General features: G+C 67.2%; 125 protein-coding genes and 1 tRNA gene (2 of these 126 cut by a window edge). 42 read left to right on the forward strand and 84 right to left on the reverse strand.

Annotated elements, in window-relative coordinates; genetic code table 11:
• The 4 genes from B9A95_RS26005 to B9A95_RS26020 all read left to right on the forward strand — a co-directional run.
• A protein-coding gene (locus tag B9A95_RS26005) for an acyl-CoA dehydrogenase family protein (RefSeq protein ID WP_084049902.1) crosses the window boundary here: on the forward strand, positions 1-761 show its 3' portion. Its footprint begins 382 nt before the window's first position; the window shows 761 of its 1,143 coding nt (coding positions 383-1,143); its start codon lies beyond the left edge, outside the window; the stop codon is at positions 759-761.
• A 285-nt stretch (positions 762-1,046) separates the two neighbouring features.
• Positions 1,047-3,512: an endopeptidase La gene (lon, locus tag B9A95_RS26010; RefSeq protein ID WP_084049903.1), complete on the forward strand. Its 2,466-nt coding sequence runs from the start codon at positions 1,047-1,049 to the stop codon at positions 3,510-3,512.
• Between the two features lie 119 nt (positions 3,513-3,631).
• Positions 3,632-4,162 (forward strand): YqgE/AlgH family protein, encoded by a 531-nt coding sequence (locus B9A95_RS26015; protein ID WP_084049904.1) that lies wholly within the window; start codon positions 3,632-3,634, stop codon positions 4,160-4,162.
• Between the two features lie 73 nt (positions 4,163-4,235).
• Positions 4,236-4,310 (forward strand) — tRNA-Asn (locus B9A95_RS26020).
• 427 nt (positions 4,311-4,737) lie between these two features.
• Here the strand turns inward: B9A95_RS26020 and rsgA are convergent.
• The 7 genes from rsgA to B9A95_RS35795 all read right to left on the reverse strand — a co-directional run bounded on the left by rsgA (position 4,738) and on the right by B9A95_RS35795 (position 11,005).
• Positions 4,738-5,805: a ribosome small subunit-dependent GTPase A gene (gene rsgA / locus B9A95_RS26025; RefSeq protein WP_245808493.1), complete on the reverse strand. Its 1,068-nt coding sequence runs from the start codon at positions 5,803-5,805 to the stop codon at positions 4,738-4,740.
• 114 nt (positions 5,806-5,919) lie between these two features.
• Positions 5,920-7,059: a coiled-coil domain-containing protein gene (locus tag B9A95_RS26030; protein WP_084049905.1), complete on the reverse strand. Its 1,140-nt coding sequence runs from the start codon at positions 7,057-7,059 to the stop codon at positions 5,920-5,922.
• A 129-nt stretch (positions 7,060-7,188) separates the two neighbouring features.
• Complete coding sequence (acs, locus tag B9A95_RS26035; protein ID WP_084049906.1) at positions 7,189-9,141, reverse strand: acetate--CoA ligase; 1,953 nt, start codon at positions 9,139-9,141, stop codon at positions 7,189-7,191.
• A gap of 745 nt (positions 9,142-9,886) precedes the next feature.
• Complete coding sequence (locus B9A95_RS26040) at positions 9,887-10,147, reverse strand: hypothetical protein (RefSeq protein ID WP_139806990.1); 261 nt, start codon at positions 10,145-10,147, stop codon at positions 9,887-9,889.
• A 128-nt stretch (positions 10,148-10,275) separates the two neighbouring features.
• Positions 10,276-10,497, reverse strand: coding sequence for a hypothetical protein (locus B9A95_RS35785; RefSeq protein WP_245808494.1), 222 nt, complete (start codon positions 10,495-10,497; stop codon positions 10,276-10,278).
• 11 nt (positions 10,498-10,508) lie between these two features.
• Positions 10,509-10,868 (reverse strand): sodium:solute symporter family transporter, encoded by a 360-nt coding sequence (locus tag B9A95_RS35790; RefSeq protein WP_245808495.1) that lies wholly within the window; start codon positions 10,866-10,868, stop codon positions 10,509-10,511.
• Complete coding sequence (locus B9A95_RS35795; protein ID WP_245808496.1) at positions 10,865-11,005, reverse strand: DUF485 domain-containing protein; 141 nt, start codon at positions 11,003-11,005, stop codon at positions 10,865-10,867. Before B9A95_RS35795 ends, B9A95_RS35790 begins: the two co-directional genes overlap by 4 nt.
• A 393-nt stretch (positions 11,006-11,398) precedes the next feature.
• Between B9A95_RS35795 and moaA the strand changes: the two genes are divergently transcribed.
• The 3 genes from moaA to B9A95_RS26065 all read left to right on the forward strand — a co-directional run bounded on the left by moaA (position 11,399) and on the right by B9A95_RS26065 (position 14,455).
• Entirely contained in the window at positions 11,399-12,412 is a 1,014-nt protein-coding gene (gene moaA / locus B9A95_RS26055; protein ID WP_084049908.1) for a GTP 3',8-cyclase MoaA, read from the forward strand.
• 230 nt (positions 12,413-12,642) lie between these two features.
• Positions 12,643-13,335, forward strand: coding sequence for a GntR family transcriptional regulator (locus tag B9A95_RS26060; protein WP_084049909.1), 693 nt, complete (start codon positions 12,643-12,645; stop codon positions 13,333-13,335).
• A gap of 235 nt (positions 13,336-13,570) precedes the next feature.
• Positions 13,571-14,455: a manganese catalase family protein gene (locus tag B9A95_RS26065; RefSeq protein WP_084049910.1), complete on the forward strand. Its 885-nt coding sequence runs from the start codon at positions 13,571-13,573 to the stop codon at positions 14,453-14,455.
• 75 nt (positions 14,456-14,530) lie between these two features.
• Here B9A95_RS26065 and B9A95_RS26070 read toward each other — a convergent pair whose 3' ends face one another.
• Positions 14,531-14,878 carry a hypothetical protein gene (locus tag B9A95_RS26070; protein WP_084049911.1) on the reverse strand — a complete coding sequence of 116 codons (348 nt, stop codon included), beginning with the start codon at positions 14,876-14,878 and terminating at the stop codon, positions 14,531-14,533.
• Positions 14,879-15,037: 159 nt separating this feature from the next.
• On the opposite strand from B9A95_RS26070, the gene B9A95_RS26075 reads away from it, so the two are divergent.
• Both B9A95_RS26075 and B9A95_RS26080 read left to right on the forward strand, forming a co-directional pair.
• The gene (locus B9A95_RS26075; RefSeq protein WP_084049912.1) at positions 15,038-15,661 is read left to right on the forward strand and encodes a TetR/AcrR family transcriptional regulator; all 624 of its coding nucleotides are present in this window, start codon (positions 15,038-15,040) and stop codon (positions 15,659-15,661) included.
• Positions 15,662-15,769: 108 nt separating this feature from the next.
• Positions 15,770-17,251: an ATP cone domain-containing protein gene (locus tag B9A95_RS26080; RefSeq protein ID WP_084049913.1), complete on the forward strand. Its 1,482-nt coding sequence runs from the start codon at positions 15,770-15,772 to the stop codon at positions 17,249-17,251.
• Positions 17,252-17,367: 116 nt separating this feature from the next.
• Here the strand turns inward: B9A95_RS26080 and B9A95_RS26085 are convergent, their stop codons facing one another.
• The 5 genes from B9A95_RS26085 to B9A95_RS26105 all read right to left on the reverse strand — a co-directional run bounded on the left by B9A95_RS26085 (position 17,368) and on the right by B9A95_RS26105 (position 24,800).
• A complete protein-coding gene (locus B9A95_RS26085) occupies positions 17,368-20,217 on the reverse strand; it encodes a transglutaminaseTgpA domain-containing protein (protein ID WP_084049914.1) in 2,850 nt (949 codons plus the stop codon).
• A gap of 31 nt (positions 20,218-20,248) precedes the next feature.
• Positions 20,249-21,217 (reverse strand): AAA family ATPase, encoded by a 969-nt coding sequence (locus tag B9A95_RS26090; protein WP_084049915.1) that lies wholly within the window; start codon positions 21,215-21,217, stop codon positions 20,249-20,251.
• A 192-nt stretch (positions 21,218-21,409) separates the two neighbouring features.
• Positions 21,410-21,847 carry a VOC family protein gene (locus tag B9A95_RS26095; protein ID WP_084049916.1) on the reverse strand — a complete coding sequence of 146 codons (438 nt, stop codon included), beginning with the start codon at positions 21,845-21,847 and terminating at the stop codon, positions 21,410-21,412.
• 21 nt (positions 21,848-21,868) lie between these two features.
• Positions 21,869-23,419: a sensor domain-containing diguanylate cyclase gene (locus B9A95_RS26100; protein WP_170928778.1), complete on the reverse strand. Its 1,551-nt coding sequence runs from the start codon at positions 23,417-23,419 to the stop codon at positions 21,869-21,871.
• A gap of 94 nt (positions 23,420-23,513) precedes the next feature.
• Complete coding sequence (locus tag B9A95_RS26105) at positions 23,514-24,800, reverse strand: nitrilase-related carbon-nitrogen hydrolase (RefSeq protein ID WP_084049918.1); 1,287 nt, start codon at positions 24,798-24,800, stop codon at positions 23,514-23,516.
• A gap of 66 nt (positions 24,801-24,866) precedes the next feature.
• On the opposite strand from B9A95_RS26105, the gene B9A95_RS26110 reads away from it, so the two are divergent.
• From B9A95_RS26110 to pxpA, 5 genes are read left to right on the forward strand one after another with little or no spacing between them, the layout of a single operon-like run.
• Positions 24,867-25,058: a hypothetical protein gene (locus B9A95_RS26110; protein WP_139806991.1), complete on the forward strand. Its 192-nt coding sequence runs from the start codon at positions 24,867-24,869 to the stop codon at positions 25,056-25,058.
• A gap of 12 nt (positions 25,059-25,070) precedes the next feature.
• Positions 25,071-25,700: a 5-oxoprolinase subunit B family protein gene (locus B9A95_RS26115; protein ID WP_084049920.1), complete on the forward strand. Its 630-nt coding sequence runs from the start codon at positions 25,071-25,073 to the stop codon at positions 25,698-25,700.
• Positions 25,693-26,652 carry a 5-oxoprolinase subunit C family protein gene (locus B9A95_RS26120; protein WP_084049921.1) on the forward strand — a complete coding sequence of 320 codons (960 nt, stop codon included), beginning with the start codon at positions 25,693-25,695 and terminating at the stop codon, positions 26,650-26,652. Before B9A95_RS26115 ends, B9A95_RS26120 begins: the two co-directional genes overlap by 8 nt.
• Before the next feature lie 52 nt (positions 26,653-26,704).
• On the forward strand, positions 26,705-27,367 hold the full coding sequence (locus tag B9A95_RS26125; RefSeq protein ID WP_212648384.1) for a hypothetical protein: 663 nt from the start codon (positions 26,705-26,707) through the stop codon (positions 27,365-27,367).
• The gene (pxpA, locus tag B9A95_RS26130; RefSeq protein WP_084049922.1) at positions 27,364-28,110 is read left to right on the forward strand and encodes a 5-oxoprolinase subunit PxpA; all 747 of its coding nucleotides are present in this window, start codon (positions 27,364-27,366) and stop codon (positions 28,108-28,110) included. Before B9A95_RS26125 ends, pxpA begins: the two co-directional genes overlap by 4 nt.
• A gap of 335 nt (positions 28,111-28,445) precedes the next feature.
• Here pxpA and B9A95_RS26135 read toward each other — a convergent pair whose 3' ends face one another.
• The 4 genes from B9A95_RS26135 to B9A95_RS26150 all read right to left on the reverse strand — a co-directional run bounded on the left by B9A95_RS26135 (position 28,446) and on the right by B9A95_RS26150 (position 31,748).
• Positions 28,446-28,655 carry a hypothetical protein gene (locus B9A95_RS26135; protein ID WP_084049923.1) on the reverse strand — a complete coding sequence of 70 codons (210 nt, stop codon included), beginning with the start codon at positions 28,653-28,655 and terminating at the stop codon, positions 28,446-28,448.
• A 142-nt stretch (positions 28,656-28,797) separates the two neighbouring features.
• Positions 28,798-29,922 (reverse strand): deoxyguanosinetriphosphate triphosphohydrolase, encoded by a 1,125-nt coding sequence (locus B9A95_RS26140; protein WP_084049924.1) that lies wholly within the window; start codon positions 29,920-29,922, stop codon positions 28,798-28,800.
• Positions 29,923-30,000: 78 nt separating this feature from the next.
• On the reverse strand, positions 30,001-30,876 hold the full coding sequence (locus tag B9A95_RS26145; RefSeq protein WP_212648385.1) for an ABC transporter permease: 876 nt from the start codon (positions 30,874-30,876) through the stop codon (positions 30,001-30,003).
• On the reverse strand, positions 30,873-31,748 hold the full coding sequence (locus B9A95_RS26150) for an ABC transporter ATP-binding protein (RefSeq protein ID WP_084049925.1): 876 nt from the start codon (positions 31,746-31,748) through the stop codon (positions 30,873-30,875). The genes B9A95_RS26145 and B9A95_RS26150 overlap by 4 nt, the downstream gene beginning before the upstream one ends.
• A 222-nt stretch (positions 31,749-31,970) precedes the next feature.
• Between B9A95_RS26150 and B9A95_RS26155 the strand changes: the two genes are divergently transcribed.
• Entirely contained in the window at positions 31,971-32,474 is a 504-nt protein-coding gene (locus B9A95_RS26155) for an NUDIX domain-containing protein (RefSeq protein ID WP_084049926.1), read from the forward strand.
• Positions 32,475-32,481: 7 nt separating this feature from the next.
• Complete coding sequence (gene ribF / locus B9A95_RS26160; RefSeq protein WP_084049927.1) at positions 32,482-33,393, forward strand: riboflavin biosynthesis protein RibF; 912 nt, start codon at positions 32,482-32,484, stop codon at positions 33,391-33,393.
• 334 nt (positions 33,394-33,727) lie between these two features.
• Here ribF and B9A95_RS26165 read toward each other — a convergent pair whose 3' ends face one another.
• Positions 33,728-34,252: a DUF6174 domain-containing protein gene (locus B9A95_RS26165; RefSeq protein WP_084049928.1), complete on the reverse strand. Its 525-nt coding sequence runs from the start codon at positions 34,250-34,252 to the stop codon at positions 33,728-33,730.
• Between the two features lie 84 nt (positions 34,253-34,336).
• Here B9A95_RS26165 and B9A95_RS26170 point away from each other — a divergent pair, with 84 nt between their 5' ends.
• The 5 genes from B9A95_RS26170 (at position 34,337) to B9A95_RS26190 (ending at position 40,182) form a co-directional block, all read left to right on the forward strand.
• Entirely contained in the window at positions 34,337-35,188 is an 852-nt protein-coding gene (locus B9A95_RS26170; protein WP_084050990.1) for a menaquinone biosynthesis family protein, read from the forward strand.
• 149 nt (positions 35,189-35,337) lie between these two features.
• Entirely contained in the window at positions 35,338-36,615 is a 1,278-nt protein-coding gene (locus B9A95_RS26175) for a PQQ-dependent sugar dehydrogenase (RefSeq protein WP_084049929.1), read from the forward strand.
• Positions 36,615-38,048 carry a superoxide dismutase family protein gene (locus B9A95_RS26180; RefSeq protein WP_084049930.1) on the forward strand — a complete coding sequence of 478 codons (1,434 nt, stop codon included), beginning with the start codon at positions 36,615-36,617 and terminating at the stop codon, positions 38,046-38,048. The genes B9A95_RS26175 and B9A95_RS26180 overlap by 1 nt, the downstream gene beginning before the upstream one ends.
• A gap of 333 nt (positions 38,049-38,381) precedes the next feature.
• Positions 38,382-39,347 carry an ABC transporter ATP-binding protein gene (locus B9A95_RS26185; RefSeq protein WP_245808497.1) on the forward strand — a complete coding sequence of 322 codons (966 nt, stop codon included), beginning with the start codon at positions 38,382-38,384 and terminating at the stop codon, positions 39,345-39,347.
• 40 nt (positions 39,348-39,387) lie between these two features.
• Positions 39,388-40,182 (forward strand): ABC transporter permease, encoded by a 795-nt coding sequence (locus B9A95_RS26190; protein ID WP_084049932.1) that lies wholly within the window; start codon positions 39,388-39,390, stop codon positions 40,180-40,182.
• 101 nt (positions 40,183-40,283) lie between these two features.
• On the opposite strand, the gene mglA is transcribed toward B9A95_RS26190, so the two are convergent.
• A complete protein-coding gene (gene mglA, locus B9A95_RS26195) occupies positions 40,284-40,874 on the reverse strand; it encodes a GTPase MglA (RefSeq protein ID WP_084049933.1) in 591 nt (196 codons plus the stop codon).
• A gap of 16 nt (positions 40,875-40,890) precedes the next feature.
• Entirely contained in the window at positions 40,891-41,376 is a 486-nt protein-coding gene (mglB, locus tag B9A95_RS26200; RefSeq protein ID WP_084049934.1) for a GTPase-activating protein MglB, read from the reverse strand.
• Positions 41,377-41,403: 27 nt separating this feature from the next.
• Between mglB and B9A95_RS26205 the strand changes: the two genes are divergently transcribed.
• Positions 41,404-43,422 carry a phosphodiester glycosidase family protein gene (locus B9A95_RS26205; protein WP_084049935.1) on the forward strand — a complete coding sequence of 673 codons (2,019 nt, stop codon included), beginning with the start codon at positions 41,404-41,406 and terminating at the stop codon, positions 43,420-43,422.
• 25 nt (positions 43,423-43,447) lie between these two features.
• On the opposite strand, the gene B9A95_RS26210 is transcribed toward B9A95_RS26205, so the two are convergent.
• From B9A95_RS26210 to B9A95_RS26225, 4 genes are all read right to left on the reverse strand, one after another.
• Positions 43,448-43,990 (reverse strand): 3'-5' exonuclease, encoded by a 543-nt coding sequence (locus B9A95_RS26210; RefSeq protein WP_084050991.1) that lies wholly within the window; start codon positions 43,988-43,990, stop codon positions 43,448-43,450.
• Positions 43,991-44,513: 523 nt separating this feature from the next.
• Positions 44,514-45,458, reverse strand: a complete 945-nt coding sequence (gene uvsE, locus B9A95_RS26215; RefSeq protein ID WP_084049936.1) for a UV DNA damage repair endonuclease UvsE — start codon at positions 45,456-45,458, stop codon at positions 44,514-44,516.
• On the reverse strand, positions 45,455-45,640 hold the full coding sequence (locus tag B9A95_RS26220; RefSeq protein WP_084049937.1) for a DUF2256 domain-containing protein: 186 nt from the start codon (positions 45,638-45,640) through the stop codon (positions 45,455-45,457). The genes uvsE and B9A95_RS26220 overlap by 4 nt, the downstream gene beginning before the upstream one ends.
• Positions 45,633-46,127 (reverse strand): gluconokinase, encoded by a 495-nt coding sequence (locus B9A95_RS26225; protein ID WP_084049938.1) that lies wholly within the window; start codon positions 46,125-46,127, stop codon positions 45,633-45,635. Before B9A95_RS26225 ends, B9A95_RS26220 begins: the two co-directional genes overlap by 8 nt.
• A 122-nt stretch (positions 46,128-46,249) precedes the next feature.
• On the opposite strand from B9A95_RS26225, the gene B9A95_RS26230 reads away from it, so the two are divergent.
• A complete protein-coding gene (locus B9A95_RS26230; protein ID WP_170928779.1) occupies positions 46,250-46,585 on the forward strand; it encodes a PadR family transcriptional regulator in 336 nt (111 codons plus the stop codon).
• Complete coding sequence (locus B9A95_RS26235; protein ID WP_084049940.1) at positions 46,582-47,265, forward strand: hypothetical protein; 684 nt, start codon at positions 46,582-46,584, stop codon at positions 47,263-47,265. Before B9A95_RS26230 ends, B9A95_RS26235 begins: the two co-directional genes overlap by 4 nt.
• Before the next feature lie 483 nt (positions 47,266-47,748).
• Here the strand turns inward: B9A95_RS26235 and B9A95_RS26240 are convergent, their stop codons facing one another.
• Positions 47,749-48,822 (reverse strand): 3-deoxy-7-phosphoheptulonate synthase, encoded by a 1,074-nt coding sequence (locus B9A95_RS26240; protein WP_084049941.1) that lies wholly within the window; start codon positions 48,820-48,822, stop codon positions 47,749-47,751.
• 440 nt (positions 48,823-49,262) lie between these two features.
• Here B9A95_RS26240 and B9A95_RS26245 point away from each other — a divergent pair, with 440 nt between their 5' ends.
• Complete coding sequence (locus B9A95_RS26245) at positions 49,263-49,640, forward strand: DUF1345 domain-containing protein (RefSeq protein WP_084049942.1); 378 nt, start codon at positions 49,263-49,265, stop codon at positions 49,638-49,640.
• A 214-nt stretch (positions 49,641-49,854) separates the two neighbouring features.
• Here B9A95_RS26245 and B9A95_RS35800 read toward each other — a convergent pair whose 3' ends face one another.
• Positions 49,855-50,028: a hypothetical protein gene (locus tag B9A95_RS35800; RefSeq protein WP_245808499.1), complete on the reverse strand. Its 174-nt coding sequence runs from the start codon at positions 50,026-50,028 to the stop codon at positions 49,855-49,857.
• A gap of 31 nt (positions 50,029-50,059) precedes the next feature.
• Between B9A95_RS35800 and B9A95_RS35805 the strand changes: the two genes are divergently transcribed.
• Positions 50,060-50,485, forward strand: a complete 426-nt coding sequence (locus B9A95_RS35805) for a hypothetical protein (protein WP_245808500.1) — start codon at positions 50,060-50,062, stop codon at positions 50,483-50,485.
• A gap of 60 nt (positions 50,486-50,545) precedes the next feature.
• On the opposite strand, the gene B9A95_RS26255 is transcribed toward B9A95_RS35805, so the two are convergent.
• The 3 genes from B9A95_RS26255 to B9A95_RS26265 form a co-directional block, all read right to left on the reverse strand.
• Entirely contained in the window at positions 50,546-51,553 is a 1,008-nt protein-coding gene (locus B9A95_RS26255; protein ID WP_084049944.1) for a TerC/Alx family metal homeostasis membrane protein, read from the reverse strand.
• 477 nt (positions 51,554-52,030) lie between these two features.
• Entirely contained in the window at positions 52,031-52,348 is a 318-nt protein-coding gene (locus B9A95_RS26260) for a hypothetical protein (protein WP_084049945.1), read from the reverse strand.
• A 107-nt stretch (positions 52,349-52,455) separates the two neighbouring features.
• A complete protein-coding gene (locus B9A95_RS26265; protein WP_084050992.1) occupies positions 52,456-53,022 on the reverse strand; it encodes a YIP1 family protein in 567 nt (188 codons plus the stop codon).
• Between the two features lie 138 nt (positions 53,023-53,160).
• Between B9A95_RS26265 and era the strand changes: the two genes are divergently transcribed.
• Positions 53,161-54,144, forward strand: coding sequence for a GTPase Era (gene era, locus B9A95_RS26270; protein WP_084049946.1), 984 nt, complete (start codon positions 53,161-53,163; stop codon positions 54,142-54,144).
• Positions 54,145-54,463: 319 nt separating this feature from the next.
• On the opposite strand, the gene B9A95_RS34795 is transcribed toward era, so the two are convergent.
• The 3 genes from B9A95_RS34795 to B9A95_RS26285 form a co-directional block, all read right to left on the reverse strand.
• The gene (locus B9A95_RS34795) at positions 54,464-54,703 is read right to left on the reverse strand and encodes an NUDIX hydrolase (protein ID WP_212648386.1); all 240 of its coding nucleotides are present in this window, start codon (positions 54,701-54,703) and stop codon (positions 54,464-54,466) included.
• A 69-nt stretch (positions 54,704-54,772) separates the two neighbouring features.
• Positions 54,773-55,303 carry a YfiT family bacillithiol transferase gene (locus B9A95_RS26280; RefSeq protein ID WP_084049947.1) on the reverse strand — a complete coding sequence of 177 codons (531 nt, stop codon included), beginning with the start codon at positions 55,301-55,303 and terminating at the stop codon, positions 54,773-54,775.
• Positions 55,300-55,659, reverse strand: a complete 360-nt coding sequence (locus tag B9A95_RS26285; protein ID WP_084049948.1) for a nucleotide pyrophosphohydrolase — start codon at positions 55,657-55,659, stop codon at positions 55,300-55,302. The genes B9A95_RS26280 and B9A95_RS26285 overlap by 4 nt, the downstream gene beginning before the upstream one ends.
• 260 nt (positions 55,660-55,919) lie before the next feature.
• Here B9A95_RS26285 and B9A95_RS26290 point away from each other — a divergent pair, with 260 nt between their 5' ends.
• Positions 55,920-56,219, forward strand: coding sequence for a hypothetical protein (locus B9A95_RS26290; RefSeq protein WP_084049949.1), 300 nt, complete (start codon positions 55,920-55,922; stop codon positions 56,217-56,219).
• A gap of 436 nt (positions 56,220-56,655) precedes the next feature.
• On the opposite strand, the gene B9A95_RS26295 is transcribed toward B9A95_RS26290, so the two are convergent.
• Entirely contained in the window at positions 56,656-57,147 is a 492-nt protein-coding gene (locus B9A95_RS26295) for a DUF4384 domain-containing protein (protein WP_084049950.1), read from the reverse strand.
• Positions 57,148-57,282: 135 nt separating this feature from the next.
• On the opposite strand from B9A95_RS26295, the gene ftsH reads away from it, so the two are divergent.
• Complete coding sequence (gene ftsH, locus B9A95_RS26300) at positions 57,283-59,190, forward strand: ATP-dependent zinc metalloprotease FtsH (protein ID WP_084049951.1); 1,908 nt, start codon at positions 57,283-57,285, stop codon at positions 59,188-59,190.
• Between the two features lie 93 nt (positions 59,191-59,283).
• On the opposite strand, the gene B9A95_RS26305 is transcribed toward ftsH, so the two are convergent.
• From B9A95_RS26305 to B9A95_RS26320, 4 genes are all read right to left on the reverse strand, one after another.
• Positions 59,284-60,480 (reverse strand): mechanosensitive ion channel family protein, encoded by a 1,197-nt coding sequence (locus B9A95_RS26305; protein ID WP_084049952.1) that lies wholly within the window; start codon positions 60,478-60,480, stop codon positions 59,284-59,286.
• Between the two features lie 288 nt (positions 60,481-60,768).
• On the reverse strand, positions 60,769-61,833 hold the full coding sequence (plsX, locus tag B9A95_RS26310; protein ID WP_084049953.1) for a phosphate acyltransferase PlsX: 1,065 nt from the start codon (positions 61,831-61,833) through the stop codon (positions 60,769-60,771).
• Positions 61,823-62,422, reverse strand: coding sequence for a LabA-like NYN domain-containing protein (locus tag B9A95_RS26315; RefSeq protein WP_084049954.1), 600 nt, complete (start codon positions 62,420-62,422; stop codon positions 61,823-61,825). Before B9A95_RS26315 ends, plsX begins: the two co-directional genes overlap by 11 nt.
• 113 nt (positions 62,423-62,535) lie before the next feature.
• The gene (locus B9A95_RS26320) at positions 62,536-62,886 is read right to left on the reverse strand and encodes a DUF309 domain-containing protein (RefSeq protein ID WP_084049955.1); all 351 of its coding nucleotides are present in this window, start codon (positions 62,884-62,886) and stop codon (positions 62,536-62,538) included.
• 108 nt (positions 62,887-62,994) lie between these two features.
• Here B9A95_RS26320 and trxA point away from each other — a divergent pair, with 108 nt between their 5' ends.
• On the forward strand, positions 62,995-63,327 hold the full coding sequence (gene trxA / locus B9A95_RS26325; RefSeq protein WP_084049956.1) for a thioredoxin: 333 nt from the start codon (positions 62,995-62,997) through the stop codon (positions 63,325-63,327).
• Positions 63,328-63,388: 61 nt separating this feature from the next.
• On the opposite strand, the gene B9A95_RS26330 is transcribed toward trxA, so the two are convergent.
• The 10 genes from B9A95_RS26330 to B9A95_RS26375 form a co-directional block, all read right to left on the reverse strand.
• Positions 63,389-63,976, reverse strand: a complete 588-nt coding sequence (locus B9A95_RS26330; RefSeq protein WP_084050993.1) for an RBBP9/YdeN family alpha/beta hydrolase — start codon at positions 63,974-63,976, stop codon at positions 63,389-63,391.
• A 287-nt stretch (positions 63,977-64,263) separates the two neighbouring features.
• Positions 64,264-64,908 carry a hypothetical protein gene (locus tag B9A95_RS26335; protein WP_084049957.1) on the reverse strand — a complete coding sequence of 215 codons (645 nt, stop codon included), beginning with the start codon at positions 64,906-64,908 and terminating at the stop codon, positions 64,264-64,266.
• Between the two features lie 66 nt (positions 64,909-64,974).
• A complete protein-coding gene (gene rplQ / locus B9A95_RS26340; RefSeq protein WP_084049958.1) occupies positions 64,975-65,325 on the reverse strand; it encodes a 50S ribosomal protein L17 in 351 nt (116 codons plus the stop codon).
• Positions 65,326-65,370: 45 nt separating this feature from the next.
• Positions 65,371-66,357 (reverse strand): DNA-directed RNA polymerase subunit alpha, encoded by a 987-nt coding sequence (locus B9A95_RS26345; protein ID WP_084049959.1) that lies wholly within the window; start codon positions 66,355-66,357, stop codon positions 65,371-65,373.
• 11 nt (positions 66,358-66,368) lie between these two features.
• A complete protein-coding gene (rpsD, locus tag B9A95_RS26350; protein WP_084049960.1) occupies positions 66,369-66,989 on the reverse strand; it encodes a 30S ribosomal protein S4 in 621 nt (206 codons plus the stop codon).
• Between the two features lie 138 nt (positions 66,990-67,127).
• Positions 67,128-67,523, reverse strand: a complete 396-nt coding sequence (gene rpsK, locus B9A95_RS26355; protein ID WP_084049961.1) for a 30S ribosomal protein S11 — start codon at positions 67,521-67,523, stop codon at positions 67,128-67,130.
• Between the two features lie 3 nt (positions 67,524-67,526).
• A complete protein-coding gene (gene rpsM, locus B9A95_RS26360; RefSeq protein ID WP_084049962.1) occupies positions 67,527-67,907 on the reverse strand; it encodes a 30S ribosomal protein S13 in 381 nt (126 codons plus the stop codon).
• Positions 67,908-67,909: 2 nt separating this feature from the next.
• Positions 67,910-68,023, reverse strand: coding sequence for a 50S ribosomal protein L36 (rpmJ, locus tag B9A95_RS26365; protein WP_084049963.1), 114 nt, complete (start codon positions 68,021-68,023; stop codon positions 67,910-67,912).
• A gap of 120 nt (positions 68,024-68,143) precedes the next feature.
• A complete protein-coding gene (infA, locus tag B9A95_RS26370) occupies positions 68,144-68,386 on the reverse strand; it encodes a translation initiation factor IF-1 (RefSeq protein WP_019588656.1) in 243 nt (80 codons plus the stop codon).
• A gap of 82 nt (positions 68,387-68,468) precedes the next feature.
• Positions 68,469-69,011 carry a PadR family transcriptional regulator gene (locus tag B9A95_RS26375; protein WP_084049964.1) on the reverse strand — a complete coding sequence of 181 codons (543 nt, stop codon included), beginning with the start codon at positions 69,009-69,011 and terminating at the stop codon, positions 68,469-68,471.
• Between the two features lie 91 nt (positions 69,012-69,102).
• On the opposite strand from B9A95_RS26375, the gene B9A95_RS26380 reads away from it, so the two are divergent.
• Positions 69,103-69,543, forward strand: a complete 441-nt coding sequence (locus B9A95_RS26380; RefSeq protein WP_245808501.1) for a DUF4188 domain-containing protein — start codon at positions 69,103-69,105, stop codon at positions 69,541-69,543.
• A 129-nt stretch (positions 69,544-69,672) separates the two neighbouring features.
• Here the strand turns inward: B9A95_RS26380 and B9A95_RS26385 are convergent, their stop codons facing one another.
• The 30 genes from B9A95_RS26385 to pgm form a co-directional block, all read right to left on the reverse strand.
• Entirely contained in the window at positions 69,673-70,266 is a 594-nt protein-coding gene (locus B9A95_RS26385; RefSeq protein WP_084049966.1) for an adenylate kinase, read from the reverse strand.
• Positions 70,267-70,408: 142 nt separating this feature from the next.
• Positions 70,409-71,737: a preprotein translocase subunit SecY gene (secY, locus tag B9A95_RS26390; protein WP_084049967.1), complete on the reverse strand. Its 1,329-nt coding sequence runs from the start codon at positions 71,735-71,737 to the stop codon at positions 70,409-70,411.
• A gap of 1 nt (position 71,738) precedes the next feature.
• Positions 71,739-72,203: a 50S ribosomal protein L15 gene (gene rplO / locus B9A95_RS26395; RefSeq protein WP_084049968.1), complete on the reverse strand. Its 465-nt coding sequence runs from the start codon at positions 72,201-72,203 to the stop codon at positions 71,739-71,741.
• Complete coding sequence (rpmD, locus tag B9A95_RS26400; protein WP_084049969.1) at positions 72,200-72,382, reverse strand: 50S ribosomal protein L30; 183 nt, start codon at positions 72,380-72,382, stop codon at positions 72,200-72,202. Before rpmD ends, rplO begins: the two co-directional genes overlap by 4 nt.
• Positions 72,379-72,921, reverse strand: coding sequence for a 30S ribosomal protein S5 (rpsE, locus tag B9A95_RS26405; protein WP_084050994.1), 543 nt, complete (start codon positions 72,919-72,921; stop codon positions 72,379-72,381). Before rpsE ends, rpmD begins: the two co-directional genes overlap by 4 nt.
• A complete protein-coding gene (gene rplR / locus B9A95_RS26410; protein ID WP_084049970.1) occupies positions 72,911-73,249 on the reverse strand; it encodes a 50S ribosomal protein L18 in 339 nt (112 codons plus the stop codon). The genes rpsE and rplR overlap by 11 nt, the downstream gene beginning before the upstream one ends.
• Entirely contained in the window at positions 73,249-73,806 is a 558-nt protein-coding gene (gene rplF, locus B9A95_RS26415; RefSeq protein WP_084049971.1) for a 50S ribosomal protein L6, read from the reverse strand. Before rplF ends, rplR begins: the two co-directional genes overlap by 1 nt.
• A gap of 74 nt (positions 73,807-73,880) precedes the next feature.
• Positions 73,881-74,282 carry a 30S ribosomal protein S8 gene (gene rpsH / locus B9A95_RS26420; RefSeq protein ID WP_084049972.1) on the reverse strand — a complete coding sequence of 134 codons (402 nt, stop codon included), beginning with the start codon at positions 74,280-74,282 and terminating at the stop codon, positions 73,881-73,883.
• A 200-nt stretch (positions 74,283-74,482) separates the two neighbouring features.
• A complete protein-coding gene (locus B9A95_RS26425) occupies positions 74,483-74,668 on the reverse strand; it encodes a type Z 30S ribosomal protein S14 (RefSeq protein ID WP_011530979.1) in 186 nt (61 codons plus the stop codon).
• A 9-nt stretch (positions 74,669-74,677) separates the two neighbouring features.
• Positions 74,678-75,217, reverse strand: coding sequence for a 50S ribosomal protein L5 (gene rplE / locus B9A95_RS26430; RefSeq protein WP_084049973.1), 540 nt, complete (start codon positions 75,215-75,217; stop codon positions 74,678-74,680).
• A 56-nt stretch (positions 75,218-75,273) separates the two neighbouring features.
• Positions 75,274-75,621 carry a 50S ribosomal protein L24 gene (gene rplX, locus B9A95_RS26435; protein WP_084049974.1) on the reverse strand — a complete coding sequence of 116 codons (348 nt, stop codon included), beginning with the start codon at positions 75,619-75,621 and terminating at the stop codon, positions 75,274-75,276.
• Positions 75,621-76,025 carry a 50S ribosomal protein L14 gene (rplN, locus tag B9A95_RS26440; RefSeq protein ID WP_012693995.1) on the reverse strand — a complete coding sequence of 135 codons (405 nt, stop codon included), beginning with the start codon at positions 76,023-76,025 and terminating at the stop codon, positions 75,621-75,623. The genes rplX and rplN overlap by 1 nt, the downstream gene beginning before the upstream one ends.
• Positions 76,022-76,306 (reverse strand): 30S ribosomal protein S17, encoded by a 285-nt coding sequence (gene rpsQ, locus B9A95_RS26445; protein WP_084049975.1) that lies wholly within the window; start codon positions 76,304-76,306, stop codon positions 76,022-76,024. Before rpsQ ends, rplN begins: the two co-directional genes overlap by 4 nt.
• Positions 76,303-76,530, reverse strand: a complete 228-nt coding sequence (rpmC, locus tag B9A95_RS26450; RefSeq protein ID WP_084049976.1) for a 50S ribosomal protein L29 — start codon at positions 76,528-76,530, stop codon at positions 76,303-76,305. The genes rpsQ and rpmC overlap by 4 nt, the downstream gene beginning before the upstream one ends.
• Complete coding sequence (gene rplP / locus B9A95_RS26455) at positions 76,517-76,942, reverse strand: 50S ribosomal protein L16 (RefSeq protein WP_084049977.1); 426 nt, start codon at positions 76,940-76,942, stop codon at positions 76,517-76,519. Before rplP ends, rpmC begins: the two co-directional genes overlap by 14 nt.
• Complete coding sequence (gene rpsC / locus B9A95_RS26460) at positions 76,942-77,688, reverse strand: 30S ribosomal protein S3 (protein WP_084049978.1); 747 nt, start codon at positions 77,686-77,688, stop codon at positions 76,942-76,944. The genes rplP and rpsC overlap by 1 nt, the downstream gene beginning before the upstream one ends.
• Positions 77,688-78,116 carry a 50S ribosomal protein L22 gene (gene rplV, locus B9A95_RS26465; protein ID WP_084049979.1) on the reverse strand — a complete coding sequence of 143 codons (429 nt, stop codon included), beginning with the start codon at positions 78,114-78,116 and terminating at the stop codon, positions 77,688-77,690. Before rplV ends, rpsC begins: the two co-directional genes overlap by 1 nt.
• Positions 78,113-78,400 carry a 30S ribosomal protein S19 gene (gene rpsS / locus B9A95_RS26470; RefSeq protein ID WP_034356066.1) on the reverse strand — a complete coding sequence of 96 codons (288 nt, stop codon included), beginning with the start codon at positions 78,398-78,400 and terminating at the stop codon, positions 78,113-78,115. The genes rplV and rpsS overlap by 4 nt, the downstream gene beginning before the upstream one ends.
• 14 nt (positions 78,401-78,414) lie before the next feature.
• Positions 78,415-79,248: a 50S ribosomal protein L2 gene (gene rplB, locus B9A95_RS26475; RefSeq protein ID WP_084049980.1), complete on the reverse strand. Its 834-nt coding sequence runs from the start codon at positions 79,246-79,248 to the stop codon at positions 78,415-78,417.
• Positions 79,249-79,261: 13 nt separating this feature from the next.
• Positions 79,262-79,549 (reverse strand): 50S ribosomal protein L23, encoded by a 288-nt coding sequence (locus B9A95_RS26480; RefSeq protein WP_084049981.1) that lies wholly within the window; start codon positions 79,547-79,549, stop codon positions 79,262-79,264.
• Positions 79,546-80,166 carry a 50S ribosomal protein L4 gene (gene rplD, locus B9A95_RS26485; protein ID WP_084049982.1) on the reverse strand — a complete coding sequence of 207 codons (621 nt, stop codon included), beginning with the start codon at positions 80,164-80,166 and terminating at the stop codon, positions 79,546-79,548. Before rplD ends, B9A95_RS26480 begins: the two co-directional genes overlap by 4 nt.
• A 3-nt stretch (positions 80,167-80,169) precedes the next feature.
• The gene (rplC, locus tag B9A95_RS26490) at positions 80,170-80,793 is read right to left on the reverse strand and encodes a 50S ribosomal protein L3 (RefSeq protein WP_084049983.1); all 624 of its coding nucleotides are present in this window, start codon (positions 80,791-80,793) and stop codon (positions 80,170-80,172) included.
• Positions 80,790-81,113 (reverse strand): 30S ribosomal protein S10, encoded by a 324-nt coding sequence (gene rpsJ, locus B9A95_RS26495; protein ID WP_010886955.1) that lies wholly within the window; start codon positions 81,111-81,113, stop codon positions 80,790-80,792. Before rpsJ ends, rplC begins: the two co-directional genes overlap by 4 nt.
• 5 nt (positions 81,114-81,118) lie before the next feature.
• On the reverse strand, positions 81,119-82,336 hold the full coding sequence (gene tuf, locus B9A95_RS26500) for an elongation factor Tu (RefSeq protein WP_084049502.1): 1,218 nt from the start codon (positions 82,334-82,336) through the stop codon (positions 81,119-81,121).
• A 218-nt stretch (positions 82,337-82,554) separates the two neighbouring features.
• Entirely contained in the window at positions 82,555-82,983 is a 429-nt protein-coding gene (locus tag B9A95_RS26505; RefSeq protein WP_084049984.1) for a hypothetical protein, read from the reverse strand.
• Positions 82,984-83,078: 95 nt separating this feature from the next.
• Positions 83,079-85,172: an elongation factor G gene (gene fusA / locus B9A95_RS26510; RefSeq protein ID WP_084049985.1), complete on the reverse strand. Its 2,094-nt coding sequence runs from the start codon at positions 85,170-85,172 to the stop codon at positions 83,079-83,081.
• Positions 85,173-85,426: 254 nt separating this feature from the next.
• Positions 85,427-85,897, reverse strand: coding sequence for a 30S ribosomal protein S7 (rpsG, locus tag B9A95_RS26515; protein WP_084049986.1), 471 nt, complete (start codon positions 85,895-85,897; stop codon positions 85,427-85,429).
• Positions 85,898-86,051: 154 nt separating this feature from the next.
• Positions 86,052-86,456, reverse strand: coding sequence for a 30S ribosomal protein S12 (gene rpsL, locus B9A95_RS26520; protein ID WP_026332367.1), 405 nt, complete (start codon positions 86,454-86,456; stop codon positions 86,052-86,054).
• A gap of 387 nt (positions 86,457-86,843) precedes the next feature.
• Positions 86,844-87,290: a hypothetical protein gene (locus B9A95_RS26525; RefSeq protein WP_245808502.1), complete on the reverse strand. Its 447-nt coding sequence runs from the start codon at positions 87,288-87,290 to the stop codon at positions 86,844-86,846.
• A 5-nt stretch (positions 87,291-87,295) separates the two neighbouring features.
• Positions 87,296-88,939 carry a phosphoglucomutase (alpha-D-glucose-1,6-bisphosphate-dependent) gene (gene pgm / locus B9A95_RS26530; RefSeq protein WP_084049988.1) on the reverse strand — a complete coding sequence of 548 codons (1,644 nt, stop codon included), beginning with the start codon at positions 88,937-88,939 and terminating at the stop codon, positions 87,296-87,298.
• 303 nt (positions 88,940-89,242) lie between these two features.
• Between pgm and glpX the strand changes: the two genes are divergently transcribed.
• Positions 89,243-90,256, forward strand: coding sequence for a class II fructose-bisphosphatase (gene glpX / locus B9A95_RS26535; protein ID WP_084049989.1), 1,014 nt, complete (start codon positions 89,243-89,245; stop codon positions 90,254-90,256).
• A gap of 11 nt (positions 90,257-90,267) precedes the next feature.
• Here glpX and B9A95_RS26540 read toward each other — a convergent pair whose 3' ends face one another.
• The 3 genes from B9A95_RS26540 to B9A95_RS26550 all read right to left on the reverse strand — a co-directional run bounded on the left by B9A95_RS26540 (position 90,268) and on the right by B9A95_RS26550 (position 92,779).
• A complete protein-coding gene (locus B9A95_RS26540) occupies positions 90,268-91,539 on the reverse strand; it encodes a sensor histidine kinase (RefSeq protein ID WP_245808503.1) in 1,272 nt (423 codons plus the stop codon).
• Entirely contained in the window at positions 91,536-92,207 is a 672-nt protein-coding gene (locus B9A95_RS26545) for a response regulator (RefSeq protein ID WP_084049990.1), read from the reverse strand. Before B9A95_RS26545 ends, B9A95_RS26540 begins: the two co-directional genes overlap by 4 nt.
• A gap of 143 nt (positions 92,208-92,350) precedes the next feature.
• The gene (locus B9A95_RS26550; protein WP_084049991.1) at positions 92,351-92,779 is read right to left on the reverse strand and encodes an SHOCT domain-containing protein; all 429 of its coding nucleotides are present in this window, start codon (positions 92,777-92,779) and stop codon (positions 92,351-92,353) included.
• Between the two features lie 183 nt (positions 92,780-92,962).
• On the opposite strand from B9A95_RS26550, the gene wrbA reads away from it, so the two are divergent.
• Positions 92,963-93,577, forward strand: coding sequence for an NAD(P)H:quinone oxidoreductase (gene wrbA, locus B9A95_RS26555; protein WP_084049992.1), 615 nt, complete (start codon positions 92,963-92,965; stop codon positions 93,575-93,577).
• 63 nt (positions 93,578-93,640) lie between these two features.
• Here the strand turns inward: wrbA and B9A95_RS26560 are convergent, their stop codons facing one another.
• Both B9A95_RS26560 and B9A95_RS26565 read right to left on the reverse strand, forming a co-directional pair.
• Positions 93,641-94,714 (reverse strand): hypothetical protein, encoded by a 1,074-nt coding sequence (locus B9A95_RS26560; protein WP_245808504.1) that lies wholly within the window; start codon positions 94,712-94,714, stop codon positions 93,641-93,643.
• Positions 94,715-94,854: 140 nt separating this feature from the next.
• Positions 94,855-95,622 carry a metallophosphoesterase family protein gene (locus B9A95_RS26565; protein ID WP_084049993.1) on the reverse strand — a complete coding sequence of 256 codons (768 nt, stop codon included), beginning with the start codon at positions 95,620-95,622 and terminating at the stop codon, positions 94,855-94,857.
• Positions 95,623-95,733: 111 nt separating this feature from the next.
• Here B9A95_RS26565 and dcd point away from each other — a divergent pair, with 111 nt between their 5' ends.
• The 6 genes from dcd (at position 95,734) to B9A95_RS26590 (ending at position 99,456) form a co-directional block, all read left to right on the forward strand.
• Positions 95,734-96,297 (forward strand): dCTP deaminase, encoded by a 564-nt coding sequence (gene dcd / locus B9A95_RS26570; RefSeq protein ID WP_084049994.1) that lies wholly within the window; start codon positions 95,734-95,736, stop codon positions 96,295-96,297.
• Positions 96,298-96,442: 145 nt separating this feature from the next.
• On the forward strand, positions 96,443-96,565 hold the full coding sequence (locus tag B9A95_RS36435; protein ID WP_281255897.1) for a hypothetical protein: 123 nt from the start codon (positions 96,443-96,445) through the stop codon (positions 96,563-96,565).
• Between the two features lie 19 nt (positions 96,566-96,584).
• Entirely contained in the window at positions 96,585-96,971 is a 387-nt protein-coding gene (locus tag B9A95_RS26575) for a DoxX family protein (RefSeq protein WP_084050997.1), read from the forward strand.
• 23 nt (positions 96,972-96,994) lie between these two features.
• Positions 96,995-98,170: a thiolase family protein gene (locus B9A95_RS26580; RefSeq protein ID WP_084049995.1), complete on the forward strand. Its 1,176-nt coding sequence runs from the start codon at positions 96,995-96,997 to the stop codon at positions 98,168-98,170.
• A complete protein-coding gene (locus B9A95_RS26585) occupies positions 98,148-98,825 on the forward strand; it encodes an ankyrin repeat domain-containing protein (RefSeq protein WP_245808505.1) in 678 nt (225 codons plus the stop codon). Before B9A95_RS26580 ends, B9A95_RS26585 begins: the two co-directional genes overlap by 23 nt.
• Before the next feature lie 55 nt (positions 98,826-98,880).
• Entirely contained in the window at positions 98,881-99,456 is a 576-nt protein-coding gene (locus B9A95_RS26590) for a hypothetical protein (RefSeq protein WP_084049996.1), read from the forward strand.
• Positions 99,457-99,534: 78 nt separating this feature from the next.
• Here the strand turns inward: B9A95_RS26590 and aceF are convergent, their stop codons facing one another.
• Together aceF and aceE are read right to left on the reverse strand one after the other, a co-directional pair.
• Positions 99,535-101,373 (reverse strand): dihydrolipoyllysine-residue acetyltransferase, encoded by a 1,839-nt coding sequence (aceF, locus tag B9A95_RS26595; protein ID WP_084049997.1) that lies wholly within the window; start codon positions 101,371-101,373, stop codon positions 99,535-99,537.
• A 111-nt stretch (positions 101,374-101,484) separates the two neighbouring features.
• A complete protein-coding gene (gene aceE, locus B9A95_RS26600) occupies positions 101,485-104,214 on the reverse strand; it encodes a pyruvate dehydrogenase (acetyl-transferring), homodimeric type (RefSeq protein WP_084049998.1) in 2,730 nt (909 codons plus the stop codon).
• A gap of 163 nt (positions 104,215-104,377) precedes the next feature.
• Here aceE and B9A95_RS26605 point away from each other — a divergent pair, with 163 nt between their 5' ends.
• The 3 genes from B9A95_RS26605 to uvrB form a co-directional block, all read left to right on the forward strand.
• Complete coding sequence (locus tag B9A95_RS26605; RefSeq protein ID WP_139806993.1) at positions 104,378-104,884, forward strand: hypothetical protein; 507 nt, start codon at positions 104,378-104,380, stop codon at positions 104,882-104,884.
• A 9-nt stretch (positions 104,885-104,893) separates the two neighbouring features.
• The gene (locus B9A95_RS26610) at positions 104,894-105,793 is read left to right on the forward strand and encodes a LysR family transcriptional regulator (protein WP_084050000.1); all 900 of its coding nucleotides are present in this window, start codon (positions 104,894-104,896) and stop codon (positions 105,791-105,793) included.
• Positions 105,794-106,354: 561 nt separating this feature from the next.
• Positions 106,355-108,214, forward strand: the 5' portion of a protein-coding gene (gene uvrB, locus B9A95_RS26615; RefSeq protein ID WP_084050001.1) for an excinuclease ABC subunit UvrB. Its footprint extends 156 nt past the window's final position; 1,860 of the gene's 2,016 nt are visible here — the first part of the coding sequence; it begins with the start codon at positions 106,355-106,357; its stop codon lies beyond the right edge, outside the window.

Here is a 108,214-nt window from a genome sequence, read left to right on the forward strand (position 1 = left end):
CCAGCAGTGGTTCAGATGCCGCCAACATTCGCCTGCGTGCTGAGAAACGCGGCGACGCATACGTGCTGAACGGCACCAAGCACTACATCTCGAACGCACCCGTGGCTGGGCTACTCACCGTCATCGCCGTCACGGACCCCTTGGCAGGCACACGGGGCATGAGCGCTTTTCTCGTGGAGCCCCAGACCACCGCCGGTGTCCGCATCGGCAAGATCGATGAGAAGATGGGCCAGAAAGGTTCGCTGTCCGCCGAGGTGATCTTCGAGGACGCCGAAGTGCCCGCCGCCAACCTGTTGGGACCCGAGCACCGAGGCTACCGCGAGGCGCTGGGCATCCTCACCAATGGCCGCGTGGGCATTGCCGCGCGGTCCACCGGAGCCATGCAGCGCCTACTGGACCTCTCCACCGAGCATGCCAAGGCGCGCGAGCAATTCGGCAAACCTATTGCCGAATTTCAGGCCGTGCAGTTCATGCTTGCCGAGATGGAAGTGGCGATTCAGACCAGCCGCCTGCTGTGGCAGAAGGTGGCCTGGATGGTGGACGAGGGCCAGGACGTGCGCCGCATGGCGAGCGTCGCCAAGTACCACGCCACCGAGATGCTCTCCGAGGTGGCCGACAAGGCCGTGCAGGTGGCGGGCGGCATGGGCTACATGAAGGACTGGCCCGTCGAACGCTTCTACCGCGATCAGAGACTGCTGCGCATCTATGAGGGCACGAGCGAGATTCAGAAGCTGATTATCGCGCGAGACCTGCTGGGATGAGGCACTTGGGGTTGGGAAAACCCCTGACCCGCATCCCTCACGCCTCATCCCCTACCCCTTCAACGCTAAACGTTCCGTCAGCCTCCCGTGAGGGTTGTGTCATGTCGGGGGGCGTAGGGTTTTGACGTGGCAGACACGATTTAGGCCATGTGGCAGAGTGCGCATGGAGGCTTGCCTCAACCCCCCAGAGTTGATATAGTCGCACTCAAGTTTCCTGGTAGTCGCTCTGTTTGGCCCTGCCAGCAAGCCCCCTCCCAGAAGGACCCTCGGGCGAAAGGAGCCTCCATGCCCACTGAACAGACCCACACCCCGCTTCCCGCCAACGTGCCTGTGTGCCCGGTGCGGGGCAGCGTCATTTACCCGACGATGGTGCAGCACATCGACGCCAGCCGCGCCATCTCCATCGGGGCCATCGAAGCGGCCATGGGGGGCGAGAAGGTCATCCTGATCGTCTCGCAGCGCGACAAGGACGTTGACGACCCCCAAGGCAGCGACCTGTACGACGTCGGCACGGCCTGCAATGTCCTGCGCGTCCGCAAAAATCCCGACGGCACCGTGCAGATGCTGGTCTCCGCCGTGGCGCGCGCCCGCGTAACCCGCTACACGCGCGGCGAGTTCCTCAAGGCCGACATCGAGGTGCTGCCCGCCGAGGACGGCAATCCCACGGAGCTTCAGGCCCTGACCCGCGAACTGCGTGAGAAGTTCGAGACCGTCGCCTCGGGCGGCAAGATCAGCGCCGAGAGCGTGCAGACCATCCAGGGCAAGGACGACCCGGGCGAGATGGCGGACCACATCGCCTTCCACCTCGACTTCAAGCTGCCTGACAAGCAGGCGGTGCTGGAAGCCGCCCGCGTCACGGACCGCATTCGCCGTGTGCTGACCCTGCTGGACACCGAGCAGGAAGTGCAGGCCGTGCAAGCCCGCATCCGCGCTCAGGTCAAGGAAGAGATCGACAAGAACCAGCGCGAGTACTACCTGCGCGAGCAGATGAAGGTCATCCAGAAAGAACTCCAGGGCGGAGAGGACGGCGAGGAGGGCGACGAGGCCGAGCAGTTCCGCGCCAAGATCGACGCGCTGGAGCTCAAGCCGGAGATCAAGAAGGAAATCGACCGCGAGGTCAACCGCCTGGCCCGAATGCATCCCGACGCTGCCGAGGCGTCCGTCATCCGGACGTACCTCACCTGGGTCACCGAGCTGCCCTGGAATACCCGCAGCGACGACCGTCTGGAAGTTGCCGAGGCCGCCCACATCCTCGACGAGGACCACTACGGCCTGGAAAAGGTCAAGGACCGCGTGCTGGAATTCCTGGCCGTGCGCCGCCTGCGCAAGGAGCGGGCCGAGCGTGGCGAGTTGGACGCCGCCGAGGTCAACAAGGGCCCAATCCTGGTCTTTACGGGCCCTCCCGGCGTCGGCAAGACGAGCATCGCCCAGTCCATCGCCAAGTCGCTGGGCCGCAAGTACGTCCGGATCGCCCTTGGCGGCGCGCGCGACGAGTCCGATATTCGCGGCCACCGCCGCACCTACATTGGGGCGATGCCCGGACGCCTGATTCAGGGCATGCGGACGGCGGGCACCAAGAACCCGGTAATCTTGCTCGACGAGGTGGACAAGCTGGGATCGAGCTACCAGGGGGACCCCTCGGCCGCACTGCTGGAAGTGCTCGACCCCGCGCAAAACCAGCACTTCACCGACCACTACCTCGGCGTGGCCTTCGACCTCAGCGAGGTTATGTTTATCGCCACGGCGAACTACCCCGAACAGATTCCGCCCGCGCTGATGGACCGCATGGAAGTGATCGAGTTCTCCAGCTACATCGAACAGGAGAAGCTGGAGATCGCCAAGCGCTACCTGCTGCCCCGGCAGCTGACGGCCAACGGGCTAAAGCCCAACCAGATCAGCTTCACGGACGCGGCGCTCGAGCGCCTCATCAGCCACTACACCCGTGAGGCGGGCGTGCGTAATCTGGAGCGAGAGATCGGCACGGTGGCCCGGAAAGTCGCCCGCCGCATCGCCACGGGCGAGATCAAGCGCGTGAAGGTGACGGACAAGGAACTCGACCGTTACCTCGGCCAGGCCCGTTACACCCCCGAGACCGAGGGCCGCGAGGACAAGGTGGGCGTCTCGACGGGCATGTTCTACACCCCCGTGGGCGGCGACATCCTGTTTGTGGAGACGTCGGTGATGCCCGGCAAGGGTCTGGTCCTGACCGGGCAGCTCGGCGACGTGATGAAGGAATCGGCCCGCGCGGCCCTGACGTACATCAAGACCAACGCCGAACGCTTCCACATCGACCGCGAACGTATCGAGAACAGTGAGATTCACATTCACGTTCCGGCGGGCGCGATTCCGAAGGAAGGTCCCAGTGCGGGCGGCGCGATGGTCACCAGCCTCGTTTCGGCGCTGAGCGGTATTCCCGCCCGGCACGACGTGGCGATGACGGGCGAGATGACGCTGACCGGGCGCTACCTGCCTATCGGCGGCCTGAAGGAGAAGGTGCTGGGCGCGCGGCGCGCGGGCATCAAGCACATCATCATGCCCAAGGCCAACGAGGGCGACCTGCGTGACATCCCGCTGCACCTGCGTGCGTCGATGCGTTTCCACCCCTGCGAGACGGTAGACGAGGTTCTGGACGTGGCCCTGGTAGGCGGCCTCAAGGCCCTGGAGACCCCGCGTGACGGTGCGGGTACGGTGGCCGTTCCCCCCGTCACCAAGCGCAAGAGCACCCGGCGCAGCCCGGACGCCCGCGCGTAAACCGACGCTCCTCTCCCCACATTCCGGCCCCTGCCCAGACGGCGGGGCCTTCTTCATTCATCCTCCATCTGTCGCCGCCTGCGCTGCGCCGCCCCAGCACGTCCCCGTATCCTGACCTCATGACGGTGCCGCTCACGTTCCTGGTCGCCAGTCCCCATCTGCACGGCAGCCTGTTCGGCGGGGCCGTGATCCTGCTGCTGGAGCACGACACCTCGGGCGCAATGGGCCTGCTGCTGACCGCCCCCCTGCACCAGAGCGTGGCCGAGTTACTGCCGGACCTGCCTGGAGGCGAGCGGGGCAGCGTGTGGTCCGGTGGTCCCGTGGAGCCCGGCGTGGGCTGGTGCCTGTACCGCACGCCGCTGAAACTGGAGGGTGAGGTGCGCCTCGCGCACGGCCTGTGCGTCACGAGCAGCCTGGACGTGCTGCACGCTGTGGCGGCCAGCGGACAGGACTACCTGCTGCTGCTGGGCTACGCGGGCTGGGCGGCCGGACAGCTCACCGAGGAGGCGCGGGAAGGGACCTGGCTGTGGGTGGAGCAAGACACACCAGAACTGGTGTGGGACGTACCAGCCGCGTCACGCTGGCAATCGGCGCTGGACCGCCTCGGCGTCAAGCCTGGCACCATCATGCCCGGCGGCGCGCAGGCCTGAAGGCTGGGCTTGCAACCCCCGGGGACGCGTGCTACTATCCCTCTCGCGCCGGAAACGGCCGCAGCCACGGTATTCGGCAGTAGCTCAGTGGCAGAGCATCCGACTGTTAATCGGACGGTCGTTGGTTCGACCCCAACCTGCCGAGCCAGAAGAGGGAACCCCGTCAAGGACGGGGTTTTTTCGTTTTTGAGCACTGGACGGGGCCAGGAGGGGCCTACGCGAAACCGGAGGCCTGCTCCGTGGCTGCCCTCTCCCTTGATCCGCCTGCGTGCTTGAAATGCGGGGAAGCGGCCCTGGCAGGGCAACTGGAAGCGTTCTCCGAGTGACCTGTGCGGGGGAAAGCACCACACCCACGCTATTCTCCGGCCTGCCTCCAGAGCATTGGTCAACGTGCGGACTTCTTTTTGACCCAGCCCGGCGAGCGAACCTGAATGCGCATTGCGAAGAATGGAGCCGTGAGGGCTGCCCTTATACACGCGGCGCAATTCGGTCAAATGCTCTTCATTCACCCGCGCTGTTCCGCAGCTTGACGCGTCCGCTTGGACAAAAGACACCTCCTTCTTTTGTCCAGTGCGCTAACGTTTCTTCGGTCGACGTAGCGGAAGGCCGCGCGACTGCTGATAAGCGGTTAACGTTTCAGCGGTGATTTTGCCCTGCTGAACAGCGCGCTTGACAGCGCAACCGGGCTCGGTGGTGTGGGTGCATTTGCGGTAGCGGCAGTCGGCGGCCACCTCCTCGATCATCTCGAACCCGGCGGGCTGCCCCGCCATGTCCCAGACGGCGATGTCACGTAATCCGGGATTGTCGATCAGCAGACCGCCCTCCGGGAGGGCATAGAGCGTACGGGCCGTGGTGGTGTGGCGGCCCTGTTGATCGCTCTGACGCACCGAACCTGTGAGGGCCGCCTCCCGCCCCAGGAGCCTGTTGGTGAGCGTTGACTTGCCCACCCCGGACGAGCCGATCAGGGCGGCCGTGACCCCCGGCTGGAAGTAGGCACGCAGCGCTCCGAGCCCACGCTCCTCGGCAGCGGCGATCTCATGAACGGGCAGCCCAGACGCCAAGGCCCTGATCTGCTCCACAAACGGGGCCGTATCCCGCACCAGGTCCGTTTTGTTCAGCAGGACCACGGGCCGCACCCCGCTCTGCCTCACAGCTGCCACGTACCGCCCCAACCGCAGCAGATCGAAGTCCTCATCCGGCGTGGTGACGATAAAGACCAAGTCGACGTTGGCCGCGATGATCTGCTCCGTCAGACCGCCGTTCACTGCCCGCGCGAAGGTGGTCCGGCGGGGCAGAACGTGGACGATCCGCAGGGGCTGCCCCGCCGGGAGCCGCTGAACGACGAGCCAGTCTCCAATCACGGGCTGTGAGAGCGGCTCTGCCGCGTGTTGCCGCAGCGTGCCGGCCAGGAGCGCTTCCTCGGGCCCCTGGGCCGTCCAGACCTGATACGCCGCCCGCTGGGCACCCACGATGCGGCCTACCTCCAGCTCCGTCCCAGCTTCCGGCGAGAAAGCGGCCATAAATGGGGCAGCGGCCTGTGCGAAAAAGTCGGTCCACCCCAGGTCCTGAAGAGGATGACCCACGGCCCCCTTCACCGTCGACTCCTGCGGGGACACCGGGCGAGTTGCTGCTGGAAAGGCCACATGGCGCTAGGGTAGACCCTCGTTCGTCCCGCCCGGCTTCATCCAAGCTACAGAACGGTAAGGAAAAAGAGGATGCCCCCGTGGGGACACCCTCTGATACCGCAGGTTGCGACTTTAGAAGCGGAATTTGATTCCGGCAGCGATGGAACTGATGCTCGCCCCAGTGCCGTTGAAGTAGTAGTGCTGACGGGCCTCGCCGAAGACGGCGAAGCGGTCGGTAAAGCGGTAGTCCACGCCCACAAGCAGCTCGCTGAAGGTGCTCTGGATAGCGAAGTTATACCCGCCGCCTGCACCCAGGATGCCGTCGGAGCGGCCCAGGCTGGCGCGGTAGGTGGCGATGGCGCTCACGCTGTTGCCGGGGGTGGAGCCGGAGACGCGGAAGTCGCCGGTCAGGCGCACACCGAAGCCACCATTCAGGGCGTCGTTACCGGCCATGACGCGGACCATCGAGCCCACGTTCTGCTGCAAGACGCTGTAATACGACACCCCGACGAAGTTGCCGTAGCGGAAGGGAGGGGCGGGGGGCACGAAGTCGCGCCCGGCCGGGCCCTGCTCGCCCTGGGGTCCTTGGGGTCCGACGGCGCCCGTCTCACCCTGGGGGCCTGCCGGACCCTGGGGCCCAGTCGCACCAGCAGGACCCGCTGGGCCCTGAGGACCGGCAGGCCCAGCTTCACCGGCAGGACCCTGGGGACCCGCCTCGCCCGCCGGACCGGCAGGACCCGCCTCGCCCGCCGGACCGGCAGGACCGGCTTCGCCGGCAGGACCCGCCGCGCCGGCTTCACCCGCAGCACCGGCCGTGCCAGCGGGCAGGTTCGCGATCGCGGCCTGCAACTCGGCAATCTGCGTCTGCAGGGCGTTGATGGCGTCTTGCTGGGCAGCGAGCTGGGCGCGCAGCTCTTCCAGACCGGTCAGGGCCTGCTGCAGACCCTGGCGCAGCGTGTCGAGTTCGGCCGGGTTGAAGGTGCTCTGCTGGGTGGGCAGGCTGGCGATGACGCGGGCGAGCACCTGCGCGACTTCCTGGCGGGTAATCGCGCTGCACCAGTCGAAGGTGCCGTCGGGGTAGCCGATAAAGTAACCGCGCTGGGTTACGAGTTCGATGGCCGCCTTGGCCCACTCGCCGGGCATGCAGTTCTGCACGGGGGCGCTCGTAACGACGGTGGCCTTGGGTGTCACGGGAGCAGGAGCAGAACCCGCTCCACCCGCAAGGGCGGTGGGGCTCAGCAGCAGCAGGCCGGTCAGAATGGCTTTCTTCATGTGTCGTTCCTCCTAAGTGCTTCGTGAGCAACAGGTGATATGGGCCACCTTACCTCATTGTCTTCACACAGTGGGGAAAAATCAGGAAGGTGAGCTTCCGCTAAAAGCAGTCCTAAGGAAAGGCGTCCGTTAAACGAAGGGTGTGGCGGCCAACCGCTCCAGCACACCGGGGTCCTCCAACGTACTCGTGTCGCCCTGGATCTCCTTGCCCGCGGCGAGCTGCCGCAGGAACCGGCGCATGATCTTGCCACTGCGGGTCTTGGGCAGGGCGTCGGCAATCAAGATGGCGTCGGGGCGGGCCAGGGCACCGATTTCACGGCTGACGTGCGCGCGCAGGGCCACCGGGTCCACCTCGTACCCGACCTGGGGCAGGACGAACGCGACCACGCTCTCGCCCTTGACCTCGTCGGGGCGACCCACGACGGCGGCCTCGGCGACCGAGGGGTGAGCCACCAGGGCCGACTCGATCTCCATGGTGCCCAGGCGGTGGCCGGAGACGTTGAGGACATCGTCCACCCGGCCTATCACGGTGACGTAGCCGTCCGCGTCGCGCCTCGCCCCGTCGCCCGCGAAGTACACGCCCGGAATCTCTTCCCAGTAGCTTCTGCGGTAGCGCTCGTCGTCGCCGTAGACGGTGCGGAACATGGACGGCCAGGGACGTTTGATGACCAGCAGGCCGCCCTCGTCGGGTCCGAGTTCTGTGCCCGCATGGGTCATGATGGCGGGCTCGACGCCGAACATGGGCAGCCCCGCGCTTCCAGGTTTGCTGGGATGCGCGCCGGGCAGGGTGGTGAGCATGATCGCGCCCGTCTCGGTCTGCCACCAGGTGTCAACCACCGGGCAGCGGTTCCCACCGATTACGCGGGCGTACCACATCCACGCCTCCGGGTTGATCGGCTCGCCCACCGAGCCCAGCAGGCGCAGGCTGCTGAGGTCGTAACGCCCCGGCAGATCGTCACCCTGGCGCATGAACGAGCGGATGGCGGTGGGTGCCGTGTACAGAATGGTCACCCGGTGCTTCTGGATGACGTCCCAGAAGCGGCCCCAGTCGGGGTGGTTGGGCGCGCCCTCGTACATGACCACCGTCGCGCCGTTGAGCAGCGGGCCGTACACGCTGTACGAGTGCCCCGTTACCCAGCCCACGTCGGCGGTACACCAGTACACGTCGTCGTCACGCAGGTCAAAGACCGTCTGGGTGGTGAGGTACGTGCCCACCATGTAACCGCCCGTCGTGTGCAGCACCCCCTTGGGTTTGCCCGTGCTGCCCGAGGTGTAGAGGATAAAGAGGGGATGCTCGCTGTCCAGCGCGGCGGCCTCGTGTTCCGCGTCGGCAGCGGCGAGCGCGTCGCGCCACCACACGTCGCGGCCCGGCTGCATGGGGGCGTCACAGTTCGCGCGGCACACCACCAGCATCTTCTCCAGGGTAGGCGCGTTTTTCGCGGCTTCGTCGGCGTTCGCCTTGAGGTTCACCAGCCCGCCCCGGCGCTGCCCCGCGTCAGCGGTGATCAGCACCTTGCTCTGGGCATCGTTGAGGCGGTCCGCCAGGGCGCTCACGGAAAAGCCCCCGAACACCACGCTATGAACGGCTCCAACGCGCGCGCAGGCGAGCATGGCGATGGCCGCCTCGGGCACGAGGGGCATGTACAGCGTCACGCGGTCTCCGGCCTGCACCCCCAGAGCGGTAAGGGCGTTCGCCGCCTTTTTGACCTCAGCGAGCAGCTGCGAATAGGTGAAGGTCCGCACCTCACCGTCCTCGCCCTCCCAGACGATGGCGCGTTTGTCACCCAGTCCCCGGGCCACGTTGCGGTCCAGCGCGTTATGGGCGATGTTCGTCTCTGCACCGACAAACCAGCGGGCGTGGGGCGGCTGCCAGTCGAGGACCTGCCGCCAGGGGGTCGTCCAGTCCAGTTCACCGGCCACATCGGCCCAGAAGCCGTCGGGATCACCCAGGCTGCGGCGGTAGAGTTCGTCGTACCGCTCGCGCGAGACGCGGGCCTGGGCAGCGAATGCCTCGGGCGGCGCGATCACGCGCGTTTCGTGCAGCACATTGTCAATCTGGTCTGAGACGGTGAGGTCAGACATGGGGGCTCCTCCGGAGAATGAGGCGAAATCAACTGGGCGTGGCGTCACTGTAGCGCTCCCGCCCACACCGCCCTGGACGGCCTGTCGGCACCGTTACGCGAAAAGTACTGAACCGGGTTCAAGCGGGGCAGCCGGATCACAGAGGGGGGGCGGGCCTGGCCGTGATGGGTCCCCGCCCCCCTTCGTGCCGCCGGTCAGCCGGGCACGGCCACCGTACCGTCCACGCCGCACCGGTGTAGGCCCGGAACGGCATCTCCCCGAACACCTGAATGTCGTCCTCGCGGCGGCCGCGCCGACCAGGGTGACGAGGACCGCAAACAGGAACCCGCCAGAGACCGAAAAGAGGCCGGGTTTTCCAGCGGGAAGGTCGGGGCGCGCTAAACCGGGTGGCGGCCAGTGGTCACGTCCGGCTTGTCCACCCTCATGGTGTTGGGCGAGACGGCGATCAAGGCCAGGCGGGTCAGAATGCCGCCCGCGTTGCACCGGATGGCCCCATTGGCGTTGGACTCGGGCCAAAACAGCGTAAACAGGATCAGGGGCAGATTTGAAGCTCGCCATGAAGGCGAGCGCTTCGAGAGACGCCACGTTCTGCGTCTGTCGAGCAGACCGGGCCCGCTGGCGACGACCCCGCTGGCGACGGTGGCGATCCGGGCTCCCCGGAACTGTTTGCCCTCGCCGGCCTGGCCCTTCTTGATTCCCCATTGTGGATGTCGGGGGTAAAGGAGGTGCTCGCCGCGGTGGTCCGCTACGCAACGACGGCCGGAAGGGGCGCGAAGGCCAGCTCCAGCTCTCCCCCGAAGGTGCCCTTCCCGCCGAAGGGGGCTTCGGCGAGCAGGGGAGCGGCCATGTTCCGGGCCTTGTTCGCCGTCTCGATGGCGTCCTTGCCAACAAGCACCGTGGCCGCGTTGCCCTTGAAGGCGCCCATCAGGACCATGGCCCACATCCCGCTCTTGCGGGCGTCCTGCGCCGTGGGCACCGTATAGCGCCGCCGCGCGCGGAAGGGCACCCCTCACGGCGACATTTTCCCCCATACGCATTTCGCTCGCCGGACCCGGTCAAAAAGAAGTCCGCACGTTGACACATGCGCCAGAACCGCACCAGGATGTGGGACCGCCCAGCGCCAGCGAGATCAGGTCAATGGGATTTTTGTACTTCGCGCCCGCGCCCGGAAACCCGGGGCCGTTTTTGGCCTCGACCTGCTCTCAGGAGGGCCGGCAGATTCCAGCCGAAGCGGCTCAAGATCAGCGCCGTCATCACGGTGGCGAGCATCACCAGCGGGACCACCACGCTGGCCTTCAGGATCCCGCCCGGCGGCAGGCTGATCAGCGACCCCGCTCCCCCGCCCTGAGCGATCAAGTCAACGGTGCTTACCACGATGGGGCTGACCGCCGAGCAAGTCCGTACCCGGGGTCGCGCAGGCGGTAGACGAGCATGTCGGCCAGGGTGGACTTGCCGAGCTTACGCAGCGGCTCGGCCACGACGAACAGCTCCGTGAGGTACGCGGTGAACCGGCCGACCGAGGACATGAAGCTGCCGTAGCCGTTCAGGGCGATGAGGTCCGTAATGCCCAGAAAGGACGCCGCGCTCACGTGGTTCCCGGCGATGGCGATACCGTTTTGCGCGGCGCTGATTCGCCCCCCTGCCACGCAGGAGTCGCCGACCGAGGTGTGGTGCCGGCTGGCCCAGAAGATGGTGCCCAGGGTGATCGCCCGGAGGAGAAAGGTCATGGACGGGCTTCCGCCGCCAGCCGGTCGAAGGCCCGGGCCCACATGACGTGCAGCGCCGCTCGCACCCACCCCATCCCGAACTCCAGGAACGCGAGGACACAGCCGGAAGGGACGTCGCCCAGCACCTTGGTGGTCATCAGGGGCTTGCGGTACTCCGCTGGAACCGGCAGCAGGAAATAAATACAGCACCAGGAACGTGACCGTCTCGTTCAGCGTGAAGCGGTTGCGCTCCGCCACCAGCCTTGTGTTGGCGGGGCTATGGGCGGACGGGAAGCCAGACTGCATGCGGGGTACAGCCGTGCGTGCCCCCTGAACGGCAAAGGGGAACGGGACGAGGGTGCCAGGCGAGGCAGGCTGCACAGGACGGAGCCGTGGATTGCCGGAGAGTCCGCAGCGTTAAAGTCCAGCGGGGCAAAAGCAGTGGACCCGGTTCAGCGCCCGGATGCGCGGTCCAGATCCACGTCTAGGAGAGTCCGGCAAGCGTAAGCGCCGTTCTGTCGCCCCGGTTCCCCGCCGCGTATGGTGGGGGCGTGCTGCGTGACCGGCTGAACCGTCCCCTGCGAGACCTGCGGCTGAGCGTGACGGACCGCTGCAACCTGCGCTGCACCTACTGCATGCCCGCCGAGGTCTTCGGCCCTGATCACGCCTTCTTGCCCCGCGGCGAGCTGCTGAGTTTCGAGGAACTCGAACGCCTCGCCCGCCTCTTTGTGGACCTGGGCGTCCGCAAACTCCGCCTCACCGGCGGCGAGCCGCTGCTGCGCCGGGACCTGCCCGACCTGGTCGCCCGCCTCGCCCGCCTCCCCGGTGCCGAGGACATCGCCATGACCACCAACGGGCTGCTGCTGCCCCGCCTCGCCGCCGATCTGAAGGCCGCAGGCCTAAAGCGGGTCACCGTCAGCCTCGACAGCCTGGACCCGCAGGTGTTCGGCCAGATGAACGGTCTGAACGTTCACCCGGACCGGGTGTTGGACGGCATCGACGCCGCCCTGCGTGCCGGCCTCGGGGTCAAGGTCAACACGGTGGTGCAGCGCGGCGTGAACGACGCGGGGCTGCGCGCCCTCTGGCTGACGCTGCGCGAGCGGGCCACCGTGCGCTTTATCGAGTTCATGGACGTGGGCAACCACAACGGCTGGAATCTGGACGCGGTCGTGCCCTCGCGGGAGGTGCTGGCCCGGCTGGCAGGGGATGGGCGGGAGGAGGGCAACAGGGCGGAATTTCAGGCAGCGGCTCCAACACACCGGGGTGAGGTGGCAGCGCGGTACACGGACGGGGCGGGGCACGAGGTGGGGCTGATCAGCAGCGTGACCGCACCGTTTTGCGGCGACTGCACCCGGGCACGCCTGTCGGCAGTGGGGGTGCTCTACACCTGCCTGTTTGCGGCAACGGGGACCGATCTGCGCGCACCGCTGCGCGCCGAGGCGACGGACGAGGAACTGCGGCGGCTCGTGGCGGACGTCTGGCAGGGCCGGCGAGACCGTTACAGCGAGGAGCGCGGTGAGGTGACGGGACGGCAGAAGGTGGAAATGTCACATATTGGAGGGTGAACCCGGCAAGGCTGGCCAACCCCAGGTTTCTCCTTCCCACCCTGAATGGGAAGCGGCGCTGCGGCCTTTCTTTCAGCTATTCTCCAGCCAGAAGCGCTTCTATTTGAAAAGTGACTTGCTCCACAACGCGGGGGGTTCTTCCACCCCCTACCCTTGTGTACTGTGGACACCAACTCTAAGATGGGTGTCCAGAAGGCCCTCCGCGCCGGCGGCGGGGCTTGGAGGGATGCATGGCGAAATACCCGCTCATCAAGACGACGCTGAAAGACCGCCTGCTGGGCGGCCACTACCAAGAAGGCCTGCCGTTGCCCAGCGAACCCCAACTCGCGCGTGAATTCGAGGTCTCGCGCATGACTGCCCGCCGCGCCATCGACGAACTGGAGCGCGAGGGCTACGTGTACCGCGTGCAGGGGGCCGGGACCTTTCCCACCGGCAAACGCTTTCGGCAGGGCATGTTCCGCGTCCGGCCCTTCAAGGAGTGGGCGCGGCACCCCGATCACCGCACCCAGGTGCTGCGCGCCATGCAGATCGACGCCACGCCGGAGATCGCCCACGTGCTGCAACTTCAGCCCGGAGACCCGGTGATGTTCGTTCACCGCCTGCGCACAGCGGGCGACGAGGCCCTCGTGATCGAGAAGCGCTACATCAGCGCGGCGGTGGCCCCCAGCCTGCTGGACCACAACCTCAGCGCCGAGAGCGTCCATGAGGTCATGGTGGCGCTGGGCGTGCCCCTTACGCGCGTGGAGCAGAACTTGGAGGCCGTTAACCTGCGCCAGGAGGAGGCGGACCTGCTGCGCGTTCCCCTGGGCACGGCGTCCTTCCTGTTGCGCCGCACCACCTACAGCGGGGCGAAACGGGTGTCTTACGTGAACTATTGGGTACGCGGCGACCGCTATGCTTTTCAGGACAGTTTCGAGCCTTAACGCCCGGCGCAGAACAGAAGGCCGGGGGCGGGAGAACGCTTCCGGCCTCTGTCCTGCCTTCAGGGTGAGGGCTGCGCCGGCCTGTCCTCTCCGGAGGGGATAAAGCAGCCCTCACCTCTTTCCCAGACCAGCCACCGTTTTGCTCTGCGTTTGCTGACGCAGACTTCATCCGGTGGGGGTGGGGGGTTTGTTCCAATGGCCCGACTGACCGCGAAGGCGGACAGGAGGGAGCCCTATGTTTTATTACGACGGCAAGTTGCAGTATCCGGTCCGCGTCGAAACGCCCGATCCCCGCTTTGCGCGCATGCTTCAGCAGGCCATCGGGGGCGTGGAGGGCGAGATTCGCGTCTGCCTGCAGTACCTGTTTCAGTCGTTCGGCGCGCGCGGCCCAGCCAAGTACAAGGACATGCTGCTCGCGACGGGCACCGAGGAAATCGCTCACATCGAGATGCTCGCCACCGCCGTCGCCCTGAACCTCGAGGGCGCGGGCAGCGCCGCGCAGGAAGCCGCCGCCAAGGCCAACCCCATGGTCGAGGCCGTCATGGGCGGCATGGACCCACGGCAGTTCCTGTCGGCAGGCATGGCGGCCCTGGCCTCGGACGCCAACGGCGTGCCTTTCGACGGCTCGCACATCTACGCCAGCGGCAACCTCGCGGCCGATATGTACGCCAACGCCACAGCCGAGGCCACCGGGCGCGTCCTGGCCTGCCGCCTCTTTGAACTTACCGACGACCCCGGCATGAAGGACATGTTGCGTTTCCTGATCGCCCGCGACACCATGCACCAGCAGCAGTGGCTGGCTGTGATCGAGGAACTCGGCGGCCACCAGGGCGTGCTGCCCATTCCCAACTCCTTCCCGCTGGAGGAGGAGGTACGCGACGTGAGTTACGTCTACTTCGCGCCGGGCATCGAGGGCACCACGCCGCCCCAGGGCCGCTTTACCGAGGGCCCCTCGCTGGACGGCCTGGGGCAGTTCGAGTTGCGCCCCGCCCAGCCCTTTGGCCAGAAGCCCGTGCTCGCGCCGCCGCTGCCGATGGCGTACGCGGAGACGCAGCAGATGCTCGGGACGGCCGGCGGCTTGACCGACGACGGGCTGCCGACGTCGGAGACGCAGGGCTAAAGCAGATGCCCAAACGAAACCCCGCCCATTGCGGCGGGGTTTCGTTTGTAGATGGCCACGGCGGCTCTCCGCGCGTCAGCTGTCCGGATTCGCCTCCCAGTCCGTCAACGCGTATGCCCCGGCCACCGTGCTCGCCAGCGCGAGGAAATAGGCGCGTTCGCGGCTGCCCTCCTGCAGCGAGGCGGTGAGCAGCAGCGCCGGAATGGTGGACAGTTCGGTCTTGCCGTGGACCGGAAAGGGAATCTCGCGGCGGATGGCGAGCGGATAGTCGGTCAGGGCGGAGACGAGCAGGTAGGACCCGGCGAGCGCGTAGGAAACCTTGCGCGCGGTAGGGCTGAGTTTCAACAGGTGGGGCGCGGCGAGCATCAGCGCGCAGGAGCCGTAGTCGAGGAAGCCGTGAAGGCGGGGAGTGACGGGTTTCATGGCTTCAGCATGGGGGGCGCGCTGGCCCCACGTGTTGCGTTTTCCCCAAATGGCGTTGAGGTTGTTCTACGGCCTCTCCACATCTGGCCAGTTGCCTTGCTCCCCTCTAGATTGGACGTGGTGCAATTTTGGACTGAAGACGCTATACCTAGTTTCATCATGGATGCGTCGTCGCTGAGAGAACGCCAGAAGGAACGCCGCCGCGCGCGGATCTACTCCGTGGCGCTCGACCTGTTTAAGCGGGGGGGGTTTCAGGCGACGACGGCCACCGACATTGCCCGGGCCAGCAACGTCTCGCGCGGAACGTTTTTCAATTACTACCCCTACAAGGAAGCGGTGCTGCTCGACTACGGCAGCGAGGTGATGGAGCGCCTGCGCGACAAGGCCGAGGCCCGCCTGCAGGAAGGCGCAGCGCCTCTGACCGTGCTGTACGAAGTCTGGCACGAGCTGGCTGAGGAAAACGGCCGCGAGCGGGACCTCTTTCCGCCGCTGGCCTATGAGGTGATGAACCCCAACCCCGAGCGCGCCCGCACCGCGTACCAGGCGCTGCCGCTGAGTAAGGTGATCGAGCTGATCCTGCGGCCCCTACACCAGGCCGGGCAGATTCGCACGGACCTCAGCCTGCAGCGCATCAGCAACCTGATCGCCGACACCTACTTGATGGTGGCGCTGCGCTGGAGCGCCTACGGCACGGACCGCACCCTGCAGGAGGAAACGCGCCTGGCGCTGGACCTGCTGCTTGAGGGGGCGCTGAAGCGTGAGGGCGGTTCGGGCGCGAGCTGACACAGCGTCCACATCCGCTTCTCTTTTTGCCCACTGAGCCCCTACAATGCCCCCCGGCCCGGCTGTCAGGACTCTCCGGCCAGCAGGTCCCGCGCCGAGGTGGACCGCATGACGCAACCCGAACTCACGGTGGGTAGCCCCCAGCACCACTGGCCCTTCAGCCGGGGGCTGGTGGTGGAGTCGCTGGTCAATGCCGGCGCGAGCGGCCCCGTGGCGGCGGCCGCCGCGCGGCGGGTGGAACAGCAACTTCGGGCCGCGCGCCGCTCGCCCGTGTCTCCGGCAGACCTGCAGGCGCTGATGGTGGAGGTGGCGCGGGAGGTGGCGGGTGAGGAAGTGGCGCGCGCCGCCGCAGCGCAGACGCCCGCCTTTTTCGACATCTTCGTGAAGGCGAAAAAGGGCACGCTGCCCTTCAGCCGGGGCGTGCTGGCGCGGACACTGGAAGACACCGGCCTGTCGCCCAGGGACGCCTACGGCACCGCGAGCGAGGTGGACGTGCGGTTGCGGCAACGCGGTGTGCGCGAGCTGAGTGTGGGAGACCTCGACGCGCTGATCGAGCAGACGCTGGTGGGGCGCTACGGCGAGCACCTGCGCCTAACCTACCGCTTCCTCCAAGGCAACCGCGGCAAGCTGGGGGTGGTCAGCGCGTCGGGCGGCGCGCCGGTGCCCTTTTCCAAAGGGCTGCTGGTGCAGTCGCTACTCGCGGCGGGCGTGGCCCCCGACGTGGCCAGGAAGGTGGCGCGCGTGACCCAGCGTGACCTGCGCGGTCACGAGGACCGGGTGGTGACCCGGCAGGCCGTGCGGGAGAAGGTGGAGGCCTTGCTGCGCGACGAGGTGGGCCCCGACGTGAGCGCGCGCTACCGCCTCCTGCGGGTCATCCGCCGCCCGCCACGGCCCCTCATCGTGCTGCTCGGCGGCGTCTCGGGCACTGGCAAAAGCTTTCTGGCCGCCGAGGTGGCCTACCGCCTGGGCATCACCCGGGTCATCAGCACCGACTCGATCCGGGAGGTCATGCGGGCCGTGGTGTCGCGCGAACTCGTCCCCGGCCTGCACGCGAGCACCTTCAACGCCTGGGAAGCGCTGCTGCCGCCCGGTGATCCCCGGCCCGAGACGCCCTCGCGGGAGCAGCTGCTCGCCGGCTTTCGGGACCAGGTGGCGCAGGTCAGCGTCGGCGTGGGGGCCGTGGCGCGGCGCTCCATTGAGGAGGGCACCAGCCTGGTGCTGGAGGGCGTGCATCTGGTCCCCGGCTACTTGCGTGCCGCCGACTACGCTGGGGCCCTGATCGTGCCCATGCTCGTGACCCTACCCAACGAGGACGAGCACAGGCGGCACTTCCAGGCCCGGGACCAGGAGACATCAGCCAACCGCCCCCTGCACCGCTACATGCACTATTTCCGCGAGATTCGGGGGATGCAGGACGAACTCGAAGCGCTTGCCGCGCGCGAGGACGTGCCCCTGCTCGACGGCCTAACCCTGGACGAGAGCGCCGATCAGGCCGTGGACGTGGTGCTGCGCCGCGTGATGGCGGCCCTGACCCCCAATGAGCGCCTGGCCCTGCTGGGTGAGGAAGACGGCAGCGGGGAGGGGCAGTGAGGTCCTTTAGAGCATCGCTCAAAAAGAGGACTTCTTTTTGAGCGATGAATGCGCAAGCGGAAGAATGGCGCCGTGAGGGGTGCCCTTCCACGCGCGGCGCCATTCTCCCGCTTGCGCTAACCTTTGGCCTTTGGCCTGATGCGGCGCACGACCCCCTGCAGCTCTCGCAGGGCTTTTCCATCCCCGTCTTCCGCATAGCGGGCCTCGTGGTAGACGCGCACAGCCTCGAGGACGGCTTCGGCCTGCTCGGGGGCATGAAGGGCGGCGCGGGCGGCGTAGGTGCTGGGCGTCTCACCGGGTTCGCGGGGCAGGCGCAGGCGGCGGGTGAGGTCATCCAGGGCGCGCGAGGCCGGGTCTGCAGGCCGGGGGCGCAGGCGGGCCAGGGCGAAGGCGGGGAGCAGCGCGAGCGCGAGCAGGACCGCGGCCACAGTCAGGTAAGTCGTGCCTCCCACCTGGCCGATGCCGGCGCGGGTCAGCAGGGCGCGCTGTTGCGAGCCGTCGTACCCCGCCACCCAGGTGTTCCAGCGGGTCTGCAGGGCGTCGAAGCGCAGCGCGGCGCGGCGCAGAGGTGTGGTGGGCGGCGGCGCGGCGGCGCGCGGCTGCGTCAGCGCGGTGCCCAGGCCAGCGTTCACGCGGGCGGGGGCCACCTCCGCCGTGGGGTCCACCCGCACCCACCCCTGCCCCGGCAGCCAGACCTCCGTCCAGGTGTGCGCGTCCTGCTGCCGCACGATCAGGTAACCGCCGTCCGGATTGACCTCACCGCCCAGGTAGCCACCCACCATCCGGGCGGGCAGGCCCGCAGCGCGCATCAGGAACGTGAAGGCCGAGGCGAAGTGTTCGCAAAAGCCCTGACGGGTGCCGAACAAAAAGGCGTCGATGCGGTTTCGCTCGGGCAGTGCGGGCGGCGAGAGGGTGTAGCGGAAGTTCCCGGCGCGCAACAGCCTCAGCCCTGCCTCCACCCGCGCGGCAGGCTGAAGGGAACGCCACGCCTGGGCCAGCGCCAGGGCGCGCGGGCTCTCACCACGCGGAAGCTGGATGTCAAATTGCAGGCGTTGGGTGTTTTCCTGCACGCCCAGCCGCGCCGCACGGCTTTGAAGGTTGTAGCGGGTGCGCGAAGTGGCCGGCCGGGAAGTGACTGCCTGAAAAGCGTTCGTGACGAAGGCGTTCGGCGGTACTGCCGTGGGCAGGTCCAGCGCGAGCAGCCAGGGCTTGCCGCTGGGCTCCAGCGTGAGGGTATAGGACAGGCTGGGGCCGAAAGGATCGGCGGTGGGCGAGGGGCTGCCCACCCGCACCTGGGTCCAGCGCACCCCGTCGTAACCCTCGTACACCGGACCGCGCCAGTAGCGCTCGTTGGGCTTTGGCAGGCGGCCAGTGAAGTCAGCCCGAAACGCCACCGAACTGTTCTGGGCGAGGTTGGCGTAGTCGCCCGCCGTGACCTGATCGGCCAGGCCCGTCTGGGCACGGTCCTGAATGGGCAACTGCCACAGCGGGCCGTTGGGCCGGGGAAACAGCACGAACAGCAGGGCGGCGAGGGGCGCGGCCTGCAGGGCCAGCCGGGCCGAGGTCCGCAGGGGATGGCCCGCCTCCCCTCCCCCCGTCCACACCCCGAGCGCGGCGAGCAGGAGCAGCACGCTGAGCACCGCGTGGGCGGCGGCGAGAGGGCCCTGGCTGAAGAAGAAATGCGTCAGGGTTACGAACAGCCCCAGCAGGGCGAGCAGACGGGCGTCGCGGACCGCGCGCGTCTCGGCGGCTTTGAGGGCCACCAGCAGCACGAGAAAGGCTGTCCCCGCGTCGCGCCCCACCAGCGTGCCGTAACCGGCGTTGAGCCCCACGATCCCCACTCCGGCGAGCAGCCCCAGCAGCAGCGTGGGAATGGCGGGCAGCCGCCGCAGGGTCCGGACGGCCGTATACCCCAGCAGCGCCGCGACGATGAGCGTGACCCAGATGGGCTGGCGCAGGGCGGCGGGTCCGAGCGCCACCGCTAGGGCGAACAGCGTGAACCGGAGCGGCCCGGCGGACAGGGGCTGCGTGGGCCGTGATTTTTTCTCAGGCGCTGGCGGCGCTGGCAGCGGCGGCTGCAGCGCGAGGGCTGCCAGCGCCGCGCGGGCCTGCCCTTCCCCGGCGGCGGCGGACAGCGTGACGCCGGGCAGGATGAGCGCAAAAGGCGTACCCAGACGCCGCGCCGCGCCCACCCACGCGGCCAGCCGGGACACGCGCGCCTCGTACTCGCGCAGATCGGCGGTGTCGGCCCAGTCGAGGGCCAGCACCGTCCCAGCGGGCGCGTCGGTCTCGCGGGTGAGCAATTGCCCGGTCCGCGCCGCGTGCCGCCACGACACCTGCCGGGGCGAGTCGCCGGGGACGTAGGCGCGCAGCCCACTGAAGTCCTCGTCACCGCGCGTGCGCCGCAGCCCCTCGCCCGCGCCGGACACCGTGCGGGGAAGGGGGGGCGGCGCGTCCACCTCGGAAGCGGGGAACACGGTCAGCGCTTCTGGTGCAGGCAGGGACCGGCGAGCTTCCCACAGCCCCAGCGGGTCGAGGGCCGCCACCTCCGCTCCGGCGAGGTGCAGCGGCCCCCGCACTCGTGCGGACACGGGCAGCGGAAGCGTCACGCTGCCCCCGGTGGGCACCTGGAGGGCCGCCGTCACCGTTTGCCCCTCCGCACGCACGCGCACAATCACGGGAAAGGCCGGCCCCGCACTGGTCACCCGGCCCGTGAAGGCCGCTTCAGCGCCCGCCACCGCCTCGGGCGGCGGGTCCAGCGTGGCCGACACGGCCCGCCCTGCCCGGTTGGCCTGTGCCGCCGTGACCACCCAGATACCTCCCAGCAGGAACGTCACCGCGTAGCCCAGGCTCAGGGCGTAGTTGATGCACCCGACGAGCGTTATGAGGATCAGGCCCAGAAACACCAGCCCCAGCCGCGTGGGCCGCAGGGCAAAGGAACTGGAAGGAGAAGACAGCTGGCTCATGGGGGAGGCCTCCGGGGGACGGCGGGCAGCTCTACGGAATCGGCGTGTCCGTCAGAATTCGCGCCAGCACGTCTCCCGTCCGCACCGCTGGATCGCGGGTGGGCAGGCGGTGAACGGCGAGCGGCGCGAAGACCGCCTGGACGTCCTCGGGCAGCACCATGCGCCGGCCTGCCAGGTAGGCCCAGGCGCGGGCGGCGGCCAGCAGCGCCAGCAGCGCCCGGGGGCTCAGTCCCACCGAAAGCGCCGGATGCTCGCGGGTGGCGCGGGCGAGCAGCTGCAGGTAATCGAGCAGCGGGGGCGCGGCGTGAACGCCATCCACGTCCCGCTGCGCGGCGAGGAGGGCGGGCACGTCCAGCACGGGGGGCAGGTCACGGACCACCTGACCCCGCCCGCCCGTTTCCAACAGGGTGCGCTCGGCGCGTGGATCGGGGTAGCCCAGCGTCACCGTAAGCAGAAAGCGGTCGAGCTGCGCTTCAGGCAACGGCGAGGTGCCCACGAAGGCGGCGGGGTTCTGGGTGGCGATCACGAAAAATGGCTCCGGCAGGGGCCGGGTCACGCCGCCCTCGGAGACGGTGCGCTCCTCCATCGCCTCCAGCAGCGCGCCCTGGGTCTTGGGGGTGGCGCGGTTGATCTCGTCGGCGAGCAGCACCTCGGAAAAGATCGGACCAGGGTGATAGCGGAAAGCGGCCTCGCGGGCGTCCCACACGCTGACGCCCAGCAGGTCGGCGGGCAGCAGGTCCGCCGTGAACTGCACCCGCCGGAACGACAGCCCCAGCGTGCGGGCCAGCGCGTGCGCGAGGGTGGTCTTGCCCACGCCCGGCTGGTCCTCGATAAGCAGGTGCCCGCGCGCCAGCAGGCAGGCCACCGCCAGCCGGACCTGCCCGGGTTTGCCCAGCAGGACCCGGTCCAGCTGTTCCAGGGCGCGCAGGACCGGACCCACCGTCTCCACCGAACGGGGCGGGCCTGAGGAGGGCGGGCCTGAGGAGGAAGCGCGTGTCATGCCCTGGAGCTTAACCGCGCGGCGCGGGCCATACTGCCACGTTCCCCACTGCCGAGGCAGGCCAAGCTGAAGGATGAACGGATGGTGGAGATGGTGGGGGACAGGGCGGGCTCCCCCCCCCATTGCAAGCGGCTCTCCCGAACTCCTCGGGAGGAGGAAGCAAGAGAATTTTCCCGGCCGCCACGTCCCCACTCAGCCGTGGCCCACACGCCCAGCCGGATGCTCCACGAGTTCGATCAGGGTGCCCTCACCCCACCTGGGATGCAGGAAGGCGACGCGGGTGCCCGAGCGCCCGGGGGAAGGCGAGTTGGAGAGAAACCGCGCCCCCAGGGCCTGCAACCGGCTTATCTCGGCGTCCAGGTCCGCCACGCGGTAGGCGGTATGGTGCAGGCCGGGACCGCGTTTTTGCAAGAAGGTGGCGATGGGGCTGTCCTCGCGGGTGGGAGCCAGCAGCTCGATCAGGGTCTCGCCCACCACGAAGGCCCGCACGCAGACGCCCTGACCGCCCACCTCCTCGTCGGGGCCCTCGGGGGTCAGGCCCAGCGCGAGGTAGGGGGCGGACCCAGCCTCCAGGTTCGGGGTGGCGATGGCGACGTGATCGAGGCCAAGGATGTGGGGGATGGCGGCCATGCGGCCCAGGGTAGCGCCCGGCTAGCGGGAGGCTTCGGGTTCCTGTTCCTGTACCCGCACCGGCGCGTTGCGTTCGGGGCGGCGCTGCCGCTTGCGGATGTACATCCAGCCGTCGGCGATACGCAGGGCGGCGGTGGCGTCGGGAGCGTCCTCAGGCACCACGGCCACGCCCAGCGAGGCCCCGGCGGGGTAGCCCTGCGCCTGCACGTGCTGCTCGGCGTCCGCCACCACCCGCCGCAGCTCCTGACGGGCCGTGGCGGCCCAGTCGTCGGCGGGGAGGGTCTGCCGTTGCAGCAGCGCGTACTCGTCGCCGCCCAGACGGTAGGCCCCCAGGCCAGGGACGGCGGCGAGCTGCCCCGCAAATTCACGCAGCAGGGTGTCCCCAGCCTCGTGCCCGCGCTCGTCGTTCACACGCTTCATGCCGTCGAGGTCCACGATGCCCAGCGCGTAGCCCAGGCCAGTCTGGCGGTGGCGGCGGTCCGCCTCGTCCAGCGCAGTGTCCAGGGCGCGGCGGTTGCCCAGGCCGGTCAGGGCGTCGGTCAGGGCAGCGCGTTCCAGCGCCTGCACGTGCCGGGTACGCTCCAGCGCGATGCCCACGCTGCGCGCGGCGGCGTCCAGCAGCGCGCGGTCCTCGGGCGTCCAGGGAGCAGGGCAACGCAACCGGGCAAGCAGCAGTACGTAGGGCCCCTCCTGCTCCTGGCCCTGGCCTCCGACATGCAGGTGGGTCCAGGCCACGCTGCCCAGTTCGTCCGGGGCCAGGTGGGGAAACTTGTTGCGCATGGCGGGCGCTCCGTCCAGAAACAGCCGGTCCCGCACAGCCAGGGCGGCCCACAGCGGATCGGCCTGAAGGTTCAGCCGCCGGCGCAGCCGCAGCCCGAAGGCCGCGCCGCCCTCGCCCATGCGGTCGCTGATCACCGAGGGCCCGCTGCGGCGCAGGTGCAGCAGCCCGGACCAGTCCAGCGCCATCCGGCCGTGCAGCAGGGCCAGCGCCCGGCGGCTCATGTCGCGCGGCGCGAGCGGCTCATTCATCAGCTCGGCCAGGTCGCGCAGCGTTTGCGCGTGATCCCGGGCGCGCACGAGTTCCTGCGTCCGCAGGCGCAACTCCAGCTCGTCCATCACCAGGGCCGCCAGCATCCGCAGCGTTTCCTCATCGCCCGGACCGAACGAACGCGGCTGGCGGTCCAACACACACAGCGTGCCTATCACGTGGCCCTCCGGGGTGATCAGCGGCGCGCCCGCGTAAAAGGCAATCTCGCCGCGCTGCACACTCTCGAGCTGGGCAAAGCGGCCGTCCTGACGCGCATTCGGCACCACCAGCACGTCCTCACCGAACACAGTCCAGGTGCAGAAGGCGTCCTTGCGGGGCGCCTCACCCGGAGACGCCCCGTAACAGGCCTTGCTCCACTGCCGCTCGCGATCCACAAAGTTGACCAGCGCGACGGGCACGTTCAGCACCCTCGCCGCCAGGCGGGTCACCCGGTCGAAGGCCTCTTCCGGCGGCGTGTCCAGAATCCCGTACCGTCCCAGCGCCGCCAGACGAGCGGATTCGTGGGGAAGCAGCGGAGCAGACACGCCGAATAGCTTAGCCGCGCTCCGTGCGGGCTGCATGACAGCAACTCAACAAAACTTTAGCTGTGGGGGGACATCCGCTCCGGCCTTCTGGCCCTTACCCCTCTGGGCGACGCCGAACCCGCCGGCCCACCCATCCCAGCGCGAGCAGCGCCAGCACGGCCGCCGGGCGCTGCCACCCCGAAAAGCGGGAACGGGGCAGGGCTGCCCCTCCGGTCAGCAGCGCCGCCAGCGCTTTCTCGTGGGGGGTGCGGGGCGGCGCAGGCACGGTCTCCGGAGGGAGTGTCAGGTCCGCATGCAGCACGCCCGTGCGGTACTCATTTTCCCGCGCGTGTCCACTCCCCGCCGCCCGCTGCCGCCCCAACTCGCGCAGCTGCTCGGCGTCGCCCTCCGCCACCCAGGGCAGCAGGGCGAGAAAACCGGAGCGCGGCGTGGTCAGAACGTAGGACCGCGGCTCCGGCGCGTCCTGCACCCGCCCCGTGATCGCACTCTGGCCGTCGAAGGTCAGGTTCAGCAGGTTACCCACCACCATCGGGTTGACCGCGTAGCGAATGCTCCGGCCCCCGGTGCTGGCCTGCCAACTCGACGCCAACCACGCGACGGGCTGGTCCCGGATATCAGCGGGATCGGGGGGCAGCCCCTCCTTCGCCGTCCACGGCGCACCGTTGGCGTCGGGCTGGAGCAGCACGGTGCAGCCCTGCGCCTCCAATCTCCCGATCACGTCCGCGCGAAAGGCGTCCAGACTGATCCCCACGCCAAGGTCACCCACGGGCGTGGGAAAGACGCGCAGCTCCTCCAGCGGTCCAGGCGTCAGGTCCACGCCGTCCCCCTCCTCGGCGGGCGTCAGGTGAACTTTGTCGGTCACGCCGATGAGCGAGCCCCCGGGGTCCAGCAGCACCGCCTCGTTGTGCAGCACGCCCGGCGCACGCACCAGGCGGTCTCCCTCCAGCCGGTAGCGCGGGATAGGCGCAGACCCGCAGCACAGGTAAACGCCGTACTCGCGGGCGAGGTCCCGGCACGTTTCGAGGTACAGCCGCGTATTTTCAGCACTCAAGGCCAGTTGCAGGGCGCGGATGGCCGAAACGCGCTCGCGCAGCAACACCGGCAGGGCGCGGGGCAGGTGGCGCAGAAACAGCAACGCCGCCGCCCGCTCGAAGGTGCCGACCCGCGCCGCCAACGGCACGCCCCGCAATACCAGTGGCAGCCCGTTGAGTTCGGTCAGCACGACGAGGTTGGGCCGGTCCGGCGCGAGGTGGGGCCGGGCCATTTCCAGCTGCGAGCGCATCCAGGCGCGAAAGGCCTGCGCGGAGGTAAAGTCGGCGGCGCTCCACTGCGGTTGCACGGCAATGGCCCGGAAGGCCCGGGCGGAAGGCTGGGCAGTCATGGGGGCAGCGTAGCGGGAAGAGGGTGGAGGCGGGAACAGTTGTGGAGCGGTCCCCGTACTGTGGACATGACGCTTGACGCTGTCGTGATCCTGCTGGGGGCCCTCGTGCTGGGGCTGCTCGCGTACGTGCGGCTGTACGAGCGGTTTGCCCAACGCGACGCGGGAGGCTTCCTTGCTGCTGGACCTCCTGCTGACGCTGGAGGGTCCCCTGGCGGCGCTGTTCCGGCGGTGAACGGTGCCCCCTGCCCCAGCGCGTGAAATGATGCCCCCATGCCCGACGCCGACGCGCCCCGCATTCAGCCTTTTGGAGACGCGGCGCTGATGCTGGAATCGCCCAAGGCCCGTGCCCTGTTCGCCGACCTGACGCGGCGGCCAATACGTGGTGTACGCGAGGCCGTGCCTGCGCTGAACGTGCTGACGGTGCGGTATGACCCACTGCACACGGACGCGGCGGCGCTGACGGCGGCCCTCCTCGTGCGGCTCTCCGGGCTTCAGGGGGAAGAGGATGTCACGCCCCGGACCCACCTCCTGCCCGTGACCTTCGGTGGACCGGACCTGGCGTGGTGCGCGGAGCACGTGGAGCTGGACGTGCCCGCCTTCGTGGCCGCCCTGTGTGCCCTGCGGCTGGAAGTCGCCTTTCTGGGCTTTACCCCCGGCTTCGCCTTCCTGACAGGCCTTCCCCCGGAGTTGCAGATGCCCCGCCTGGCCTCCCCGCGCGAGCGCGTGCTCGCCGGAAGCGTGGCGCTAGGTGGCCCCTGGGCGGGCGTGTACCCCCGCGAGACGCCGGGCGGCTGGCGCTTGATCGGGCGCACATCCACGGCCCTGTTCGATCTGGAACGCTCCGAGCCGGTGCTGTGGCGCGCAGGCGACGCGGTGCGCTTCGAGGTGGCGCGTGCCTGACGGTCCGGGGCTCGAAGTCCTGCGCCCTGGCCTGCAGACCACCGTACAAGGCGCGGGGCGGTGCGCCAGGGCCCTGGGCGTGCCGGAGGGCGGCGCGGCGGATACCGTGGCCCTGCGGCTGGCAAACGCCCTGGTAGGCAACCCTCCAGATGCGGCCGGGCTGGAAGTGACGCTCACCGGGCCGACGCTGCGCTTTCGGGCGGACGCCCTGGTGGCCCTGTGTGGAGCCCCCTTCGAGTCGCGGCTGGACGGCCAGCCCTTCCCGCTGAACCGGGCCGTTCGGGTGGAGGCGGGACAGACCCTGAGCATTGGCGGAACGCCGAGGGGCGCGCGGGCAATCCTTGTTTTCCGGGGTGGGCTGCATGGCCAGGAGGTGTTCGGCCGCCGCTCCACCGACCTCCGCTCGGGCTTCGGGGGGCTGGAGGGACGGGCGCTGCGGGCTGGAGACCACCTCACATGGTCTTCCCTACCGCCCGCCACGCCTCCCCGCGCCTTTCTGTCGCCGGACCTCCTCACTCCCACCGGGCCGGACGTGACCCTGCGGGCGCTGTCCACCCCCGAGGCCACGCCGGACCTGCTGGCGGCGCTGCTCAGGCTGCCCTTCGCGGTCTCCCGGCAGGTGGACCGCATGGGGGCGCGGTTGGATGGCCAGATCACCGCCCCGTACGATCCGGCCCGGGTCAGCCTACCCAACGTACCGGGCGCGGTGCAGCTTCCCCCGGACGGACGACCCATCCTGCTGCTGCCCGACGCGGGTACCCACGGCGGTTATCCCACACCGGTGGTGGTGGCGAGCGTGGACCTGCCCCGGCTGGGGCAGTTGCGTGCCGGAGACCGGGTGAGGTTGAGGGCGGTGGACCTGGACGAGGCCAGGACGGCGCTGCGGGAGCAGGAACGTGCGCTGTGGCAAGCGGAAGCGGCGCTGCGCTGGTGGTATTCCGGGCAGCGTTGAATTCCGCCTCACCTTCCCCAGCGCGCCTCCCAGGAAGAACTACAGTGGAGCCATGAACCTGCGGAACATGATGCGCCTGGCCCGGCACCTCGCCACCGAGGAGGACAACGGAGGGGAGGACGGCGCGGAAGGGGCAGGCGGTCTGCGCGCCGTCGCCCGCCGGGCCGCCTCAGCCGTGTGGCAAGACCCCCGGGTGCAGGACGCCCGCGCGGAGCTGCGCGGCCGGGCCGAGGAACTGCGCGGGGCGACGCGGGCCCGGGTGGACACCCGACTGGAACACCTGCTCGAAGAACGCTACGGGCGGCAAGGCGCACAGCCACCCGAGGCCGTCTCCGCGCTGCTTGCGGCCCGGCGACAGGAACGGGAAGCCCGCGCGACCCGGCTCCGTGCGCGCGGGGCACTGCTGGCCCTGGCGGAAACACCCGAGCAACGCCGCGTGCTCTCGCGCGTGGTGGGCGTGACGCCCTGGGCAGGCGGCGAGGTGGGCGAACTGCGCTACACCGCCCTGCTCGACACCCTGGCCCCCTCGGGAAGTGCCGAGGCCGAGATGGGCATTCACCGGGCGATCTGGACGCTGGCCGAGCGGCAGGTGCTGGCCGTCTCGCCGCACGGGCGGGTCACGGCCTGCCCGCTGCCGGAGCCGAAAGTGCCCCTCGCCCTTCCTGAAAGAACCCTTCCTGAACGCGTACTCCCCGAACGGGCGGGCGAGGGATGAGCCGCATCGACCTCAACGCGGACCTCGGCGAGGGCAGCGCGCACGAGGGGGCGGTCATGCCCTCGGTCACGAGCGCGAACATCGCCTGCGGAGGGCACGCGGGCGACGCGGAAACCATGCGCGACAGCCTGCGGCTGGCCGCCAGATACGGGGTGGCGGCGGGAGCCCATCCCAGTTTTCCGGACCGCGAGGGCTTCGGCCGGCGGGCAATGCACTTCTCTCCCGATGAGGTCACGGCCTTCGTACGGGAGCAGATCGAGGCGCTCAAGGTTATAGCGGCGCGCGAGGGCGTCCGGCTACACCACGTCAAGCCCCACGGAATGCTCTACAACATGGCTGCCAGGGATGCCGCGCTCTCGGCGGCGATTGCGCGGGCCGCCGCCGACTCGAACATTCCCCTCTATTTCGGATTGGCCGGCGGAGCGTCCGTGATGCTGCAAGAGGCGCAGAAGCTGGGCCTCACCCCGGTGGGCGAGGGCTTCGCGGACCGGGGCTATGCGCCGGACGGCTCACTGTGGCCGCGGGGCCAGGCCGGAGCGCTGCTGCCCCACGCCTGGGCGGTGACCCAGGGCGTCCGCATCGCCCGCGAAGGACGGACGACGGCGGTGACCGGGGAGGAGGTGCCCATACCCGCGCTGACCCTGTGCCTCCACGGCGACGGAGCCGAGGCCGCCGAACTCGCCCGGGACCTGCGCCAGGCGCTGGAGGCGGCGGGGATAGAGGTGGCTCCACCCCGAGAGTGACTCCCTACGGGCGCAGGTTCACGGGGGGCGGCACGGTGGTCTTCCGCGCTGTCCAGAGGCCCACCACAAGGGGCCCGCTTCCATTCAGCCGGTTGCCGTCCAGCACCTGCGCCACATTCAAGGCAAGCCACGTGGCCAGGCGATCAATCCGATCAGCAACGCCGCAGCCGTCAGCAGCAGCAGTATCCCCAGCAGCGCTCCGCGCTCCTGCACGGCATCCACCTCCAGCGGAGCGGGACCCAGCGCCTGAAGGACAGCAGCAGTGGCAGGCCGCGCAGCACGAAAACGCCCCCAGCGCCAGCGTGAGCAGAAACCAGCCGTCCAGCACCCCTGCCTCAGGCAACAGGGGGACGGCGCGGCCCTGCCCGTGCGCGACCACCCGGGCCAGCCAGCGGCCCACAGCCGTCAGAAACCAGCACGCCGAAGGACAGCGGGTGGGTCTCCAGCCGAACCACCTGCGGCAGCTTCAGCTGCGCGAGCAGGCGCAGCGCGAGCCAGGCTCCAACCAGCGTCAGCCGTTCCAGCCCCGGGTTCCACTGCCCCACGAGGCCAGGGCCGTCAGGCCTGCCGCAATTCGCCGGCCCCGCCGATCGACGCCCATCTGGGCCGTCTCCCGGGTAGTGAGAGGATTTACATTCATCCCTGTACCCTCTCATGCTCCGGGAGACCGCGGGTGGGCAGGTGCGCTCAGGGCGGGGTCAGGGCGGCGTGCGTCTCGACGGCGTAGCGGTCTGTCATGCCCGACACAAAGTCGCAGACCGCGCGCGGCAGGCCGCCTTGCTCCACCCGTGCCCGCGGACCCGGCGGCAGCATGGAGGGCCGGGCGAGAAAGGCTGTGAACAGCCGTTCCAGCAGCCGCGACGCCTGCTCCACCTGCATCTCCACCCGCCAGTGGCGGTAGAGGTTGTCCCGCAAGAAGGTGCGCGTGTCCCGCAACTGCGCTTCCATCTGGGGGCTGTAGGCGATCCGCCGGGGCAAGGCCCGCGCCTCCGCCGCGCCCGTGATCCCACTGTCCCGGATGGCCTCTTCGCTGGCCCGGGCGAGGTCCCCGGTAAGCTCGCCCAGCAGTTCGCGGTGCAGGGTGCGGCGGTCACGCTCGGTCAGGCCCGGCGACTGCACGGGCACACGGGCCAGCAGGCCCTGCCACAGCGGCAGCCCTTCCAGCTGCGCCGGGGTGATCAGGCCGCTTCTGAGGCCGTCGTCCAGATCGTGGGCGGTGTAGGCCAGCGCGTCAGCGGCGTCCACGATCTGCGCTTCCAGGCTGGGGGACCCCAGGTCCGCACGGTGGTGCTTGTTCAGGCCGTCGAGCGTCTCGTGGGTCAGGTTCAACCCGGGAAAGTCCGGGTAGCGGTCTTCCAGCTGGGTCACGATACGCCGCGCCTGGGTGTTGTGGTCAAAACCCTCACCCGCATGTTCACGCATCAGCGCGTCCAGCACCCGCTCGCCCGCGTGCCCGAAAGGCGGATGCCCCAGATCGTGCGCCAGCGCCACCGCCTCGGCCAGCGTCTCGTTGAGGCCGAGGGTCAGGGCGAGGGACCGGGCCACCTGCGCCACCTCCAGCGTGTGCGTCAGCCGGGTGCGGTAGTGATCTCCAGGCCCACCGCGCAGCGACACGTGCAGAAACACCTGCGTCTTGGCCTCCAGCCGCCGAAAGGCCGTGGTATGCAGAATTCGGTCCCGATCTTTCTGGAAGGCGGTGCGCGTTTTGCTTTCCGGTTCGGGATACTCGCGTCCCCGGGACCCGCGGCTCAGGGTCGCGTAGGGCGCGAGCGTGGCGGCCTCACGCGCTTCGAGATCTGCGCGGGTGAACATGGGGACAGTTTGACAGACACCGTGCGGCAGGGGGCAGAAGGCCAAGGAATCTTCGCCCTCTGCCCCTGCGTTTCCTCACTATCCCGCCCGCTTGAGTTTCCCGGTGCGCTTGGCCCAGGTCTCGGCCCGGCCAAACACGAACAGGCCCAGTGGAATGGTCACCAGGCCGAACAGCAGCAGGATGCCCAGTTCGGGCAGGACACCGGCCAGGGGAACGCCACGCTCGATGACTGTGGCGGCGCCGTTCACGCCCAGGACCTTGCGGCAGGCGTTCAGGGCGTAGGTGGCGGGCGAGAGCGCACTGACCGGCTGCAACCACGCGGGCAGCACGCTGACGGGGTAGTACACCCCGGAAATCAGCAGGAAGACTGCCTGGATGATGTTGGTGGCCTGCGCGCCGTTTTCCGTACTCATGACGGGCAGCACGGCCGCCATCAGGCCGATGCCCATAAAGCCCAGGCTGGCGACCACGAACACGGCCAGACACTGCACCACCTGCCAGAGGCTCGCGCCGATGTCCACGAACAGCCCCATAAACAGAAACACCAGAACGCCGCGCAGCAGGGCGTACACGCCCGCGAACAGGCTGACCCCCACCAAGTGCGTCAGGCGGCTGACCGGAGCCATGAAGGTGTACTCGATGGTGCCTTCCCAGCGCTCGTAGCTGATGCTGTTGGCGATCTCACCAAACAGGCGGCCCAGAAAGGACCACATCACGGCGCCCAGCAGCAGCGTCAGGGTCAGGCGGGGGTTATGGGCAGCTACGCCGATCAGCATGATGCTGGCGGCCGACACCATGTCGTAGAAGGTAAAGACCAGCACCCATGACCAGTACCGCCGGGTGAGGTGATAGTCGCGGAACACGAAGGCCCAGGCGGCGCGCAGCTGGTGGCCCAGGGTCCCGGGGCGGGTGCGCGCAGAACCGGACGCGGGGGTGGGGGGGGGTACCGTCACGGTTCTTCCTCGCCTTTCTCTTCCAGATCTTCGCCGGTCAGCTCGATAAAGGCGTCTTCCAGGCTCTTGCCCTCGCCGGCCAGGGCACGCAGTTCGTCGGGCGTGCCCTCGGCCACGAAGCGGCCGCCGGAGATAAAGGCGATGCGGTCACACAGCCGCTCGGCTTCCGGCATGTCGTGGGTGGTCAGGATGATGGTGGCCTGGTGCACGTCGCGCAGCTCCAGCACGAACTCCTGCACGTCGCGGCGGCTTTTCGGGTCCAGCCCAGTGGTGGGTTCGTCCAGCAGCACGACCACCGGGCTTGTCAGGAAGGCGCGGGCGATGGCCACCTTCTGCTGCATCCCGCGGCTCATCTCCTCCAGCGGCTCGTAAAAAGCCTTTTCCTTCAGGCCCAGTCGTTTCAGGGTCTCCAGGGCGCGTTCCTCGGCCACCTCGGGCGAGAGGCCGTAGAGCTGCGCCGAATACAGCAGGTTCTCGCGCGGCGAGAGCTTCTTGTAAAAGGCCGCGTCCACCGACACGCGGTTGAGCAGCCGCCGCACCTGCGCCTCATCGCGCACCACGTCAAGTCCGAACACGGTGACCTCACCGGAATCGGGAATCAGCAGGGTGCTCATGGCGCGGATCAGGGTGCTCTTGCCGCTGCCGTTGGGACCCAGCACGCCGTAGATCTCTGCGCGCCGCACCTGAAAGGTCACGTCGTCCACGGCGCGGCTCTCGCTGTACTGGGGGCGCAGCAGGCTGCCGCCCGTCTTCTTGCGAAACCCCTTGACGAGGTGCTGCACGTCCAGCGCAACGGGATGACGGCTCAGGTCACGGGAAGAGGCGGCCGGCGACGGGCCGGCAGACGCCTCGGAAGGGGCAGTCAGGGTCATGGGAACCTCCGGGAACGTGTGAACGGGACCAGGGCAGGGACGCGGCCCGGCGTGACGCCAGGCGCGTGGAGAAACAAAGCCGCTTTCAGCGCAGCTTGTTCACGGTGACTCCGGCTCCTCGCATCCCCTCCACCCTAAACCCGCCCTGCGCCAGATTCGATAGGCCGAACGGCGGAGCTTCCCCCTGCTCCGCACCCCGGCGCGCTGCACTACAGTGCCCCCATGAGCGATGGGGACACCAGAACGGTCTACAGCGGGCACATCGTGAGCCTCGAGGTGCAGGCGGGCAAGTGGGAGATCGTGCGGCACGCCCCGGCGGTGGCGATCCTGACGCTGAACGACTCGGGCGAGATGCTGCTCGTGCGTCAGCAGCGCCGGGCCATCGGTGGCGCGACGGTGGAGGCTCCTGCGGGCCTGATTGACGAAGGCGAGACGCCCGAACAGGCCGCGCGGCGCGAGTTGCAGGAGGAGGTGGGCTTCGACGGCGACATGACGCTGCTGACCCGCTTTTATTCCAGCCCCGGCTTCTGCGACGAGGAGCTGTATGTGTTCGAGGCCCGCAACCTCCGCGAGAGCAAACTGCCCCAGGACGCCGACGAGGAGCTGGAGTTGCTGTGGATGACACCTGCGGCGGTTCTGGAGGGTCTGCGCGAGGGCACCGTACAGGGCAGCGCCAGCACCGTGACCGCAGCCCTGTTCGGCCTGCAACGGACGGGCGGGAAGTGATCCGGCCGTGAAAACCTACGTCTCCCCCACCCAGCGCCCAGACACGGACACGGTCGTCGCCATCGGGTCGTTTGACGGGGTGCATCTGGGCCACCAGGCACTGCTCGCGCAACTCAAGGCCAAGGGCCGGCAACACCGCGTGCCCACCGTGGTCTACACCTTCGATCCGCCCACGCGGGTGCTGATGCAGGGCGTGGAGTTCCTGTCCACACTGCCCGAGAAACTGGAGCTGCTCGCCCGCTACGGCATCGACGAGACCATCGCTGTGCCCTTTACGCCCGAATTCGCGGCCCGGCCCAAGGACGCCTTTTTAGGCGACCTGCGCGCCCTGCACCCCCGCGCTCTGGTGGTGGGCGAGGACTTTCACTTCGGGCAGGGCCGCGCGGGCGGCGTGGCAGACCTGCGTGAGGTGACGCGCGAGGTGGTCACGCTGCCCATGCACCAGCTTGGCGGCGAGGACATCAAGAGCACCCGCATCCGCGAGTATCTGAAGGCGGGTGACGTGGACGGCGCCAACCGGCTGCTGGGCCGCCATTACGACGCTCAGGGCGTGGTGGTGGGCGGTGACCAACTGGGCCGCACCATCGGCTGGCCCACCGCCAACATCCGCGTGCCCGAGGGCAAGGCCCTGCCCCTCGGCGTCTTCGCCATCGTCGCCATCACTGAGCGTGGCCCCCATCACCGCCAGCGCCACCACGGCATGGCCAACGTGGGCTTCCGCCCCACGGTCAATGGACGTGAACGCCGCTTTGAGGTCCACCTCTTCGACTTTGACGGTGACCTCTACGGCGAGGAGATGGACGTCAAATTCTTCACGAGGCTCCGCGGTGAGCAGAAGTTCAGCGGGCTGGACGAACTGAAGGCGCAACTGGCGCGGGATGCGGAGGCGGCGCGGGAGGCGCTGCGGGAGGTGGGGTAGGAAGGAGAGGCCGCTCCCCCTCTTCGGGCTGTTCCCGTTCCCCGCAAGGGGGAGGAGCGACCGGCACCACCCACGCCTCACCTTCTTACGTCACGTTGAGACTCGCGCGAAGGCCGCCCCCGACGCGCGGCGCCCGGGCCCCTTCCAACTGAACGCGCACATCCACCCGCTTCCGTTGAGCGGCGCCGCCGAGCAAAATGGGTGCTCCCTCAGTCTGCCGAGCGCAGCGCTGCTCTCCCCTGCCCCCGGGGAGGGCCCCCGGGGAGGGTATCCGCAGGGCTGCCTGAAGAGGGGGGCAGGGGGAAACCGGAGCAAGGCGCCTCGCCCCTTCCCCTCACAGCCGCGTAAAGTTCGTCACCCGCCACTCCCCCCACCCATCCGCAATATTCGCCGCGCGCGAACCGCTATACAGCCGCGTTGGATGTCCGTCCGTGGGGTCATACGCCACCTCCACAGCCGGGCATTTCTGCCCCCGCTGCAGCCGCAGCGTCTCCGCGATGGCGGCGAACCGCGCTTCCACTGTCGCCCGCGCCTGCCCCCCAATCTCCCCCTGCTCGCCCGGAGCCAGGCCCACGCCCTGCACGAGCCCCGCCTTCACGGTCACGCGGGCGGTGGGAAAGGCGACAGGCGCGGCGATCTGCGCGAAGTCGTAGCGGTAGTTCTTCACCTTCGCGGTGGCCCATTTCAGGCGGGCCAGGGCGAGGCCACGCTCCAGCGCCCGGAAGTCGGGGCGAACATAGTCGGGCGCGCAGCCGCCCACCGAGAGCGGGACGCTGGTTTCGGCGGCTCCGGCCAGGACGGGCGAGGGCAAAGACATGGTGAGGGCCAGCAGGACGGGGGCCAGCAGCAATCGGGGCATGCGGGCAGCGTAAGCGGTGACGCTGATGACCGGATGATGCGGCGGTGACGCTTGCCCCGGCTGGCCGGGCGTACCCTGGGCAGCATGATGGTCACCCCGCCCGCCCTCGATCTGGGCTACTCGTTTTGCCCCAACGACACCTTCATTTTCTACGCGCTGCATGCGGGCCGCGTGCCCTCGCCCCTGCCCGTGCATGAGGTGCTGGAGGACGTACAGACGCTCAACGGGTGGGCGCGCGAGGGCCGGCTCCCCATCACCAAGATCAGCTACCGCGCGTACTTCGACGTGATGAACCGCTACGTGGCCCTGCGGGCGGGCGGCGCACTCGGGCGGGGCGTGGGGCCGCTGGTCGTGGCGCGGCAGGTCCTGGGTGACCTGAACGGGCGGCTCGTGGCGTCGCCCGGAGCGCAGACCACCGCCGAGCTGCTGTTGCGCCTCGCCTACCCGGAAGTTCGCCTCTCCCACATGCGCTACGACGAGGTGATGCCCGCCGTCGAACGCGGCGAGGTGGACGCGGGGCTGATCATCCACGAGTCGCGCTTCACGTATCCGCAGCACGGCCTGACCAGGCTGCTGGACCTCGGCGCCTGGTGGGAGGGAGAGACGGGCCTGCCACTGCCCCTGGGCGCGATTCTGGTGCGGCGGGATCTGCCCCTGGGCGTGCAACAGCAGCTGAACCGGGCCATTCGCACGAGCCTGGAATACGCCCAGGACCATCCTGAAGAACCGATGGCCTACATCCGCCAGCACGCCTTGGAGATGAGCGACGACGTGATGCGGGCGCACATCGACCTGTACGTGAACGCCTTGAGCCTGGACCTCGGTGAGGAAGGCGAGCGGGCCGTGCGCGAACTGTACCGGCGGGCCGTGGAGGTGGGGGCAGTGCCTCCTTCGGATCTGCCCCTGTTCGTGAAGCTGGAGGACCACGCTTCTTGACCCCCTGCTCCTTCAGGCCGTACCGTTTGGACCCGCGTTTCTTGAAGCCCTACCCCTTGAGAAAAGCCAGAACCCTCACTCAGAAGGTGAGCGGGAATGAAATTGGGATTTTTCCCTCCATGTGATGCTGCACGGTGGAGGATTCACCCATGCGTAAACCCCTGCTCGCCGCCCTGACGGTGACGCTGACCGGCCTGCTGTCCGCCGTGGCCCAGACCTCGGTGCCCCTGACCGGTCCCTTTCCGCAGAACAACACGCCCCCCAATCCCCGCCCCCTGCCTGCGCCCGAGCCTCCCGCGACCGTCACGGCGACCCGCAACGAGCCCGTGGCCCTGGGCTTCACCCCCGACAAGCTCGCGCGGGTAAAGGTGCCCGCAGGCTTCACCGTTACCGTGATGGCGACAGACCTGGGCAACGCCCGCATGCTGTACGTGATGCCCGACGGCGGCGTGTACCTGTCACGCAGACAACAAAACGACATCTGGTACATGAAGGACGTCAACAAGGACGGCCGGTTCGACGGGGGCGAGCGCCGCCAGGTGGCTTCCAACCTGCCCCTCGTTCACGGCATGGACGTCAAAGCAGGCAAGCTCTACGCGGTGGGCGAAAAGATGATCTGGGTGATGGATATGGCGAAAGACGGCACCCTGGGCATGCCCCGCGTATTCGCCAAGGACTTTCCCGACGCTGGGCAGCACCCGGCCCGGAACCTGAAGTGGGGCCCGGACGGCTACCTGTACGCGAGTTTCGGCGCGACGAACAACGACGCCCCTACCCAGAACCCCGAGGAAGCCACCATCCTGCGCATTCGCCCGGATGGCCAGTGGCGCGAGGTCTACGCGCGTGGCCTGCGCCACACGGTCGGCTTTGGCTGGCATCCCGTGACCGGGGTGATGTACGGCGCAGACCAGGGCTCGGACTGGCACGGCGACAACATTCCCCCGGAGGAACTGAACGTCATTCAGCGCGGCAAGGTGTACGGCTGGCCCTTCTGCTACGGCGACAAGAACCCGGATCCCTACACCAACTCCAGCCAGATCCCCGGCAAGATCACCAAGCAGGAGTACTGCTCGCGTACCGTGGGCAGCGTCCTGAATTACACCGCGCACGCCGCAGCCATCGGTATGGCCTTTTACACGGGGGCCCAGTTTCCCGCCGAGTTCCGCAACGACGCCTTTATCGCGTACCGAGGCTCCTGGAACCGCAATGAACCGAGTGGCTACGAGATCGCGCGCGTGAATTTCGACGACGCCAACAAACCCACCTCCATCACGCCCTTCGTGACGGGCTTCGTATTTGAGGAAGGCGGGCAGTGGAAGCAGTTCGGGCGCGTGGCGGGCGTGGCCGTGTACACCGACGGCAGCCTGCTGTTTACCGATGACCAGAGCGGCGTGATCTACCGCGTGCGCTACACGGGAGGCCAGTGATGCAGGGCAAGACGAACAGGCTAAAGGTTCTGGGCCTGCTGGCCCTCGCGGGTGCGGTGGGCGGCTCGGTCCTCGCGGGCGGCATGGACATGATGATGGCCCCGGCCAGCACCCCCCTGACCGCCACTGCTGCCCTACGCGACGAGGCCGGACAGGTGGTGGGCACGGCGAAGTTCACGCAGGCCGGGATGGGCGTGCAGGTCAGTGTGGAGGCGCGCGGCCTTCCGGCGGGCAACCACGGCATGCACGTCCATGAGTACGGGCGCTGCACCCCCGGCGTGGACCCGGCCACAAACACCGTCGTCCCCTTTGGCGGTGCTGGCGGTCACTTCGACCCCGGTATGAGCAAGAACCACGACGACCCCCAGGCGGGCAACAAGTACGGCCATGGCGGTGACCTGCCGATGCTAACGGTGGGCGCGGACGGCGTTGGCAGGGCGAGCTTTACCACCGACAAGCTCAGTCTGACGGGCATGACCGGCATCTTGAACCGCTCGCTGGTCATCCACGCCAACCCGGACGACTACAAGAGCGACCCAGCGGGCAAGTCCGGCACCCGCATCCGCTGCGGCGTGATTACGCGGGGTGGCCTGAGCGTGCGCGACTACCCCCTGCCCGATCACCTCTCTTTCCCCGAGGGCGTGGCCTACGACGCCAGGAAGGGCGTGCTGTACACCGGCAGCGCCACCAACGGCACCATCTACGCGGTCAACGCCTCCACGGGGGCGGTGAGCAAGTTCAGCGAGGGCGGAGCGCTGGGCCGCCGCATCGCCCTGGGCCTGAAGGTGGACGGACAGGGCCGGGTCTGGATTGCGGGCGGCGAGCAGGGCACAGTCGCCATTCTCGACAGCAGCGGCATGACGTTGAAGGTACTCCAGACGCCCGAGAGTCCCATGCCGTACATCAACGACCTGACGCCCGCGCCGGATGGCAACGTCTACGTGACCGACAGCCGCCGCCCCGTGATCTTCCGGGTGGACCGCCACCTGAACCTGACGGCGTGGCTGGACCTGGGCAAAACGCCCATCAAGTACGGCCCCGGGGTCAACCTCAACGGCATCGTGCCCACCGCCGACGGCAAATACCTGCTGGCGATGCAGACGAACACGGGTGACCTGTGGCGCATCGACCTGCGGACGAAGGCGGTCAAGAAGGTCATGGGCGGCCTGATGCACGGCGACGGCCTGCTGCTTGATGGCAAGGCCCTGTACGTGGCCCGCAACAAGGACCAGGTGGTGAGCAAGGTGACGCTCTCCGCCGACTCCAGTAGCGGCAAGGTCATGCTGGAAGAGCCCCTGAACGGCCTGCGCTTCCCCGCGACGCTGACGATGGTGGGCAACGACATGGTGGTCACGCAGCCACAGCTCGACCGCCTCCAGGCGGGAATGCCGCCCGAAGTGCCCTTCCGTTTGACACGGTTCGGGAAGTTTTAGAGCATTGGTCCGAATAGAGCCGTGCGTGGAGGGACAGCCCTCACGGCTCTATTCTCCCCATGCGCATCCAAGTTCGCTCGCCGGGCCGGGTCAAAAAGAAGTCCCCTTTTTGACAAACGCTCCAGGGGGATGGGCCTCACCCCCCCTCTCCTGCGGAACAAAGCGGGCCATGCGAAGCCAGGGGGACTGAAACAGGGGGCGCACGAGCGGCGACACCTCCCCCGAGGCACAGCCGCCCCCTCCGAAGCCCCAACCCCTCCCGAGACAACCCCTCACTCGCCCTCCCGAGACATGGGCGGCACAACCGCCGTGCCAGGCGTTACGCTGGAAGGCGTGACCACCCCAGCCCAGGCTGCCTCAGCCGACCCCGCTTCTCCTCCAGCGGCCCCCGCCATCGAGGTCCGCGGGCTGCACAAGAAGTACGGCTCCCAGGCCATCCTTCACGACATCAACCTCCAGGTCCGCCCCGGCGAGGTCTACGCCTTGACCGGCCCCAACGGCGCGGGCAAATCCACCCTGATCCGCACGGTGACGGGCCTGGCCTACCCCACAGGTGGACAGGTCAGGATCATGGGCCGCGACGTTCACAACGACGGCTCACGCGCCCGCGCGCACCTCGGCGCGGTGGTGGAGGCTCCTGCACGCTTCTACACCCAGTTCACCGGGACGCAGAACCTCCAGATTCACGCGGACCTCGCCGCCATGACGCCTGGGGGTCAGCCGGTGGGGCGGGACCGCATCCGTGAGGTGCTGGCGCTGCTGGAGCTCACACGCATGGCCGACCGCAAGGTGGGCGAATATTCGCTGGGGCAGCGTCAACGGCTGGGCGTGGCGAGCGCGATTCTGGCCTCGCCCCGGGTGCTGATCCTGGACGAGCCCACGAGCGGTCTCGACGCCCTGGGCATCGGCCTGATCCACCAGATCGTGACGGACCTGGCCGAGCAGGGCTGCGCGGTGGTCCTGAGCACCCACCACCTGCGCGAAATTTCCACCTACGCGCACCGGGTGGGCATCCTAAGCGGCGGGCGGCTCGTGGATACGGTGGACCTCAAAGACCGGCAGACGGCTTACCGCTTCCGCGTCAGCGATCCGGGAGGGGCTGCTGAGGTATTGCGGCGGCTGGCCTTCGTGCAGCAGGTCACCACCCGCGCTCCCTATGCCGTGGCCCACCTGACCGACGAGCATTACATGCCCGAAGCCATCGCGCACCTCAGCGCTGCTGGAATGCACGTGTTCGAGGCCAGCCCGGACCTGTTCGACCTGTACGAGTACTACCGCGCCCGCGTGGAGCAGCCCTGATGCATCCCCTTTTCCCCACCATGCCTGTTGGAGCCGACCGATGCTGACCCTCGTCGCCCTGGAATTTCGCAAACTGCTCGGCTCGCGCAGCGCCCGGCTCGCACTGCTGGTGTGCTTGCTCACGCCCGTGCTGTGGCTCGTCGCGCCCCGCCTCAACCAGCTGCTGCAAAATGTGGCGCTCGTCAGCGGCTGGCAACTCCCGGCGATCAGCCTGGGCGTACTCGTGCAGTTTCTGCTGCCGCTCTTTCTGGCAATCACCTGCGCGGAAATGATTGGCGCGGAGGTCAGCCGGGGCACCCTCGCGCCGCTGCTGCTGCGGCCGGTGAGCCGTACCCGCATCATCGTGAGCAAATTGATCGTCGCGCTGATGTTCCCCGTACTGCTGGTGGCTGCGCTTGTGGGAGCGTCGCTGCTCGCAGGCGTGACGCACGGCCTGGGCGGCTTTCAGGGCGGCACTGGGCTGGGGCCGGGGTACTTCGTGGGCATCGGCCCGCTGACGGCGGCAGGCGCGTTGGGGCAGGTCTTGAACAGCAGCCTGCTCGCCATGCTGATGCTGATGCCGGTGGCGGCCCTGTCGCTGCTGTTCGGGGTGCTGTACCTCAACACCGCCGCCGCGGCCCTCGCCACCCTGGCGACCTTGAACATCATGCGCCTGCTCGTGGTCTTTCCCGAGGGGCTCCAGCGCCTGCTGCTCACCACGCACCTGGACCTCTACACCCGCCTGGGAACGCCCGAACTTCAGCGCAGCATCCCGGAATCCCTGGTGCTGCTGCTGATCTATACGGTGGGCTTTGCCCTGATGGCGGTGTATGCCTTCGAGCGGCGGGACGTGTAGGGGCGTGAGGGATTAGGAAGGAGGGGTTGGGAACAGCAAAAAGAGAGGGTGGGGACCCGGTTGTGGCGTCCCCACCTTCTCTTTTCCTAACGGCTAACGCCTCACTTGTTCTTCGACAGCCGGTCCAGGACCAGGCGGCTCACGCTCTTCAGGGTCTCGAAGACGCCGCCACCGGTGTGGGCCGTGGCCTCGAACATGATCAGTTCCTTCTTGGGATCGATCACGGCGCGGATCATGTCTATGGGCAGCGCCCCCTCGATGTCGCGCTTGTTGATCTGCAGCACGATGGGCACATCACGCACGTCAATGCCGTGTTCGGCGAGGTTCTCGCGCAGGTTGCGCATGCTCTCGGCGTTGGCCCGCAGCCGGTTGGGAGCAGAGTCGGCCACAAAGACGATGCCGTCCACGCCGCGCAGAATCAGCTTGCGGCTGGCGTTGTAAAACACCTGGCCAGGTACGGTATACAGGTGAAAGCGGGTCTTGAAGCCCTGCACGGTGCCGAGGTCCAGCGGCAGGAAGTCGAAGAACAGGGTGCGCTCGTCTTCGGTGGCGAGGGACACCATGTCACCCCGGAGGTGCTCGGGCACCTTGGAAAAGACGTGCTTGAGGTTGGTGGTCTTGCCGGACATGCCAGGGCCGTAGTACACGATCTTGCAGTTGATCTCGCGCGCCGCGAAGTTGATGGTGCTCATGTTGCCTCCTTGCGAATCAGCCGAGCAGGTCGTCGAGGAGCGCCGAGGCACCCTGTGAGAAGTCCTCACTGAACTGTACCTGGGGCATGTCCTGAATTTCCTTCAGGATAACCGCCAGCTGGGCGATGGTCTTCTTGGTATGGACCTTCACGCGGCCCAGCGGTACGGAGGCGTCGAAAATCAGGGTCAGCAGCGTCTGCTCGCCCACCGACTCCACGTACAGGGTGCCGTTCTCGCCCTGGTGAATCTGCTCGCTGAAGGTCCGCTCGCCCAGCATGTTCGCCAGCGCGGCGGTGGCGGCGGCATTGCTCGCCACCAGCGTCGCGACGCTGTCGAGCGCGGGGGGGCGAGGGGCCCACAGGGCTTCCTTGTGCGACAGGACGAAGCCCTTACGGTCCACCAGCAGGCAGTAGCGCACCCCGGTGGCGTTGAGCAACTCCTCCAGGTGGCGGTCGACTCGTTCGAAGGCTTCCCCATACAGGGCGAGGGTGGGTTCAATCATGGCCCTCGCAGTATAAGAGCCTCTTTCATGCGGCGTTCTGACAACACCGCTCCGTACCCCGGCGCGGTCCTCACCCGCCCCGGTCCGGGGACCGCTAGACTCCCGCCCGTGAACCTGCCCGCACCCCCTGTAAGACTGATCTGGACGGCACTTCTGGCGCTGACGGCAGGCGCGGGGGCCCGTCCGGTGGCCGTTGGCGGCCAGGTGCAGGCCGCGGCCGTGGACTCGCACACCCTCCCCGGCGGCGAGGCCCTGGCCGTGTGGACCCTCCCGCGCCTGGGCGTGACGGTCCGCAATGACCCGGACGACGTGCGGCTCCTGTACGGGTCCCGCGAATTGCGCTACGCCCCGGGGCGAGGCTGGCGGGCGGTGGGCTTCAAGCTGCCCCCAGGCACGCGCCTCCCTGCCCCCGAGAGCGTCGGCACCAGCCTGTACGTCCCCCTCGCCGCCCTGCGCCTGCTGGGGGTACGGGTGATCGCCGACACGCCGAACCTGCTGGGTTTTCCCGCGCCCGCCCAGGAACCGGAGGCCACGCTGCCGCCCTCGCCGGACCTGCCGCAGCCAGCACAAGCGCAAACCCAGACGGCGCAGCCTCCACCCAGCGTTACGCCTCCCACCCCAGCGGCGCCGGGACCGAATGCACCCGCGCCCACCCCGACAGCGCCTCCCCGGCCTACCCCTCCTCCACCCGTCACCCCGCCACCGCCCGCGCAGATCACTTCTGTGGCCCACCTCGATACCGTCCGCATCAGCCGCACGCTGTACCGCACTGTGGAGGTGCAGCGGGTGGTGCTGGAACTCAGCGGTCAAGCCACGCATCAGGTGATGCGCGAGGGCACGGGCCTGAGCATCGTGCTGCTCGGCGTGGCTTCCAGCGCCTCCAGCCAGACGCTGCCGAGCGGCGACACCCTGGGCATCGAACCGGGCGTGCAGGGCAGCGCCGCGCAGACCACCGTTCATCTGAAAACGGGCGGTGGTACGAGCGAGATTTTTACGCTGGAAGACCCCTACCGGGTGGTTATCGACACCACCACGCAGACCGACACACGGGTGCCGCCGCCTATTGACCCCGACGCCCTGCCCGAAGGGGTCACGTACCGCGCCCGGGGTGGCCTGCACCTGCTGAGCTTTGATTCGGCCCGCTTCCAGCCGAAGGTGGTCACGGCCCCGCTGGGCACCGCGCAGGACGTGGCGAACATGGTGAAGGCAGCGGGCGGCGTGGCGGGCGTGAACGGCGGCTACTTCGATACCGCCAGCAGCCTGCCGGTAGACCTCGTGGCCGTGGGCGGCCTGATGACGGCGCCCAGTCTGGAACGTCGGGCCACAGTGGGCTTTCCTGCCCAGGGCACGCCGCTGTTTGGTTACCCCCGCCCGCGCTACATCCTGGGTGGATCATTCGGCAGCGTGAAGGTGAACACGGTGGGCCCGAGGGCCCGGCCGGAGCTCCTGACCGCCTTTGTGGGGGACGGACATACAGCGGTAGGAATGGACGGCCTGACGACGCTGTACCTCACGCCGAACGCCACCACGGTCACGCGGGCGGTCACTGGCCGCAATGTGCCGCTCCGGGGTACCCTCGCCTTTACCTTCGATCCGGCGCGTTTTCCGCAGTTGCCCAGGGCAGCGGGCGAGCGTCTGAACGTGGACCTGAACTGGCAGACCCCCGAAGCGGCGTGGGAACGGGTGCAAGACGCCCTCAGTGCCGGACCACTGCTCGTGCAGGGCGGCAAGGTGGTGCTCAACCCTGTACGCGAGGTATTTGATACGTCGGCGGGTATCTGGCGACCCACCCGGCAGGTGGCGTTCGGGGTGCTGAACGGCCAGCCCACCATCGCCTACCTGGAATACGGCACGCCGGAAGCCTTTGCCGCCGCCCTCGCTGCCGCTGGCGTGGACGACGCAGTGCGGCTGGACAGCGGCAGCAGCGCCACCGCTTATGTCGTGGGCGGCTACGCGGGGCTGGGCGGCTACCTGAATACGGTGTGGAGCCGTCCGGTCCCCAACGCCATCGTGTTTGTGCCGAAGATCAGCGCCGCGCGGAAGTAGGGAATTGGAGCGTACCGGCCGGCCCCTACCCCGCCACCCCCAGCCGCTCCATCAACCGCACGAAGGCGTGGGCCGTGACCTTCACGTCGCCCCCTGTGCGGTGGCGGGTCCCCGGCTCAAAAGACAGACCGAGGCGCTGGGCCAGCACATCGAGGTTGTGCGCGCGCTCACGGGGAAAGGCCCGGCGTGAGAGCTGTACCGTGCAGTACTCGGCGGCGGGAGCCCACACCAGGCCGTGCCGCTTTGTCGCCGCCCGCATAAAGCCCCCATCGAAGCCGATGTTGTGCGCCACCACCGCTGAGTCCCCCACAAAGTCCAGAAACTCGGGCAGCACCTGGGCAAGTTCGGGGGCACGGTCCACCATCGCCTCGGTGATGCCATGGACCTGTTGGGCGCGCCAGTGAATGGGAGGCCGCTCGCCCGCCACGTTGGTGGGCCGCACCAGCGTCTCGAAGCGTTCGGCCTCCACCACCTCCCCGCCCCGCACCCGCAGCGCTCCGATCTCGATGATGCCGTCGCGCTCGGGCGAGAGGCCGGTGGTTTCCAGGTCGAACACGACGACGTTCACGCGGCTCAGGGTAGCAGGGGTTCGGGCCTTCAACCGGGCGTGTAGACCATCAGGGGCTGGGCCACGCGCAGCAGCTTCATCCCTTGCGGCGTACCTCAGGCGCACCGCGACTTCCCTCTCCGTCCCGTTGGGAAAGAGGACGTGGCCTGCGCTGCGGTACGCATGACCTTCTGCCGCTTCCCCGCGGCGTCCGGGTCGCCCTTCCGGGTGAAGCTTCCCCACCACGCGAATGAGGCAGGCCCCTTCCGGCATCACGCCTGCGGTTATGGCGCTGCCGTCGCCCGCCGTGGCCGTCACGCTGACGGTACAGGGCTTGGGATTGGCGCTGCTGAAGTTGTTGTGCCGGGCCAACGCCCAAACCTGCGGCAACTTCCCCCCGCTTCAAGCGTCGTCGGCACAGCGCGCAACTCGGTCTCGGAACGGTCGGAAGCGTGGAGGTGCAGGGCCCCAGCCCGGCGACGAGCAGGCGCTCAGGAGAAGCCCGGTGGCGGCGAGGATGGGCAGCGGGACGCATGATCCGAACTTACCCAGCCTCTTCCTGCACCGCTGCCTCTTTTGCCGTCTGCACCGCCGCTGCGCCCCCAGGCGCGCGCATCAGCGCCGCGAGCGCTTCCTCCTTGCCCTTGGCCTCCACCTCGATCCAGGGCACGTCCGCGTAAGCGCGCGGGAAATGTGAGATCAGATGGCTGTGGCGACGGTCCTGCGGCCCCTCAATGCCGTTGCTGAGGTGGACCACCTGCCACCCGGGCGGCGTCCAGGTACCCCGCGCCTTGAGTACCCAAGCGCGCACGCTGGGATCGTCCTGATCGGGCAACTTCTCGCGCACGACGTGGTGGTGGGCGTCGAAGACCAGCGGAACCCCGGCCGATTCGCACACGGGCAGCAGCTCGGCGGGGCCATACGCGCGCTCGTCGTTCTCCAAACCCAGGCGCAGGCGGACGCTATCGGGCAGGTCGGGAATCAGGGCTGCGAGTTCCGCCGCACGCCCTGACTTGCCACCGTGCAGCAGCAGCAGGTTCCAGGTGCTTTGCGGAAAGCCGAAGCGGTCCAGCGTACCGGCGTGCGCGATCAGGGTCCGCAGGCTCGACGCCCGCACCTCAGGGCGCTCGCTGTTAAGCACGATGAACTGCTCGGGGTGCATCAGCACGCGGATTCCAGCGTCTTCAAAGGCGTATCCGGCCCGCTCCATTTCTGGAGCGAGGTGGTCCAGCACTGCGCGGCCCGTATCGTCGCCCACAAGGTCGAACATGGGGAACAGGCTGGAACTCAGGCGATACAGCCGGATGCCTCGGGCCGCGCAGAACCCGGCGGCGCCGCGCACCCGGCGGATGTTGTCGCTGTAGAGGTCCAGCAGCTTGGCCTCCCGGTCCGCAGGAGTGAGTTTCTGGTAGTTGGTGAGCGTGATCGTACGGAAGCGGACCTCTGGTCCCACCGTCATGCACACCAGGCCGTAGGCAGGGGCCGTCATGCCTGCTCCTTTGGGCCCACCGCGCGGCAACGGTCCGAGCAGTATCTGACGTTCTCCCAGTCGCGCTCCCACTTCTTGCGCCAGGTAAAGGGCAGGCCGCACGCCACGCAGACCTTGGTGGGCCGTTGCGAGGGCGGACGGCCCCCACCGAAAGGTTTGGCCGGGGAACGTTTGTCAGGCATGGGCCACTGCCAGCCTTTCCAGCGCCCGCCCTGCCAGTTCTTCTGGCGAATCGGCAAAGGTGACGCTGAGCGTTAGGACGTCCAACTCGTCGGGGCCAGGGACTTGCAGTGTGGCCAGTTGCGAGGGCAGCAGGTTAGCGTGCGCGTAGTGCCCGGCGCGGTGTTCCAGCCGTAAACGCAAGAGTGCCTCGGGCACGTTCAGAAAGACGAAGCGCACACCCTCGCCGCGTAGTGCGTCCCGGTAGGTCCACTTCAGGGCCGAGCAGGCCAGCACCACATCGGCACGGGACTCCAGTTGCCCGCACAGCCGGACCAGCCAGGGCCAGCGGTCGGCATCACGAAGGCCCTCGCCGACGGCCATTCGCGCCCGCGCCTCCGGCGTGTGAAAGTCGTCGCCATCCAAAAAAGGCCAGCCCGTCCGCGCGGCCACCGCTTGCCCCACCGCCGTCTTGCCGCTGCCCGCCACGCCCATTACCACCAGCCTCATGAACCCAGTGTGGCGCCTCACAGCAAAAAAGACCGTGTGGATAAAGAAAGTCGGTTGACACCACCCTTCTCTTATGCCCTGGATAGCCAGGCTTGCATTGCAAGGCATGAAGGAGACCCACCGTGACGCCCCTCAGATTCGGCATGATCGACCTCGTGATTCTGACGGCCCTGGAGCAGCAACCGCGCTACGGGCTGGAACTGTCAGACCATATCGGCTCGCGCAGTGGCGGGTTGCTCGCGGTGGGCGAGGGCACCCTCTATCCAGCCCTCCTGCGGCTGAGCAAGGCCAAGCTGATCGAGGGCGAGCGGCACCCCACGCCCGGCGGCGGCGGTCCACGCGAGGTCCACCGACTGACCGGCAGCGGAGCCCGGAAACTGGAGCGCCGAAAGGCAGAATCGCAGAAGCTTCAGCGGGTGGTCAACGCGCTCCTGATGCCCCGCCGGACGCTGGCATGAGCCGCACCCTCAACCGCTACGTCACCCTGGGCCTGCCCCGGTACGAGCGGCTGGAGATGGCCGCCGAGCGCCGCACGCCCCTGATGGACCGCGCGGCGCAACTGGAACGCGAGGGCTTTTCCCGTGAGGAAGCCGAATACCCCGCCGTAAAGGGCCGGAACGACGTAGGCCTGACCAACCGGCAACTGCCGGGTGACATCTTCACCACGCCGCTGGGGGTGGCCAATCGTGCCGCTCCCGGTGTGGGAGGAAGCGACGTGGCGGTGGTCCGAGCAGATCAGATGACGTTAACCAACCCGACCCAGTTGTACGAGGCGAACGCTCGGCGTGACCAGGTGTTCGCGGCGGACGTGCGCGTCGCGGCCAGGGCCTCTTTCCTATCTGGCCCTGATTCCTCAAAAGGCTGGGCCCGGGCCTGGCTGTGGCGCTTTGCCCTGCGCGAAGGGCAGGGCAGGCAAACGCCGCAGCTCTCGCCCAACGAAATCAAACGCGCACGCCTCCTGCTGACGGGGCAGGCGCGGAACCGGGGTATGTGTACGAGTGAGCGCGACGTGGCCCTCTTTCTGGATGTGCGCTGGACGCCGACACCCACCAGCACAATTCCGGGTGGAGCACCGGCCTCCGCTGAACAGCGCCGCTTTCTCAACACTCCCGGCTCCTTCTTTTGCCCTGGCCTGTAGTTGCCCAATGCCCAGAATCCCGATCTCTGGACTTCCGGAGGCTTTCAAAAACCCGGCTGGGCTTTATGGGGACCCCGCCCACTGGCCCTGGGTGCGTGGATACTGGCAGGCTTCTACCGCGTGAACTACGCCTGCTAACAGCTCTGCGGTAAGGCCTTCTCCACCTCCAGCGCCCCCTCACAAGCACGACGTTCTGCTGGCCATCATGCCCTCCGAGAACCCTCTGGAACGGGGAAGCACACTTGTAGAAGACCGTGGAGAAGGCGTCTAGAGCAGGTGTCAAAGTGCGGACTTCTTTTTGACCAAGCCCGGCGGGCGAACTCGAATGCCCATGGGGAAGAATGGGGAGAGCCGTGAGGGCTGCCCTTCCACGCGCGGCGCCATTCGGACAACTGCGCATTCAAGTTCGCTTCCCAAGCGCGACAGGGCGAAAGTCATGGGCAAGCTGCCCCGCCGGACCCACCGCCAGCCCTGAGCCTGGCCCTACCCGCCCAGTACCCCGTGCGCCTCCAGCAACAGGGCTTCGGTCTCGTCCCAACCCACGCAGGCGTCGGTCACGCTTACGCCGTACTGAAGTTGTGAGAGGTCCGATGGAATGTTCTGCTTGCCGGCGTTGATGTTGCTCTCCACCATCAGGCCCACGATGGCCTTCTGCCCGCGCTGGCGCTGTCCCAGGGCATCGCGCCACACAAGCGCCTGCCGTGTATGGTCCGAGCCGCTGTTGGCGTGCGAGCAGTCCACCATAACGGCAGGGGGCAACCCGGCAGCCTCCATCAGGCCTGCGGCCTCGGCCACGAATTGCGGCGCGTAGTTGGGCCCACCCCGCCCACCGCGCAGAATCAGGTGCCCGTTCGGGTTGCCGCGGGTGTGGACGATGCACGCCTGGCCGTCGTCATCCACGGTGAAAAAGGCGTGCGGGCGGCTGGCGGCCACCACCGCGTCCACCGCAAGCTTCAGGCCGCCGCCGGTGCCGTTCTTGAAACCCATCGGGGCGCTGACCGCACTCGCCATCACGCGGTGCGTCTGCGATTCGGTGGTGCGCGCCCCCAGGCAGGCCCAGGCCACGGCGTCGAAGAGGTATTGCGGCGCGAAGGGGTCCAGCAATTCGGTGGCGACGGGCAGGCCGAGCTCAGACACGCGGATCATCAACTGCCGGGTCAAGCGCAGGCCCTTGTTCATGTCGTTTGCGCCGATCATGTCGGGGTCAATCAGGGGCCCGCGCCAGCCTACCGTCGTGCGGGGCTTGTCCACGTACACGCGCATCTGCACTTCCAGGCGGTCCGCCACCCGTGTTCGCAGGGCCGCCAGTCGCTCGGCGTAGGCAGCGGCCTGCCCGAAGTCGTGAATGGAGCACGGACCGACCACGACCAGCACGCGGTCGTCCTCGCCGTGCAGAATGCCCGCCGCCGCCTGACGTCCGGCCAGCACCGTGCGCTCGGCGGCGGGCGTCAGGGGCAGATCGTCCTTGAGGGCGCGCGGCGTGACGAGCGGCGTGAAGGCGGTGACGTTGAGGTTCTCGGTACGGCCCGGGTGGGCGGCAGTCTGCGGGGAGGTCATGACAGTGGAGGTCCTTTCTGGGGCGGGAGGGAATGAAAAAGACCCGGAGGCTTTCGCTTTCTCCGGGTGGGGTGGGTGCTGAGCAGCGCCGACGCTAGGCCCGGAGGGAACCGAACCAATAAAAAAAGGGGACGCTGCTGAACTTCATAGGGCCGAGTGTACGTCCCGGCCCGCCCACAGAACGCGGGGGCGTCTAGTCCAGAGACGGCGTTGCGCCCAGCAGCGAGCAGAACGCCGGTTTGCGCCGGGTGAGCTCCGGAGCATATGGGTATCTCGGGGCAGTACGAACGCGGCCTGCTGTGGGTTTTGGTGTACCTCGGGGTGTGGCTGGGTACGGGGCCCGTCAGACCGGAACGCCGAAGGCTGCTGGAGCAGCATCCCTGGCTGGCGTTCTGACTGCTGTGGCCTCTCGTTCGTGTTGAGCGCCAGCCTGCTCGGTTTTGTGGTGGCCGGTTTCCACCTGCCGTTCCGCGCTTCACCTGGACCCGGCCGAGAACATCCTGTTCGTCCCGCTCTGCTTGCTGTGCGCCGTGCTGCCGTGGCTGATGGCCCGCCTGGCCTTCGCGCTGCACTACGCCTTCTTGCGGTACGAGAACGCCGCGGGAGGCCTGCGCTTTCCCGAGGACGACGCGCCGGACCTGCTGGACTTCGCCCTCATGGTGGGCACCACCTTCGCCGTTTCCGAGATGGAGGTGGTCCGCAAGGCGACGCGGCGGCTGGTCCTGAAACACACCCTCGTTCTCGTTTGCCTACAACACGGCGATTCTCGCGCTCACCCTGCAGTTTGCTGTCGGCAGCTAGAGGACCGGCGCGGGTAGACCGGGCGGCAGATTCAGGAACCAACGTCGTCTGCGCCCCGTACCTGGAAGGCATGAAGCGTCCCCTGACCCTGCTCCTGATCGCCCTCGCGCTCGCCTCGGGCCTGGCCGATGCCGGACGCCGCAGCAGTGGCGGGGGTTTTGGTGGCAGCCGCAGTTCGAGCAGCTCCAGCCGTTCCAGTTCGGGCAGCTCAAGGTCCAGCCGCTCGGGGAGTTACAGCGCGCCGCGTTCATCGCCCTCACGGTCCAGTTCCTCCAGGCCGTCGTACAGCACCCCGCCGCGCAACTCATCGCGGGGCAGCACGTCTGCAGCGCCCCGCTCCACACCGCCATACCGCACGCCCAGTTCGTCGCAGGGCAGTACGACGAGGAGCAGCGCGGGCAGCACCTCTACCTCCAACCGTGCTCCGCTGCCGGGCGTGACCCCGGCCCAGCTCAACACCTGGAAAAACGTCCGTCTCCCCGCTGGTGTTCCCCGCCGTGCCCTGACGTACAGCGGCGTGCGAAGCGGACAGTACGCCTACCAGCTCTCGGCGGGGCGGTACTACCCCTACCCGCCCACCTACTACCGCTCGCACGGGATCGGGGCAGACCTGCTGAAATACGCGCTGATCTTTACTGCCGTCGAGGGGGTCGCGGACGCCCTCGACGGCCCGGACGTGATCGTCAACAACGTCCAGACCAGCCGGGTCCAGCCTGGAACTGAGCTGAGCGGCATCACCTACGATCAGCCTGTGGTGGCGCAGCAGCGCCCAGGCCCCGGACTCTGGGCGTATATCGTCGTCGGCCTCCTGGCCGCCGCCGCCGCGTGGTTCGCTGTGGGACGAATGGGCCGCAGACGGTAACCGCACGCCAAACAAGCTGGCCTCGGGAGGGCATCTCCAGGCCAGCTTGTTTGCGGGTGGTCAGGACAGCCCTGCCGCCCCCTTGCCCCGCATCTTCCACAAGCTGACCAGCACGCCCCCGCCCAGAATGGCGAGCGTGACCGACAGGCTCACCGCCGCAGGCACCTTGCCGTAGAACTGCGCGTAGAAAATCTTGGCCCCAATAAAGACCAGCGCCAGCGCCAGCGCGGGCTTGAGGGCCGAGAAGCGGTGAAGCAAGGCGTCCAGCGCGAAGTACAGCGCGCGCAGGCCCAGGATGGCGAAGATATTGCTGGTATACACGATGAAGGGGTCTTGCGTGATGGCGAAAATGGCTGGAATGGAATCCACCGCAAACACCAGATCGGCGGTTTCCACCAGCAGGAGCGCGAGGAGGAGCGGCGTGGCGTGGACGCGGAGCCGTCCGGCGGCGTCAGGCAGACGGGCGAGAAAGCGCTCGCCGTCAAGCTTCGGGCTGATGGGGATCACGCGGCCCACGAGCCGCACGGTGGGATGCCGTTCCAGATCTGGGGCGTGGTCCTCCTCACCCTTATTCAGCAGCAGCTTGACGCCTGTGAACAGCAGGAACGCCCCGAACACCCACATCACCCAGTCGAAGGAACTGACCAGGGCTGCGCCCAGGCCGATCATCACGCCGCGCAGCACGAGCACGCCCAGGATGCCCCAGAACAGCACCCGGTGCTGAAGGTGACGCGGAATGGCGAGCGCGCCGAAAATCACCGAGATCACGAAGATGTTGTCGAGGGCCAGCGCTTTTTCCAACGCAAAGCCAGTCAGGTACGCCATGCCGCTGCCCGCACCCAGCGTGGCCCACACCCAGCCGCCGAACAGCAGCGCCACGGTGATGTAAAAGGCGCTGAGCCTCAGGCTGGTGGGCACGCTGATTTCCTGCGGCCACCCACTCCTGCGGCGGTTCAGAACGCCCAAGTCAAAGGCCAGCAGCGCGGCCACCAGCGCCGCAAACACCGCCCACATCCACGTCGGTTTGCCGAGCCAGAGGTCGAAAAGCCAGGGAAACAGTTGCTCCATTGCCGGTTGCTTTCCGGGTGAGGCCATTCGCGCGCTGTCCAGATGGCCACAAGGGAAGGGCCAGACAGAGACAGAAGCGTGTGAAACGGCACGCCCTGCCCAGGTCTGGCCCTTTGTCTGTGTGGAACCGGGATCATCTTCTGATCCGTAATGACGGCTCCACACTCCCCACCGTGCGGTGGGGCGGCGACTCCCCCGGAGTGAGAACAGCGTACCTGCCGGGGGTGAGAGGAACGTGGGGTCCACCAAACGGGCACCGGGCCTGAAAGTCCAACCGTCAAACCGCAAAAGAGTCCCCCTGGGGCTTTGTCGGGCGATTGGCGCCTCCTTATCCAAACTCCGGTTGGGTCATTTACGAAGTGATTTAATCCAGGCAGACTCGCAAAGCTGCGGAGCGAGCAGGAGGAAAACGGGTTCTGGGCGTGGAGTTGGCAGACCGGTGGGATTCAGGTTGGTCAACGGCACACGCAATCCGCGTTACCCCTCCCCGATCTGCCGCAGCCGCTCCACGCGCTCGGCCAGATCGGGGAGACCCAGGCTCCGCAGCGACTTGGCCGCGCGAGTGACGGCGGCCTCGTCCACCCGGTTCTCGTTCCACCCGGCGATCAGCATGGCGCACCCCTGAAGGGCGTCGCTCACCGTCTCGCGGTGAAACATGGCAGCGAGGTTGCCGGGTTGCGGGGGCTGGGTCTGCTGGACCTGCGCCTGCACGTCGAGAACCACCTGCATGAAGACCTGATCGAGTCGGGCGCGGTCATCAGGCGAGAGGGAGGTGCCTGCGGGGTCATGGGTCATGGGAGGCAGTGTAGAGGAGGCCAGAAACAGAAAGGAGGTGGAGCCCCATCGGGCTCCACCTCGGTCGCAGACTGCACTTTTGGCCACCTGCGGTGCAGGGGGACTGCTCAGAACAGCTTAAGCAGGATCAGGGTAACGGCTCCCTGCGCCACGCCCGCCAGCACCAGCGTCACGGCGGCGCTCACGCTGTCTTTCAGGTTCACGCTGGACTGCACCGCCATATACCCGAAGAAGATCATCACGAGCGAGATCACGAAACTGACCAGCCAACCCAGCAGGGGAATAATGCCGATGATCGAGCCGAGAATGCTGAGCGGGACGAAAAACAGGGCGAACGTGTACGCCACTTCCGGATAGGTGCCGGTGCCCCGGAAAAGGCTGCGGCCCACGAAGTACACGGCCCCCGTAAACACCGCGAACTGCAGGGGCACCAGAATCAGGCGGCTGATCAGCTGGCCAAAAAAGGTCACGCCGGGGTGAAAGGGCGCGAACACGGCCCCCACCACAGCCGATACGATGGCCGCGAGCAGCACGTAGGTCAGGGCCTGCTGCAGCCCACCCCGGCGCTCGAAACGCTCGAAGGTGGCGGGGCTGGGCCGGGTCAGCACGGCGAGGCTCTGACCAAACATGTCGGCGAAGGACGCTTGCAGTTGCGTGGGAGTGGGGGCGCTCATGCCCCCGAATACGGGAAGGACGTGAGGAGCGTTCCACCGCGCCGCAACGTTAAAGCTTAGGTAAAGAAATTTCGGCAAGCCGGGTGCCAGCCATCCGTTCGCACGGTTGTCCACACGTCTCCATGAGACAATCGGGGGATGACGGACCTTCCCCCCTCTCCCGACAGCGGTGAGCTGACCACCTCCCCCACCCCCAGTGCACACGGCGGCTTTGAAACCGAGGGCGGCCCGCAAACCCACAGCGGCTTTGTCGCCATCGTGGGCAAGCCCAATGTGGGCAAGAGCACGCTGCTCAACTCATTTCTCAACACCAAAGTCGCGCCCACCAGCCCCCGTCCCCAGACCACCCGCCGGGGCGTGCGCGGCATCTACACCACCGACACCCAGCAGATCGTCTTCGTCGACACCCCGGGCCTGCACAAGCCGAAAGACGCGCTGGGCAAGTACATGAACCAGGAGGTGCACAGCGCCCTAGGCGACGTGGACGTGATCTTGTGGGTGGTGGACCTGCGTCACCCACCCACCGACGAGGACCAGCTCGTCGCCCGGCAGATCCGTGACCTGCCCAAACCCCTGATCCTGGTGGGCAACAAGACCGACGCCGCCAAATACGCCGGCGAGGCGATGAAGCTCTACCGGGCGCTTCTGGAGGGCCGGGAAACCGAGACCGGCGAAGTGATGCTCAGCGCCCAGAACAACCCCGAGGCGGTGTCGGGCCTACGCGAGCAGATTCTGGACCACCTGCCGGAAAATCCCTTTTTCTTTCCGCGCGGTGCGGCCAGCGACCAGACCCGCGAAATGTGGGCCGCCGAGATCATCCGCGAGGAAGCCATGAAGAAGCTGCGCGACGAACTGCCCTACGCGGTGGCCACCCGCGTCAACCGCTGGACGGAGCGAGAGGACGGCCTGCAGCGCATCGAGGGCGAGATCGTGGTGGAGAAGAACGCCCACAAGGGCATGGTGATCGGCGCAGGCGGCAAGCAGCTGCGCGAGATCGGCCAGGCGGCCCGCAAACAGCTGGAGGTCTTTCTCAACCGCAAGGTCTTCCTGGGCCTCGAAGTGATTGTGATTCCCGGCTGGCGCGAGGACGAGGAGGCGCTGAGGGAGCTGGGATACGAGTAAAGCAGTCAGCAAAAAGAAGGGGGGTGGGCGCGCTGGCGTTCGCCCTCGCCCCATTGTGAGGCAGATTATCGCCCGGTGGAAAGCGCTTCTGCCGCAACCGCGCCCACTCCCCCAGCCCGTCCTCGCAGAACAGTTTCGTCTGGTCCATCCGAATCTGCCCAGCGTCATACAGCGCTTCAAACTCCTCGCGCGTCGCGTGGCGGGCCCCGGCCACCTCAGCGGTGAAGGTGGGGCGCACCTCCTGCCCGGAGAGCGGCTCGGCCAGCCAGATCCATACGGAGGATAAACCCACCGCCGGGGAACTGACCGAGATAGGCGTTCAGGAATGTGACGGGACGGACGCGCAGGACCGTTTCCCGTAGGCCCCACGCACAGGGGTGTCCTGCGGATTCTCTCCCTCCGCCACACTGCCCGGCGGAATGCGCCGCGGACCAGCCTTTTTCATGTGGTCCGGCGAGCCCAGCTCACGCACGAGCAGGACGTCGCCACGTTTATTCAAGGTGACCACGCTGCCTGCCCGCAGTGAGACGGGCACATGCGTTTTCCCGTCGTGCTGCAAGGAGGCGAGCATAGAGGAAGCCCCCAGTGCCCGAGGATTTGGGTGTCCACTGCCGGCTGACCGCACCTCCTACATCTTGATCAGCCGCATGTGCGCCGTGTGGTGACGCCCGTGCCAGGCGTACATGGCGAGCAGGGTGTCCAGCGTAAAGGTCCGGCCCAGACCCGGATGGGTCCAGGTGCGCGCCCAGGCGTCCTCGGGCAAGGCCTCCAGCAGCGCGACGAGGCGGGCATGCAGGCCTTCCAGCAACGTCAGACTAACGTGGGTAGGCAGGGCGCTGTCGGGCAATCCGGCCCACAGCCCTTCCTCGTAGGGCTTGACCACCGGGTTATCCTCCGTAAGGGCGAGCTTGACCCGTGCGTAGGCGTTGATGTGGCTGTCGGCCACGTGATGCACCACCTGCCGCCCAGTCCAGCCACCCTCCCTGTAGGGGGTGTCCAGTTCCAGTCCGGTGAGGGTCTCGCTGACCACCCGTAGGTCCGAAGGCAGCAGGCGCAGAGCGCTGATGGCCTCCTCGCGCTCCTCGGGCGTCAGGGTCAGGGGCGTGGGCACCGGCCCGATGGGGTAGCGGCGGTCTTCGGTCCTGTGCGCCTGGGTCATGGCTGTTCCTCCGGGGTGGACTTGCGGGTCCAGCGGTCCGCATCACGCGTCTCGATCTTGTCCATCATGCGGGCAAAGCCGCGTTCCAGGCTCAGGCCGCGTTCATTCGCCATACACAGCATCACGAACAGCAGATCGGCCAGTTCCATCTCCAGGTCCCCCGCGTCTTCACCAGGCTTGGGCGTCTTGCCGTTTTCATGGGCCAGCACGCGGGCCACCTCACCCGTTTCCTCCGTCAGGCGGGCCAGCATCAGGAGGGGCGGAAAGTACCCTTCCCTGAACTGCGAGATATAGGCGTCCACCCGCTGCCGGGCGTCCTCAAAGGTGAGGGACGGAGAACTTGAGGGCTCAGACATGCGCTCAGGGTAATGGGATTGGCCGCAGGGGTGGGGTGCGCCGCGTGGGGGATGCCACGCGGGAGGGTTCCTGGACATTCTGAGAGGGATGCGGAGCGCCCCTGCTCTCCCCTGCCGCCTGAACAGACCGCCCATCTGGGACGTGCCTCGGGCAGCCGGCCTGGGTTCACTGCCTGGTCCGCCACAGGTACCGTAGACGGAGGCACAGATGACCGCCCGGGCGTCCTCGGGTGGGCCGGGGGCGCAGACCTGACGTTGGCGTGACGGTCCCCCGAACCGCTGGGGCGCAACTGGGCGGCCTGCTGGAGGGCGTGGCAGTCCCCTGGCGCGTGGCGACGCTCAACGTGTCGCTGCTGGGTACCAAGCTGTCGCGGGCCGAGGGGGTGCAGCGGCGCGTCCTGCTGGCGAGCGCTGGCCTCAGCCCGAACTGGTACCGTAACGCCGCCGCATGGCCTTGGTGGATGTCTTTGCTCACCCTGCACGCGGGTTGCAGACCTGCGCAGCGCCGGAGGGGAGACCAGAGTGGGCCGTTCGGCGCAGGGTTCCGCCGATTGGACTGAAACGGGCGTCTTACGCCGTGCGCCAGGGAACCACGGCTGAACCACCTCTCCCGGACTGCGTGGCTTGCGGGCGTCTAGCGTGCTGTTGCCCCAGACTTCTGAACCCTGCTCGGCCGAGCAGGGTTCAGAAGTCGCGCGCTGTCCTCCTCAGCAGTGGGCGCAGTTGCCCAGTTCCTTTCCCGAGGTCACCCCCAAGCAAATGCACGCCTTGCGTCGACCCCGCGCTCCGCACAAGGGGCAACTCGCGGGGCGCGCGAATGAATGGCCACGGGCCCTGACGCAGACCCAATCTGCGCGCCCTCACCCGCGCGTGGCGGGGCACCCGCTGCCCCCGAACCGGGAGGGGGCGCCCCGACTGCCCCGCCCAAACTGAACCCCTCCAGCAAAAAGGCCAGCCCACCCGGAGGCGACTGGCCGAAAGCAGCGTGGGGACGGCTCAGCGAATGTAGAGGTACGTCTCCTGCACGTCGCGGTCCGCCTGCGCGTAGGGCTGCACGTACTCGTCGGTGGCGAGGTTCCAGCGGGTGCCGTCGTAGGTGCCGCTGAAGATCAGGTCCGAGGTAGGGCGCACGCGGGTAAAGATGGCCCGGACGCGCTGCAAACCCGTGGGCGGGGCAACGTTATAGGTCACGCCGTCGCTGGGACGCGGAAACACGGTGGTACCGGCCGGGATATACACGTTGCGGACAAGCGAAGTGGCGTAGCCGTTGGGCTGCAGCGCCACCAGCGTGAGGTAACCGGCCGTGCGGGTGGTCACCTGCAGGCGCAGCGGTTCGCCGACCCGGTAGGTGGCCCCCTCGCCCCGGTCCGGGCGCAGGTTCGCGATCAGGTTGGAAGAACTGCCCACCAGACCGAGGTTGGACCGAACGGAAACGGTGCAGGAACTCAGCCCGAGGGCGAGCATACCGAGCAGCAGGGCAGAACGCATGGGACCAGCATACGGAGGGGGCCTGACGGGCATCTGAGGGTGGGTTCAAGTGGGCGGCAGGGAAACAGCCACAACCCGTGGAGGAAGGTCACAAAGAACAGGGTGCCTGCCCCCACCGCGGGCGTAGCATGGAGCATGCTCCGCCCGCTCCGCCTGTCCGCTGCACGCACGGCGTTTCTGCTGCTTTCCTTGGCTGTCCCGGCGTCCGCTGCTCCAGCGCAGAACGGAATGCAGGGAGGCGGGGACCGGGGCACGGCTACGGCGGTGGAGGCCGCGCCGATGCCACAGCCACCCACCACGACGGGCACCTACACCGTCAACCGGTTCTTTGAGGACCTTCGGGCAGGCCGTGTGGAGCGGGTCGCACTGGACGGTGCGGGCAACGCTTCCGTCCAGCTGCCCGGCAGCGCGCGCCCGCAGTCCATCGTGCTTCCGCCAGACGCGGCCACGCTCGCCCGGTTGCGCGCTGCGGGCATTCCCGTTACCGTCACGCCGGGCGGCTCGCCCTTCAGCTGGATCGCCCAGTTGCTGCCCCTGATCGTCACTGGACTGATCCTGCTCGTGCTGTGGCGCAGCCTACGGGGCAATCCGGGCAGCGGGGCGGCGGGGAATTTCGGGAAATCGAAGGCGGCGGTGATCAGCGAGGGGCAGATCAAGCTGGCGTTCAGCGATGTGGCGGGATGCGACGAGGCCAAGAGCGACCTGCAGGAAGTCGTGGACTTTCTGCGCCATCCTGAGCGCTACCACCAGCTGGGGGCCCGGATTCCCCACGGGGTCTTGTTGGTGGGTCCTCCCGGGAGTGGCAAGACCCTCCTCGCCAAGGCCGTGGCGGGAGAAGCCAAGGTGCCGTATTTCTCCATCAGCGGCTCGGACTTTGTGGAGATGTTCGTGGGTGTGGGCGCCGCCCGCGTCCGCGACCTGTTCGAGCAGGCCCGCAAGTCCGCTCCCTGCATCGTCTTTATCGACGAGATTGACGCCGTGGGAAGAAAGCGCGGCGTCAACCTGCAAGGCGGGAATGATGAGCGCGAGCAGACTTTGAATCAATTGCTCGTGGAGATGGACGGCTTTCAGAGTGGGCAGGAGGTGATTATCCTCGCGGCGACGAACAGGCCCGATGTGCTGGACGCAGCGCTGCTGCGTCCCGGACGCTTTGACCGCCAGGTGGTGGTGGACGCCCCCGACGTGCGGGGGCGGGAAATGATTCTCCGCATCCACGCCCGCAAAAAGCCCCTTGATCCCAGTGTGGACCTGGCGGTGATCGCCCGCAGGACAGCCGGGATGGTCGGGGCAGATCTGGAGAATCTGCTCAACGAGGCCGCGCTCGGCGCGGCCAGAGCCGGACGGTCCAGAATCGTGATGCGCGATGTCGAAGAAGCCCGGGACCGCGTGCTTATGGGCCCCGAACGGCGCAGCATGGTGGTGCGGGAAGCGGACCGCAAGGTCACCGCCTACCACGAAGTCGGCCACGCCCTCGCCGCTCAGCTCTTGCCCCACGCCAACCGGGTGGCGAAACTGACCGTGGTGCCGCGAGGGCGGGCAGCCGGGTACATGATGCCCGACGCCGACGACCGCCTGCACGTGACGCGGCAGGCGCTCGAAGACATGATCGCCGTCGCCCTCGCGGGCCGTGCTGCCGAGGAGGTGGTGTACGGCGAGATCACGACAGGCGCGCAGAACGACTTCCAGCAGGCCACGTCCATCGCGCGGCGCATGGTGACCGAATGGGGCATGTCGGGGCGCATCGGCAAGGTGGCGCTCGCGCAGGGCGAGGGGAGCTATCTCGGCGGCGGCCCGCAACTGCTTCCCATGAGCGAGGCCACCGCCCTCGCCGTGGACGAGGAAGTCCGCGCCCTGATGGACGAGGCGTATGACCGGGTGCTGGCCCTCGTGCGCGAACACCTCCCGGCCATCCACGAGATCGTGCGCGTACTGATGCGCCGCGAGACGCTCTCGGGCGAGGAGTTCTCCCTGCTGCTCGCGGGGGGCACACTGGACGATCTGCCCCCCGCCGGGGGAACCCTGCCCGCGCCGCTTCCTGCCTGAACTCCGCGAACGGCAAACACGGCCCGGCAAGGTTTGCCGGGCCGTGTTTCTTTGCCGGGTCCCTTGGGGGGAAGGGCGCCTCCCGGCTCCGCCCTACCGCCCCCCTTCTTCCTCCTCCACGTCCCGGCTGAGGCTGGGGGGCACCGGGGCGTGGTGACGCTCCTGGGCTGCGCGGGTGTCGGCGCCGTCGCCAGCGCGCTTCTCGCGGGTAAGCTTGACCTCCACGGGCGTGCCCCCCAGCGTGATGGTGCGCTGCGGAAAGGGAATCTCGATGCCCGCCTCGTCCATGGCGATCTTGATGCGGCGGTTGAACTCGCGGCCCAGGGCGTACTGGCTCTTGGGCTGCACCTTGAACAGCGCCCGCAGCGTCACGCCGTCGGGCGCGAGCTGGGTGACCCCCTGGATGTCGGGCTCGTCCAGAAAATACTGGCCCCACTCGGGGTCGGCGTGCAGCTCCCGACTGACCCCGTTCAACACCCGCAGGGCGTCGTCGATGTTGGCCGTGTAAGTCACGTCCACCGTCGCCACCACCCGCGACCAGTCCTTGCTGCTCACGCTGACTGTCTGAATCTGGCCGTTGGGCACGATGTGGACCGTGCCGTCCAGCGCGCGGATCACCGTCAGTCGCAGGTTGAGGCGCTCCACACTGCCTGAGAGCTGTCCGGTGTTCACCGTGATCACGTCCCCCACCCCGTACTGGTCTTCAAGCAGGATAAAAAAGCCGGTGAATACGTCCTTGATCAGGCTCTGCGCGCCGAAGCCCACCGCCAGGCCCAGTACAGATACCCCGGCCAGCAGGCTGGAGGCATCTACCCCCAGCGCCTGAAGGCCGGCAATCACGCTGATGATCACCACCACCACCTTCAGCGTGCTTTCGACCACGCCCTTGAGGGTCTGGACGCGCACGGTGCGGCGGTTGAATTCCTCCTCGGCCACGATGCGCCCGGACAGGCTGCCGATCAGGCTCCAGGCGATCAGCGCGAGGGCCAGAATCACCAGCACCTGCCCGGTGCTGTTGCGAAAGCCGTTGAGGATGTCTTGCCCCAAGTCGAACAGCACCGGTACGCTGGGCAGGTAAGCGACGTGGGTGGCAACGGCGAGCCAGCCGACGGCGACGACGGCCAGCCACACCCACTTCAGACCCCACACCAGTCGGGCGTTCAGGTGCCGCTCCAGCACGCGCAGCACCCGCCGCCCGAAGCGGTACAGGGCGTAGGCCACGATCAGGGTGAGGGCCAGGCTCAGCCACACCTGGGGCTTTTGCAGTTGAAAAGTCAGTTCGTCCAGCACGCCCTCAATTTTTCATGAGAGCATGAGGACAGGGCCGGAAGGCCAGATACACCGCCGTTGATCCTTAGGGCAGTTGTCCGAATTACGCCGTGAGGGCGCCCCTCAGGGCTCCCCATACGCTCCATGCGCATTCAAGTTCGCTCGCCGGGAGATGTCAAAAAGAAGTCCGCACTTTGACACATGCCCTAGATCAATCGGGCAGAGGGGGAAGCGGAAAAAGTACGGTCCACCGGAAGTGAATACTTTTGGGTCCTGTTCCGACACGTCGGCGAGCTGGGTGCGCTGTACTTAGGCCGTGGGCGCGAGCGCCGCTTCCAGCCGCGCGACAAGGTTGGACTCATGGGCCCGCGAGGCCCGGAGCAGGGCGTTCTTGACCGCGCGGGCGTCGGCGCTGCCGTGACCGATCAAGGCCAGACCACGCACGCCGATCAGAATGCTGGCCCCGTACGTGCTGGGGTCCATCCGCTCGGCCAGACCACGCAGGGCCCCGCGCACGAGCAGCGCTCCCAGCTTGGTTTTCAGGGAACTGGTCAGCGCCTCGCGCACCCAGCCGAACAGCACCTTGGCCTCACCCTCGGCGAGCTTCAGGACCACATTGCCGGTAAAGCCGTCGGTGACGACGATATCGGTGGTGCCCGCAAAGATGTCGCGGCCCTCCACGTTCCCGTGAAAGCGGATGCCGCGCCCATCAAGTTCGCGCAGCAGGGCGTGGGCTTCGAGGACCATCTGACTGCCCTTGTGGTCCTCCTCACCGATCGAGAGCAGGCCCACCGTGGGGTCTGCCTTGTCCTCCACCACGCGGAGGTACACGCTGGCCAGCCGCGCCCACTGGGCGAGGTACACGGGCTTTACGTCGGCGTTCGCACCCACGTCGAGCAGGGTTACGAAGCCGCTCTTGCTGGGCAGGTGCGTCAGGATGGCCGGACGGTCCACGCCCTTCACGCGCCCAAGCGTCAGCAGCGCCGAGGCCATCGTCGCGCCGCTGTGACCCATGCTGACGGCGGCGGCGGCGCGTCCCTCCTTGACCAGGCGCGTGCAGACGTTGATGCTCGCGCCCATGCGGCTGCGCACGTCGCTGGCATGCTCGTCCATTCCGATCACGTCGGGGGCGTCCACCACCTCGATGGGGAGATTGGCACTGCCCGCATGTTTGCCCAGTTCAGCGTGCAGCGCCACCCGGGGACCGACGAGCAGCACTGGCACCCCGGTGCGGGCGGCCTGCACCGCGCCCTCCACATTGGGCGGCGCGCCGTGGTCCCCACCCACCGCGTCCAGCGCGATGGGCAGTAACGTTCGCGGCGCGGCTGGCCCCGTTGAGGCTGGGGCGCTGGGGGTGGGAACTTCAGCGCTCATCGGTGTCTGTCAGGGGGGCCGTCACGTAGAAGGGGCGGCTCTGTTCCCCCCGGCCCTCACCGCCGCGCTGCTCGCTGGGCAGGCGGTAGCCGGGGCGCTCCACCTGCTCGCGGATGCTCCCCAAGTCCACGTACTCGTCGGCGGCGTTACGGAGCTCGTAGCTCGTCATCTCGGGAATGCTGGCGACGATCACCCGCTTGCCTTGGGCGCGCAAGACCTCCACAGGTCGCTCAAAGTCGCCGTCGCCAGTGAGCAGCACGGCCGTATCGAAGCGGTCCGCCGTGGTCAGCAGGTCCGTCACGATCTCGATGTCGAGGTTCGCCCGGCGGTGGGTGTCTCCATGTTCGTCGGTGCTCTCGCGCAGGGGCCGGGTCCGCACGGTGTAGCCCATGTAGGTCAGCGCATCGATAAAGCGCTTCTGCTTGTCATCCACCTGCATGGGAACCGCCGTGTAGTAAAAGGCGTTGTGCAGCGCACCCAGCCCACCAAAGTGGTCGAGAATCTTGCGGTGGTCGAAGTTCCAGCCCAGGCGCTTGGCGGCGGCGTAGACGTTGGCCCCATCAATAAAAAGTGCGATTCGTTCTGTCATGGTGGTGTGTAGACCTCTCGGGCAGGCGGCTCCCGTGCGGGCCAGGCGTCCGGTGCAGACACCCGGGTGCAGAAGCCGTGCGGCTCTAGCATACGGTCAAGTTCGTGCCCGCCTCAATCGGTCTCCCCTTCATGCCCTGGACCGTGCAACTGGGGCCGCAGCGCCGGGTCGTGCAGCGCCGCCCAGACCTCGGCCCGCAACCGCCGCAGGTCCACTCCCGCGTACACGCCCGGAAGCAGGTCCAGATACCGCCCGGCCTTGTGGTAGTTGCGGGCCGTGAGGCTGCCATGGTGCCAGCGCTTATGCAGCGCGGCGGCAAGCAAAATGAGGGCTTGGAGAAAGCGGCGGTCCTCACCTTCGGCGCGCATCCACGGCCCCTCCCAGGCCTCGTGCGCCTCCCACCACTGCCCGGTGGCAAACAGGGCCGCGCCCGCCTGAACTTCCGCGCCAAAATCACCGCTCATGTCGGTAGCGTAGCGCCCTGGCTGCTCCCAAGCGGCGATGAAAGGCGCGTTAGGAGGCCCCCATCTGCCGCATATCCAGATATGCCCCCGGGGGGTATAGTGACAGACATGAAGCCTGTGGAACTCACCGACAGCAACTTTCAAACCGAGACTGGCGAGGGCCTGACCCTGGTGGACTTCTGGGCCCCCTGGTGCGGTCCCTGCCGCATCATCGCGCCCGTCATCGAGGAACTCGCCGGGCAGTACGAGGGCCGCGTCAAGGTCGCCAAGCTCAACGTGGACGACAACCCCGCCGTCTCCGGCCAATTCCGCGTGATGAGCATCCCCACCATGATTCTGTTCAAGGATGGCCAGCCGGTCGAAGGCATGGTCGGCGCGCAGCCCAAGCGTGCGTTTGAGGCCCTGCTCGACAAGTACACCTCGCCCGTCGGCGCAAACTGACCCTTTTCCCCCAGAACCGGGCCGCCCTCCGATGGAGGGCGGCCCGGCTCCGCTTGGTTCTTCAGTTCAAGGGATACGTCATGCGCGCGATACCGGGCGGCGTCCATGCGTTCACGCACTCCGCGAGCAGCACCTCGCCCTCAGGCCACTCGCCGTGCCCGCTGGCGACGTTGATGTGACCCACCTCACCCGCCGTCACGAACTCCGCCTCCCACGCGTCGGCCAATTCCTGCGCCCGCTCAAAGGAGACGTAAGGATCGTTCTCGCTCGCCACCACCAGCGCGGGAAAGGGCAGTGGCTGAGTGGGCACGGGAGCCATGGTGAGGATCGCCGGGGCCAGTTCCGCCATGTTCGCCTGTTCGGAATCGGTGGGACTGACGAGCAGCGCGCCGCGCACGCGTTCGTGCCCACCGTAGAGCCGCGCCCAGTGAACGATGGTCAGGACTCCGGCAGAATGTCCTGCCAGGATCAGGGCGCCCGGCGTGGCCTCGATCACCTCCTGAAGCCGCCCGGCCCAACCCTGGGGCGTCGGCGCTTCAGGATCGTCCTGCCGCACCCGCGCGGCGCCGTACTTGGTGGTCCAGAGTGTCTGCCAGTGTTCCGGCCCGCTCTCACCGAGGCCGGGCACGATCACGAGGGTGGGCGTCATGGAAAACAGCATAGGGCAGCTTCCACGCCAGAACGCGGATGGCTGTCTGTATTCCCGGCCCTGAGGTGGCGGGGGGTAAAACGCCGAATTCGCCGCTCTCCGCCTTGCGTGAGGGAGGCTCAACGCCTTTTTCCGGCGCGGGCAAATAAGACCCCCCGGGACAGAGTTACGGACCTCGGATGGGATACGGGCCGCATCAGCTTGGCCGGGCAACGGCGAGCCCAGTGTGCTGGCGCGGGGGAGGCCGCCAAGCGTTGCGCCGCCAGTTCAGCGCCCTGGCGCATGTGTCAAAGTGCGGACTTCTTTTTAACAGCGCCCGGCGGGCGAACTCGAATCCGCGTGGAGGCGAATGGGGAGCCGTGAGGGGTACCCTTCCAGGCCCGGCGCCATTCGGGCAACTGCGCTGTAGGCCGGCTGGCCCCTCCCCCGCGTAGGCCTGCAGCCAGCCTTCCCAGTTGCCGCCCACCCGCTCGCTCCGCCCTCACGGAGGCGAGGTGGCCCGGGGCCATCGCCCGTGCCAGAGGCAAAGGCAACGAGGCCTCCAGCACCTTCCCCCACCCGCCCCGTGCGGCGAGCCATTTCTGCGTCAGGCGAAGGGCCGAATCTGTGGCCCGGCCAGATCGGGCGGCCGGCAACTGCAAGTCCACCTCAGCCACCCGCTTCGTAAAATCCAACCGCGCCGATCCCCATGATGCTGGATACCCGAAATGTCTGACCCCCGCCCGCGAGGGAACCTCCGCCAGGATCCGGGTGGCGCGCACCTCTGCTTTGGCCTTCAGCACGCTGGCGCAGTGAACCGGCGTGTCCACGTCCACGCCGGTCAGGGCGTCCACTCCGCCCGTGACCAGCACCCGCATCTCTGCCTGCCCAAAGAGGGCGCCGTGCAGCGGGAGGCTGGCGGAGGCGGGGCGACGAACGTCAGGGCGGCCCATGGGCGCAAGGGCAGCCGCAACAAAAGAAAAACCCCGCCGAAGCGGGGTTGGGGTACGCGCCTGAGATCAGACGAGTTCGATCAGGGCCATCGTGACGCCGTCGCCGCGACGGGTGCCCACGCGCAGGATGCGGGTGTAGCCGCCCTGACGCTCGGCGTAGCGGGGGGCCACCTCGTCCATCACCTTGCGCACCACGTCGTTGTCGTGGATGTCGCGGGCGACGAGGCGGCGGGCGTGCAGGTCTCCACCCTTGGCGGTGGTGATCAGCTTCTCAACGTAGGGGCGCAGCTCCTTGGCCTTCGTGAGGGTCGTCTGGATACGGCCCTCGCGCAGCAGCGCGGTCGCCTGGGCACGGGCCAGGGCGACGCGGGCGCTGCTGTTGCGGTTGAGCTTGCGACCGGCTTTGCCGTGACGCATGGGAATCTCCTTGAAAAACAGGCGGAGCGGCGTCCGCCTGGAAAGTTAGTCTCTGAGGGCCAGCCCGAACTGGGCCAGCTGCTGCTTGATCTCGTCCAGGCTGCGCTCACCGATGCCCGGCACCTTTTTCAGGTCCCGGTCGCTGAGGGCGCACAGGGCGTCCACGCTGTCGATGCCTTCTTCCTTGAGGGAATGCAGCACTCGGGTGGTCAGGCCCAGGCCTTCGAGGGTCACGCGGGGCGTGTCGAGATCGGTAGGAAACGGCTGGGGGTTGATGCTCAGCTCGGGCTGCCGGGGCAGATCGTACACGTTGGGGGCCGGGGTAAACACCGGGGCCACCTCGGGCACGATGGCGGGCAGGGCCTCGACATTGCCGAAGACCGTCAGCTCGTCGCGCAGAATCTCAACGGCCTTGTCCAGGGCGTCTTGAGGACCCGTGGAACCGTCGGTCCAGACGCGCAGGATCAGGCGGTCAAGGTCTGTCTGCTGACCCACACGGGTATTTTCCACGTGATAGGCCACGCGGCGCACCGGGGAAAACACCGCGTCCACCGGGATCGAGTTGATGCGGTCCTTGGTGGAGTGCTTGTCGGCGGGCACGTACCCTTCGCCTTCCTCAACGCGCACCTCCATGACCAGCTTGCCGTCCTCGGCAAGCGTGGCGATGGTGAGGTCGGGGTTGACGATCTCGGCGTCGCTGGGTACCTCGAAGGCGCTGGCCTTGACCACGCCCTCGCCCTGAGCGCGCAGCGTCAGGGTCTTGGGACCGGGGGCGTGGAAACGCACCACGAGTTCCTTGAGGTTCAGGATCAGGCGGATAACGTCTTCCTTGACGCCGGGAATGGTCGAGAACTCGTGCAGCACATCTTCGATGTACACGCTCGTCACGGCGGTACCGGGGATCGAGGACATCAGGATGCGCCGCACAGGGTTCCCGATGGTGACGCCGTAGCCACGCGTGAGCGGTTCGAGCACGAACTCGCCGTAATCACCGTCGACGCGGGCCTTGAGTTGAGGGCGCTTTTGATCCACTGGTGCCTCCGTTAGCGCGAGTAGTACTCGATGATGAAGTTCTCGTTGATCGGCAGCGCCAGGTCTTCACGCGCCGGGAGGCGCACGAAGGTGCCGGAGAAGGTGTCGGGGTTGAGTTCGATCCAGGGGCTGGTGCGGCGGCGCTTTTGCGCCTCCATGTTCTCCTGGATAAAGCCCATCGAGCGGCTCTTGTCGGACACGCTGATCTCGTCGCCGATCTTCACGCGGTACGAGGGGATGTCCACCTTCTTGCCGTTCACAAGCACGTGCCCGTGACCGACGAACTGCCGGGCCTGGCGGCGGGTGCTGGCAAAGCCCATGCGGAAGACCACGTTATCCAGGCGGCGCTCCAGCAGCTGCAGAAACACCGTGCCGGTCACGCCGGGCACGTTCGCCGCTTCCTGGAACAGGTTGCGGAACTGCTTCTCGTTCATGCCGTACAGGCGCGAGAGCTTCTGCTTCTCGCGCAGACGCACGCTGTAGTCGCTGGGGCGGCCACTCTTGCGGCGCTGTCCGTGCTGACCGGGGCCGTAGGGGCGCTTGTCGAGATACTTCTGGACTTTCTCGGTCTCCGCAAGGTTGATGCCCTCGCGGCGGCTGAGCTTGGTAATGGAACCACGGAAACGACCCATGTCTTGATTCTCCTTGCGGCGTGCCTGTCAGGCATCACCGGGTCTGGCGGTCCTCTGGTGCCCGTCTCCTCGCCGGTGGTACGGCTTTCTCACGGCATACGAGGCGGAGGCGGGGCAGGTGGACCGCTGCAGTGCGCTTTAGGCGCGGTGCTTCTTCTTGGGGCGGCAGCCGTTGTGGGGCACGGGGCTGTCGTCCATGATCGACTTGACCTCGATGCCCGAGGCCTGGATGGCGCGGATGGCCTGCTCGCGGCCGGAACCCGTGCCGCGCACAACCACGTCCACAATGTTCATGCCGAAGGTCTGCTGGGCCTTTTTCACGGCGTCAGCGGCGGCGAGCTGGGCCGCGTAGGGCGTGCCCTTCTTGCTGCCCTTGTACCCAATGGTGCCGCCAGAAGACCACGCGACAGAGTTGCCGTCGAGGTCCGTGATGGTCACGATGGTGTTGTTGTAGCTCGCGTGCACGTACGCGCGGCCCGCGCTGATGTTGCGCCGGGCGCGGCGCGGGGCCTTGCCTTTGCTGGGTTTCGCCATGGCTTACTTCCTCGTCGCTTTCTTCTTGCCGGCGACGGTCTTGCGCGGCCCCTTGCGGGTGCGGGCGTTCGTCTTCGTGCGCTGGCCGCGCACAGGCAGGCCGCGGCGGTGACGCAGGCCGCGGTACGCACCGATGTCCATCAGGCGCTTGATGTTCTGGCCCACCTCGCTACGCAGGTCACCCTCGACCTTGAAGGTCTTCTCGATGGCCTCGCGGAGGGTGGACTGCTCGGCCTCGCTGAGGTTCTTCACGCGGGTGTCGGGGCTGACGCCCGTCTGCGCGAGGACCTCCTTGGAGCGGGTCAGGCCGATGCCGTAAATGTAGGTCAGGGCGATTTCGACGCGCTTTTCGCGCGGAAGGTCAACACCAGCAATACGCGCCATGCTTAACCCTGCCTCTGCTTGTGCTTCACGTTGCTGCAAATGACGATCACGCGCCCGTGGCGGCGGATCACCTTGCAGTTGTCGCACATCTTCTTGACACTGCTGCGAACTTTCATGCTTCCTCCTCGCGCCGCCTTACCTCGTTCCGCCCATCATGACGGCGTGCTCGGCAGCGCTCGACCCCCCTTGGGCTTCTCTCGCCTCGGGGAATCTGTTGGGTACTTCCGCCCTTGCGGTTACTTGCGGTACACGATGCGTCCGCGCGACGTGTCGTACGGACTGATCTCCAGAACCACACGGTCCCCCGGCAGAATTCGGATGTAGTGAATCCGCATCTTGCCGCTGATGTACGCCAGAATGTCGTGCCCGGTGTCGAGCTTCACGCGGAACGTGGTGTTGGGCAGCGCCTCTTCCACCACGCCCTCGGCCCGCACGGTATCGGACTCTTCCTTCTTACGCTTTTCCCGCTGTTCCGGCATCTTTCGTCTCGCCACGCAACCTCCAGGCCTGATACAAGCCAAAGAGGAAGGTATCATGGGGTGAGGGCGCGAGGCAAGGGGGTCAGGCCGAACCGCCTTCTTCTCCGCGCAGAACTGCTTGCCAGAACGCCAGACTGGCGCGTTCGTACAGCAGTCCCATGCCCAGCGGTTCCCGCTGCACCTCCTCCAGAGCGTGGCCGCCCGGACCCGAAGCCAGGCGCTCGTACTCCGCGAGCCGCACCTGATGGAGAGACAGCTGCTCGGATGCCAGGGCCTGCCGTACCCCCGGCGGTCCCTGCGACACGAAAAAGAGCTTGAGGAGGCCGGGGTCCCGCAGCTCCACTCCTCCCGCTGGTGCCTGAAGCCACGCTTCGAGCGCCTCCCTTCCAGCGTCCGTAAGGGCGTAGGTACGCCTGCGCCGTCCTCCCTCCTCCTGCGTTTCCGTGAGCAGGCCGAGGGCTGTGAGGCGCTGCGGCTCGGCATACAGCTGCGAACGGGGAAAACTCCAGAAGTATCCCACTGAACCGTCCACCTCCCGCTTGAGGTCATAGGAGGTGGAGGGGCCGCATTGGGCGAGTACTCCCAGCACGATAAACGAGGCCGGGCCGAGACTTGCATCGGACATAACGGAAGTGTACGCTCTTTTCAGACCGTCCATTCTGGACCATTCAATGGAGACGGTAGGGAGGCAGGAGATGGCTCTTTCCAATGGACGTATGGCCGCTGAACTTGAGGGGGACTTTGTGGTGTTCGTGATTGGGATGCGGGTCAACCAGCCCTTGAAGGTGAGGGCGTGGTTGCCCGTTGTTCGGGCGATGCCAAGTATGGTCCGGGAGTTGCAGGCGCAACCCGAACTGGGTTTGCTGGGCTCGCAATTTTACGGCCTGACGCAGATTCAGTACTGGCGCAGTATGGAACACTTGCACCGTTACGCCAGGTCCCGGGAACACGCGCACCTGCCTGCGTGGCGGGCTTTCAATCAGAACGCCCGGGCAGCGGGCAATGCTGTGGGTATATGGCACGAGACGTACCAGGTGGCGGCCGGAGCTTACGAGACGGTGTACGTGAACATGCCTCCCACGGGGTTGGGACGAGCGGGAACGCTGGTACCCGCTACGGGCTACCGGCAGACGGCGCAGGGAAGGCTGGCGGGATAGCCCATATCCTGAATGGGGGGACGGGAGGAAGGGCTTTCCTACCGGACCAGTACCCTCAAGGCCACATCAAGAGGAAGCTGCCCCATTCCTATCCGGAAGGAGGCAGCTTCTTTCCTGTTGTCCGCCGCCTTAACCCAGCGCCTGCCGGATGCGGGCATACACCTCGTCCATGGTGCCCACACCGTCTACCTGACGCAGGTGGCCACGCGCCGCGTAGTAGTCAATCAAGGGCTGGGTCTGCTCGCGGTACACCTGCTGGCGCCTGCGGGCCACCTCCTCGGTGTCGTCGCTGCGCACGGCCTCGCCGCGTGCCGCCGCCTGCCGTCCGCGCTCCACGATGCGTTCGATCAGCAGCTCGTCGGGCACTTCCAGCAGGGGGGCCGCCGTTACGGGAGCGCCCAATTCTTCAAGCAGCATATCCAGGGCCTGGGCCTGGGCGCCCGTTCGGGGAAACCCATCGAAAATCACCCGGACCGGCTCCATCTCTGCCAGATAGGCGCGAATCAGGGCGATGAGAATATCGTCGGGCACGAGCTGACCCGCGTCCAGGAGAGGCCTGACCCGCTGTCCCAATTCAGTTTCCCGGGCGACGTGGTCGCGCAGAATGTCACCGGTGCTGATCTTGGTCAGTCCCTCCTCGCGGGCGAGGCGCTCGGCCTGCGTGCCCTTGCCCGCGCCGGGCGGACCGAGAAAAATCACGACTTTGTTCCTGGGTTGAGTCATTGGAGCCTCCTCTAGGGTGTACAGCATAGGGTCGGGCATGAACAGCGGCACGGCCCTGTTTGTTCCTGGTGGGGTGACGTACGCGCCCACCGAAAACCGAAAAACCGCCCACCCCAGGGGCGAGCGGTTGGAAGAAAAGCCTTCAGTTGGGGAGGCGGCCACGAATGCGGCCCTTGGAGATAAAACCGTCGTAGCGCCGCACCGTGAGCTGCGCTTCAAGCTGCTTCAGCGTTTCGAGCGCCACCCCCACGATAATCAGCAGGCCGGTGCCGCTGAACTGGAAGGTGTTGATGCCTGTTGCCCGCTGCACGATCTGCGGAATCAGGGTGAGAACCACCAGGAAAACCGCCCCCCAGAGGCTGAGGCGACCGCTGATGCCGCCCAGGAAATCGGCGGTGGGCGTACCGGGTCGAACGCCAGGGATAAACCCACCGGCCTCCCGCAGCTGCTCGCTGATGCGCTTGGGATCGAATTGCACGCTGTTGTATAGGTACGTGAACCCAAAGATCAGCAGCGCTTCGAGCGCCAGATACCACGGACTACCCGACGTGAGGTACGTCTGGATAAAGGCGTTGACGCCCGGCGCGCGGGTGGCCGTGGCGCTGCTGATCAGGTTGGGGATAATCAGCATGGCCGAGGCGAAGATGACCGGAATCACGCCCGCCTGGTTGACCTTGATGGGCAACCAGGTGGCCTGTCCACCCAGGTTGCGGGCGGCCCCTGTGGGGGCTCCCCCCCGAGCACGCGCGTAGGTGACGGGCACCCGGCGTTCGCCCTGGTACACGTACACGATGCCCGCAATGGTCACGAGGATCACCGCGATAAATGCGAGCAGGGGAAACAGGTCCACCTTCCCCGTACGCAACAGGTCGGCCGTCCCCTTGATCTCCACGGGGTAGCGGGCGATGATCCCCGCCGTGATGATCAGGCTGATGCCGTTGCCCACGCCGACTTCGGTGATGCGCTCACCCAGCCACATGGCAAAGGCGATGCCCGCCACCTGCGTCAGCACCATCACCAGAATGGTAAAAAGCCCCGGGTCCCAGCCCACGGCGATGTACTGCGCGTTACTCGTGATGTAGAGCGAGAAAAACAGCGCCTGCGCGGTGCCCAGCGCAATGGCTGCGTAGCGGGTGTACTGGTTGATCTTCTTGCGCCCTTCCTCCCCTTCCTTGCTGAGCTTTTCCAGCGCGGGAATGGTGGTGGTCAGGAGCTGCACGACGATGCTGGCCGTGATGTACGGCAGCACACCAAGCGCAAAAATCGAAAACTGCGAGAGATTGCCCCCTGAAATCAGGCCGATCAACCCGAAGAGGCCACCCCCTGAGGTGGCCTTCTCCAAGGCTGCCGTATTCACGCCCGGGGTGGGGATGGTGCTTCCGAGGCGGTAAATGGCCAGCAGCAGCAGGGTAAAGACAATCTTCCGCCGGAGTTCCGGAATCCGGAATGCGTCGCGGAAGGCGCGCAGCATGTTACTCGGCCTGCTCGGCGGTTTCGCTGCTGGCGCTGCTCAGAATGACCCTGCCGCCCGCCGCTTCCACGGCTTTGACAGCGGCCTCACTGGCTGCGTCCACGTGCACTGTTACGGCGCGGGTAATCTCGCCACGGCCCAGGAGCTTGAGGGGACGGTTCTTGCGGCGCACCAGGCCCGCGAGTTCCAGCGCCGCACGGTCCAGGGTCTCCCCCTCGACGCCTTCGAGCTGGGCGAGGTTGATAACTTCGTAGGTCGTGCCGACGTTGTTGAAGCCGCGCTTGGGCAGCCTCGAGATCAGCGTGCTGCGGCCGCCCTCGAAGAACGAGCCCTTACCCGCGCCGCTGCGCGACTTCTGGCCCTTGTGGCCGCGGCCGGCCGTCTTGTCGGTCCCGCCGGGACCACGACCCACGCGCTTGCGGTTCTTGCGGCTGCCCGGAGCGGGCGTCAGTTCGTGGAGCTTCACGCTTCCACCTCCACCAGGTGCAAAACGGTCTTGATCATGCCGCGCGTTACGGGCGTGTCTACCAGTTCACGGCTGTCGCCGATCTTCCTCAGGCCGAGCGCCTTGACGGTCTCCACTTGGTAGCGGGGACGGCCGATTACGCTGCGCTTCAGGGTGACCTTGACGGTGCTGGTCGTCATTGCGCACCTCCAGCGGGTGCAGCCTGCGCTGCAGCGGGAGCCGCCACGGTACCGCGCATCGCGCGAACCTGCTTGGCGGTGCGGAGGTTCTTCAGGCCATCAAACACCGCGTAGGCCACGTTGACCTTGTTGCGGCTGCCGAGTTCCTTGGACAGCAGGTTGGTGATACCGGCAAGTTCGGCGATGGAACGGGGCACGGTGCCCGCGATCACGCCCGTACCGGGGCCGGCGGGCTTGAGCAGCACGCGGCTGGTGCTGTTCTCACCGACGATGTCGTGGGGAATGGTGCCGTTTTCCACAGGCACGGTGATCATGTTCTTGCGCGCGATCGCCTTGGCCTTCTCGATGGCGACGGGCACTTCCTTGGCCTTGCCGATACCCATCCCGACGCGACCGTTGCGGTCACCCAGAATTACGAGCGCGGCGAAGCGGAAGCGGCGTCCACCCTGGTAGGTCTTGGACGTGCGGTTGACGAACAGCATCTTCTCTTCGAATTCGCTGCTCTCCCGCTCGCGGTCATTGCGACGGTTAAAAGTCAAGGCCACCCTCCCGCGCCGCTTCCGCGAGCGCTTTTACCCGGCCGTGGTACTTGTACTGGCCGCGGTCGAATACGACCTGCTTGACACCCTTGGCAGCGGCGGCTTCGGCCAAGGCCTTGCCCACCGCGCTGGCGGTATCGGTCTTGCTGCCCGTCTTCAACGCGCTGCTGCTGGCGGCAGCCAGCGTCTTGCCCGAAGCGTCGTCGATAATCTGGGCGTAGATGTGCTTGCTGGAGCGGAACACGCTCAGGCGCAGACGCTCGCCGGCGGCCACCCGGACCTTGCGGCGGGCGCGCAGCTTGCGGCGCACAGTGGTCTGGTTCGCCATTACTTCTTCCCTTTCCCGCCCGTGGCTCCGGCCTTACCGGCCTTGAGGGCAATCTGCTCACCGACGAAGCGCACACCCTTGCCGTGGTAGGCGTCGGGCTTACGGACTTTGCGGACGTTGGCCGCCACCTGACCGACGAGCTGCTTGTCGATACCGGACACGTCGATGCGGGTAGGCTCGGGCACAGTGAAGGTGACGCCGGCAGGCGGCTCAATGATGACCGGGTGGCTGTAGCCGATGGTCATCTCGAGGTTCTTGCCGGTCATCTTCGCGCGGTAACCGACGCCGCGCAGTTCGAGGTTGATGGTGAAGCCGTCGCTGACGCCCTTGACGGCGTTGGCGACGAGGGTGCGGGTCAGGCCGTGCAGGGCGCGGTGCTCCTGGCGGTCACTGGGGCGCGTCACGAGCAGCTGCCCGTTGTCGTTCTGGATGTTCAAGGCCGGGTTGTAGGGAACGGTCAGTTCCCCCTTGGGCCCCTTGACCTGAAACACGCCGTCCTGCGCGCTCACGGTCACGCCGCTGGGCACGGCGATGGGTTGTTTACCGATGCGGGACATCTTGTCCTCCTTCGTTCCTTAAGTCGGAGCGCCCTGTGGGTTCCGAGGTCAGGTCTAACGTCGTTGCGCCCCTCTTACCAGAGGACGCAGATGACTTCGCCGCCGACGCCCTGTTTGCGGGCTTCGCGGTCGGGCAGCAGGCCCTTGCTCGTCGAGACCACGGCGAGGCCCAGGCCCCGCTGGATGCGGGGCAGGTTCTCGGCGCTGACGTACGCGCGGCGGCCGGGGCGGCTGATGCGCTCAATGTGCTTGATGACCTGCTCACGCTTGGCCCCGTACTTCAGGGTGACGCGCAGCACGTCGAACTTCTGGCCTTCAGGACGGGTACGCTCCACGCTCTGCACGTAGCCTTCCTGCACCAGCAGGCGGGCGAGCTGCTCCTTGAAGTTGGAGGCCGGGATGTCCACGGTCTCCTTGTGGGTGCGCGTCGCGTTGCGGATACGCGTGAGCATGTCGGCGATGGGATCACTCAGCATGGGTCTCCTCCGGGAGCACGTCCCTGCACGCAGCAGGGGCCCCTGGCGGGGGGGAAGCGAGGCGCATGGGCCCGCTTCCCGAGTCTTCCCTTGAGAATATGGTCTCGCCCAGCTTCGGACGAGCGCTTCTTCTGTTGGGTCCTAATCCCTGATCCGGACGATCACCCCTCAAAGCGGAGAGGTTCGTATCCGGGGGGCACTTACCAGCTGGCCTTTTTCACGCCGGGCAGTTCACCCTTGTGGGCCAGCTCACGGATGCAGATGCGGCACATACCGAAGAAGCGGTAGTACCCGCGCGCACGGCCGCAGCGGCTGCAACGGTTGTAGTTCTGCACGGCAAACTTGTGGCCGCGCGCCGCCTTTACAACTTTAGAGGTATTCGCCATAACGCTTCCTTACTTGCGGAACGGGAGACCCATCGCCTGGAGGAGCGCACGGGCTTCTTCGTCGGTTTTCGCGGTGGTCACGATGGTGATGTCCATGCCGCGTACCTTGTCGACCATATCATAGGTGATCTCGGGGAAGATCAGCTGCTCCTTGATGCCGAGGTTGTAGTTGCCACGGCCGTCAAAGGCGTTGGGATTGATGCCGCGGAAGTCGCGGATGCGGGGCAAGCCGATGTTGATCAGCTTTTCCAGGAACACGTACATGCGCTCGTTGCGCAGCGTGACCTTCACGCCCACGGGCATTCCTTGGCGGAGCTTGAAGTTGGAGATGCTCTTTTTGGCCTTGGTGACAATGGGCTTTTGCAGGGTGATCAGCGCGAGTTCGCGCGCGGCCTTGTCGATGGCCTTGCTGTCTTCCTTGGCGGAGCCGAGGCCCTCGTTGATCACGATCTTCTCGATGCGGGGCACGGCCATGACGCTGGAGTAGCCGAACTGGCCCATCAGCGCCGGGCGCACCTGCTCGTTGTACTTGGTCTTGAGGGTCTGCATGTTGCCTCTCTTCGGGCGGACGGGTCGCCCGGGTTCACGCCTCGCGTGCCCCTGAATCAGTCGATGACTTTGCCGCTCGCCACCGCGACGCGAACCTTCTTGCCGTCGACGATCTGCTTGCGGATACGGGTGGCCTTGCCGGTCTCGGGGTCCACGATCGACACCTTGGAGGCGTGCAGCGCGCCTTCACGCTGCTCGATGCCGCCCTGGGGGTTGCTCTGCGAGGGTTTGACGTGCTTGGTGACGAGGTTTACGCCCTCGACCACGACCTTGGCCTCGCGGGGCAGCGCGAGCAGGACCTTACCGGTCTGGCCCTTGTGCTTGCCGCTGCGCACGACCACGGTGTCGCCCTTTTTGACGTGCAGCTTGTCGCTGTGGTGGCTTCCAGCGCTGGGACGGGGCATTACAGCACCTCCGGGGCCAGGGACACGATCTTCATGAAGCGGCGGTCGCGCAGCTCGCGGGCCACCGGCCCGAACACGCGCGTGCCGCGGGGCTCGCCCTGGTTGTTGATGATAACGGCGGCGTTCTTGTCGAAGCGGATGGTGCTGCCGTCGGCACGCTTGATTGCGTGGCTGGTGCGCACGACCACGGCCTTCACCACGTCGCCGGCCTTGACGGCGCCGCGGGGAGCCGCGTCCTTGACCGAGGCGACGATGATGTCACCCACGTGGGCGTAGCGCTTGTTGCCGCCGCCGCCCGTGGTCAGGCCCTTGCCGCCGATGCCGCTGTTCAGCACGCGGATGCACATGATCTCGCGCGCACCGCTGTTGTCCGCCACGTCGAGGCGGGACTGGGGCATGATCATTGTTGACCGCCTTCGGTCTCCACAGCCGTCGTCTCGATGCCGCGGGGACGCTCGATGAGCTTGGTGACCTTCCAGGTCTTGGTCTTGCTGATCGGGCGCACCGCGATGATCTCCACGCGGTCACCGATCTTGTACTCGTTCGTCTCGTCGTGGGCCGCGTACTTTTGGCTGCGGGTCACGACCTTACCGTAAAGGGGGTGCATGAAGCGGCGCTCGACCTTGACGCTGACCGTCTTGTCGGCCTTGTCGCTTACCACGACGCCCGTGAAGGTCTTTTTCATTGCTGCTCTCCCGACTGGGCGCTGCCCACGCGGGCGGCGCGGCTCTGCTCGCTGCGGATGGTGTTGAGCTGAGCCACTTCACGGCGCAGCTCACGCACGCGGTGCGGTTGGGCCAGGTTGCCCATGGCCACCTGGAACCGCAGCTCCATCAGTTCCTTCTTGCGCGCCTCAATCTCCTTGGCGAAATCGGCGTCCGCCAGGTTGCGCATGTCACTGGGCTTCATCGTACACCTCGCGCTTGACCATCTTGGTGCTGATGGGCAGCTTGTGGCCGGCCAGGCGGAAGGCTTCCTTCGCCTGCTCCTCGGTCACGCCGGAGACCTCGAACATCACGCGGCCGGGCTTGACCACGCTGACCCAGTACTCCACAGCACCCTTACCCTTACCCATTCGGGTTTCAGCGGGCTTCTTGGTAACGGGCTTGTCGGGGAAGATGCGGATGTAGATCTTACCGCCGCGGCGGAAATGGCGGCTCATCACGATGCGGCACGCCTCGATCTGGTTCGAGCGGATCCAGGCGGGTTCCAGGGCCACGAGGCCGTAGTCACCGAACGCGACGTAATCGCCGCCCTTGGTATCGCCGGTCATGCGGCCGCGCATCTGCTTGCGGTACTTGGTGCGCTTCGGAAGAAGCATCACTCACCTCCGGGGCGACGCCGCGCGCTGGGACGGCGGCGGTTGGGACGGTCGCCACCCTCGGGACGGCGCTCGTCGTTGCGGCGGGGCGGGCGGGCCAGCGTTTCGGTGCGGCCGCCAATCACTTCACCGTTGAACACGAGCACCTTGATGCCCAGGATGCCGTAGGTGGTGCGGGCCAGCGCGGTGCCGTAGTCGATATCGGCGCGCAGGGTGTGCAGCGGCACGCGGCCTTCGAGCACCTTTTCGGTGCGGGCCTGCTCGGCGCCGCCCAGGCGGCCCGACAAGATGATCTTGACGCCGCGCGCACCCGACTCCATCACGCGTTGCGCGGCCTGCTTCATGGCGCGGCGGAACGCGAAGCGGCGCTCAATCTGCTCGGCGATGCGCAGGGCCACCAGGGGCGCAGAGATGTTGGGGTTGGGAATCTCGGCGACGTTCACGGCCACCGTGCCCGCCACGACGAGGCGCTCGATGTCGCCGCGCAGCCCCTTGATGCTCTCGCCACCCTTGCCGATCACGATGCCAGGCTTGGCCGCCGAAATGATCACGTTGACCTGCTGGCCCGCGCGCTCAATCTCGATGCGGGCGATGCCGGCGGCCGAGAGCTTGCGCTCAACGAGCTTGCGGATCTTCTCGTCTTCCTTGAGCAGCTTGGAGTACTGCTTCTTGCCGGCGTACCAGCGGCTGTTCCAGCCACGGGTAATGCCCAGGCGGAAGCCGTTGGGGTTGATCTTGTTACCCATTACTTGCTCCCCCTCTGGGTGGAGGCGCGCTCGCCCACGATAATCGTGATGTGGCTGGTGCGCTTCTTGATGATGTTGGCGCTGCCGCGGGCGCGGGGAATCAGACGCTTGAGGGTCGGACCCGCATCCACGTAAGCCGCCGTGATCACGAGGCGGTCTTCGAGCATCTCGTCGTTGTTGATCGCGTTGCTCTTGGCGCTCTTGAGCACCTTGGCAACCGGCTCGGACGCGCTCTTGGGCAGGAAGCGCAGCAGGTCCTCGGCGTCCGCGACGCTCTTGCCGCGAATCACGTCGACGACGAGGCGCACCTTGCGGGGGCTCATGCGCACGTACTTGGCCACGGCGTAACCGGGGCGGCGCAGCTTGACCTGCTGCTTGCGCTGCTTCTTGTTGCGGAAGGTCTGCTCAGTGGTGGCGGGGGCGGTCATTTCTTCTTGCTCCCCTTGGCGTTCTTGTCTGCGCCGTGGCCGCGGTAGGCGCGGGTGGGCGAGAACTCGCCGAGCTTGTGGCCGATCATCTGCTCGTTGACAAACACCGGCACGTGCTGCTTGCCGTTGTGCACCGCGATGGTGTGGCCGATCATCTCGGGAACGATGGTGCTACGGCGCGACCACGTCTTGATCACGCGCTTGTCCTTACGCTCGTTCTGGGCGTCCACCTTTTTCAGGAGGTGGTCATCCACGAACGGCCCTTTCTTCAGGCTACGGGGCATGTCTTCTCCCCTCCTTACTTCCCGCCGCGGCGGGTGATGATAAAGCGGTCGCTGATCTTGCGCTTCTTGCGGGTCTTGAGGCCTTTGGCAGGCTGACCCCAGGGGCTGACCGGCACGCGGCCTGCGCCCGTGCGGCCCTCACCACCGCCGTGTGGGTGATCCACAGGGTTCATGGCCGAGCCGCGCTGGTGCGGCTTTTGCCCGAGCCAGCGGCTACGGCCGGCCTTACCAATCACAATGTTCTTGTGCTCGGCATTGCCCACCACACCGATGGTGGCGTAGCACTCGGAGTGGATACGGCGCAGCTCACCGCTGGGCAGGCGCAGGATCACGTAGTCGTTTTCCTTACCCTGCACCTGGATGGAGGTACCGGCGCTGCGGGCGATTTGCGCGCCCTTGCCGGGGATCATCTCAACCGAGTGGACCACGGCACCGACGGGCACGAAGCGCAGGGGCAACGCGTTGCCGAGCTTGGGCTCGGCCTCGGGGCCCGCGTTCACGGTGGCGCCCACCTGCAGGCCCTCGGGGGCCAGGATGTAACGCTTCTCGCCGTCCGCGTAGTGCAGCAGGGCGAGGCGGGCGCTGCGGTTGGGATCGTACTCGATGGCAGCGACCTTGGCGGTCACGCCCGCCTTGTCGCGGCGCTTGAAATCAATGATGCGGTACAGACGCTTGTGCCCGCCGCCGATAAAGCGGCTGGTGATGCGGCCACGGTTGTTGCGGCCACCAGTCTTGGGCATCGCTTCGGTCAGCGCCTTTTCGGGGCGCTTCTTGGTCAGTCCGCTGAAGTCGGCGGTCGTCATCTGACGGCGCGACGGGGTATACGGACGGTATTTCTTGACGGCCATGTTCAGTCTCTCCTTAGGCCTGGCCCTCAAGGGCCTCGATGCTCTGACCGTCCGCGAGGCGCACGATGGCCTTCTTGCGGTCGACGCGGTGCCCAGTAAAGCGGCCCACGCGCTTGCGCTTGCCCGCGATGTTCATGGTGCTGATGCCCACGACCGTCACGCCAAACGCCTGCTGCACGGCGGCCTTGATCTCGGTCTTGGTGGCCTTGGGGCTCACCCAGAACGAGTACACGCCGCGCTCCATGCCCGCGTACGCCTTCTCACTGATCACGGGCTGCTTGATGATGTCGTAGTGGCTCACTGCGCCGCTCCTTCCAGGGACACTTCTTCCTGAGCAGGCTCGAGGGCAATGGCGTCGATCACCAGGCGCTCGTGGCGCAGGATGTCGTACACATTCAGGCCCGCGACGGGCAGCACCGTGGCCCAAGAAACGTTTCTGGCCGCGCGGCGGGTCAGCGCGTCGTCGGTAACGATCAGCACGCGCTCAGAGCCGTCCAGACCGTTCTGCGCGGCCCAGGCCACGAAGCTCTTGGTCTTGCCGTCGAGGTCGAAGCCGTCTACCGCCACCAGCTTGCCGCCTTCCTGGCGGTCGGCGAGGGCCATCGCGAGGCCCAACTGGCGCACCTTGCGGGGCAGGGTGTAGGCGTAGGAGCGGGGCTTGGGGCCGAAGGCCACGCCGCCGCCCACGAAGTTGGGCACAGAGCGGTCGCCGTGACGGGCGTTGCCGGTGCCCTTCTGGCTGTACATCTTGTGGCCCGTCTTGCTCACCTGGGCGCGCGTCTTGGTGCTCGCGGTGCCGCGGCGGCGACCGGCGAGCTGCCAAGTCACGACCTCGTGCAGCACGTGGGGGTTCACTTCCGGCAGGTCGAGGTCGATGTTACGGCCCCCGTTCTTGCCGATGACGTTGATCTGCGCCATGTCTTACTTGCCTCCCTTGGCGGCCTGGCGCAGCACCACGAGCCCACCGTTCGCTCCAGGCACCGCGCCCTTCACGAGGATGATGTTCTCGTCCGCACGCACCTCGACCACTTCGAGGTTCTGCACGGTCACGCGGTCCATGCCCATGTGGCCGGCCATGCGCTTGCCCTTGTACACGCGGCCGGGCGTCTTGCGCTGGCCGATGGAGCCGGGACGGCGGTGCCACTTCTTGGAGCCGTGGCTCGCGGGACCACCGGCGAAGTTCCAGCGCTTCATGACGCCCTGGAAACCCTTGCCCTTGCTGGTACCGGTCGCGTCGATCTTCTCGCCCTCGGCGAAGATGTCCACGTTCACGGTGTCGCCATCGGGCGCAAAGCCGCGAAACTCGCGCAGGAAACGCACGGGCGAGACGCCCGCCTTCTTGAAGTGACCGAGCTGCGGCTTGTTGACCCGCTTCTCACTCTTGGGTGCAAAGCCCAGCTGCACGGCCTCGTAGCCGTCGGCCTGCGCGGTCTTGCGCTGCACGACGGGGCAGGGCCCGGCCAGCACGACCGTCACCGGAACGGCGCGGTCGCCCTTCCAGATCTGGGTCATGCCAATCTTGGTGCCGAGGATGCCCTTGGTCATGCGCGGCCCCCGACGGTCTTGATCTCGATGTCCACGCCCGTGGGCAGATCGAGGGTCATCAGCGAGTCAATCGTCTTCTTGGTGGGGTTCATGATGTCCACCAGACGGTTGTGGGTGCGGATCTCAAAGTGCTCGCGGCTGTCTTTGTACTTGAAGGGCGAGCGCAGCACGGTAAAGCGGCGGATGCGGGTGGGGAGCGGCACGGGACCGCTCACGTCCGCCCCGGTACGCCGGACCGTGTCCACGATCTTGGAGGCGGACTGGTCCAGCGCCTTGTGGTCAAAGCCACGCAGTTTGATACGGATCTTCGGGGCAACCATTTGTATTACTCCAGGACCTTGGCGACGACGCCAGCGCCGACGGTGCGTCCACCTTCGCGGATGGCGAAGCGCAGACCTTCTTCCATGGCGATGGGCTTGATCAGTTCCACCGTGAAGGTCACGTTGTCGCCGGGCATCACCATTTCCACGCCCTCGGCCAGTTCCACCACGCCGGTGACGTCCGTCGTGCGGAAGTAGAACTGCGGACGGTAGCCGCCGAAGAACGCGCTGTGACGGCCACCCTCGTCCTTGCTCAAGACGTACACGCTGGCCTCGAACTTGGTGTGGGGCTTGATGCTGCCGGGCTTGGCCAGCACCTGGCCGCGCTCCACGTCGTCGCGAGCGACGCCGCGCAGCAGCACACCGACGTTGTCGCCGGCCATGCCCTGATCGAGCAGCTTGCGGTGCATTTCGATGCCCGTGACGGTGGTCTTGCGGGTGTCGGTCAGGCCGATGATTTCGACTTCGTCCTGAACCTTGACGACGCCGCGCTCAACGCGGCCGGTGGCGACGGTCCCGCGGCCGGTGATGGTGAAGACGTCTTCGACGGGCATCAAAAAGGCCTTGTCGGTGGCGCGCTCGGGGGTGGGGATGTAGGAGTCCACGGCGTCGAGCAGTTCCCAGATCTTGTCCACCCACTGGTTTTCACCGCGGGCGGTCTTGGGGTTGCTCTGGAGGGCTTCGAGGGCCTGGAGGGCGCTGCCCTTGACGACGGGAAGGTCGTCGCCGGGGAACTCGTACTTGCTCAGCAGTTCGCGGACTTCCATCTCGACGAGCTCGAGGAGTTCTTCGTCGTCGACCATGTCGACCTTGTTCATAAAGACGACGATGTAGGGCACGCCGACCTGACGCGCGAGGAGGATGTGCTCGCGGGTCTGGGGCATGGGGCCGTCCGCCGAGGAGACGACGAGGATGGCGCCGTCCATCTGGGCCGCACCCGTGATCATGTTTTTGACGTAGTCGGCGTGGCCGGGGCAGTCAACGTGGGAGTAGTGACGGGTGGGGGTGTTGTACTCGACGTGGGCGGTGTTGATGGTGATGCCACGGGCTTTTTCTTCGGGGGCCTTGTCGATCTGGTCGTAGGCGAGCTTTTCGACGGTCGGGTCCGAAGCGGCGGCGGTGAAGGTGATCGCGGCCGTGAGGGTGGTCTTCCCGTGGTCCACGTGCCCGATCGTTCCCACGTTCACGTGGGGCTTCGTCCGCTCAAACGTTCCTTTTGCCATGATATGTCTCCTCCAAGCGGTGGGCACGGCGAAAAAACCCTTTGATCGGGCTTTTGCGGGTGATCCCACATTGGGTTGATTCCCGCCAGGGCAGTGTCCCCGCCAAGCTGGCACGTTGCGCGGAAGTTCAGCTCAAGGCCGTAAAGCTCCCGGCGCACCGACTTGCTAAGGTATCAGGAAGGAAGGCGGGGATCAACCCCCGGGGAGCTGTAGGCCTGTTACCGCTGCGTATACGCCTGCACCTCGCGGTCAAAAGCGCCGATCAACATCACAACGCCCAGCACCGTTCCCAGCGGAAACGCCAGCAGGCTGAGCACGGCGATGACCATGCTGGCCACCCGGCCCCAGGCGCGGCCTTCCAGCACCCCGCGGCGGGTGAAGTACAGCAGCAAGATGATGCCCGAAAGCAGAACGAAGGAGGTCCAGAGCACGACGGTGATCTGCTCGGCATCCAGGGGAGCGATGGCCTGACCAGTGGCCTGTCCCATATCGGCCAGCAGGGTATTGACGCTGTCTCCCAAGAAGGGGAGTGTCAGCAGGGAAAGGGCGTTGTAAAAGAGGCTGATCAGCAGCGGCACCGTGACAAAAGCCAGGCGCGGCGGCCTCGGTCCATTGGGCAGAGATTTCTGAGAGAGCGGGGAATCCATACGGTGTAGAGTACCGCGCCTCTCCCCCTTTCCGTGGCCCACACCAAAGGAAAAACCCGCCTCTGCGGCGGGTTCTTCCTGCAAGTCCTGGGGCCTTACTTCTTCATCAGCTGCTGGGCGAGGTTGTTGGGCACCTGCTCGTAGTGATCGAAGAACATGGAGTAGGAGGCGCGGCCCTGCGTCATGGAACGCATGTCGGTGGCGTAGCCAAACATCTCGCTGAGGGGCACAAAGGCCTTCACGATCTGGGCGTTGCCGCGGGCTTCCATGCCCTGAATCTGACCGCGGCGGGAGTTGAGGTCACCGATGATATCGCCCATGTAGTCCTCGGGCACGGTGACTTCGACGCGCATGATGGGTTCGAGCAGCGCGGGGGCGCCCTTCTGCACGGCTTCCTTGAGGGCCATCGAACCGGCGATCTTGAACGCCATTTCCGAGGAGTCCACCTCGTGGTACGAGCCGTCGTACAGGCTGACCTTCATGTCCACGACGGGGAAGCCCAGCATGGGACCGCTCTGCATCGCTTCCTCGATGCCCTTCTGGGCCGGGTTGACGAACTCGCGGGGCACGGTGCCGCCCACCACGGCGTTCTCGAACACAAAGCCCGCGCCGGGCTCGAGGGGCTCGGCCTTGATCTTGACGTGGCCGAACTGCCCGCGTCCGCCCGACTGCCGAACAAACTTGCCTTCCACGTCGACGGGACGGGTGATCGTCTCGCGGTAAGCCACCTGGGGCGCGCCCACGTTGGCCTCCACCTTGTACTCGCGGCGCAGGCGGTCCACCAGAATTTCCAGGTGAAGCTCACCCATGCCCGAGATGGTGGTCTGGCCAGACTCCTGGTCGGACTCCACGCGGAAGGTGGGGTCTTCTTCCGCAAGCTTTTGCAGGCCAATGCCCATCTTTTCCTGATCGGCCTTGGTCTTGGGCTCGATGGCAAGCTTGATGACGGGCTCGGGCACGTCGATGCTTTCGAGCAGCACGCGGTCGTCGCCGTCGCCAATCAAGGTGTTGCCGGTCCCCGCGTCCTTCAGGCCGATCACGGCGCCGAGCTCGCCGGCCTTCAGTTCGGCCACTTCCTCGCGGCTGTTGGCGTGCATCTTCAGCAGTCGGCCCACGCGGTCACGCTTGTCCTTTGAGGCGTTGTACACGTAGCTGCCGCTCTGGAGGGTGCCCGAGTAGATGCGCACGAAGGTCAGGCGGCCCACGTAGGGGTCGGCCATGATCTTGAACGCCAGCGCGGCCAGCTTGCCTTCGGGATCGGCGGGGAACTCGGTGGTCTCCTCGCTGTCTTCCAGGCGGCCCTTGATCGCGGGGACTTCCAGGGGGCTGGGCAGGTAGTCGATCACGGCGTCGAGCAGCAGCTGAACGCCCTTGTTCTTCAGGGCCGAGCCGCACAGCACCGGGAAGATCTTCTGCTCGATGGTGCCCTTACGCAGCGCGAACACCAGCTGCTCAACGCTGGGCTCCTCGCCTTCCAGGTACATCATCATCAGGTCTTCGTCGACCTCGGCCGCCGCCTCAATAAGCTGGGCGCGCATCTCGGTCACCTTGTCGGCGAACTCGGCGGGCACGTCGGTCTCTTCGATATCGGTGCCGAGGTCGTTGGTGTAGAAGTGTGCGCGCTGACGCACGATGTCGATGATGCCCTTGAAGTCGCTTTCCTGGCCCATCGGGTACTGGATGGGCGCGGGAATCGCACCGAGGCGCTCGCGGATATCGTTCAGCACCAGTTCGAACGAAGCGCCGGTCTTGTCCATCTTGTTGGAGAACGCGATGCGGGGCACGCCGTAACGGTCGGCCTGACGCCACACGGTTTCCGACTGGGGCTCCACGCCCTGCGAGGAGTCGAACACGGCGACAGCACCGTCGAGCACACGCATGGAGCGCTCCACCTCGATCGTGAAGTCCACGTGACCGGGGGTGTCGATGATGTTGACGACGTACTCCTGGTCGGTGCCGCTGCGCTTCCACTTGGCGGTTGTGGCGGCGGCGGTGATGGTGATGCCGCGCTCGCGCTCCTGCTCCATCCAGTCCATCGTCGCGGCGCCGTCGTGCACCTCGCCGATGTTGTGGGTGCGCCCGGTGTAGTACAGGATGCGCTCGGTGGTCGTGGTCTTGCCCGCGTCGATGTGCGCGGCAATCCCGATGTTGCGGAAGTGGGTGAGGTAGCTCTGGGCTTTGGTGGTCATAAGACTCCCTGATTCTGGCGAGTGACGGGCTGCGTCACCGTAAGGTCAACCTCTGGTTTTCAGCGAAACGGGACAGCCTGCCGAAAAAGGCCGCTGTCCGCGTTGGGGCGTGCCGGAGTATTCCGGCTTCCGCGGGTCCCGCTCCACTGCGCAGCAATCGGAAATGCGCCGCTTGCCGCTCGGTTACGCGGGTCCCGCTTTCTATCCCTTCTCGCTCCGCTCGGTTCTCGGGGCCAGCGCCCCTTCGCCGGGGATTACCAGCGGTAGTGCGCGTAAGCGCGGTTGGCTTCCGCCATACGCTCCACGTCGTCTTTTTTCTTGATGGCTCCGCCACGGCCCTGCGCGGCGTCCATGATTTCGCCCGCCAAGCGCTCGATGGCGGTGCGCTCGGGGCGGCCTTCCACGGCGCTCATCATCCAACGCAGCGTCAGGCTCTGCTGACGGCGGGCGCTGACCTCGACGGGCACCTGGTAGGTGGACCCACCGACGCGGCGGCTGCGGACTTCAACGCGGGGTTTGACGTTGTCAAAGGCCTGCTTGAAAATCTTCAGCGACTCCTGGCCGGTGCGCTCCTGCACGAGCTTCATGGCTCCGTAGAAGATGCGGCTGGCGAGGTTCTTCTTGCCGTCTTCCATGATGCGGTTGATCATCGCGCTCACCAGCACGTCCTGGTAGACCAGGTCCGGCTGGATGGGGCGCACTTCTGCTCTGCGGCGACGTGCCATCTTGACTCCTTAGAAACGAACGCGCGTTTTAGCGTTCGGGATCGATTCGGTACAGCTCAACCTGGTACATGGGCCTCACCCCCTGGGGGCGGACCGCCTGCCGCGCGTGGGCGGGGGGTCCGTAACCTCTCCCCGCCTCAGCGACGCGGAAGGGTTACTTCTTCTTCGCGCCCGCGGCGGCAGCGCCAGCCTTGGGCTTCTTGGTGCCGTACTTGGAACGGCTCTTGTTGCGGTCCTTCACGCCCTGGGTGTCGAGCGAGCCGCGCACGATGTGGTAGCGCACGCCGGGCAGGTCCTTCACACGGCCGCCGCGGATCAGCACGACGCTGTGCTCCTGGAGGTTGTGGCCTTCGCCAGGAATGTAGGCGGTCACTTCAAAGCCGCTGGAAAGGCGCACGCGGGCGATCTTGCGAAGCGCCGAGTTGGGCTTCTTGGGCGTGGTGGTCTTCACAACGGTGCAGACGCCACGGCGGAAGGGGCTGCCCTTGAGGGCCGGAACCTTGCTCTTCTTCTGGAGCGTCGCGCGCCCCTTACGGAGCAGTTGCTGGGTGGTAGGCAGGGTGAATCACTCCTCTTTCGGATGGTTTACGCGGTACCGGAGCGCCGCATGGAGTCCCGCCCACACCAAAGCGTGGATGCGTGGGGAGCGGGTCGGGTTGGCATTTGGGCCTGAGGTGATCAGCGCACTTCGCAACGGCTGTCAGCATCAGCGCGGAAAGTGGCGTGCCGAAAAACCCCCCTGGTGCAACCCTGTACCGGGGCAGTTTTCAACCGAAGTAGCATAGCGCTTCTTGGGGTGGGGGCGCAAGGATAGGGCAGGCCTGCCACTGTTGGGCGGTTTCGCGCCTCGGAGACCCCACCAGCTCCATCTTGAGCGCCGCCCGCCCTCCTGCGGACCCGCAGAGCTGCTTGCAGAGCAGCAGTCCCACAGGAGCACAGGGGGAAATCAGCCCTGCAGCGCTTCCGCCTTTCCGTCTTCCCCCACCCGTATCCGCCCCGCCCCAAAGACTGTGGGCAGGATCAAGCCAAGCAGATAGGAGCGCAGCCGCTCGGGAAACTCTTCGAGCTTCAACGGTTGACGCGGTGCGGCCACCAGGCGGTACACGCCCGGCTCCTCCGGCACGTGGTCATAGACGTAGGCTCCCCGGCGCTGGGGGGGCGTGAGGTGTTCGTCGAAGCCTCCCGCCGGGGCGTTCGGTTCCTCACGCTCGGGACGGGTGTCGATCCACACATGGACGGCCTCGAGCAACTCCTCGGAGGCGAGGGCCGCTTCCGGCACGTGGGGATCGCCCGCCGCCAGAAATTGCGCGACGTGGCCCTGCGTGTCAGCGGCAAACCAATCGAACTCCACATCGGTGATCTCCTCGCGGGTGACGACGGTATGTTCCGGCACCCCACTCACCCCGCGCCCCCGGCCTGGAAGGCGGCGGCCACGACTTCGCGGGCCTCTGCCATCACCTGCGTGAGGTGATCTGCGCCCCTAAAGCTCTCGGCGTAAATCTTGTACACGTCCTCGGTGCCGCTGGGCCGGGCGGCGAACCACGCCTGCGCCGTGGTGACTTTCAGGCCACCGATGCTCTCCCCGTTGCCAGGGGCGCGGGTCAATTTGGCGGTGATGGGATCGCCTGCCAGCGTAGACGCCGCGACCTGCTCGGGGCTGAGATTCGCCAGCACCTTCTTCTGTGCGGCGTTTGCGGGAGCGTCCTGGCGGTCATAGGCCGTCGCGCCATACTTCTCGGTCAGGGCCGCGAAGCGCTGGGAGGGCGTCTGCCCCGTCTTCGCGGTGATCTCGGCGGCGAGGAGGCCGGGAACCAGGCCGTCCTTGTCGGTGCTCCAGGCCCCGCCGTCTCGCCGTAGGAAACTCGCGCCCGCCGACTCCTCGCCGCCAAAGCCCAAAGTTCCAGTCAGCAGACCGTCCACAAAGTATTTGAAGCCCACGGGCACCTCCACCACCCGGCGGCCTACCCCCGCGCCTACGCGGTCAATGAGGGCGCTCGACACCAGCGTCTTGCCCACGCCCGCGTCCGAGCTCCAGCCGGGGCGGTTCTGGAAGAGGTAATCGATCATCACGGCGAGGTAGTGGTTGGGGTTCATCAGGCCGTCCGCTGTGACAATGCCGTGGCGGTCCGCATCGGGATCGTTGCCCACGGCCACGTCGAAGTCGTCCTTGAGGCGCAGCAGGCTCGCCATGGCGTAGGGGCTGGAGCAGTCCATGCGAATCTTGCCGTCCTTGTCCACGCTCATAAAGGCGAAGGCAGGGTCAATACGCCCGTTTACGATGGTGAGGTTCAGGCCATGCGCCGCCCTGATCGCCTCCCATACGGGCAGGCTCGCGCCACCAAGCGGATCGACGCCGAGGCGAACGCCGCTGTGGCGGATGGCGTCCAGGTCCACCACCTGACCGAGCTCAGAGACATACGGGGAGACAAAATCGAAGGGGTTCAGGGCGGCCACCGCGTCGTCGAGAGACACGCGCCTCACCTTCCTCAACCCGTCCGAGAGCAGCGCGTTTGCCCGGTCCTGTACCGCCTTCGTGATATCGGTGTCGGCAGGGCCACCGCTCGGGGGGTTGTACTTGAAGCCGCCGTCCTGGGGGGGGTTGTGGCTGGGGGTGATGACGATGCCGTCCGCCGCGCCACCCTGCCCTGAGCGGTTGTGGTTGAGGACCGCGTGGCTGACAAGGGGCGTGGGGGTGAAAAAGCCCGGTTGCGCCCGCACCTGTACCCCGTTGGCGACGAGCACCTGCAGGGCCGTGATCCACGCGGGTTCGGAGAGGGCGTGCGTATCCAGCCCCATATACAGCGGCCCGGTGATGCCCTGAGCGGCGCGGTGTTCGGCCACGGCCTGCGCGACAGCAAGGATATGGGCCTCGTTGAAGGAGCCGTTCAACGACGTGCCCCGGTGTCCGCTGGTGCCAAAGGCGACGCGCTGGGCAGGGTTGGCCGGATCGGGGCGGGTTTCGTAGTAGTGCGCCACCAGCCGGGGAATGTTGGTGAGGAGGGCTTGTGGAGCGGGCTTCCCGGCGAGTTCGTGGACACTCATGCCTGGCAGTCTAAGGGCGACTTTTGAAACTCCCACAAGGCCAGGCCGTTAAGAAACTCCTTATCTGCTTCCTGTAACGCCCCTCCCCGACACCTCCTTCCCTCCCCTGCTACCCTCGCCTCATGCGCGAGTTTCTGAACGACTGGTGGAGGCTCCTCAAACTCATCGTCGGCTCGCTGGCGATTCCCGTGGTGCTGTGGCTGCTGCTGGTCTGGGCGGGCGTGCTGCGCTGATCCCCAGTGGGGGAACAGGCTGGAACCGCTCCCGGCGCTGCTTTTTGGTGAGTCATGCTAGGGTCCGGGCATGACGGGTCAAGGCCGGGCGGGGTTGAGCAGGGGAACACAGGCGAACAATTTCGAGCATGCCCTCGTGCTGGAGACGGCGCGGGTTACAGAAGGCGCGGCGCTCGCCGCCAGCCGCTGGGTGGGCATGGGCGACAAGAATGCGGTGGACGGCGCGGGCACCGAGGCGATGCGCGAACTGCTCAACTCCCTGGACATCCGCGGCCGGGTGGTGATCGGCGAGGGCGAGATGGACGAGGCCCCCATGCTCTACATCGGTGAAGAACTCGGACGCGGGCAGTACGAGGTGGATATCGCCGTGGACCCGGTGGAAGGCACCTCCGTGACCGCCAAGGGCCTGCCCAACGGCCTCGCGGTGATCGCCCTCTCGGAGCGCGGCGGGCTGATGCACGCGCCCGACTGCTACATGGACAAACTGGTGGTTCCGCCTCCCGCTGCCGGACGGGTGCATCTGGAGTGGCCGGTGGAGGCCAACCTCGCCGCCCTCGCCCAGAGCCTGGACCGCGAGGTGCGGGACCTGCTCGTGACCATCCTGGACCGCGAGCGTCACGCGGAGCTGATTCGCCGGGTGCGGGAGGCAGGCGCGCGGGTCAAGTTGATCGGCGACGGCGACGTGGTGGCGAGCCTTGCGGTGGGGGTGCGTGGCACGGGCGTTCACGCGCTGATGGGCTCGGGTGGCGCGCCGGAAGGGGTGCTGTCGGCGGCGGCGATGAAGTGCCTCGGAGCAGAGATTCAGGGCCGATTTATCGCCGAGGACGACGACATGCGCGCGCGCTTCGCCCTGATGGGCGTGGACGAGCACAAGGTCTACAAAACGGACGAACTCGCCTCTGGTGGGCAGATCGTGTTCAGCGCAACGGGCATTACCTACGGCGAACTGCTCAACGGTGTGCGGCGCTTTGGCGGCGGGGCACGGACGCACACGCTGGTCATGGGTTACGCCAGCCGGGTGGTGCGCTTTATCGATACGGTGCATCTGGAAAACGACAAGGCGCGGGTCGTCATTCGGGTGTGAGGAGCAAGCCGTCAGGGTTTAGCGGTCAGGGCGGAAGGAAAACGTAGGGTGAATTCCGCGCCTCCCTCCGGGTGGTTGCGGGCCGTGAGCTGTCCGCCCTGGGCCTCCGCGAGTGCGCGGGCGATGGCGAGGCCAAGGCCACTGCTGGCGCGCCCCTGCGGATCGCGGGTGCGGCTGGCGTCCGCGCGGTAGAAGCGCTCGAACGCGCGCGCAAGGTCATCGGGGCCAAAGCCGGGGCCGTGGTCGCGGACGCTGAGGCAGGCTGCGTCCTCCTCCGTCCAGGCCCGAAGTTCCACCGTTCCGGGGGCCGCGTAGCGTAACGCATTGTCCAGCAGGTTCTGGAGTGCCTGCCGCAGCCGGTCCGGGTCCGCGTGAAGGGAGACGACCGGCTGGGGAGCCAGCACGCTCAGCGTCACCCCCACGTCGGCGGCGCGCAAGGCATACGCCTCCGCCAGCGTCTCCAGCACCGCAGCGGCCTCCAGCCACTCCAACCGCAGGCCCAGTGCCCCGCCCTCCGCCAGCGAGAGGGTCCGCAGGTCTGTGACGAGGCGGGCGAGCAGCAGCACCTCGCCGTGCAGCCGCCCCAGGGCTGCGTCGCTGACGGGCTGCACGCCGTCCTGCATGGCTTCGATCTCCGAGCGCATAACGGACAGAGGTGTGCGGAGATCGTGGGCAATGTCGGCCACCAGCCCGCGCCGCCACGCCTCCTGCCGGGCGAGGCTGGTGGTGAGGTCGTTGAAGGTCAGGGTCAGTTCGCGCAACTCGTCGTGATATCGGGGCACCGGAAGCTGCACCGAACGGTCCCCTGCCTGCAGCTGCCGCGCGCCCTCCGCCAGCCGCACGAGGGGCCGGGTGAGCTGCCGGGTAACGGCCGCCGCCACAAACGCCGCCAACAGCGCGCTGAGCAGCGCCGACTGAACCGCGCTCCGCATAATCGTGTGCCCGGCGTCCGCTGCTGCGCGCTCCCAGGCCACGTCTTGCCCGGGAATGGTCCAGGGAGCTGCCCGGGTCTGCCGGCTCGCCCCGCTGTTCCCACCCGCCGCCACCCCGGGCCAGACCTGTGCCAGAACGCGAAACGTCGTTCCGACCGTCAGGAAGGTGGTGAGCATGACGGCCAGGATGGCCACCAGCGCAAACATCCGCGTCAGGCGGGCGCGCAGGCCCCGGCGACGGCGGTGCGCCCGGGAGCGGAATTTGCGGTGACGGGAGTTGTGGGGAAGGAGGGCGCCCTGCCACTGCGCCCGCAGGCGCTCCCGCGGTTCCCGGCCCCGAAACCCGCTCACGTGACCTTCAAGCGGTAGCCCACGCCGCGCACCGTATCCAGCAGGCCCTCACCCGCGCCAAACTTGCGCCGCAGGTTCTTGACGTGGGCGTCCACCGTACGCTCGTCGGTGCCGCGCTCCAGGCCGCCAAGGGCCGCGAGCAGTTCCGCACGGGTGCGGACGGCGCCGGGTTCTCGGGCCAGCAGGGCGAGCAGCCGAACCTCGGCGGCGGTGAGGTCCAGCGCCTGGCCGTCCAGCTGCACCTGATAGCTCGCGGCGTCCACCCGGAGGGGCCCGGCGTGCAGCACACTGGGCGGCGAGATTTGGCCCCCAGCCCGGCGCAGCACCGCCTTCACGCGCGCCACCACCTCGCGCGGACTGTAGGGCTTGACCACGTAGTCGTCCGCGCCAATGCCGAGGCCCACCAGCCGGTCCACCTCCTCGTCGCGGGCGGTCAGCATGATGATGGGCAGGTCCGACTCGGCGCGTACCCGGCGCGCCACCTCCAGGCCGTCGAGTTCAGGCAGCATCAGGTCCAGCAGCATCAGGGCGGGGCGCGCCGCCCGCCACAGTTGCAGGGCGCGGGTACCGGTGGCGGCACGCTCGGTCTGAAAACCTTCCCGGCGCAGGTAGTCTTCCAGAATCTGTGCGAGCCGCGCCTCGTCCTCGACGATCAGGATGGTGGTCATAGGGAAATGGTCATGGCGTGGGGGCATTCTTTCAGACCGGGAGGGTCAACGGGCTTTTTGACCCTCCCGGTCTGAAAGGACTGGCGCAGCGCTGCGGGAGCGAGGGCCTGGGTCAAGATGGGGGAAGGGGGCTTTCCCAGCGCTCAGCGCTTCAGGCCGTCACCGTCAGCCGCCGCACCACCGGACCGGGGGGTCTCCTGCTCCTCGCCACTGAGGGTCCGGCGCAACGCCTCGTACTCGCCGGCGTTGATCTCGCCCCGGGCGTAGCGCTCACGGGCGATGTCCAGCGCGCCGTCTCCAAAAAAGCGCTCGCGGCTTCGGCGGAAGGTGTCGCGCACGTCTTCGCCGACCTTGCCCGAAGGGCCGTGCCCCGCCAGTTCGCGGCGATTCACGAAATGCTGACCCATCCTGCGGCGGAAGAAGACCACCGCGCCGATGACCAGCAGCAACGGGAAGAAGCCGGGGCCGTCATGCCCGTGAAAACCCGGGCCGTGGCCCTGCGGCAGGGCATACGGGGTATAGGTCTGGGGAACGATCTGGGCGGGGGTGGAATTGTTGATGATGACGTCCATAATTCTCCTCTCTGATGCGCGGGGAAACCCTCGTCTTCCCGCGTGCCCAGAAGGTAAGCCGGGGACCGTGAAGGGCGCAGGGAGACGCCATGAACTGGTTGTGAACGCCGCCCACCGAGAAGCAGAGAAGTTCGGAACTCTTTAACGTTGAATTGTCTGACGGAAAGGCTTACCCTCGGCGGCATGACGAATCCAACGCCAGTACGGCTGACCATCGTGTACTACTCGACCTACGGCACGAACCATCAGATGGCCGAGGTGGCGGCCGAGGCGGCGCGGGAAGCCGGGGCAGAGGTCCGCATCGTGAAGGCGCGCGAGACGGCCCCGCAGGAAGTGGTGAACTCGCAAGACGCCTGGAAGGCCCAGCAGGAGCGCAGCGCCCACGTGCCCGAGGCCACGCCCGCCGATCTGGAGAACGCCGACGCCATCCTGTTCAGTTCGCCCACCCGTTTTGGTGGCGCGGCGAGCCAGATTCGGGCCTATATCGATACGCTGGGCGGCCTGTGGGCCACGGGCGCGCTGGCGAACAAGGGTTTTTCCGCGATGACGAGCGCGCAAAATCCCAATGGTGGGCAGGAAACCACGCTCCAGACGCTCTACATCACCGCGATGCACTGGGGCAGCATCATCGTGACGCCGGGCTACACCAATCCCGCCATCTTCGCCTCAGGCGGCAACCCCTACGGCGCGAGCGTGACGGCCAACGGTCAGCCGCTCAGCGAGGAAGACAAGGCCACCATCCGCCACCAGGCCCGCCGACTGGTAGAGGTCTCGGCCAGGCTCAAGCAGAGCGTCTGACGCTCTGAAGCTTCAACGGTCTGACTGCTGGAGACGCGCGCTCTGGCGGTCAGACCCTCTGCCTTACTGCGGATACAACTCGCGGAAGTAAGGTCCCCTTGGATCAGCGTAGGTGCGCAGCCTGGCAAAGGGCAGGGTCACCGTCTCGGCACAGGCGAAGACGACGTGGGGCAGGCCATTCGGGGTCACTGCGAGTCCTGCAGGGGTGAGGTGGGCCGTGAACTCGGGGGACATCTCAGCCAGCACTTGGCGGCATTCCCCGTCGGTGGTGACGGTGCGGCCCACATAGGCCTGCTTCAGCCGGGCGGGCGTGAGCCCCGGCCAGAGGGTCTCCACCTGGACGGACCGCCCCGTCGTCCTGTCCAGAATCACCCCCTGGTCAAAGGCGTCCGGGTGCGCGCCGCCGCAGAAGTACGCCACGTTCTCGAACACGCTGAGCAGCCGTGCGCCCTGGAAAGTGACTTGGGCCTTCAGCGTGTAGCCCTCGTCCCGCAGGTCTCCCAGCCGGGCGCGGCAGTCGAGCGCGTCGGCAGCGTGCTTGAGGTGCCGGTCTTGCAGGGCGGCGTTGAGCGCCGCACTTCCGCCCGGGATGCGGGGATAGGTTACGCCGCTGAAGGGCTCCACCACATTCTTCCCGCCCGCCACCGTCTGCCAGGGCCGGTTGAGCTTGAGGAAGGCGAGCGGTGTTGAAGCCCGCATCTTCCGCAACCCTGGCGAATCGGGCAACTTCAGAAGCAACCGCGTCACGTCCAGCAGCGCGAGGTGGACGGGCAGGGTCCGTTTGCCGTCAGAGCTGATCCACTGCCCTTCCAGTCCCGTTCCGTTGGCTTTCAAGTTCAGGCAACCCGTCACCCGGGTCCCGTTCGCCGGGCCGCCCCACACCTCTTCCTGCGCCAGCAGGGCGTCACCGCGATGCTTCAACGTGAGGGGAAGGTCTGTGCCCTTGCGCTCGTAGAAGTACGCGCCCACCAGTTGCCCGTCTTCTTTGCGAAGCTCAAGGGCGACTGGCTGGCCGCCCAGCGTGCCCCGGTACACGCCCGGTCCGGCCCAGGCGGGCGGCGCTCCCGTGCCCGTACACCCAGCTGCCGAAGCCACTCCAGACAAAGCCAACGTCACCACACCCGCCAGAAGACGCATGTGGGCAGCGTACCGCACCCCGGAGCTTGGCCCATGCGCTCCGGGCTCCCCGGCCTGGCCCAGGGGCCCACTGCCGATCAGGCGCAGGCCGCTGCCCCAGATCCGGGCGTGGAGGCGTCTGCCGGATTCGCCGAAGCAGCTCAGGAAGGAGGAATAAGCGTCTCGCCCCGGCCTTCCAGGGTGGCCGAGCGCAGCAGGTGCGCCTCGAACGCCCCGTAAGGGCTGTACGTCTCGGACCAGCGCACAGCGGCCTCGATGTCGTATGGCACGGCGCGAAAGGCCACGCTCCATCCGTCTGGCCGACGGGTCAGCAGCGTCCAGCGGGCGCGGGGATCACCGTCGGCCTGATCGCTGATGGACCCGGCGTTGACCACCAGCGTGTCACCTATCCGGGTGGCTCCGGCGCGGTGCGTGTGGCCGCACAACACCACCTCGGCTTCAAGCGGTTCCAACAGCGCCCTCAATTCACGGGGATCGCGCGAACGGTAAAAGCCCTGACCCTCACCCTCGGGTTGCCAGACCCACAGCAGGCTGTCCCAGGCGCTCTCCGGGGTGCCGTGGCAGGCCAGCAGCGCACCGTCCAGCGCCCGGGCCGTCAGGGGCAGGGTGGCGAGGCGCGCGAGGTCGGGTGGGTCCAACTGCCTCTCCAGCCAGGTCCCGAATTCTCGCGACAGGGGCGAGCGCCGTCCGCCCGGCCACAGCTTTTCCTCGTTGTTGCCGCGCACTTCCAGCGCTCCGGTCTGCGCGAGCTCACGTTGCGCGGTGGCGGCGCGGGCCGGGTCTGCCGTGCCCTCGATCTGGTCGCCCAGATTGACGAGCAGATCGGGCGCGGCGGCCCGGACCTCGCGCAGCACTGCCTCCAGCGCGAACGCATTGCCATGAACATCGCTGATGACGGCCACCCTCATGCCCGCAGGCTAACGCTCTGGGCCCCTCATGGGCAGTCGGCTCCGGCTTCATCGTCACTGGGGGAATGTCCCGAGAGCGTCTGACCTCCGCTGCCCGCTACCATGCGGACCATGAGCATTCTGCCCGACTGGCGTATCCGCGAACTGGCCCTCGCGGGCATGATCACCCCCTTCGAGGACCGCCTCGTCCGCACCGCCGAGAACGGCCACGTCATCTCCTACGGCCTGAGTTCCTTCGGCTACGACCTGCGCTGCGCCGACGAGTGGAAGGTGTTTACCAACGCGCACGGCAATACGATCGTGGACCCTAAAGCCTTTGACAACCGCGCCTTTATTGATATCCAGGCTCCGGAAATCATCATTCCGCCCAATTCCTTTGTGCTGGCCCGCAGCGTAGAATACATGCGAATTCCCAACAACGTCATGGTGGTGGCTTTGGGGAAAAGTACCTACGCAAGAGTCGGCATCGTCGCGAATGTCACGCCCCTAGAGCCTGGCTGGGAAGGCCACGTTACCCTGGAGTTTTCCAACACCACTCCACTTCCCGCCAAGATGTACGCGAATGAGGGCTGCGTGCAGCTGCTCTTCTTTGAAGGTGAGCGTCCCGAAGTCACGTACGGGGACCGCCAGGGCAAGTACCAGGGCCAGACGGGCGTGACCCTGCCACGGCTGTGATCGAGCGCTGCCCACGCGCATCACAACACCTGCCGGTGCGTCACCGCTCTGGGGGAGCCGCATCAGGAGAGCGGCTCTCCCGCTCGCCCTGGTCTACGTTGCCCGCCTATGCGTTGCGCCGCAGGGGCGTGAAGTCAGGATGGGAGTGACCCTGCTGAATGAAGCCCTGACCCACGCCCGTTCTCGGGGCTGGCAGCGGGAAGCGGCGCGTCGAGATGCACGGCACGGGCATCCTTGCGCGCACCCCCACGTCGCGCCGCTCGCCTGAAGCCTGCCAGGAGCACCCCATGCCTCGAGAAGAACTCCCCCGTCCCACGCCCGGCGTCCTGCGCCTTGCGGCCCTGTTTGTCGGCGCGGGCGCGCTGCACTTCCTAAAGCCGCAGGGCTTTGACCGCATCGTTCCGCCTGGCCTGCCCCTGCCCGCGCGGACGGCCACCCTGCTCAGCGGCGCAGCGGAGATCGCCGGGGGGCTGGGCCTCCTTCATCCTGCCACGCGGCCTGCCGCCCGACTCGGTCTGCTCGCCCTGCTCGTGGCCGTGTTTCCGGCGAACGTGTATATGGCGCAGGAGACTCAGCAGTTTCAGCCTCTTCCGGCCTGGGTGCTGTGGGCGCGATTGCCCCTGCAACCGCTGCTGATGTGGGCGGTCTGGCGGACGGGGCGAACGGGAAAGTAACGTCTCACCGCTAGAATGTGTCTATGCAACCTCTGGTCATCACGGCGGCGCGGCGCACACCCATCGGCGGCTTTCTGGGGTCTCTGGAAGGCGTTTCAGCGGTGGATCTGGGGATCACGGCGGCAAGGGCTGTGCTGGAAGGCGTTCCCGGAGACGACATTGCCGATGTGATCGTGGGCAACGTCCTTCAGGCCGGACAGGGCATGAACGTGGCGCGGCAAATCGCGCTGGGAGCAGGCCTCCCCCATCACGTTCCCGGTCAGACGGTCAACCGCGTGTGCGGCTCGGGACTGCAATCGGTTATCAGCGCCGTGCAGGGCCTGCGCTCGGGCGACGGTCAGCTGTACCTCGCGGGCGGCACCGAGAGCATGAGCCGCGCACCTTACCTGCTGCCCCGGGTCCGCCAAGGCCTGCGGCTCGGGCACGGGCAGGCGCCCGATTCCATCCTGTCCGAAGGCCTGACGGACGCGTTCCACGACGTGCATATGGGCATCACGGCGGAGAACATCGCTGAGGCGTGGAATCTGTCGCGCGAGGAGCAGGACGCCTTCGCCGCCGAGAGCCAGCGCCGGGCGGCAGCGGCCATCGAGTTCGGCGCGTTCGTGGACGAGGTGGTGCCGGTGGAGGTGCCTGGCAAGAAGGGGCCCACCCTCTTTGAGCGCGACGAACATGTGCGCCCCGGCACGACGACGGACGCGCTCGCCAAACTCAAGCCCGCCTTCAAGAAGGACGGCACCGTGACGGCGGGCAACGCCTCGGGCCTGAACGACGGCGCGGCGATGCTGACCGTGGCGACGGAGGAATACGCGCGGGCGAATGGTCTCCCCGTGTTGGCTGAACTCATCGGCTACGCGGCCACCGGAGTGGACCCGAAGGTTATGGGCATCGGTCCAGCGAAGGCGGTGCCCCTGGCGCTGGAGCGTGCGGGCATGGTGGTGGGCGACGTGGACCTCTTTGAGCTGAACGAGGCGTTTGCGGCCCAGAGCCTCGCCGTGGTGCGGGACCTTGGCGTGGACCCGGCGCAGGTCAACGTGACGGGCGGCGCGATTGCCCTGGGCCACCCCATCGGTGCGTCGGGGGCACGGGTACTCGTGACGCTGATTCACGCCCTGCGGCGCGGCGGCAAGGAGACAGGCGTGGCAAGCCTGTGCATCGGCGGCGGTATGGGCATTGCAGTTGTCATTCGGGCACGCGGCTGAAACGGTGGACGCCAGTGAACTTTTCCAGGCCATCCATGCCAACCAGTCGGAGGAGGTGCGGCGGCTGGTGACGGAGAACCCGGCGCTGCTCACCGCCACCAGCCCCACGGGCCTCTCGCCCGCGCTGTTCGCCACGTATTACGGACGGCTGGACGTGCTGCGCGTGTTGCTGGCGGCGGGCGCACCCCTGAGCGTGTTCGAGGCGGCGGCCACCGGGCAACTCGCGGCCTTGCGGGAACATTTGGACGCAGCGCCAGGCCTCGTGAACACCTTCAGCCCGGACGGCTTCTCGCCTCTGGGATTGGCGGCCTTCTTTGGGCAGGAGTCGGTGGCGGAAGAGCTGCTCGCGCGCGGGGCAGACGTGAATCAGGCGAGCGAGAACGCGATGCGCGTTCAGCCCCTGCATTCGGCGGCAGCCGGCAACCACACGGCCATCGCGCTGCGGTTGTTGAACGCGGGCGCGGAGGTCAACGCGGCGCAGCATGGCGGTTTCACGCCGCTGATGAGCGCCGCCCAGAACGGCAATGCAGCGTTGGTAGAGGCGCTACTTGCGGCGGGAGCAGACCCGACAGCCCGCACCGAGGATGGACGCGGCGCCGCTTGCCTCGCAAAAGAGGAAGGCCACCTCGCCGTTCTGACGAGGCTGAGGGCCTAAGCCCGCCTGAAGAAAGCCGGAATGCGCCGCACACGCCCACACGAGAGACTGGGGCATGAACAGTGACCCCAGTGACCGTGACGGACGGCCCGACCACGCTCCGGCGGACGGTACGCAGATCAACGAGATCAGCGGTACGCCCGACTACAAGACCGGCTACCAGATGCCGGACCGCAAGGATCACCACGAGGAGCACTACACGAGCACTCCACCCGAGGACCGCGTAGCCGGCGCCGACGAGGGCAAGTACCAGGCGCCCCACGTACCGGATCCCAAGGAAGTGACGGGGCAGTTTGATCACCTCGCCACCCGGGACCCGGCGCGAATGGAGCAGGTGCTGCAGAGCACGCCTGAGTTTGCAGGCGCGCAGACGGTGGACGGCCTGGGCATGTCCGCAGACACGCCGATGGACCTGGTGGCGCCCATGGCCCCGGGCATGGGCGTCATGGGCAGCATGGCAACTGCTCAGGAACGTCGCCAGGCCGCCCTTGACCCCAACCCCGGCTACACGCCGCCCAGCCAAAAGAGCGTGCCCCACGTCGGCGAACAGCCCGGTGACCTGCCCCCCGGCGCACCCAGTGAACTGAAGGCCGAGGTGGACGACAGCGAGGACGCGCGGCGGAGCCTGTAGCAGGCGCAGAAGTGCGGGAACAAAAGACCCCCTCCCGAACCTGGGGAGGGGGTCTTGCCTGGAGCTGAAGGCGGAGCGCTACAGGCTGATCAGAAACGGATCTTCCAGCGACTCGCAGATAAACCGCACGAAGCGCGCCGCGTCGGCCCCGTCGATAAGGCGGTGGTCGTACGTCAGCGACAGGGGCAGCATGTTGCGGGGCTCGAACGCCCCCGTCTCCCTGTTCCACACGGGCTCAATCCCGCCGCGCGATACCCCCAGGATGGCGACTTCCGGGGCATTCACAATGGGCGTGAAAGCGTGGCCACCGATACCGCCGAGGTTGGAGATGGTGAACGTCGCGCCCTGCATTTCGTCAGGCTTGAGCTTGCGCTCGCGGGCCTTTCCGGCGAGTTCGTTGAGCTCGAGCACCATGTCGGTGATGCTCTTGCGGTCGGCGTCCTTCAGCACAGGCACCAGGAGGCCCTGGGGCGTGTCCACCGCCACGCCGAGGTTCACGTAGTCCTTGTAGACCACCTGCTGCGCGCCGAGGTCCAGCGACGCGCCGAACTTCGGGAACTTGCGCAGGGCGTTCGCCACCACCTTCATCAGGATGTGGGTCATGGTGAGCTTGCCGCCCGCCTTCTCCACCCGCGCCGCAAACGCCTTGCGGGTTTCTTCCATCCGGGTCACGTCCGCCTTGTCAAAGTGGGTGACCATGGGGATGGTGGTCCACGAGGCTGTCATGGAGCGCACCGTCGCCTTGCGGATGCCGCTCATGTCCTCTCGGCGCACGCTGCCCCACTTCTCGAAGTTCGGCAGGGAGGCGGCAGCAACGGGCGCGGAGGCAGCGGCCGGAGCCTGAGCGCTGACCACCGGCTGCTGGCCGCTGGCCGCTGGGTGCACCGTGGGCGTCCCCGCCGTCCGCCGCACGTCTTCCTCGCTGATGCGCCCGGCGATGCCCGTGCCACGAACGGTATGAATGTCCACGTGCATCTCCCGCGCGAGGCGGCGGACGCTGGGGGCGGCGGGGATGACGGGACGGCCATCGTAGGTCTTGGTGTCGTAAGGCCGCTGGGCCCCGGGCGCCTGGGTGGGTGCGGTGGGCGTATCGCCCGCTGCAGTCTGGGGACGGAGGCTGTCCACGCCCTGGTCGGCGGCTGCCCCCTGCGCCGGTGCCGCCGAGGTCTGGACCACAGATGCGGGCGCTGAAGCGGGCGCGGAAACGGCTGGTGTGGAGGGAAGCTGCCCAGCGCCCAGCGTCAGCAACACGCCGCCCACCTTCACCGTGTCGCCTTCCTTGACGTTCACGGTTTGAACAGTGCCCGCCGCCGCCGCAGGAACCTCCACCACCGCCTTGTCCGTCTCGATCTCAACGATCGGCTGGCCCTCGGAGATGGTGTCGCCCGGCTTGACGAGCACGGTAACGACGGTCCCCTGCTCGATGTTGTCGCCCACATCGGGCAAGGTGACCTCGGTGCCGCTGCTGCTCGCCGGAGCGCTGATTGCCGCCTGCTGCCCGCTGGCCGCTCCCCCCGCCTGCTCCTTCTGCGACTCCTGCTGGGCCTGTGCGACACGGTTGGCCGTTGCCGCGTCACTGGACACCGCAGGCGCGTCCGGCTCTGCTGAGGGCATATCGGGCGGGGGCGTGCCCCCATCTCCCATCTGACTGCCCGCGTTCGGCGTCGGGGCTGCGCCCGCACCACCGCCCAGCGTCAGAATCACGCCCCCAACGGCTACGGTGTCGCCTACGTTCACGCTCACCGCTTCCACGGTTCCGGCAGCGGTGGCGGGCACCTCCACCACGGCCTTGTCGGTCTCGATCTCGATGATGGGCTGGCCTTCAGCAATCGTGTCACCGGGTTTGACGAGCACGGTGACGACGGTGCCCTGCTCGATGTTGTCGCCCACGTCGGGGAGTTTGAGTTCAGTTGCCATGTTGGGACTCCTTGGAAGTGATGCAGAGGGCGAATGGCAGAGAGCAGAAGGCGAGGCGTTCAAGCTGGGGCAGATGGCCCCTTGCTCTCGGCGCTCAGCCCTCTGCGTGCGTCAGCGCAAGACGGGTGCCACGCGCTCCGGGTCGATCCCCAGTTCCGCAATGGCCCTTGCCACCACGTCGCCCTTGACCTTGCCGTCACGCTGGAGGGCATACAGGGTGGCGAGGGTCACGTACCGCGCGTCCACCTCGAAGAAGTCGCGCAGTTCCTCGCGGGCTTCACTGCGGCCGAAGCCGTCGGTCCCCAGCGTCCACAACTTGCGTTCCAGGTGCCCGTTCAGGCCGTCCGCGCCGAGCTTCACGTAGTCGCTTACCGAGATCAGCACGCCGGGAGCATTCTCCTTGCTCAGCTGCTGCGCCACGTAGGGCACGCGCGGCTCCTCGGTGGGGTGCAGCATGTTGTGGCGCTGCACGGCGAGGGCGTCCTGGTGCAGCTCCTTGTAGCTCGTCACGGACCAGATGTCTGCCGCTACACCGTAGGTTTCGAGCATCCCCACGGCTTCTTGCGCCGCGCCCATGGCCGGTCCACTGGCGAGAATCTGGGCTTTCAGCTTGGCTTTGGTGTTTTCGCTTCGCTGGAAACGGTACATGCCCTTCAGGATGCCGTCGTGAATCTCCTGGTGGGTGCGTCCGTCATTCGGCATGGCGGGCTGCACTTCGTTCTCATTGTCGAGGGTGACGTAGTAGAACTCGTCCATACCGTCCACGTACATGCGCTGAATGCCCGCTTCCACGATCACCGCAAGTTCGTAGGCGAAAGCCGGGTCGTACACCTTGAGGTTGGGCACCACATACGCCTGGAGGAGGCTGTTGCCGTCCTGGTGCTGGAGTCCCTCCCCCGCCAGGGTGGTGCGGCCCGCCGTTGCGCCAAAGAGGAAACCGCGGGCGCGCTGGTCCGCCGCCGCCCAAACGAGGTCCCCGATGCGCTGCATCCCGAACATGGAGTAGAAGACGTAGAAGGGAATGGTGGGCACGCCGTGGTTGGCGTAGGAGGTGGCGGCGGCGATCCACGAGGCCATCGCCCCGTCTTCCGTGATGCCTTCTTCCAGCATCTGGCCGTCTTTGGCTTCCTTGTAGGCCATCAGGGAGCCGAAGTCCACCGGCTGGTAGGTCTGCCCACGGGGCGAGTAGATACCGATGCGCGGCACAAGCGCGTCCATGCCGAAGGTGCGGGCCTCGTCGGGCACGATGGGCACGATCAGCTTGCCGATTTCCTTGTCGCGCAACAGCTTGCTCATGATCTGCACGGCGGCCATGGTGGTGCTGACGGTGCGGCCCTTGCTGCCCGCCGCGAATTCCTCGTAGAACTCGCCGGTCGGCACGGTGGGGTGCGGGTAATTCACCTGTCGCTCGGGCACGAAGCCGCCCAGCTCCGCGCGGCGTTCCAGCATGTATTTGATTTCGGCACTGTCGGGGCCGGGGTTGTAAAAGTCGAGACGCTCCACCTGCTCGTCGGTCAGGGGCAGTTCCAGCAGGTCCCGCAGGTTCTTCAGGGCATCGAATTCCAACTTCTTGACCTGGTGGGCCACATTGCGCGCCTGCGCCGTCTCGCCCAGACCGTAACCCTTAACTGTGCGGGCGATGATGACGGTCGGGCTGCCCTCGTGCTTTACGGCCGAGGCATAGGCGGCGTAGATCTTGTGGATATCGTGCCCACCCCGGTTGAGCAGTTCGAGGTCCGCGTCCGTCCAGCCTTCGATCAGGGCGCGCAGCTCGGGCGTGTTGAAGAACTTCTCGCGCAATTCCTTACCGCCGAAGGCCGCGTAGCGCTGGGACTCACCGTCCACCAGCGCCTCGAAGCGCTTGACGATGGTGCCGTTGTAGTCCTTCCTCAGCAGCTCGTCCCACTTGGAGTCCCACACCACCTTGATGACGTTCCAACCCGCGCCCCGGAACAGGGCCTCGAACTCCTGAATGACCTTGGAGTTGGCGCGCACCGGGCCGTCGAGGCGCTGGAGATTGGCGTTGAGCACGAACACGATGTTGTCGAGGTTCTCGTAGGCGGCAAAACGCAACGCACCGATGCTCTGCGGCTCGTCCATCTCGCCGTCACCCAGGAAAGCCCAGACCTTGGCGTTGCCCTTGGGCTTTAGGCCACGGTTTTCCAGATACTTGATGTAGCGCGCCTGATAGATCGCCTGAATGGGACCCAGACCCATACTGACCGTGGGGAACTCCCAGTAGCTGGGCATCAGCCAGGGGTGTGGATAGGACGAGAGGCCCGGGCCATCCTTGCTCAGCTCGCGGCGAAAGCGGTTCAGATCGCCCTCGCCGAAGCGGCCTTCGAGGAACGAGCGGGCATACACCCCGGGGCTGGCGTGCCCCTGGAAGAAGATGAGGTCCCGGTCCGGCCCCGCGCCGTGGCCCCGGAAGAAGTGGTTGAAACCGACTTCGAGCAGCTCGGCGCTACTGGCGTAGGTGGAGAGGTGTCCGCCAATGCCGTCGCTCTTCTTGTTGGCCTTGACCACCATCGCCACGGCGTTCCAGCGAATCGCGTTGCGGATCTTGCGCTCCAGCTCCAGATTGCCCGGGTACTCGGGCTGCTGGTCGGCGTCGATGGTGTTGATATAGGGTGTGTTCTGCTTGAACTGGATGGGCGCGCCGTGAAAGTAGGCGTAGTGGTCGAGGTCCTCGAGCAGTTGCGCGGCGCGGTCGTCGCCCGCATTGGCGAAGACGTAGGCGAGCGAGTCGAGCCACTCCTGCGTCTCAACGGTGTTGAGCTTCTCGCGCTCATGAGGGGGCAGGCCCGAACGCGGGGGCAGCTTCGGCGGCACTTTGGTCATGCGCTCAGTCTAAGCCCGGGCATTCACCGCTTCCAACAGGAGATCGTCAGGGAATTGACCACTTGGGGACGTGAATACTCCTCCTGAAACCGGTTGGCCTGCCCCAGGAGTCATCACGGGAAATGGTGACCCTGCGCCGCTGTGCTCGCTCCCGAGGCCCCGCGTGATGGTGACCGAGGGACCGATCCTGCGGTACCGCTTCACGGTCGGGGCACCGTTCCTCCACCACGGCAGCCGGTACGGCCACGTGGGCGCCTTTCCCTGCAAGGGGTGCGGCGCAAAAGTGAACCTGCTCGGCGACTGCGACCCGCCGGTGCGGTACTTCGCCGCGGCCACCGGCCGGGCCGCGCAGGAGACGCTCCGGTACGAGGAGCTGTACCGCATCAACGCGCCGGATTCCCGGTGGGCAGAACGCTGGACCGGTCTGAACCTGCTCTCTTCCGACGGCGATAAGGCGCTGGGCCCCGAAAACATCGTGGCGCGGCTGGCGGAGGTGCGGCGGCGGGCATTGCCTGCCTGGTCCGCCTCCTACACGCTGGCGTTTGCGACCTGGGTGCCCGAATCCCTCCGCGAATGGCTGGATCTGCGGGCCGCCCCGAAGGGCTCGCCGCAGGATCAGCCCCCTGGACCAGACGGTACGGGAAGAACAGCGGCGGCCATCACCCGTTAGGCTCAGGGCATGGAACTCCGCCACCTCCGCCATTTCGTCGCGCTCGCCGAGGAAGAACACTTCGGGCGGGCCGCCGAGCGCGTGTTCGTGGTGCAGCAGGCCCTATCAAACTCCATTAAGAACCTGGAGGACGAGGTGGGCGTACCGCTGGTGCTGCGCACCACGCGGCGCGTTCAGCTGACCCCCGCCGGGCAGGAATTTCTGATCGGCGCGCGCGCCACCCTCGCGCAGGCCGCACAGACGGTGGAGCGCACCCGGCGGGCCGCGCGGGGCGAGATCGGGCGGCTGACGGTGGGCTTCGTCAGCGGCCTGGCCTTCGGTGGCCTGCCGGAGATCGTGCGCTCGTTCCGGGAGCTGTACCCCAACGTCTCCGTGGACCTGCACGAACTGACGGCCCAGGAGCAGGAATCGGCGCTGCGTGGCGGGCAGATTGATGTGGGTCTGCTGCTGCTGCCGGTGCGCGATCCGGGGCTGGAATCACGGCCACTGTGGCGGCAACCCCTGGTGGCGGCGCTGCCCGCCGGTCATCCTCTCGGACGCAAGCGCAGATTACGGATAGGAGACCTGCAAGACGAGCGCTTCGTCTTCTTCCCCCGGCACCTGCGGGCCACCTACTTCGATCAGGTGATGCGCTGGTGCGCCTCCGCGGGTTACACGCCCAACGTCGTTCAGGAGGCCATCGAGATTCCCACGCTGCTGTCGCTGGTGGCGGCGGGACTGGGCGTGTTTCTGCCCATCCAGTTTTTCGAGCGCCTGTCGCTGCCCGGCGTGGTCTACCGTCCGGTGGAGGACGCCCCTCTGGTGGACATCGTGGCGGCGTGGCGGCGCGAGGAAGAAGGCGGGGGGCCGATTGTGCGGGCCTTTTTGGGCGCGGCGCGGGAGGCGTTGGGGGGAGAGGTGGCGGAGTGAGGAAGCTCTGCGCCACCCAGCGTGTATTGCCCTGGCCCTGGCCTTCTCCTCCTGCCCATCATGCAGCGCGTTGCGTTCTGGCCACCGGCAGCCCTGGCGCGGGGAAAAGCACCCTGGTGGCCAGCGTGGTCGCCAGGACCGGCCTGCCGCTGGTGCATTTGGACGGGCTTGGCAGTCTGGTTCGGTGGGGGTGGAGCGCGAGGTGTGGCTGCGGCGTTTGCAGGAGGCGCTGGACGGCGAGCGGAGGATTCTGAACGGGAACTTCTCCCGCGCCCACAACGCAACCGGTGCCTCTGGCGGGTCATTCCCCGTGAACTCTGCGGGCAACATCCGCATCTGGGAAAGAGCCGTCCGGGGTGGCCCGGATGGGACCTCCCGCGCTATACGCGGCGCTGTCCACGAAGGGCGGATTGAGGCGTCTGGCGTCCTCAGCGCCTTTGCAGGCCTACGCGCCACCCAGATGCGGAGCGACGGCGGAGGTCAGGGCCTTGCTCAAGACCCTCGCCTGACCCCCGCCATCCGGCCTACACTCTCCTTACGTTGTCGGCGTAAACTGAAGGGATGCTACGGGTCAAGTCCGATTTCACGCCGTCCGGAGACCAGCCGACCGCCATTCGCAGTCTCGTGGACGGGCTGGACTCGGGACTGAGGTTCCAGACGCTCCTGGGGGCAACGGGCACCGGCAAGACCTACTCCATGGCCAAAGTCATCGAGGAAACCGGCCGCCCCGCCCTCATCATGGCCCCCAACAAGATCCTCACCGCCCAGCTCGCCTCGGAGTTCCGCGAGTTCTTTCCCGATTCGGCGGTCGAGTTCTTCATCTCGTACTACGACTACTACCAGCCCGAAGCGTATGTGCCCGGCAAGGACCTCTTTATCGAGAAGGACGCGGCAATCAACCAGGAGATCGAGCGGCTCCGCCACTCCACCACCCGCAACCTGCTCACGAGGCGCGACACCATCGTGGTGGCGTCGGTGTCGTGCATCTACGGCCTGGGGGACCCCGCCGAGTACCGGGCGCTGAACCTGATCCTGAAGGTGGGCGAGAAGGTCAGCCGCGACGAGATTCTGGGGCGGCTGGTGACGATGCAGTACGAGCGCAACGATATTGAGCTGGCTGCGGGGCGCTTCCGGGCCAAGGGCGAGCTGATTGAGGTCTGGCCCTCCTACGACGAGCAGCCCATCCGCATCGAGCTGTGGGGCGACGATGTGGACCGCATCAGCGTGGTGCATCCGCTGACCGGTGACCGCCTGGCCGAACTCGACGCCACGGTGGTCTATCCCGCCAAGCACTACGTCTCCAGCGCCGGCAACATCGAGCGGGCCACCGTGACCATCCAAGAAGAGCTCGACCAGCGCCTGGAATACTTCAAGTCGGTGGGCAAGCTGCTGGAAGCCCAGCGCATCAAGGAACGCACCCTCTACGATCTGGAGATGCTCAAGGTGCTGGGCTACTGCTCGGGCATCGAAAATTACTCGCGGCACATTGACGGGCGTGCGCCGGGGGCCATGCCGTACACCATGCTGGACTACTTCCCCGACGACTTCATCACCTTTATCGACGAGTCCCACGTGACCGTGCCGCAGATCGGCGGGATGGCGAACGGCGACCGCGCCCGCAAGCAGACGCTGGTGGACTACGGCTTCCGCCTGCCCAGCGCGATGGACAACCGCCCGCTCAACTTCCAGGAGTTTTTGGAGAAGACCGGGCAGACGGTGTTCGTCTCCGCCACCCCCGGTCCCTACGAGCGCGAGGTCAGCGACTCGGTGGCCGATCAGATCATCCGCCCGACCGGACTGGTGGACCCGCCCGTCTCCATCCGCCCGATTCAGGGCCAGGTGGAAGACCTGCTGGGACGCATCCGCGAGCGGGCGGCAAAGGGCGAGCGCGTGCTGGTGACCACACTGACCAAACGCATGTCCGAAGACCTGACGGAGTACCTGCTGGAAAAGGGCGTGCGGGCGCGCTACATGCACTCCGACATCGACTCGGTGGAGCGTCAGGTCATCATCCGGGACCTGCGGCTGGGGCACTACGACGTGCTGATCGGCATCAACTTGCTGCGCGAGGGCCTGGACCTGCCGGAAGTGTCGCTCGTGGCGATTCTAGATGCGGACAAGCCGGGCTTCCTGCGCTCGGAGCGGGCGCTTATTCAGACCATCGGGCGCGCGGCCCGCAACGTGAACGGCGAGGTGGTGCTGTACGGCGACACGGTCACGCCCGCCATGCACTCGGCGATGGAGGAAACGGCCCGCCGCCGCGAGAAGCAGATCGCCTACAACCTGGCGCACGGCATCACGCCCACCACCATTGTCAAGGGCGTGCGGAACGTGATTCGCGGTGAGGAGGTCCCCGAGGAGATTAGCTCCGAGAACCTCGGGGACGACCGCGATTCGCTGACCATGCAGCTCACCGACCTC

This window comes from Deinococcus hopiensis KR-140, assembly GCF_900176165.1.
Classification (GTDB): Bacteria; Deinococcota; Deinococci; order Deinococcales; family Deinococcaceae; genus Deinococcus; species Deinococcus hopiensis.

Excerpts from the sequence above, each read along its gene's own strand:
- lon (WP_084049903.1), top strand. The coding sequence starts at position 1,047 with ATGCCCACTGAACAGACCCACACCCCGCTTCCCGCCAACGTGCCTGTG.
- B9A95_RS26015 (WP_084049904.1), top strand. The coding sequence starts at position 3,632 with ATGACGGTGCCGCTCACGTTCCTGGTCGCCAGTCCCCATCTGCACGGC.
- B9A95_RS26030 (WP_084049905.1), bottom strand. The coding sequence starts at position 7,059 with ATGAAGAAAGCCATTCTGACCGGCCTGCTGCTGCTGAGCCCCACCGCC.
- acs (WP_084049906.1), bottom strand. The coding sequence starts at position 9,141 with ATGTCTGACCTCACCGTCTCAGACCAGATTGACAATGTGCTGCACGAA.
- B9A95_RS35790 (WP_245808495.1), bottom strand. The coding sequence starts at position 10,868 with ATGACCTTTCTCCTCCGGGCGATCACCCTGGGCACCATCTTCTGGGCC.
- B9A95_RS35795 (WP_245808496.1), bottom strand. The coding sequence starts at position 11,005 with ATGACCACCAAGGTGCTGGGCGACGTCCCTTCCGGCTGTGTCCTCGCG.
- B9A95_RS26060 (WP_084049909.1), top strand. The coding sequence starts at position 12,643 with ATGGCGAAATACCCGCTCATCAAGACGACGCTGAAAGACCGCCTGCTG.
- B9A95_RS26065 (WP_084049910.1), top strand. The coding sequence starts at position 13,571 with ATGTTTTATTACGACGGCAAGTTGCAGTATCCGGTCCGCGTCGAAACG.
- B9A95_RS26070 (WP_084049911.1), bottom strand. The coding sequence starts at position 14,878 with ATGAAACCCGTCACTCCCCGCCTTCACGGCTTCCTCGACTACGGCTCC.
- B9A95_RS26075 (WP_084049912.1), top strand. The coding sequence starts at position 15,038 with ATGGATGCGTCGTCGCTGAGAGAACGCCAGAAGGAACGCCGCCGCGCG.
- B9A95_RS26080 (WP_084049913.1), top strand. The coding sequence starts at position 15,770 with ATGACGCAACCCGAACTCACGGTGGGTAGCCCCCAGCACCACTGGCCC.
- B9A95_RS26085 (WP_084049914.1), bottom strand. The coding sequence starts at position 20,217 with ATGAGCCAGCTGTCTTCTCCTTCCAGTTCCTTTGCCCTGCGGCCCACG.
- B9A95_RS26090 (WP_084049915.1), bottom strand. The coding sequence starts at position 21,217 with ATGACACGCGCTTCCTCCTCAGGCCCGCCCTCCTCAGGCCCGCCCCGT.
- B9A95_RS26095 (WP_084049916.1), bottom strand. The coding sequence starts at position 21,847 with ATGGCCGCCATCCCCCACATCCTTGGCCTCGATCACGTCGCCATCGCC.
- B9A95_RS26105 (WP_084049918.1), bottom strand. The coding sequence starts at position 24,800 with ATGACTGCCCAGCCTTCCGCCCGGGCCTTCCGGGCCATTGCCGTGCAA.
- B9A95_RS26110 (WP_139806991.1), top strand. The coding sequence starts at position 24,867 with ATGACGCTTGACGCTGTCGTGATCCTGCTGGGGGCCCTCGTGCTGGGG.
- B9A95_RS26115 (WP_084049920.1), top strand. The coding sequence starts at position 25,071 with ATGCCCGACGCCGACGCGCCCCGCATTCAGCCTTTTGGAGACGCGGCG.
- B9A95_RS26125 (WP_212648384.1), top strand. The coding sequence starts at position 26,705 with ATGAACCTGCGGAACATGATGCGCCTGGCCCGGCACCTCGCCACCGAG.
- pxpA (WP_084049922.1), top strand. The coding sequence starts at position 27,364 with ATGAGCCGCATCGACCTCAACGCGGACCTCGGCGAGGGCAGCGCGCAC.
- B9A95_RS26140 (WP_084049924.1), bottom strand. The coding sequence starts at position 29,922 with ATGTTCACCCGCGCAGATCTCGAAGCGCGTGAGGCCGCCACGCTCGCG.
- B9A95_RS26150 (WP_084049925.1), bottom strand. The coding sequence starts at position 31,748 with ATGACCCTGACTGCCCCTTCCGAGGCGTCTGCCGGCCCGTCGCCGGCC.
- B9A95_RS26155 (WP_084049926.1), top strand. The coding sequence starts at position 31,971 with ATGAGCGATGGGGACACCAGAACGGTCTACAGCGGGCACATCGTGAGC.
- B9A95_RS26165 (WP_084049928.1), bottom strand. The coding sequence starts at position 34,252 with ATGCCCCGATTGCTGCTGGCCCCCGTCCTGCTGGCCCTCACCATGTCT.
- B9A95_RS26170 (WP_084050990.1), top strand. The coding sequence starts at position 34,337 with ATGATGGTCACCCCGCCCGCCCTCGATCTGGGCTACTCGTTTTGCCCC.
- B9A95_RS26175 (WP_084049929.1), top strand. The coding sequence starts at position 35,338 with ATGCGTAAACCCCTGCTCGCCGCCCTGACGGTGACGCTGACCGGCCTG.
- B9A95_RS26180 (WP_084049930.1), top strand. The coding sequence starts at position 36,615 with ATGCAGGGCAAGACGAACAGGCTAAAGGTTCTGGGCCTGCTGGCCCTC.
- B9A95_RS26190 (WP_084049932.1), top strand. The coding sequence starts at position 39,388 with ATGCTGACCCTCGTCGCCCTGGAATTTCGCAAACTGCTCGGCTCGCGC.
- mglA (WP_084049933.1), bottom strand. The coding sequence starts at position 40,874 with ATGAGCACCATCAACTTCGCGGCGCGCGAGATCAACTGCAAGATCGTG.
- mglB (WP_084049934.1), bottom strand. The coding sequence starts at position 41,376 with ATGATTGAACCCACCCTCGCCCTGTATGGGGAAGCCTTCGAACGAGTC.
- B9A95_RS26205 (WP_084049935.1), top strand. The coding sequence starts at position 41,404 with ATGCGGCGTTCTGACAACACCGCTCCGTACCCCGGCGCGGTCCTCACC.
- uvsE (WP_084049936.1), bottom strand. The coding sequence starts at position 45,458 with ATGACGGCCCCTGCCTACGGCCTGGTGTGCATGACGGTGGGACCAGAG.
- B9A95_RS26220 (WP_084049937.1), bottom strand. The coding sequence starts at position 45,640 with ATGCCTGACAAACGTTCCCCGGCCAAACCTTTCGGTGGGGGCCGTCCG.
- B9A95_RS26225 (WP_084049938.1), bottom strand. The coding sequence starts at position 46,127 with ATGAGGCTGGTGGTAATGGGCGTGGCGGGCAGCGGCAAGACGGCGGTG.
- B9A95_RS26235 (WP_084049940.1), top strand. The coding sequence starts at position 46,582 with ATGAGCCGCACCCTCAACCGCTACGTCACCCTGGGCCTGCCCCGGTAC.
- B9A95_RS26240 (WP_084049941.1), bottom strand. The coding sequence starts at position 48,822 with ATGACCTCCCCGCAGACTGCCGCCCACCCGGGCCGTACCGAGAACCTC.
- B9A95_RS26255 (WP_084049944.1), bottom strand. The coding sequence starts at position 51,553 with ATGGAGCAACTGTTTCCCTGGCTTTTCGACCTCTGGCTCGGCAAACCG.
- B9A95_RS26260 (WP_084049945.1), bottom strand. The coding sequence starts at position 52,348 with ATGACCCATGACCCCGCAGGCACCTCCCTCTCGCCTGATGACCGCGCC.
- B9A95_RS26265 (WP_084050992.1), bottom strand. The coding sequence starts at position 53,022 with ATGAGCGCCCCCACTCCCACGCAACTGCAAGCGTCCTTCGCCGACATG.
- era (WP_084049946.1), top strand. The coding sequence starts at position 53,161 with ATGACGGACCTTCCCCCCTCTCCCGACAGCGGTGAGCTGACCACCTCC.
- B9A95_RS26280 (WP_084049947.1), bottom strand. The coding sequence starts at position 55,303 with ATGACCCAGGCGCACAGGACCGAAGACCGCCGCTACCCCATCGGGCCG.
- B9A95_RS26285 (WP_084049948.1), bottom strand. The coding sequence starts at position 55,659 with ATGTCTGAGCCCTCAAGTTCTCCGTCCCTCACCTTTGAGGACGCCCGG.
- B9A95_RS26295 (WP_084049950.1), bottom strand. The coding sequence starts at position 57,147 with ATGCGTTCTGCCCTGCTGCTCGGTATGCTCGCCCTCGGGCTGAGTTCC.
- ftsH (WP_084049951.1), top strand. The coding sequence starts at position 57,283 with ATGCTCCGCCCGCTCCGCCTGTCCGCTGCACGCACGGCGTTTCTGCTG.
- plsX (WP_084049953.1), bottom strand. The coding sequence starts at position 61,833 with ATGAGCGCTGAAGTTCCCACCCCCAGCGCCCCAGCCTCAACGGGGCCA.
- B9A95_RS26315 (WP_084049954.1), bottom strand. The coding sequence starts at position 62,422 with ATGACAGAACGAATCGCACTTTTTATTGATGGGGCCAACGTCTACGCC.
- B9A95_RS26320 (WP_084049955.1), bottom strand. The coding sequence starts at position 62,886 with ATGAGCGGTGATTTTGGCGCGGAAGTTCAGGCGGGCGCGGCCCTGTTT.
- trxA (WP_084049956.1), top strand. The coding sequence starts at position 62,995 with ATGAAGCCTGTGGAACTCACCGACAGCAACTTTCAAACCGAGACTGGC.
- B9A95_RS26330 (WP_084050993.1), bottom strand. The coding sequence starts at position 63,976 with ATGACGCCCACCCTCGTGATCGTGCCCGGCCTCGGTGAGAGCGGGCCG.
- B9A95_RS26335 (WP_084049957.1), bottom strand. The coding sequence starts at position 64,908 with ATGGGCCGCCCTGACGTTCGTCGCCCCGCCTCCGCCAGCCTCCCGCTG.
- rplQ (WP_084049958.1), bottom strand. The coding sequence starts at position 65,325 with ATGCGTCACGGCAAAGCCGGTCGCAAGCTCAACCGCAACAGCAGCGCC.
- rpsD (WP_084049960.1), bottom strand. The coding sequence starts at position 66,989 with ATGGGTCGTTTCCGTGGTTCCATTACCAAGCTCAGCCGCCGCGAGGGC.
- rpsK (WP_084049961.1), bottom strand. The coding sequence starts at position 67,523 with ATGGCGAAACCCAGCAAAGGCAAGGCCCCGCGCCGCGCCCGGCGCAAC.
- rpsM (WP_084049962.1), bottom strand. The coding sequence starts at position 67,907 with ATGGCGCGTATTGCTGGTGTTGACCTTCCGCGCGAAAAGCGCGTCGAA.
- rpmJ (WP_084049963.1), bottom strand. The coding sequence starts at position 68,023 with ATGAAAGTTCGCAGCAGTGTCAAGAAGATGTGCGACAACTGCAAGGTG.
- infA (WP_019588656.1), bottom strand. The coding sequence starts at position 68,386 with ATGCCGGAACAGCGGGAAAAGCGTAAGAAGGAAGAGTCCGATACCGTG.
- B9A95_RS26375 (WP_084049964.1), bottom strand. The coding sequence starts at position 69,011 with ATGTCCGATGCAAGTCTCGGCCCGGCCTCGTTTATCGTGCTGGGAGTA.
- B9A95_RS26380 (WP_245808501.1), top strand. The coding sequence starts at position 69,103 with ATGGCCGCTGAACTTGAGGGGGACTTTGTGGTGTTCGTGATTGGGATG.
- B9A95_RS26385 (WP_084049966.1), bottom strand. The coding sequence starts at position 70,266 with ATGACTCAACCCAGGAACAAAGTCGTGATTTTTCTCGGTCCGCCCGGC.
- secY (WP_084049967.1), bottom strand. The coding sequence starts at position 71,737 with ATGCTGCGCGCCTTCCGCGACGCATTCCGGATTCCGGAACTCCGGCGG.
- rpmD (WP_084049969.1), bottom strand. The coding sequence starts at position 72,382 with ATGACGACCAGCACCGTCAAGGTCACCCTGAAGCGCAGCGTAATCGGC.
- rplR (WP_084049970.1), bottom strand. The coding sequence starts at position 73,249 with ATGGCGAACCAGACCACTGTGCGCCGCAAGCTGCGCGCCCGCCGCAAG.
- rplF (WP_084049971.1), bottom strand. The coding sequence starts at position 73,806 with ATGTCCCGCATCGGTAAACAACCCATCGCCGTGCCCAGCGGCGTGACC.
- rpsH (WP_084049972.1), bottom strand. The coding sequence starts at position 74,282 with ATGCTGAGTGATCCCATCGCCGACATGCTCACGCGTATCCGCAACGCG.
- B9A95_RS26425 (WP_011530979.1), bottom strand. The coding sequence starts at position 74,668 with ATGGCGAATACCTCTAAAGTTGTAAAGGCGGCGCGCGGCCACAAGTTT.
- rplE (WP_084049973.1), bottom strand. The coding sequence starts at position 75,217 with ATGCAGACCCTCAAGACCAAGTACAACGAGCAGGTGCGCCCGGCGCTG.
- rplX (WP_084049974.1), bottom strand. The coding sequence starts at position 75,621 with ATGCCCCGTCCCAGCGCTGGAAGCCACCACAGCGACAAGCTGCACGTC.
- rplN (WP_012693995.1), bottom strand. The coding sequence starts at position 76,025 with ATGATCATGCCCCAGTCCCGCCTCGACGTGGCGGACAACAGCGGTGCG.
- rpsQ (WP_084049975.1), bottom strand. The coding sequence starts at position 76,306 with ATGAAAAAGACCTTCACGGGCGTCGTGGTAAGCGACAAGGCCGACAAG.
- rpmC (WP_084049976.1), bottom strand. The coding sequence starts at position 76,530 with ATGAAGCCCAGTGACATGCGCAACCTGGCGGACGCCGATTTCGCCAAG.
- rplP (WP_084049977.1), bottom strand. The coding sequence starts at position 76,942 with ATGCTTCTTCCGAAGCGCACCAAGTACCGCAAGCAGATGCGCGGCCGC.
- rpsC (WP_084049978.1), bottom strand. The coding sequence starts at position 77,688 with ATGGGTAACAAGATCAACCCCAACGGCTTCCGCCTGGGCATTACCCGT.
- rplV (WP_084049979.1), bottom strand. The coding sequence starts at position 78,116 with ATGACCGCCCCCGCCACCACTGAGCAGACCTTCCGCAACAAGAAGCAG.
- rpsS (WP_034356066.1), bottom strand. The coding sequence starts at position 78,400 with ATGCCCCGTAGCCTGAAGAAAGGGCCGTTCGTGGATGACCACCTCCTG.
- rplB (WP_084049980.1), bottom strand. The coding sequence starts at position 79,248 with ATGGCCGTCAAGAAATACCGTCCGTATACCCCGTCGCGCCGTCAGATG.
- rplD (WP_084049982.1), bottom strand. The coding sequence starts at position 80,166 with ATGGCGCAGATCAACGTCATCGGCAAGAACGGGGGCCGTAACATCGAC.
- rplC (WP_084049983.1), bottom strand. The coding sequence starts at position 80,793 with ATGACCAAGGGCATCCTCGGCACCAAGATTGGCATGACCCAGATCTGG.
- rpsJ (WP_010886955.1), bottom strand. The coding sequence starts at position 81,113 with ATGGTTGCCCCGAAGATCCGTATCAAACTGCGTGGCTTTGACCACAAG.
- tuf (WP_084049502.1), bottom strand. The coding sequence starts at position 82,336 with ATGGCAAAAGGAACGTTTGAGCGGACGAAGCCCCACGTGAACGTGGGA.
- B9A95_RS26505 (WP_084049984.1), bottom strand. The coding sequence starts at position 82,983 with ATGGATTCCCCGCTCTCTCAGAAATCTCTGCCCAATGGACCGAGGCCG.
- fusA (WP_084049985.1), bottom strand. The coding sequence starts at position 85,172 with ATGACCACCAAAGCCCAGAGCTACCTCACCCACTTCCGCAACATCGGG.
- rpsG (WP_084049986.1), bottom strand. The coding sequence starts at position 85,897 with ATGGCACGTCGCCGCAGAGCAGAAGTGCGCCCCATCCAGCCGGACCTG.
- pgm (WP_084049988.1), bottom strand. The coding sequence starts at position 88,939 with ATGAGTGTCCACGAACTCGCCGGGAAGCCCGCTCCACAAGCCCTCCTC.
- glpX (WP_084049989.1), top strand. The coding sequence starts at position 89,243 with ATGACGGGTCAAGGCCGGGCGGGGTTGAGCAGGGGAACACAGGCGAAC.
- B9A95_RS26545 (WP_084049990.1), bottom strand. The coding sequence starts at position 92,207 with ATGACCACCATCCTGATCGTCGAGGACGAGGCGCGGCTCGCACAGATT.
- B9A95_RS26550 (WP_084049991.1), bottom strand. The coding sequence starts at position 92,779 with ATGGACGTCATCATCAACAATTCCACCCCCGCCCAGATCGTTCCCCAG.
- wrbA (WP_084049992.1), top strand. The coding sequence starts at position 92,963 with ATGACGAATCCAACGCCAGTACGGCTGACCATCGTGTACTACTCGACC.
- B9A95_RS26560 (WP_245808504.1), bottom strand. The coding sequence starts at position 94,714 with ATGCGTCTTCTGGCGGGTGTGGTGACGTTGGCTTTGTCTGGAGTGGCT.
- B9A95_RS26565 (WP_084049993.1), bottom strand. The coding sequence starts at position 95,622 with ATGAGGGTGGCCGTCATCAGCGATGTTCATGGCAATGCGTTCGCGCTG.
- dcd (WP_084049994.1), top strand. The coding sequence starts at position 95,734 with ATGAGCATTCTGCCCGACTGGCGTATCCGCGAACTGGCCCTCGCGGGC.
- B9A95_RS26575 (WP_084050997.1), top strand. The coding sequence starts at position 96,585 with ATGCCTCGAGAAGAACTCCCCCGTCCCACGCCCGGCGTCCTGCGCCTT.
- B9A95_RS26580 (WP_084049995.1), top strand. The coding sequence starts at position 96,995 with ATGCAACCTCTGGTCATCACGGCGGCGCGGCGCACACCCATCGGCGGC.
- B9A95_RS26590 (WP_084049996.1), top strand. The coding sequence starts at position 98,881 with ATGAACAGTGACCCCAGTGACCGTGACGGACGGCCCGACCACGCTCCG.
- aceF (WP_084049997.1), bottom strand. The coding sequence starts at position 101,373 with ATGGCAACTGAACTCAAACTCCCCGACGTGGGCGACAACATCGAGCAG.
- aceE (WP_084049998.1), bottom strand. The coding sequence starts at position 104,214 with ATGACCAAAGTGCCGCCGAAGCTGCCCCCGCGTTCGGGCCTGCCCCCT.
- B9A95_RS26610 (WP_084050000.1), top strand. The coding sequence starts at position 104,894 with ATGGAACTCCGCCACCTCCGCCATTTCGTCGCGCTCGCCGAGGAAGAA.